The organism is Pseudomonas sp. 11/12A (genome assembly GCF_000800055.1).
Lineage (GTDB): Bacteria > Pseudomonadota > Gammaproteobacteria > Pseudomonadales > Pseudomonadaceae > Aquipseudomonas > Aquipseudomonas mohnii.
The window spans coordinates 5,655,172-5,768,564 of sequence record NZ_JUGV01000001.1 but is presented as its reverse complement, the minus strand read 5'-3'; the positions used below and the strand labels follow the sequence as shown (position 1 = coordinate 5,768,564).

At 60.3% G+C, this 113,393-nt stretch carries 102 protein-coding genes, 1 tRNA gene and 1 pseudogene (2 of these 104 only partly in view); 62 read left to right on the top strand and 42 right to left on the bottom strand.

Annotation, left to right across the window (positions count from 1 at the left end; translation table 11 throughout):
* Nucleotides 1–166, bottom strand: the start of a protein-coding gene (locus GQ39_RS26495; RefSeq protein WP_047536302.1) for a hypothetical protein. The gene continues 284 nt to the left of window position 1, outside the view; the window shows 166 of its 450 coding nt (coding positions 1–166); the start codon lies at nt 164–166; its stop codon lies off the left edge, out of view.
* A gap of 216 nt (nt 167–382) precedes the next feature.
* Here GQ39_RS26495 and GQ39_RS26490 point away from each other — a divergent pair, with 216 nt between their 5' ends.
* The 3 genes from GQ39_RS26490 to GQ39_RS26480 are packed head-to-tail and all read left to right on the top strand — an operon-like array spanning nt 383 to nt 2,258.
* Complete coding sequence (locus tag GQ39_RS26490) at nt 383–1,345, top strand: alpha/beta hydrolase family protein (protein WP_047536300.1); 963 nt, start codon at nt 383–385, stop codon at nt 1,343–1,345.
* A gap of 37 nt (nt 1,346–1,382) precedes the next feature.
* Nucleotides 1,383–1,799 carry a hypothetical protein gene (locus tag GQ39_RS26485; RefSeq protein WP_047536298.1) on the top strand — a complete coding sequence of 139 codons (417 nt, stop codon included), beginning with the start codon at nt 1,383–1,385 and terminating at the stop codon, nt 1,797–1,799.
* A gap of 6 nt (nt 1,800–1,805) precedes the next feature.
* Complete coding sequence (locus GQ39_RS26480; RefSeq protein WP_047536296.1) at nt 1,806–2,258, top strand: hypothetical protein; 453 nt, start codon at nt 1,806–1,808, stop codon at nt 2,256–2,258.
* 88 nt (nt 2,259–2,346) lie between these two features.
* Here GQ39_RS26480 and gabP read toward each other — a convergent pair whose 3' ends face one another.
* Complete coding sequence (gene gabP / locus GQ39_RS26475) at nt 2,347–3,738, bottom strand: GABA permease (RefSeq protein ID WP_047536294.1); 1,392 nt, start codon at nt 3,736–3,738, stop codon at nt 2,347–2,349.
* A 564-nt stretch (nt 3,739–4,302) separates the two neighbouring features.
* On the opposite strand from gabP, the gene GQ39_RS26470 reads away from it, so the two are divergent.
* The 10 genes from GQ39_RS26470 to GQ39_RS26425 all read left to right on the top strand — a co-directional run bounded on the left by GQ39_RS26470 (nt 4,303) and on the right by GQ39_RS26425 (nt 15,064).
* Nucleotides 4,303–5,076, top strand: a complete 774-nt coding sequence (locus tag GQ39_RS26470; protein ID WP_007972784.1) for an ABC transporter ATP-binding protein — start codon at nt 4,303–4,305, stop codon at nt 5,074–5,076.
* A 13-nt stretch (nt 5,077–5,089) separates the two neighbouring features.
* Nucleotides 5,090–5,836: an ABC transporter substrate-binding protein gene (locus GQ39_RS26465; protein ID WP_047536290.1), complete on the top strand. Its 747-nt coding sequence runs from the start codon at nt 5,090–5,092 to the stop codon at nt 5,834–5,836.
* Nucleotides 5,837–5,914: 78 nt separating this feature from the next.
* The gene (locus GQ39_RS26460; RefSeq protein WP_047536288.1) at nt 5,915–6,610 is read left to right on the top strand and encodes an ABC transporter permease; all 696 of its coding nucleotides are present in this window, start codon (nt 5,915–5,917) and stop codon (nt 6,608–6,610) included.
* Nucleotides 6,607–7,296, top strand: a complete 690-nt coding sequence (locus tag GQ39_RS26455) for an ABC transporter permease (RefSeq protein WP_047536287.1) — start codon at nt 6,607–6,609, stop codon at nt 7,294–7,296. Before GQ39_RS26460 ends, GQ39_RS26455 begins: the two co-directional genes overlap by 4 nt.
* The gene (locus GQ39_RS26450; RefSeq protein WP_047536286.1) at nt 7,277–8,506 is read left to right on the top strand and encodes a methyltransferase; all 1,230 of its coding nucleotides are present in this window, start codon (nt 7,277–7,279) and stop codon (nt 8,504–8,506) included. Before GQ39_RS26455 ends, GQ39_RS26450 begins: the two co-directional genes overlap by 20 nt.
* Before the next feature lie 299 nt (nt 8,507–8,805).
* On the top strand, nt 8,806–10,047 hold the full coding sequence (locus tag GQ39_RS26445) for a nucleoside deaminase (protein ID WP_047536285.1): 1,242 nt from the start codon (nt 8,806–8,808) through the stop codon (nt 10,045–10,047).
* A 130-nt stretch (nt 10,048–10,177) separates the two neighbouring features.
* Nucleotides 10,178–10,253, top strand: a tRNA-Thr gene (locus GQ39_RS26440).
* 616 nt (nt 10,254–10,869) lie between these two features.
* Nucleotides 10,870–12,411 (top strand): OmpA family protein, encoded by a 1,542-nt coding sequence (locus GQ39_RS26435; RefSeq protein ID WP_047536284.1) that lies wholly within the window; start codon nt 10,870–10,872, stop codon nt 12,409–12,411.
* Nucleotides 12,412–12,428: 17 nt separating this feature from the next.
* Nucleotides 12,429–14,231 carry a hypothetical protein gene (locus GQ39_RS26430; protein ID WP_047536282.1) on the top strand — a complete coding sequence of 601 codons (1,803 nt, stop codon included), beginning with the start codon at nt 12,429–12,431 and terminating at the stop codon, nt 14,229–14,231.
* On the top strand, nt 14,231–15,064 hold the full coding sequence (locus GQ39_RS26425; protein WP_047536280.1) for a hypothetical protein: 834 nt from the start codon (nt 14,231–14,233) through the stop codon (nt 15,062–15,064). Before GQ39_RS26430 ends, GQ39_RS26425 begins: the two co-directional genes overlap by 1 nt.
* A gap of 221 nt (nt 15,065–15,285) precedes the next feature.
* Here GQ39_RS26425 and GQ39_RS26420 read toward each other — a convergent pair whose 3' ends face one another.
* From GQ39_RS26420 to GQ39_RS26410, 3 genes are read right to left on the bottom strand one after another with little or no spacing between them, the layout of a single operon-like run.
* Nucleotides 15,286–15,996: an SDR family NAD(P)-dependent oxidoreductase gene (locus GQ39_RS26420; protein ID WP_047539192.1), complete on the bottom strand. Its 711-nt coding sequence runs from the start codon at nt 15,994–15,996 to the stop codon at nt 15,286–15,288.
* Nucleotides 15,997–16,039: 43 nt separating this feature from the next.
* A complete protein-coding gene (locus GQ39_RS26415) occupies nt 16,040–16,696 on the bottom strand; it encodes a DsbA family oxidoreductase (RefSeq protein ID WP_047536278.1) in 657 nt (218 codons plus the stop codon).
* Nucleotides 16,693–16,911 carry a tautomerase family protein gene (locus GQ39_RS26410; protein ID WP_008058469.1) on the bottom strand — a complete coding sequence of 73 codons (219 nt, stop codon included), beginning with the start codon at nt 16,909–16,911 and terminating at the stop codon, nt 16,693–16,695. Before GQ39_RS26410 ends, GQ39_RS26415 begins: the two co-directional genes overlap by 4 nt.
* Nucleotides 16,912–17,285: 374 nt before the next feature.
* Here GQ39_RS26410 and GQ39_RS32900 point away from each other — a divergent pair, with 374 nt between their 5' ends.
* The 3 genes from GQ39_RS32900 to GQ39_RS26400 are packed head-to-tail and all read left to right on the top strand — an operon-like array spanning nt 17,286 to nt 22,230.
* Nucleotides 17,286–17,441: a hypothetical protein gene (locus GQ39_RS32900; RefSeq protein WP_161793945.1), complete on the top strand. Its 156-nt coding sequence runs from the start codon at nt 17,286–17,288 to the stop codon at nt 17,439–17,441.
* Nucleotides 17,438–21,172 carry a toxin VasX gene (locus GQ39_RS26405; protein ID WP_047536275.1) on the top strand — a complete coding sequence of 1,245 codons (3,735 nt, stop codon included), beginning with the start codon at nt 17,438–17,440 and terminating at the stop codon, nt 21,170–21,172. Before GQ39_RS32900 ends, GQ39_RS26405 begins: the two co-directional genes overlap by 4 nt.
* On the top strand, nt 21,169–22,230 hold the full coding sequence (locus GQ39_RS26400) for a hypothetical protein (RefSeq protein WP_236693119.1): 1,062 nt from the start codon (nt 21,169–21,171) through the stop codon (nt 22,228–22,230). Before GQ39_RS26405 ends, GQ39_RS26400 begins: the two co-directional genes overlap by 4 nt.
* A 203-nt stretch (nt 22,231–22,433) precedes the next feature.
* Here GQ39_RS26400 and GQ39_RS26395 read toward each other — a convergent pair whose 3' ends face one another.
* The 5 genes from GQ39_RS26395 to GQ39_RS26375 form a co-directional block, all read right to left on the bottom strand.
* Nucleotides 22,434–23,720 carry an OprD family porin gene (locus GQ39_RS26395; RefSeq protein WP_047536273.1) on the bottom strand — a complete coding sequence of 429 codons (1,287 nt, stop codon included), beginning with the start codon at nt 23,718–23,720 and terminating at the stop codon, nt 22,434–22,436.
* A gap of 442 nt (nt 23,721–24,162) precedes the next feature.
* The gene (locus tag GQ39_RS26390) at nt 24,163–24,375 is read right to left on the bottom strand and encodes a hypothetical protein (protein ID WP_047536271.1); all 213 of its coding nucleotides are present in this window, start codon (nt 24,373–24,375) and stop codon (nt 24,163–24,165) included.
* Nucleotides 24,376–24,622: 247 nt separating this feature from the next.
* Nucleotides 24,623–25,729: an agmatine deiminase gene (gene aguA / locus GQ39_RS26385; RefSeq protein WP_047536269.1), complete on the bottom strand. Its 1,107-nt coding sequence runs from the start codon at nt 25,727–25,729 to the stop codon at nt 24,623–24,625.
* A 5-nt stretch (nt 25,730–25,734) separates the two neighbouring features.
* On the bottom strand, nt 25,735–26,613 hold the full coding sequence (gene aguB, locus GQ39_RS26380) for an N-carbamoylputrescine amidase (protein WP_047536268.1): 879 nt from the start codon (nt 26,611–26,613) through the stop codon (nt 25,735–25,737).
* Between the two features lie 264 nt (nt 26,614–26,877).
* Nucleotides 26,878–29,790 (bottom strand): aminotransferase, encoded by a 2,913-nt coding sequence (locus GQ39_RS26375; protein WP_047536266.1) that lies wholly within the window; start codon nt 29,788–29,790, stop codon nt 26,878–26,880.
* Nucleotides 29,791–29,976: 186 nt separating this feature from the next.
* Here GQ39_RS26375 and rfbC point away from each other — a divergent pair, with 186 nt between their 5' ends.
* From rfbC to GQ39_RS26355, 4 genes are all read left to right on the top strand, one after another.
* Nucleotides 29,977–30,522, top strand: a complete 546-nt coding sequence (gene rfbC / locus GQ39_RS26370; RefSeq protein WP_047536265.1) for a dTDP-4-dehydrorhamnose 3,5-epimerase — start codon at nt 29,977–29,979, stop codon at nt 30,520–30,522.
* A 106-nt stretch (nt 30,523–30,628) separates the two neighbouring features.
* Nucleotides 30,629–32,437 (top strand): sensor histidine kinase, encoded by a 1,809-nt coding sequence (locus GQ39_RS26365; protein ID WP_047536263.1) that lies wholly within the window; start codon nt 30,629–30,631, stop codon nt 32,435–32,437.
* Nucleotides 32,434–33,828, top strand: a complete 1,395-nt coding sequence (locus tag GQ39_RS26360; protein WP_047536261.1) for a sigma-54-dependent transcriptional regulator — start codon at nt 32,434–32,436, stop codon at nt 33,826–33,828. The genes GQ39_RS26365 and GQ39_RS26360 overlap by 4 nt, the downstream gene beginning before the upstream one ends.
* Before the next feature lie 39 nt (nt 33,829–33,867).
* Nucleotides 33,868–34,323: a YiiD C-terminal domain-containing protein gene (locus GQ39_RS26355; protein ID WP_047536259.1), complete on the top strand. Its 456-nt coding sequence runs from the start codon at nt 33,868–33,870 to the stop codon at nt 34,321–34,323.
* 66 nt (nt 34,324–34,389) lie between these two features.
* Here GQ39_RS26355 and cysQ read toward each other — a convergent pair whose 3' ends face one another.
* A complete protein-coding gene (gene cysQ, locus GQ39_RS26350; protein WP_047536258.1) occupies nt 34,390–35,217 on the bottom strand; it encodes a 3'(2'),5'-bisphosphate nucleotidase CysQ in 828 nt (275 codons plus the stop codon).
* Complete coding sequence (gene nudE / locus GQ39_RS26345; protein ID WP_047536256.1) at nt 35,214–35,777, bottom strand: ADP compounds hydrolase NudE; 564 nt, start codon at nt 35,775–35,777, stop codon at nt 35,214–35,216. The genes cysQ and nudE overlap by 4 nt, the downstream gene beginning before the upstream one ends.
* 90 nt (nt 35,778–35,867) lie before the next feature.
* Between nudE and yrfG the strand changes: the two genes are divergently transcribed.
* On the top strand, nt 35,868–36,530 hold the full coding sequence (gene yrfG / locus GQ39_RS26340) for a GMP/IMP nucleotidase (RefSeq protein WP_047536254.1): 663 nt from the start codon (nt 35,868–35,870) through the stop codon (nt 36,528–36,530).
* Nucleotides 36,531–36,632: 102 nt separating this feature from the next.
* Here the strand turns inward: yrfG and lysM are convergent, their stop codons facing one another.
* On the bottom strand, nt 36,633–37,082 hold the full coding sequence (gene lysM, locus GQ39_RS26335; RefSeq protein ID WP_047536253.1) for a peptidoglycan-binding protein LysM: 450 nt from the start codon (nt 37,080–37,082) through the stop codon (nt 36,633–36,635).
* Between the two features lie 148 nt (nt 37,083–37,230).
* On the opposite strand from lysM, the gene GQ39_RS26330 reads away from it, so the two are divergent.
* The 4 genes from GQ39_RS26330 to GQ39_RS26315 all read left to right on the top strand — a co-directional run bounded on the left by GQ39_RS26330 (nt 37,231) and on the right by GQ39_RS26315 (nt 42,232).
* Entirely contained in the window at nt 37,231–38,118 is an 888-nt protein-coding gene (locus GQ39_RS26330) for a LysR family transcriptional regulator (protein WP_047536251.1), read from the top strand.
* A gap of 92 nt (nt 38,119–38,210) precedes the next feature.
* Nucleotides 38,211–39,050 carry a formate dehydrogenase accessory sulfurtransferase FdhD gene (gene fdhD, locus GQ39_RS26325; RefSeq protein WP_047536250.1) on the top strand — a complete coding sequence of 280 codons (840 nt, stop codon included), beginning with the start codon at nt 38,211–38,213 and terminating at the stop codon, nt 39,048–39,050.
* On the top strand, nt 39,047–41,395 hold the full coding sequence (locus GQ39_RS26320; protein WP_047536249.1) for an FdhF/YdeP family oxidoreductase: 2,349 nt from the start codon (nt 39,047–39,049) through the stop codon (nt 41,393–41,395). Before fdhD ends, GQ39_RS26320 begins: the two co-directional genes overlap by 4 nt.
* A 354-nt stretch (nt 41,396–41,749) precedes the next feature.
* Nucleotides 41,750–42,232 (top strand): glycine zipper domain-containing protein, encoded by a 483-nt coding sequence (locus tag GQ39_RS26315; RefSeq protein WP_047536248.1) that lies wholly within the window; start codon nt 41,750–41,752, stop codon nt 42,230–42,232.
* A 70-nt stretch (nt 42,233–42,302) separates the two neighbouring features.
* On the opposite strand, the gene GQ39_RS26310 is transcribed toward GQ39_RS26315, so the two are convergent.
* The gene (locus tag GQ39_RS26310; protein WP_047536247.1) at nt 42,303–42,722 is read right to left on the bottom strand and encodes an acyl-CoA thioesterase; all 420 of its coding nucleotides are present in this window, start codon (nt 42,720–42,722) and stop codon (nt 42,303–42,305) included.
* A 48-nt stretch (nt 42,723–42,770) separates the two neighbouring features.
* A complete protein-coding gene (locus tag GQ39_RS26305; RefSeq protein WP_047536246.1) occupies nt 42,771–44,729 on the bottom strand; it encodes a RecQ family ATP-dependent DNA helicase in 1,959 nt (652 codons plus the stop codon).
* A 444-nt stretch (nt 44,730–45,173) separates the two neighbouring features.
* On the opposite strand from GQ39_RS26305, the gene GQ39_RS26300 reads away from it, so the two are divergent.
* Both GQ39_RS26300 and GQ39_RS33890 read left to right on the top strand, forming a co-directional pair.
* Nucleotides 45,174–45,470, top strand: a complete 297-nt coding sequence (locus GQ39_RS26300; protein ID WP_047536244.1) for a hypothetical protein — start codon at nt 45,174–45,176, stop codon at nt 45,468–45,470.
* Between the two features lie 162 nt (nt 45,471–45,632).
* Nucleotides 45,633–45,764: pseudogene (locus tag GQ39_RS33890) on the top strand (DUF1493 family protein); the annotation flags it as partial.
* Between the two features lie 129 nt (nt 45,765–45,893).
* On the opposite strand, the gene GQ39_RS26295 reads toward GQ39_RS33890, so the two are convergent.
* The 3 genes from GQ39_RS26295 to GQ39_RS26285 all read right to left on the bottom strand — a co-directional run bounded on the left by GQ39_RS26295 (nt 45,894) and on the right by GQ39_RS26285 (nt 49,132).
* On the bottom strand, nt 45,894–47,435 hold the full coding sequence (locus GQ39_RS26295) for a phosphoenolpyruvate carboxykinase (protein WP_047536242.1): 1,542 nt from the start codon (nt 47,433–47,435) through the stop codon (nt 45,894–45,896).
* Nucleotides 47,436–47,614: 179 nt separating this feature from the next.
* The gene (gene hslO, locus GQ39_RS26290; protein ID WP_047536240.1) at nt 47,615–48,517 is read right to left on the bottom strand and encodes an Hsp33 family molecular chaperone HslO; all 903 of its coding nucleotides are present in this window, start codon (nt 48,515–48,517) and stop codon (nt 47,615–47,617) included.
* Nucleotides 48,518–48,727: 210 nt separating this feature from the next.
* Complete coding sequence (locus GQ39_RS26285) at nt 48,728–49,132, bottom strand: RNA-binding S4 domain-containing protein (protein WP_047536239.1); 405 nt, start codon at nt 49,130–49,132, stop codon at nt 48,728–48,730.
* 215 nt (nt 49,133–49,347) lie between these two features.
* Between GQ39_RS26285 and rimB the strand changes: the two genes are divergently transcribed.
* Nucleotides 49,348–49,827 carry a retropepsin-like aspartic endopeptidase RimB gene (gene rimB / locus GQ39_RS26280; protein WP_047536237.1) on the top strand — a complete coding sequence of 160 codons (480 nt, stop codon included), beginning with the start codon at nt 49,348–49,350 and terminating at the stop codon, nt 49,825–49,827.
* The gene (gene rimK / locus GQ39_RS26275; RefSeq protein WP_034148478.1) at nt 49,824–50,729 is read left to right on the top strand and encodes a 30S ribosomal protein S6--L-glutamate ligase; all 906 of its coding nucleotides are present in this window, start codon (nt 49,824–49,826) and stop codon (nt 50,727–50,729) included. The genes rimB and rimK overlap by 4 nt, the downstream gene beginning before the upstream one ends.
* A gap of 125 nt (nt 50,730–50,854) precedes the next feature.
* Here the strand turns inward: rimK and GQ39_RS26270 are convergent, their stop codons facing one another.
* Together GQ39_RS26270 and ompR are read right to left on the bottom strand one after the other, a co-directional pair.
* Complete coding sequence (locus GQ39_RS26270) at nt 50,855–52,168, bottom strand: ATP-binding protein (protein WP_047536235.1); 1,314 nt, start codon at nt 52,166–52,168, stop codon at nt 50,855–50,857.
* A 115-nt stretch (nt 52,169–52,283) separates the two neighbouring features.
* A complete protein-coding gene (gene ompR / locus GQ39_RS26265; RefSeq protein WP_047536233.1) occupies nt 52,284–53,024 on the bottom strand; it encodes an osmolarity response regulator transcription factor OmpR in 741 nt (246 codons plus the stop codon).
* Nucleotides 53,025–53,385: 361 nt separating this feature from the next.
* On the opposite strand from ompR, the gene GQ39_RS26260 reads away from it, so the two are divergent.
* From GQ39_RS26260 to tauD, 7 genes are all read left to right on the top strand, one after another.
* Nucleotides 53,386–55,710: a Tex family protein gene (locus GQ39_RS26260; RefSeq protein WP_047536231.1), complete on the top strand. Its 2,325-nt coding sequence runs from the start codon at nt 53,386–53,388 to the stop codon at nt 55,708–55,710.
* Entirely contained in the window at nt 55,710–56,093 is a 384-nt protein-coding gene (locus tag GQ39_RS26255) for a PaaI family thioesterase (RefSeq protein ID WP_052193636.1), read from the top strand. Before GQ39_RS26260 ends, GQ39_RS26255 begins: the two co-directional genes overlap by 1 nt.
* Before the next feature lie 211 nt (nt 56,094–56,304).
* A complete protein-coding gene (gene gshA, locus GQ39_RS26250; RefSeq protein WP_047536230.1) occupies nt 56,305–57,888 on the top strand; it encodes a glutamate--cysteine ligase in 1,584 nt (527 codons plus the stop codon).
* A 248-nt stretch (nt 57,889–58,136) separates the two neighbouring features.
* Complete coding sequence (tauA, locus tag GQ39_RS26245; RefSeq protein WP_047536227.1) at nt 58,137–59,114, top strand: taurine ABC transporter substrate-binding protein; 978 nt, start codon at nt 58,137–58,139, stop codon at nt 59,112–59,114.
* A gap of 16 nt (nt 59,115–59,130) precedes the next feature.
* Nucleotides 59,131–59,925 (top strand): taurine ABC transporter ATP-binding subunit, encoded by a 795-nt coding sequence (gene tauB / locus GQ39_RS26240; protein ID WP_047536225.1) that lies wholly within the window; start codon nt 59,131–59,133, stop codon nt 59,923–59,925.
* Nucleotides 59,922–60,755, top strand: a complete 834-nt coding sequence (tauC, locus tag GQ39_RS26235; RefSeq protein WP_047536222.1) for a taurine ABC transporter permease TauC — start codon at nt 59,922–59,924, stop codon at nt 60,753–60,755. The genes tauB and tauC overlap by 4 nt, the downstream gene beginning before the upstream one ends.
* 79 nt (nt 60,756–60,834) lie before the next feature.
* Complete coding sequence (gene tauD / locus GQ39_RS26230) at nt 60,835–61,677, top strand: taurine dioxygenase (RefSeq protein WP_047536219.1); 843 nt, start codon at nt 60,835–60,837, stop codon at nt 61,675–61,677.
* A 59-nt stretch (nt 61,678–61,736) separates the two neighbouring features.
* Here the strand turns inward: tauD and mgrA are convergent, their stop codons facing one another.
* A complete protein-coding gene (gene mgrA, locus GQ39_RS26225) occupies nt 61,737–62,774 on the bottom strand; it encodes an L-glyceraldehyde 3-phosphate reductase (RefSeq protein WP_047536211.1) in 1,038 nt (345 codons plus the stop codon).
* A gap of 168 nt (nt 62,775–62,942) precedes the next feature.
* A complete protein-coding gene (locus tag GQ39_RS26220) occupies nt 62,943–63,833 on the bottom strand; it encodes a LysR family transcriptional regulator (RefSeq protein ID WP_047536208.1) in 891 nt (296 codons plus the stop codon).
* 122 nt (nt 63,834–63,955) lie between these two features.
* On the opposite strand from GQ39_RS26220, the gene GQ39_RS26215 reads away from it, so the two are divergent.
* Nucleotides 63,956–64,696 (top strand): SDR family oxidoreductase, encoded by a 741-nt coding sequence (locus GQ39_RS26215; RefSeq protein ID WP_047536199.1) that lies wholly within the window; start codon nt 63,956–63,958, stop codon nt 64,694–64,696.
* A gap of 56 nt (nt 64,697–64,752) precedes the next feature.
* Nucleotides 64,753–65,013 carry a hypothetical protein gene (locus GQ39_RS26210; protein WP_047536197.1) on the top strand — a complete coding sequence of 87 codons (261 nt, stop codon included), beginning with the start codon at nt 64,753–64,755 and terminating at the stop codon, nt 65,011–65,013.
* Nucleotides 65,014–65,021: 8 nt separating this feature from the next.
* Here the strand turns inward: GQ39_RS26210 and betT are convergent, their stop codons facing one another.
* Nucleotides 65,022–66,977 carry a choline transporter BetT gene (gene betT, locus GQ39_RS26205; protein ID WP_167361840.1) on the bottom strand — a complete coding sequence of 652 codons (1,956 nt, stop codon included), beginning with the start codon at nt 66,975–66,977 and terminating at the stop codon, nt 65,022–65,024.
* Between the two features lie 403 nt (nt 66,978–67,380).
* Nucleotides 67,381–68,307: a serine O-acetyltransferase EpsC gene (gene epsC, locus GQ39_RS26200; protein WP_047536188.1), complete on the bottom strand. Its 927-nt coding sequence runs from the start codon at nt 68,305–68,307 to the stop codon at nt 67,381–67,383.
* 197 nt (nt 68,308–68,504) lie between these two features.
* On the opposite strand from epsC, the gene GQ39_RS26195 reads away from it, so the two are divergent.
* From GQ39_RS26195 to GQ39_RS33070, 15 genes are all read left to right on the top strand, one after another.
* Nucleotides 68,505–69,533, top strand: coding sequence for a D-cysteine desulfhydrase (locus GQ39_RS26195; RefSeq protein ID WP_047536186.1), 1,029 nt, complete (start codon nt 68,505–68,507; stop codon nt 69,531–69,533).
* Between the two features lie 288 nt (nt 69,534–69,821).
* Nucleotides 69,822–70,616: a cystine ABC transporter substrate-binding protein gene (gene tcyJ, locus GQ39_RS26190; RefSeq protein WP_047536184.1), complete on the top strand. Its 795-nt coding sequence runs from the start codon at nt 69,822–69,824 to the stop codon at nt 70,614–70,616.
* A complete protein-coding gene (gene tcyL / locus GQ39_RS26185) occupies nt 70,616–71,281 on the top strand; it encodes a cystine ABC transporter permease (RefSeq protein WP_047536181.1) in 666 nt (221 codons plus the stop codon). Before tcyJ ends, tcyL begins: the two co-directional genes overlap by 1 nt.
* A 4-nt stretch (nt 71,282–71,285) precedes the next feature.
* Nucleotides 71,286–72,041: an L-cystine ABC transporter ATP-binding protein TcyN gene (gene tcyN / locus GQ39_RS26180; protein WP_047536178.1), complete on the top strand. Its 756-nt coding sequence runs from the start codon at nt 71,286–71,288 to the stop codon at nt 72,039–72,041.
* Between the two features lie 481 nt (nt 72,042–72,522).
* Entirely contained in the window at nt 72,523–73,287 is a 765-nt protein-coding gene (locus tag GQ39_RS26175) for a hypothetical protein (RefSeq protein ID WP_047536176.1), read from the top strand.
* Between the two features lie 367 nt (nt 73,288–73,654).
* A complete protein-coding gene (locus GQ39_RS26170) occupies nt 73,655–74,896 on the top strand; it encodes an SfnB family sulfur acquisition oxidoreductase (RefSeq protein ID WP_047536174.1) in 1,242 nt (413 codons plus the stop codon).
* Nucleotides 74,897–74,919: 23 nt separating this feature from the next.
* Nucleotides 74,920–76,125: an SfnB family sulfur acquisition oxidoreductase gene (locus GQ39_RS26165; protein WP_047536172.1), complete on the top strand. Its 1,206-nt coding sequence runs from the start codon at nt 74,920–74,922 to the stop codon at nt 76,123–76,125.
* Complete coding sequence (locus GQ39_RS26160; protein ID WP_047536169.1) at nt 76,125–77,477, top strand: LLM class flavin-dependent oxidoreductase; 1,353 nt, start codon at nt 76,125–76,127, stop codon at nt 77,475–77,477. Before GQ39_RS26165 ends, GQ39_RS26160 begins: the two co-directional genes overlap by 1 nt.
* A gap of 118 nt (nt 77,478–77,595) precedes the next feature.
* Nucleotides 77,596–78,405 (top strand): MetQ/NlpA family ABC transporter substrate-binding protein, encoded by an 810-nt coding sequence (locus tag GQ39_RS26155; RefSeq protein WP_047536168.1) that lies wholly within the window; start codon nt 77,596–77,598, stop codon nt 78,403–78,405.
* Between the two features lie 2 nt (nt 78,406–78,407).
* On the top strand, nt 78,408–79,541 hold the full coding sequence (locus GQ39_RS26150) for a methionine ABC transporter ATP-binding protein (RefSeq protein WP_047536166.1): 1,134 nt from the start codon (nt 78,408–78,410) through the stop codon (nt 79,539–79,541).
* Nucleotides 79,531–80,175 carry a methionine ABC transporter permease gene (locus tag GQ39_RS26145; protein ID WP_047536163.1) on the top strand — a complete coding sequence of 215 codons (645 nt, stop codon included), beginning with the start codon at nt 79,531–79,533 and terminating at the stop codon, nt 80,173–80,175. The genes GQ39_RS26150 and GQ39_RS26145 overlap by 11 nt, the downstream gene beginning before the upstream one ends.
* Before the next feature lie 501 nt (nt 80,176–80,676).
* A complete protein-coding gene (locus tag GQ39_RS26140; RefSeq protein ID WP_047536160.1) occupies nt 80,677–81,033 on the top strand; it encodes a DUF6124 family protein in 357 nt (118 codons plus the stop codon).
* 149 nt (nt 81,034–81,182) lie between these two features.
* Complete coding sequence (locus GQ39_RS26135) at nt 81,183–81,812, top strand: class I SAM-dependent methyltransferase (RefSeq protein ID WP_047536157.1); 630 nt, start codon at nt 81,183–81,185, stop codon at nt 81,810–81,812.
* A gap of 153 nt (nt 81,813–81,965) precedes the next feature.
* Complete coding sequence (locus tag GQ39_RS26130; RefSeq protein ID WP_047536154.1) at nt 81,966–83,162, top strand: AAA family ATPase; 1,197 nt, start codon at nt 81,966–81,968, stop codon at nt 83,160–83,162.
* Nucleotides 83,134–83,430 (top strand): hypothetical protein, encoded by a 297-nt coding sequence (locus GQ39_RS33070; RefSeq protein WP_081997983.1) that lies wholly within the window; start codon nt 83,134–83,136, stop codon nt 83,428–83,430. Before GQ39_RS26130 ends, GQ39_RS33070 begins: the two co-directional genes overlap by 29 nt.
* 104 nt (nt 83,431–83,534) lie before the next feature.
* Here the strand turns inward: GQ39_RS33070 and GQ39_RS26125 are convergent, their stop codons facing one another.
* The 7 genes from GQ39_RS26125 to GQ39_RS26095 all read right to left on the bottom strand — a co-directional run bounded on the left by GQ39_RS26125 (nt 83,535) and on the right by GQ39_RS26095 (nt 90,981).
* Nucleotides 83,535–84,317, bottom strand: coding sequence for a MetQ/NlpA family ABC transporter substrate-binding protein (locus GQ39_RS26125; RefSeq protein WP_047536151.1), 783 nt, complete (start codon nt 84,315–84,317; stop codon nt 83,535–83,537).
* Nucleotides 84,318–84,590: 273 nt separating this feature from the next.
* The gene (locus GQ39_RS26120) at nt 84,591–85,520 is read right to left on the bottom strand and encodes a sigma 54-interacting transcriptional regulator (RefSeq protein WP_047536148.1); all 930 of its coding nucleotides are present in this window, start codon (nt 85,518–85,520) and stop codon (nt 84,591–84,593) included.
* A 65-nt stretch (nt 85,521–85,585) separates the two neighbouring features.
* Nucleotides 85,586–86,167, bottom strand: a complete 582-nt coding sequence (locus GQ39_RS26115; RefSeq protein ID WP_047536146.1) for an alpha/beta hydrolase — start codon at nt 86,165–86,167, stop codon at nt 85,586–85,588.
* Between the two features lie 196 nt (nt 86,168–86,363).
* Nucleotides 86,364–86,765: an ExbD/TolR family protein gene (locus GQ39_RS26110; RefSeq protein ID WP_047536143.1), complete on the bottom strand. Its 402-nt coding sequence runs from the start codon at nt 86,763–86,765 to the stop codon at nt 86,364–86,366.
* 1 nt (nt 86,766) lies between these two features.
* Nucleotides 86,767–87,492, bottom strand: a complete 726-nt coding sequence (locus tag GQ39_RS26105; RefSeq protein ID WP_047536140.1) for a MotA/TolQ/ExbB proton channel family protein — start codon at nt 87,490–87,492, stop codon at nt 86,767–86,769.
* A 44-nt stretch (nt 87,493–87,536) separates the two neighbouring features.
* A complete protein-coding gene (locus tag GQ39_RS26100; protein ID WP_047536137.1) occupies nt 87,537–88,349 on the bottom strand; it encodes an energy transducer TonB in 813 nt (270 codons plus the stop codon).
* A 259-nt stretch (nt 88,350–88,608) separates the two neighbouring features.
* The gene (locus GQ39_RS26095; RefSeq protein WP_047536134.1) at nt 88,609–90,981 is read right to left on the bottom strand and encodes a TonB-dependent receptor; all 2,373 of its coding nucleotides are present in this window, start codon (nt 90,979–90,981) and stop codon (nt 88,609–88,611) included.
* Between the two features lie 166 nt (nt 90,982–91,147).
* On the opposite strand from GQ39_RS26095, the gene GQ39_RS26090 reads away from it, so the two are divergent.
* Both GQ39_RS26090 and GQ39_RS26085 read left to right on the top strand, forming a co-directional pair.
* The gene (locus GQ39_RS26090; protein ID WP_047536131.1) at nt 91,148–92,092 is read left to right on the top strand and encodes a LysR family transcriptional regulator; all 945 of its coding nucleotides are present in this window, start codon (nt 91,148–91,150) and stop codon (nt 92,090–92,092) included.
* 204 nt (nt 92,093–92,296) lie between these two features.
* Nucleotides 92,297–93,913: a sulfatase-like hydrolase/transferase gene (locus tag GQ39_RS26085; protein ID WP_047536125.1), complete on the top strand. Its 1,617-nt coding sequence runs from the start codon at nt 92,297–92,299 to the stop codon at nt 93,911–93,913.
* A gap of 106 nt (nt 93,914–94,019) precedes the next feature.
* On the opposite strand, the gene GQ39_RS26080 is transcribed toward GQ39_RS26085, so the two are convergent.
* The gene (locus tag GQ39_RS26080) at nt 94,020–94,940 is read right to left on the bottom strand and encodes a TauD/TfdA dioxygenase family protein (protein WP_047536117.1); all 921 of its coding nucleotides are present in this window, start codon (nt 94,938–94,940) and stop codon (nt 94,020–94,022) included.
* Between the two features lie 183 nt (nt 94,941–95,123).
* On the opposite strand from GQ39_RS26080, the gene GQ39_RS26075 reads away from it, so the two are divergent.
* Nucleotides 95,124–96,044 (top strand): LysR family transcriptional regulator, encoded by a 921-nt coding sequence (locus GQ39_RS26075; RefSeq protein ID WP_047536114.1) that lies wholly within the window; start codon nt 95,124–95,126, stop codon nt 96,042–96,044.
* A gap of 120 nt (nt 96,045–96,164) precedes the next feature.
* On the opposite strand, the gene GQ39_RS26070 is transcribed toward GQ39_RS26075, so the two are convergent.
* Entirely contained in the window at nt 96,165–97,178 is a 1,014-nt protein-coding gene (locus GQ39_RS26070) for an ABC transporter substrate-binding protein (RefSeq protein ID WP_047536111.1), read from the bottom strand.
* Between the two features lie 337 nt (nt 97,179–97,515).
* Between GQ39_RS26070 and GQ39_RS26065 the strand changes: the two genes are divergently transcribed.
* Genes GQ39_RS26065 through GQ39_RS26055 form a run of 3 tightly spaced genes read left to right on the top strand, consistent with a single transcriptional unit; the run spans nt 97,516 to nt 101,551 of the window.
* Nucleotides 97,516–99,114, top strand: coding sequence for an ABC transporter permease (locus GQ39_RS26065; RefSeq protein ID WP_047536107.1), 1,599 nt, complete (start codon nt 97,516–97,518; stop codon nt 99,112–99,114).
* Complete coding sequence (locus GQ39_RS26060) at nt 99,111–99,926, top strand: ABC transporter ATP-binding protein (protein WP_047536105.1); 816 nt, start codon at nt 99,111–99,113, stop codon at nt 99,924–99,926. The genes GQ39_RS26065 and GQ39_RS26060 overlap by 4 nt, the downstream gene beginning before the upstream one ends.
* A gap of 14 nt (nt 99,927–99,940) precedes the next feature.
* The gene (locus GQ39_RS26055; protein WP_047536102.1) at nt 99,941–101,551 is read left to right on the top strand and encodes an arylsulfatase; all 1,611 of its coding nucleotides are present in this window, start codon (nt 99,941–99,943) and stop codon (nt 101,549–101,551) included.
* Nucleotides 101,552–101,668: 117 nt separating this feature from the next.
* Here the strand turns inward: GQ39_RS26055 and GQ39_RS26050 are convergent, their stop codons facing one another.
* The gene (locus tag GQ39_RS26050) at nt 101,669–102,742 is read right to left on the bottom strand and encodes a fatty acid desaturase (RefSeq protein WP_047536099.1); all 1,074 of its coding nucleotides are present in this window, start codon (nt 102,740–102,742) and stop codon (nt 101,669–101,671) included.
* A gap of 100 nt (nt 102,743–102,842) precedes the next feature.
* Between GQ39_RS26050 and GQ39_RS26045 the strand changes: the two genes are divergently transcribed.
* Nucleotides 102,843–103,847: an AraC family transcriptional regulator gene (locus GQ39_RS26045; RefSeq protein WP_047536096.1), complete on the top strand. Its 1,005-nt coding sequence runs from the start codon at nt 102,843–102,845 to the stop codon at nt 103,845–103,847.
* 143 nt (nt 103,848–103,990) lie between these two features.
* Here GQ39_RS26045 and GQ39_RS26040 read toward each other — a convergent pair whose 3' ends face one another.
* Together GQ39_RS26040 and GQ39_RS26035 are read right to left on the bottom strand one after the other, a co-directional pair.
* Complete coding sequence (locus GQ39_RS26040) at nt 103,991–104,356, bottom strand: response regulator (RefSeq protein ID WP_047536094.1); 366 nt, start codon at nt 104,354–104,356, stop codon at nt 103,991–103,993.
* 57 nt (nt 104,357–104,413) lie between these two features.
* Nucleotides 104,414–105,100 (bottom strand): Crp/Fnr family transcriptional regulator, encoded by a 687-nt coding sequence (locus GQ39_RS26035; protein ID WP_047536091.1) that lies wholly within the window; start codon nt 105,098–105,100, stop codon nt 104,414–104,416.
* An 84-nt stretch (nt 105,101–105,184) separates the two neighbouring features.
* Here GQ39_RS26035 and GQ39_RS26030 point away from each other — a divergent pair, with 84 nt between their 5' ends.
* Nucleotides 105,185–105,703 carry an Mpo1 family 2-hydroxy fatty acid dioxygenase gene (locus GQ39_RS26030; protein WP_047536088.1) on the top strand — a complete coding sequence of 173 codons (519 nt, stop codon included), beginning with the start codon at nt 105,185–105,187 and terminating at the stop codon, nt 105,701–105,703.
* 90 nt (nt 105,704–105,793) lie between these two features.
* On the opposite strand, the gene GQ39_RS26025 is transcribed toward GQ39_RS26030, so the two are convergent.
* The 6 genes from GQ39_RS26025 to dibA form a co-directional block, all read right to left on the bottom strand.
* Entirely contained in the window at nt 105,794–106,783 is a 990-nt protein-coding gene (locus GQ39_RS26025; protein ID WP_047536087.1) for a sulfate/molybdate ABC transporter ATP-binding protein, read from the bottom strand.
* A 3-nt stretch (nt 106,784–106,786) separates the two neighbouring features.
* On the bottom strand, nt 106,787–107,656 hold the full coding sequence (gene cysW, locus GQ39_RS26020) for a sulfate ABC transporter permease subunit CysW (protein WP_047536084.1): 870 nt from the start codon (nt 107,654–107,656) through the stop codon (nt 106,787–106,789).
* 12 nt (nt 107,657–107,668) lie between these two features.
* Nucleotides 107,669–108,487 (bottom strand): sulfate ABC transporter permease subunit CysT, encoded by an 819-nt coding sequence (gene cysT / locus GQ39_RS26015; protein WP_047536080.1) that lies wholly within the window; start codon nt 108,485–108,487, stop codon nt 107,669–107,671.
* Between the two features lie 155 nt (nt 108,488–108,642).
* On the bottom strand, nt 108,643–109,656 hold the full coding sequence (locus tag GQ39_RS26010; RefSeq protein ID WP_047536077.1) for a sulfate ABC transporter substrate-binding protein: 1,014 nt from the start codon (nt 109,654–109,656) through the stop codon (nt 108,643–108,645).
* Between the two features lie 142 nt (nt 109,657–109,798).
* Nucleotides 109,799–109,981 carry a sulfur starvation response protein OscA gene (oscA, locus tag GQ39_RS26005; RefSeq protein WP_028943833.1) on the bottom strand — a complete coding sequence of 61 codons (183 nt, stop codon included), beginning with the start codon at nt 109,979–109,981 and terminating at the stop codon, nt 109,799–109,801.
* A 285-nt stretch (nt 109,982–110,266) separates the two neighbouring features.
* Nucleotides 110,267–112,186: a phosphodiesterase DibA gene (gene dibA, locus GQ39_RS26000; RefSeq protein ID WP_047536071.1), complete on the bottom strand. Its 1,920-nt coding sequence runs from the start codon at nt 112,184–112,186 to the stop codon at nt 110,267–110,269.
* Nucleotides 112,187–112,331: 145 nt separating this feature from the next.
* Between dibA and desA the strand changes: the two genes are divergently transcribed.
* A protein-coding gene (desA, locus tag GQ39_RS25995) for a delta-9 fatty acid desaturase DesA (protein WP_047536069.1) crosses the window boundary here: on the top strand, nt 112,332–113,393 show its 5' portion. It continues 123 nt past the right edge of the window; the window shows 1,062 of its 1,185 coding nt (coding positions 1–1,062); it begins with the start codon at nt 112,332–112,334; its stop codon lies beyond the right edge, outside the window.

The window sequence follows — 113,393 nt, the reverse complement described above, 5'->3', positions numbered from 1 at the left end:
CTTCGCCGATGCCGCCAGACAGATAGGCAATTCCGTTTTCCTCTTGCCGCTGAATCTGCACGCCCGAACCGTCAACGGGCTCCAGGCTGGCGGCAGGCAATATGGCTGAAAACATGAATACGCCGACCGTGGCGATGGGCAACAGCAGTGAATGGAAGGTTTTCATGATGGTGACTCCCGGGCTCTTCAGAACCCATTCGTTACCCTTCTTTTGATTTGCGCGCGAAGGCAGGAGTTTTAGATTGATTCAGTCTTGGGGCGAGCACGAAACGACCCCGGACTGCTAAGCGCCGCTGAGTCAGAACCAACGATAACCCCGATGGATTGTTCATCTGCCGCGTGAAGACTATCGTTGGCAACTATCCGCAAAGGACGGGCACCGATGAACTTGCAGGAAACCCCACCCCTCGCCGCCACTCAAATCGAGCTGCCGCTGGCGAGTGACGCACTCGGTGAGCCCTTCAAGGAGCCCGCCGCAGATGGCTTTTTACTCGGAGGTTTCACCTGGCGGCACGCTGCCAGGGACACTCAGCGCCCGGTCGTCATCATCAACGCCGCCACCTCGGTGCGCTGCCGTCACTACTCGCGATTCGCCGACTACCTGTTTGCCAATGACTTCGACGTGATCACCTATGACTACCGCGGCATCGGTGAATCGCGCCCCGCGTCGCTGAAAGGATTGAAGGCGTCATGGTCCGACTGGGGCGCCCTGGATTTCGAAGCGATGCTCAAGCGCGCACAGCGTGAGTTTCCCAATCAGCCGATCGATGTGGTCGGACACAGCTTTGGAGGCTGTGCAGCGGGCTTGGGAGCGTCGGGACGGCTTATCCGCCGCTTGGTGACCGTTGGCGCGCAATTCGCGTACTGGCGCGACTATGCGCCCGCTCATCGCTGGCGGATGCTGGGCAAGTGGCATGTGGTGATGCCGTTGATCACGATGATCTACGGTTACTTTCCCGGCAAGCGCCTCGGCTGGCTGGAAGACACGCCCGCCGGCGTGGTCCGTGACTGGTGTACGCCCACCGCTCGTTACGAAAGGCGCCCCAGCGGCCAGGATCTCCATGTCAGAAATTTTGCCGCTGTCACCGCGAAAGCCCTGGCCATCAGCGTCAGCGACGACCCCTATGGCACGATCCCGGCCATCGAACGCCTGCTCGGCTACTTCACCCACGCCAGCAACACCCACCTGCGCATTGCGCCCCAAGACATCGGCGAAAAAGAAGTTGGGCATTTCGCCTTTTTTCGCAGCGCATACCAAGCCACACTATGGCCCATTGCATTGTCCTGGCTGCAAAACGGTGAGCTGGCCCCCGACACACCCGGGCGGACGGTGCCCCGCAGCTGAATAAGCCGCCCTTTCAACGAATTACGGAACGACGCCCATGGCCTCCGCCAACAAGCAGCAAAAACGCGCCTCCCGCGCCAAGGCCAAGGCCAAGCAGAACCGCACGCAACGGGCCGCCGCGCCGGTTGAGCTGGACCCGAACGACGACCGCATCGACTTTGAGTCGGTGGACCTGACCGAACTGTTCAAGAAAATGATCGACGCGCAAAAGATCAGCCAGCAAGCCATGTGCACGGCCTTCCTCGAAGACCCGCTGCTGGAACTGGTCTACGAGCAGGAAGGCGAAGAAGGCGCGATGGATTTCATCCTCGCCGCGCTGATCGAGTATCGCCAATGGTCCGCCGACACCGATGAAGCCGGTGCACTGGCGTGGATCGAGTCCCCGGCCTTCCAGGCTGATTACGTGGCGGCGTCCGACGCCATCGCGACCCAAACCCAACAGAAACCGAACTGAGTTCCCATGGCCTCCCTGAACAAGCAACAGAAACGCGCCAAACGTGCAAAAGCCAAAGCCAGGCAAATCAACATCCACGGCAGAAAACCCGCCGCGCTGGATGATGACCTGGGTGAAATCGGCGAGCCGATCCCGGAATACACCCTGGCGATGTTCAGCAAGATGCGTGACGCGGAAGCCATCGGTCGCAATGACATGCTGCTGACCCTGCTGACCGATCTCGCCGGGATCATCAACGACCATCCCGAACTGCTGGACATGGAAAACGCCGACAACGAAGCCATGGCCGCCACCCACCTGGCTGCCGACATGCTGATCGACTATCGCATGTGGGCCGACGGCATGGACCGCGATACCGCCCAGGCCTGGCTGACCGACCCGCAGTTCATCACCGACTTCGGCGATGCACTCGACAGCTATCGCCAGACGCTGGATGCCCAGGAAGCGAAAGGCGAGTAAAGATTTCGAGACAAATAAAAACGGCCGCTTGTCATCGCTGACAGCGGCCGTTTTTTTATTTCAACAACGCTTGGCCTGAGTCAGAGACTCAGCGCGCAACCGCTCCAATCATCTTCTCGCTACGACGACGGCGAGCCACCAGCAGGCCGGCCGCAACCACCATGACGGCGAGCAGGCCGGTCGCGAGGATTTCCACACGATGGGCCTCCTGGAACAGCATGATGGTCAAGGCGCCGACGATGAACACGATCACCGCGTAGGTCAGGCCCGGGAACAGCCACATGCTGAAGACGATTTTCTCGCCGCGAGCCATACGCTGTTTGCGCATGCGCAGTTGTGAGATCGCAATCACCAGGTACACCAGCAGTGCAATGGCACCGGAGCTGGCCAGCAGGAATTCGAACACTGCCGCCGGGGCCACGTAGTTGGCGAATGTCGCCAGGAACGCAGCACCTGTGGACAACATCACCGCCCAGTATGGCGTGCCGCTGTTGTTGGTGCGGGTGGACATGGCCGGCGCATCACCGCGCTTGCCCAGGGAGAACAACATGCGCGACGAGGTGTAGAGCGCCGAGTTCAGGCAGCTGGTCACGGCGACCAATACCACGATATCAACAACCATTTTGGCATTCGGAATGCCCATGCGCTCAAGCACGGTCTGGTAGGAACCCAGGCTGGCCAGTAGCGGATCGTTCCACGGCACCAGGGCCACGACGATGAAGATCGATACGAGGTAGAACAAGCCGATCCGCCAGATCACCGAGTTGGTGGCCTTGGAAATTTGCTTGCCAGGGTTCTTCGATTCCGCGGCCGCGATGGTCACGATCTCGGTCCCCATGAAGGAGAACATGGTGGTCAGGATCGCGCCCAACACCGCGCCCATGCCGTTTGGCAGGAAGCCCTGAGTATCGAACAGGTGCGAAACGCCGCTGACCTGGCTGCCTGGCAGGAAGCCGAAGATCGCCAGCACGCCGAGCACAATGAAACCGATGATCGCCAGGACCTTGACCAGGGCAAACCAGAATTCGAACTCGCCATAGTTCTTCACGCTGAACAGGTTGGTCACTGTCAGCAACATCGTGATCACCAAGGCAAAGGCCCAGATAGCCACGTTAGGGAACCAGGCATGCAGGATGGTCGCGGCGGCGTTGGCCTCCAGCGGGATGACGAGCACCCAGAACCACCAGTACAACCAGCCGATGGTGAAACCGGCCCAGTGACCGATCGCGCGATCGGCGTACGTCGAGAAGGAGCCTGTGTCCGGCGAGGCGACTGCCATTTCGCCGAGCATGCGCATAACCAACACCACCAGCATACCGGCGGCGGCGTAGGCCAACAGGACGGCCGGGCCTGCGGCGGCGATTGCGTGACCCGAGCCGACGAACAGGCCGGCACCGATTACCCCGGCAATCGACAGCATGGTCACATGACGCGGTTTGAGCCCCTGTTCGAGGCCATTAGAGCTATGGGTACTGCTCATTGAAACTACCTTTGTAAGGAGAAGCGAATGCGTTCACCCCCTCGGCGCCTTCTGTGTAAAAAGAAACAAACGGAGGTGTTCCGGAATCTGCACGCAATAATTGCGCCAAAATGTTTCAAAGCCGCCTAATCCGGCGCTTTCCACCTGACCGGACAGTCATCGCAAGCCATTGATATTAATGGCACTTTGCCAGAACGTTACCCTGCGACTCACTTGAAGTGACAATCCCGCGCACCGGAAACACACACAAAAATAGCTCGACGCACGATAAAAGGGCAGATCGGCAACCTTTGGCCTGTTAGCGCTTCCAACCCCCCGCCAAAGCTGGCAACATCGCGCCCTTTTTTAGAACAGCCGCCTGGCTTTCTCTCCAGAAGCAGGGTTCAAACGACTGTTCGGTTGTTGATGGGGCGACAGTCTGCTGTGCCGATGCGACAACCTGCCCCATGCCACCCGTTTACTGCCCGTAGCGCTGTTGGCTGCCTTTGAAACGCTATGCTAGCTTGGCCGCCTCGCCAGGAAGGCCACCAACAGCAGGAGCGCAAAACACAATGAGGAACGCACATGGCTGAGGCCACGCCCGCGCTTGAAATCCGCAACTTGCACAAACGCTACGGCTCGCTGGAGGTGCTCAAAGGCATCTCGCTGACAGCCCGCGATGGCGATGTGATCTCGATCCTGGGTTCTTCCGGTTCCGGCAAGTCCACGTTCCTGCGCTGCATCAACCTGCTGGAAAACCCGCACCAGGGCCAGATCCTGGTCGCCGGCGAAGAACTCAAGCTCAAAGCCGCCAAGAATGGCGAACTGGTCGCTGCCGACGGCAAGCAGATCAACCGTCTGCGCAGTGAAATTGGTTTTGTATTTCAAAACTTTAATCTGTGGCCGCACATGAGCGTGCTCGACAACATCATCGAGGCCCCGCGCCGCGTGCTCGGCCAGAGCAAGGCCGAAGCCATCGAGGTCGCCGAAGCCTTGCTGGCCAAGGTCGGCATCGCCGACAAGCGCCATGCTTACCCGGCGCAACTGTCCGGCGGCCAGCAACAGCGTGCGGCCATCGCCCGCACCCTGGCCATGCAGCCCAAGGTCATCCTGTTCGACGAGCCCACCTCCGCCCTTGACCCGGAAATGGTCCAGGAAGTACTTAATGTCATCCGCGCACTGGCCGAAGAAGGCCGCACCATGCTGCTGGTCACCCATGAAATGGGCTTCGCCCGTCAGGTCTCCAGCGAAGTGGTGTTTCTCCACCAGGGCCTGGTAGAAGAGCAAGGATCGCCACAGCAGGTGTTTGAAAACCCGCTTTCGGCACGCTGCAAACAATTCATGTCCAGCAACCGCTAACGGAGCTACCCGCATGCAGAACTACAAAAAGATCTTCCTGGCTGCCGCCGTCACCCTGGCCTTCAGCGCCGGTGCCATGGCCGAAACCCTGAAGATGGGCATCGAAGCGGCCTACCCGCCGTTCAACAATAAAGATGCCAGTGGCAACGTTGTCGGCTTCGACAAGGAAATCGGCGACGCCCTGTGCGCCAAGATGAAAGTCGAATGCACCGTTGTGACGTCCGACTGGGACGGCATCATCCCGGCCCTGAACGCCAAGAAGTTCGACTTCCTGATCTCGTCGATGTCGATCACCGACGAGCGCAAGCAAGCGGTGGACTTCACCAACCCGTACTACTCCAACAAGCTGCAATTCATCGCGCCGAAAGATAAAGAGTTCAAGACCGACAAGGCTTCCCTGCAAGGCAAAGTGATCGGCGCACAACGTGCGACCCTCGCCGGCACCTGGATGGAAGACAACATGGAAGGCGTTGAAGTCAAACTCTACGACACTCAGGAAAACGCCTACCTCGACCTGACTTCCGGTCGCCTGGACGGCATCCTGGCGGACAAGTACGTCAACTACGAGTGGCTGAAAAGCGACGCCGGACGCGCCTACGAATTCAAGGGCGACCCGGTGGAAGAAAGCGACAAGATCGGCATCGCCGTTCGCAAGAACGACCCGATCCGCGAAAAGCTGAACGCCGCGTTGAAAGAAATCGTTGCTGACGGTACCTACAAGAAAATCAACGACAAGTACTTCCCGTTCAGCATCTATTGATACTGACCTGCCGGACCGGTGTCGCCTGCTGACGGCGCCGGTCCCCGGCCTTGCCTGCCGCGATTTGAAAAGAAATCCATGATTATCGACCTCTACGGATTCGGCCCGGCGCTCGCCGCCGGCGCGCTGATGACTGTGAAACTGGCGCTCTCGGCCTTGTGCCTGGGGCTGGTACTCGGTCTGCTCGGCGCCTTGGCCAAGACTTCACCGTACAAGCCGCTGCAATGGCTTGGCGGCACGTATTCGACCCTGGTTCGCGGTATCCCGGAATTGCTCTGGGTCCTGCTGATCTACTTCGGCACCGTCAACCTGATGCGCGCCCTGGGCGAGTTCTTCGGCAACCCCGACCTGGAACTCAACGCCTTCGCCGCCGGCGTCATCGCCCTGGGCCTGTGCTTCGGCGCCTACGCCACGGAAGTGTTTCGCGGTGCGATCCTCGCCATTCCCAAAGGCCATCGTGAAGCCGGTGTAGCCCTGGGCCTGTCGAAATGGCGCATCTTCACCAAACTGATCATGCCGCAGATGTGGCGCATCGCCCTGCCCGGCCTGGGCAACCTGTTCATGATCCTGATGAAGGACACCGCACTGGTGTCAGTGATCGGCCTGGAAGAAATCATGCGTCACGCGCAAATCGGCGTGACCGTGTCCAAGCAACCGTTCACCTTCTATATGGTCGCCGCGTTCATGTACCTGAGCCTGACGATCCTGGCCATGACCGGCATGCACTTCCTGGAAAAACGCGCCGCCCGCGGCTTCGCGAGGAGCGCCCAATGAACTGGGAAATCATCATCAAGTGGCTGCCAAAACTGGCCCAGGGCGCAACCCTGACCCTGGAGCTGGTGGCCATCGCCGTGATCGCCGGCCTGCTGCTGGCGATTCCGCTGGGCATCGCTCGTTCATCGCGCCTGTGGTGGGTGCGGGCATTTCCCTACGGCTACATCTTCTTTTTCCGTGGCACGCCGTTGCTGGTTCAACTGTTCCTCGTCTATTACGGCCTGGCGCAGTTCGATGTGATTCGCAACAGCTCGATGTGGCCCTACCTGCGCGATCCGTTCTGGTGCGCCACGGCTACCATGACCCTGCACACCGCGGCCTACATCGCCGAGATCCTGCGCGGCGCGATCCAGGCGATTCCGCCGGGCGAAATCGAAGCGGCGCGAGCCCTGGGCATGTCCAAGGCCAAGGCGCTGATCTACATCATCCTGCCCCGTGCCGCGCGCATCGGCCTGCCGGCCTACAGCAACGAAGTGATCCTGATGCTCAAGGCCAGCGCCCTGGCCAGCACCGTGACCCTGCTGGAACTGACCGGCATGGCCCGCACCATCATTGCCCGGACCTACCTGCCGGTGGAGATCTTCTTCGCCGCCGGCATGTTCTACCTGGCGATGGCTTACGTGCTGGTGCGCGGCTTCAAGCTGCTGGAGCGCTGGTTGCGCGTCGATGCCTGCCAAGGGCGTTGATTCCCACGTGTTGACGGGCGAGGCCCTGCTCGCCCGCTTCACCGCGCTGGATGCGTTTCTGACACAGCATCAGGCGCTGTGGAAGCCTCGACCGTTTACTCATCTGCAGCTTCCCTGGGAAACGGCCTACCCCGAATTGACCACCTGGCTACGCGGCCGATCACTGGAAGACGCAGAAAACGCCCACAACCAACCTGCCCTGCTGGACGCGCCGGAGCCTTTTGCTTCATTGGCGGCGATGTCCCTTGAATTGGCTGCAGTGGGTGAGTTGCCGGCGCATGCACTGGAGGCTGCGGGTCATCGACTGAACGTGGATGTACCGGGACGCAAGTGGCAGCAGATCGAAGCCTTCGCCAGTCGATTGCAGTTTGCGGAGGCACCAAGGCACTGGCTGGACTGGTGCTCGGGCAAAGGGCACCTGGGCCGACGGTTGCTGCAAACCGGTCAACAACTGACCTGCCTCGAATACGACCCGGCGCTGGTTGCCAGCGGCCAGGCACTCAGCCAACGTCATCAACTGCATGCGCTGCATGTCGAGCAGGATGTGCTCGCGGCGGATACCGCTACGTTACTGAGCGTTGGCCACACACCGGTAGCCCTGCATGCCTGTGGTGATCTGCACGTGCAACTGATCCATCTGGCCAGCGCAGCGGGCTGCAAACAAATCGCCATCGCGCCTTGCTGCTATAACCGAATCAATCTTCCCCAGTACTCACCGATATCTTCGGCCGCCAGGCACTCCGAGCTACAGCTCTCTATCGACGATCTCGCACTGCCGATGAGCGAAACCGTTACCGCGGGTGCGCGCGTCCGTCGTCAGCGCGACACCTCCATGGCCCGGCGACTGGCCTTCGACCTGCTGCAACGCCAGGTGCGTGGCGTGGATGAGTACCTGCCAACGCCTTCCTTGCCCAGCGCCTGGCTGGACAGCCCCTTCGCCGAGTACTGCCAGCATCTGGCCCGACTCAAAGACTTATCCACAGTCGGCCAGCAAAATTGGGGGGTACTGGAAGCCAGCGGTTGGCAGCGCCTGGCGCAAGTGCGCAATATTGAGCTGCTGCGTGGCCTTTTCCGACGCCCACTGGAGCTTTGGCTGGTACTCGATCGAGCGCTTTTCCTGCTCGATCAGGGCTACACCGTACGCCTCGGCACCTTCTGCGAAACCCCGCTGACGCCGCGCAATTTCCTGTTATTGGCAGAACGCCCTTAAGGCTGTGCAGCCTGTGGATAACTCTGTTGATGAAAATTTCGTGGATCCAACATTAAAAGCTGTTTCAGGGGTGAAACGATACTGTTCAGATTTCGTACACCTGAATAAAAAACCTGAAAAACAGTGATTTGCGAACCAGATGAGAACGAGTCCACAAATTCACGCACGATTGCGTGCGCCGACAACGACGTTGTGCATAAGCGTTAAACCAAAAGAACATAAACGACGCTCAAAACCTCAACTATCTTTGCCCAGCGTCAGGATTGTCTGGCGATCAGGAAGCAAGGAGCTGAGTCATCATGAGCACACTGAACAATGCGCAGGAAGCCGTCGACGCCGTTGCCAACCAAGCCATTGAAGCTGCATTGCAGCAAACCTTCGCGGTGGGCGGCGCCATCATCAACAACGCAACAGGGCAAGTGATTGCCGCGCTGCACAACAACGTATTAATGCCGTTTCCCGGCGGTGGCACGACTGAGTTCCTGCCCCACGACCCTACCGCCCACGGCGAACGACAACTGGTGGACTGGTATTACGAAAACGCCTCGCCACTGAAGCTGCCCCCTCCCGAGCAACTGACCATCGTCACTACGCTGGACCCCTGCGCCATGTGCGCCGGCTCGCTACTGACCGCAGGTTTCAATGTTGCCGTCAGTGCAATCGATGACTACGCGGGCATCAACTACAACAGCCAATTCACTTTTCCGTCGCTACCACCGCACATTCGCCAGCAAGCGCAGAACACCTGGGGCTACTACGCGATTGCAGCGCCGGTCAGCCGGGCCTATCAGGGGTCAACCAGCCCCGTGTTCGGTGGCCAGTCCATCGACTCGGCCGCGTATTTCCTCACCAGTTCGATCTTCTCCGCCAGCGTCAACACGGTGCGCGAGGCCAGCAACAACAGCGGTTTGCCGCCAGACCAGCTGAAAAATCCGTCCACGCTCCCGGCCAACAGCAAAGTGCGCCAGGCACTCACTGCACTCAGTCCATTTGCGCTGACCGTGCAATCGGCGAACCCGCGCGACCCCGGCGCAGAACTTGCCCCCGCACTTGTCAAAACCGCGCAGCAAAGTCCGGTGTTCAATTCGGTGGCGCTCATCGACCCGTTCGGCAATTTGCTGGTGTGCCTGGGAGGCCTCGAAAACCAGTCGCCGATTCGTACAGCGTTCATGGAAACGACCCGCAACTACGCGGTCATGCGCTGGACCCTGATGAATGACCCCGATCCGGCCGTTCGCGCTCAGGCCGAGCAATACCTGACCCATCCGAAGTACGGCACCTTCGTCTTTCTGTATGCCCCCGACCCCACCACCCCGCAGGCAGTGATGACCTTCGGCGCATACGGCTCGACCATGGAAGGCCCCGTGCCCCAGAGCTATCCGTCCAACCTGCAATACGTGCTATTGCCGGGCAACACCACCGCTCAAGCGTTGTCGACACTGGCCCAGAACCTGCCGCCGTTCTACACCCAAAGCGTGCAAGTAGCGCCCGCGCAAGTGCTGAGCCAAGACCTGATCAACGCCGTCAAAAACAGCGTTTGACCCCTCCAGGCAATCCCGCCGCCCGGCTCTGCGGAAGAGTCCGCAGGGCCGGACTGACACAAAAGCAAAAATAGTCTGAATTCAGGGGTTTACATAACCAATCCAATCGCTATAATCGTCGCCCTGACACGCCGGTATAGCTCAGATGGTAGAGCAACTGACTTGTAATCAGTAGGTCCCGGGTTCGATTCCTGGTGCCGGCACCATACAAAACAAAGCCCCTGCAGAAATGCAGGGGCTTTGTTGTTTCTGCCCCCCTCTCCTCCCAGCTCCCCCCCTCCCTTCTGCCCACGACCTCATTGGCTTTTCTGCATATCAGAGTGCCACCACTTAGCAAAACAGCAGTATCATTGCCACGGTGGTTCCCCTGCACTCCTTCTCGCGAGTACAGCGGCATACGGACATGGATGTGTCGGCCCTCAGGGCTTGCACTTATACGGATATTTTTCCCATGAGCTTCTGCCTCAACCCAGGCATCACGCATTTTCTTGCGGCTGCGCCCCATGCGCGCGGCTTTAGTGCTGTTCGTCTGCAATACCACGCAAGACCCCAGACAAGCGTAAAGCCACACCGACCCTGGATCAGGACGGTGAAGGCATTCCTTCACATCAAAAAATCCAACGGGCATGCCGCCTGGCCTTGACGTTCTGTTTTCAAACATTGCTGCGCAGGTACGAGAGATCGGGCCTTTGGAAAGCGTTTTTTCAAACAATCAGAAGACACCCAGGGGGTCTTGATCCCCTCGGGCCTGGAGCATTCGGCCATTGGCCGAAGAAAAATCCGTCAGTTTGACGGACTATGGAATGGGGAGATGGCATTCGGATGTTTTTAAATCATGTTTTGAGACCGACAGCGCTCGCCGTCGCGATTGCCATTGGCCTTAGTGGTTGCGCCCACGTCGATCAGTACATGGGGCAGTCTTCCGGGACAAGCGCCTGCGTTGCCGGTGGCGCGGTGGGTGCGGTCCTGGGGGTTGCAGTCGTCGCGTTAACCAAAGGCGACGCCAATGCCTACAAGAAAGGCGCATTGATCGGCGCAGGCGCCGGGTGTGGCGTCGCGCTGCTGTACCGCGAGCGGGTGCAGAAGCTTCAGGCTGTCGCAAAAGAAGAAGGCCTGGTGATGCAGGTCAGCGAGTTGAATGCCAACGTCGCCCAGCCTGCGGCCACACCGAACGTGCAGTCCGTGGGTGTTGAAGCTCAACTGCAGTCATCCGAAATGTTTGCTGTTGGTTCCGCGGAGCTGACCACTGAAGGCAGGCGGAAACTGACGCGCCTGGCCGCAGCATTGGCCGACAAGCAACCAGCCCCCCAACAAACCCCTCAGACGCTCAAGAAGATTCTGGTCGTTGGCCACACCGATGCGACCGGTGCGGCTGAATTCAACCAGAAACTGTCCGAGCAACGCGCTCGTGCCGTGGGCCAGATCCTGGCGGATGCCGGTATCGCTCGCCAGGACATTTACTATCAGGGCGCCGGGGCGTCTCGACCTCTCGCCAGTAACGACACAGAGCAAGGTCGTACCGAGAACCGTCGCGTCGAATTCGTCGAGATCGACAACGAGAAATTGCTGGTTGAACGCGTCCGTAGCGAGCGCAGTAACGCCAAGTACCTGGCCCATGGCACCGCGCCTGCGGCCAAGGCCAAACCGACCGTGGCTAAATCGACCCCGGCCAAACCTGTCGTGACGGCGAGTCAACAGCCTGCGGTGCAAGTGCCACAACCGGTTGCCCAGGCGCCGGCCTCCACGACGGCTTCCCCTGCCAAATCAGCCATTGTTCCGCTGGGCGGTGAAGGAGGTGTCGACTTCGGCGGTAATGCTGTCACCGACACTCGCTCGATCCTGGCCATGGGCATCACACCCAAAAGCTCGCCCTTCTCCTTGATTGGCACCGCCAATGCGACTGCACCCTTGAGTTCATGTGTTGCCGACCTTCCCCGTATCGAAGGCCAAGTCAAGAACCTGGCCGATGACAAGCCGCTGAACGAGTTCGCGACCAACGAATTCTTTCCCGGCCTGACTGGCAAGCCCTGGGCAACTGCGGTCAACGGTCACTCCGTCACCGTTGGCCCGATTGCGGTTTTGCGTGACGACGCCAAGGTCGCTCAAGCGCCGAAAATGCAATTCATCACCGACTACGCAACCCCGCAAAAGCATCAGAGTCAGCCATACCTCTCCGTCGCTAATACCTATGAAGGGGAGACCAAGATTCTTTATCGGGTGTTTGCCGTCGACCAGTCCAAGTCCCCAGTGACTTGCATGGACATCGTTTTCGACAAGCGTGCTGGCAGCGCCATCGCTGGCGAAATCTATTACCCGAAACAGGGTGACGCTTACGTCGCTCAGTTCACACCGAAGCGCCGATAAGTCTAGAGGGACACGCAATGCTCGAAATTTTCCGTTCGTTTTTCACCGCGTACTGGTACGTGATCATTCCGGTGGTCTTTACCGTCCTGCTTTCAATCCCGGTGATTGTCTACTGGTCGTCATTCAAGTACTGGCTGATGAAAGTCCGTATTCGCTTGCCCGGACTTGGCCGCATCAGTCACTGGGTCAAACATCCCGGCGAAAAGGAAAAGCCAAGCGACACCAACGCCAAGCCCATCGGTTTTCTTTCATCCGAGCTGGAGCTGTGCTCGTTCTACGATAAGTACTACCGGGAACATCAGCCCTCGGAAGCCAATTTCCGTCGCAGCCAGGACTACCTCGGCAAGATCCAGGAGGACGGCAGGCGGGAGAAAGGCCTTGGCCTGTGGACGCTGATCATCGTCCTGATGCTGATCGAGGCCACGGCCTTCGGTTTCGCGCTGGCGCCTTTTGCCCTGACACTGGCCACACCAAACACCGCACTGGCCGGCGCTTTCGCCATCGGCCTGGTGATCTCGATCATCGGTTTGTTCCTTTCCGAATTTGCCGGCCGCGCGCTCTACAAGAACCGCGTCGTCGACAACATCATGTCTTATGAAAACCTGCGCCGCACAGGCGCGGGCGGCGACATGATCAGTACTCACATCATCACCATCGACAACACCAACGACGACGATAGCTGCGCGCCCTATCAACAAATGCTGAACCGCGTAAAAGTGGACAAAGATGGCGACATGCCAGCCAAGCGCTTCACCATGCTGATCGGCTATGGCGTATTCATCATTGGTCTGGCGGTGGCCGCGTTTTGGGTCCGTACCGAGACGCTCAACGCTCAAGAATCCGACTTGATCGCCAATCCGCCTGCAGTGATGCAGTCCGCAGATGACTTCCCGGCGGCAGACAACGTACCGATTCCGGATGACATGAAAGCCCTGTCCGACAGTGCCACCCACAAATCGGCTCAAGATCAGATCGATTCGTTGCACCGTGCATCGCTGGTCACCTTTGCCGTACTGAGCGGTCTGTTTATCTTTATTCAGGCGAGCTCGACGTACCTGGCCTTCATCTTCGGTTTTGCCGGCACACACTCACGCAAGGCCTGGGAACGGACGCACAAATTCTCCAGCGCCGATGATTTCATGCGTTACCACGCCAACAAAGCCCGTGGGGTTGCCAACGATGCCCAAGCCTCGCTGGGCACGTTGCAAGGTTTACAAATGAAGGTGTTCCGCGTCGGCGGTAAAGAACTGGAAGCGCTGCGTTCGGACCTGTTGAACCGCACGTTCGAGTCCTATATCGCCCAGGAAGACGAAAAGAACGCAGCCAAGGCGCGCAAGAATGTCACCGACAACCTGGGCAAAGAAAGCCGCAAGGTCATTGAAAACTACTTCAAGAAGGTCGTGGCAGATCTGTCCGCCGCGATTGAAGCCGGTGACAACGCAAGGATCAACGACCTGATCTCGGTGGCCGGCCCTCGTTTCGAGCAAATCGCCGACAATGATCCGACGCTGGCAGATTTCAAAAAGCAGTTTGCCGGACTGAGCATTTTTAACGCCAAACCCAACGCGGCACCAACGACCGCCGCCGTTGTTGCACCGGTCGAGCCCCCCGTGGCCGAAGTCGCCCAAGCCGTTGAAGCAGCCCCGACGCCGACGCCGACTGCCGCACCTGCGCAGACAACCTTTGATCACAACGCCTTCGGCGACCTGACCGGCTACGAGGAAGACGACATCGACTACGTGGCCAACAAAAAAGGCGTGGACGCCGCCGTCATCCGCCGCGCCCGCAAACTCCAGCTACTCGACAAGTCGGAGGCTTAATGAAGTTCAAGAGCCTGATCCTGGCTCTGGCATTTGCCCCCGCTGCCCTCGTGGCAGCGGAGCGCAATGATGTCCCGAGCTGCTACGCCCAAGCGAAAATCGAGAACTTTCGCAGTGCACCTTCCGGCCGCCTGCTGACCGTCGTTGTCGATCAGACAACGCCATTGACGCCTGACTTGCAAAAAACCGCCTGGGGCCACATCAAGCGCTTCATCCAGCCCGGTGACAAGCTGCGCCTTTACTCGTTCAGCGCCTACCTGGAAGGTCACTACACCCGTCTGCAATTCGCCGGCGAGCTTGAAAAGCCGATCGATCCGGCCGTACTCGGCGACGTACCGATGATGGCCAGCCGAAAGTTCGATGCCTGCCTGAAGGGTCAGTCTGCTGCGTTGTACCAACGGTTCGGAAAGGCTTTTTCCAACGCAATGGGCAAATCCAGCTCGGACATTCCGCGCAGCGAAATCCTGTTCAGCCTGAAGTCCATCGGCGATGACATCAAAAACGCCGAAGGCGTGAACGAGCGGGTCATCCTGCTGATGTCCGACATGCTCGAATACAGTGACTTCGGCAGCTTCTACACCAACAACGGCATCCGCGAGATAAACCCTGCCGTGGAATTGGCGAAGGTCGAAAAACAGCAATTGCTGGCAGATTTTTCCGGGGCCAGGGTCTACGTTCACGGCGCCGCATTCGTGCCTACACAAATCAAGAACGGCTATCGCAGCGGCAAGATGATCCAGAACCTCGAAGGTTTCTGGCGCCGTTATTTCGAGAAATCGAACGCAGAACTCAAAGGCTTCGGCAACCCGGAATTGACGATCGCAGTCGAGTGATTACGGGGCCACCAGCGGACGGCCCTTTCACGCAACCGCCTCTTGCCAGAGCTTGATCTGAGGCTTGGACAACTTCGGCAATCCGTCGCCTGACATGAACAACCCGGCGTCTTGATACAGATGGATGAACGCCAAGAATAGAATGACAGGATAGGTTCCACGACAAAGCCCTCGCAGCAATACGAGGGCTTTGTTGTTTCTACCGCTTTAAAACCCGGGTCTTAGTGACCCGCGCTCTGACCACCATCGACGTGCAGGATTTCGCCAGTGACAAATTTGGCGCCGTCCAGGTACACGACCGCGTTAGCAATGTCATCGATCTCGCCCATGTGCCCGACCGGGTGCAGAGCGCCCAGTGCGGCGTGGGTTTCTTCGCCGTGCATCGGGGTCTTGATGATGCCTGGCGACACTGCGTTCACCCGAATGCCGCGCTTGGCGTACTCGATGGCCAGGGATTTGGTCGCCGCGTTCAGGCCACCTTTGGTCAGCGAGGCCAGTACCGATGGCACGCCGTCGATGGCGTGGTCCACCAGGCTGGTGGTGATGTTGACGACGTGGCCGCTGCCGTTTTTCTCCATCTCGGCAATGGCCAGCTGGGTGATGTAGAAGAAGCCGTTGAGGTTCACCGACAGCACGTTGGCGTAGTCTTCAGCGGTGTACGCGGTGAACGGCTTGGCGATGAAGATCCCGGCATTGTTAACCAGCGTATCGATACGGCCAAAACGTGCGATCGCTTCACGGATGACGCGCTGTGCGGTGGCCGGTTCGCCGATGTCGCCGGCCACAGTGAGGATGTCCGGATCGGTCGACGGCTTGATCGAACGCGAAGTGGCGACGATCTGGTAACCGAGTTCACGGAAGGCCTTGACCATGCCGTCGCCGAGACCTTGGGATGCGCCAGTGATGACAACGACTTTTTTCGAATTGCTCATGATGAACCTCTGCTGATAAATGATGATTTGAAAAAACAAGTAATCAGGCTTCGGCGGAGGCCGACGCCATTTGTCTCAACATCTGCTCGTAGTACTCGACCGATTGCGAACCGGACACCAGATGACGGTCGTTCAACACCAGGGCCGGGACCGAATTGATACCGCGCTGCTGGTAAAAAGCCTCAAGTTCACGCACCTCGGCGGCGTACGCGCCAGACGCCAACACCTCGCTCGCCTGTTCCTGGTCCAACCCGGCTTCTGCCGCCAACCGCGCCAGCGTCTGCTGATCACTCGGGTTCTGGCCTTCGCTGAAGTAAGCGCGAAGCAGGATCTTCTTCAGCGCCACCTGACGCCCTTGCTCCAACGCCCAAAGCAGCAAGCGGTGAGCGTCGAAGGTGTTGTAGAAGTGGGTGCGCTTCTCCAGGTCGAACTTGAAGCCGATGGCATTGCCGCGTTCGATCTGCATCGCTTTGCCATTGGCGACGTCTTGGGCGGTACGACCGTATTTGCGCATCAGGTGCTCGACGGCTTTTTCGCCTTCGGCCGGCATGTTCGGGTTCAGCTCGAAAGGCTTGTAGGTCAGCTCGACCGAAACCTCACCCGCCACGTTCTCGATGGCCTGCTCGAGCGCCGTCGCCCCCAGAGCGCACCATGGGCACACCACGTCGGAGACGAAATCGATGGTCACCGACGGCGTCATGACTGCCCCTCTTGCGCCAGTTGCTGGCGGTACTGAGTGGTGGTGATCCCGGCGTAACCCCAGTTATCGGTGTCGACTTCCTCGATCACGATGTGGGTCAGGTCTGGGCGCTTGTTGAGGACACGTTCCAGTGTTTCAGTGATTTCCGCGATCACCTGAGCTTTCTGCTCAGTGGTCACGCCATCGCGGGTGATGCGCACGCTTACGAAAGGCATTGAGGAATCTCCAGTGACCTTCCCGTCGGGATGATGGGAGAGGCGTTGGAGCTCAATGTATGGCGTTCGCTGGAGGGGATAAAGGTGGGGATGGGAACATCATTAGTTACGCTGTGTAATTAGTAATTCGGTTCATAGACAGTGCTCTATGTGAAAAGGATTCCCGTCTGTTTTCCCCCGCTTCCAGGTTTCGCTCCGAAATCTCAAGGAAGGCCCCGCAGTAATGTGGGGCCTTCTTTTTCTGGAAGAGCCAAACGAAAAATCCCACACAACAAAAACACGTTTCCCACACAAGAAACCGAGCCGCCCTGCATTAATCCCGTATTCACTCATCCACAGTCCCGCCCTTACTAAACCAGCACAAGGGATGTGTGATGTTCAGCCCTGCCGACCCAGCCTCTTTTATCCAGGACAAACAGGGATTCAATCAGAACCTGCAAGTCCTTGAGTCCACCGGCAAGGAAGCCATCCGCCGACCTTTGCGCCTTGATCTGAAACGCAGCACCCACTGCACGCAGGTTAAGTCATGAAGCGCCTGGGAAGATTGTCCGCCGGTCCTTGCTGCGAGCCCGACAGGCTGATCGTCCAGGTGATCGGCACCGGCCATTCCAAAGACCAGCGCCTGGTGCTCTTCGACCGGTCAGGCATTGAACCGCTGCCGGCCCTGACCGATGAGGTGGATCGCGAAACGGAGCGTTTATTCAGCGTCCACTGCGAGCTGTTCGTGTGGAACTGGTACGCCCGGTACGAGCATCAGTTGTGGCTGGAAATTGCCACGACCCATGGGGCGCCCATTCGCCTGCCGTTGCTGGAGGACGTACGGATCACCCCGCGCCAACTGGATGCGCAGTGGAACCAGATCGTCCCCGTCGTGCCTTTCGTCGCGCTGCCCGGTGCGCGCAGCCGCCACGACCTCGGCACGCCGGTCCTGTGCCGCAGCGGCTTTGTCTATGTGTTTTACCGCGGGCGCCTGTGGCGTGAACTGGAAGTGCGGCAGGACGGCGAACGCACGACTTACCACGACATTGACGTGCCGATGTTTCGCGAAGGCCAGGATCTGTGCGACGACTACCGCCTGGCCAGGGGTGTCGCACTCAGCGACATCTGGCTGCCCGCCACCTGGAATCGGCAACCGGCCGAAGCGGTGCAACTGTGTTTCAGCGAGATCCAGCTCAGTGCTGCCCGCGTCAAACGCCTCGAGGAGGACCCGGAGTTACGCGCCCGGCGTTGTCAGAGCCCCACGTTGCCGTGCGACAGTCAGACGTTCGAACGGCTTTTCGACCCGCAGCCCGACGGGCAGGCGATGCTCGAGGCCTTCGGGCGCTTCAATGCGTGGGATGCCCAGGCGTCCGACAGCGCGACGAAAGCCAGCGTCACCTGGCACAACCTGGCCGAACGCGCTTTTCCGCTCAGCCTGATCGCCCCGCAACGGGCACGCCAGAGCGGGTTCGAATATGGGCTGGAGCATCCGGGGCGTTACGTATGCGACCTGTCGGGGCAATTTGCCGCACAACGCAAATTCGAAGCCAGGCGCTGCCTGGCTCAGTGGGAGCAGGGCGCCACGCCTGATGTGCCTGCCACGTTCGAAAGCAGCGCCTGGGCCGACTGCCTCGCCACGCTGTTGCAGCGCTTGCAAGGAAAGACCCCGCCAGACGATGAAGCGGATCTGTGGCAACCCCAGCCCAGCGTCGTCGACGTGCTGGAGACCGCCCGCCAACGGCGCGTGTGCGGCGTGCTGCTGGAGGACCCGCGCTACCGTTTGCGGCACCTGCTGTCGCAGATCCGGCAGCAACAGCAATTGCTGGCGCTGTATGCCGAGCGCGCCAGCCTTTATCCCCACCACGCCAGCGCGGTGATGGTCCAGCAACTGATCGTGCCGGCGACCCTCGGCGGCCAGAAGAACCCGCTGCACGCCTGTTTCGACAAAGTGAAGGAGGCCGGGCGCCGCGACATCAACCGTTTCACCGCCAGCGCCGAGCGCGCCCTGATCTGGCAACAACTGAACATGGCGCAGGCCCTGCTTGCCGAGTGCCTGCAGCAACCGGTCACGCAGCAAACCCTGGCCGATCATTTGAGCCAGGACGGCTTTGACTATCTCGCCGCGCTGTTTGCCGTGAGCCAGACGTTCGCGGCCCTGGCCACGGTGCCCGCGCAACTCGATCCCCTGGCCAGCAACGGCGACGTCGCCAACGCGCTGACCGGTGCGAGTCTCTACAGTCCACGGGCCAGCGTCGGCCAGACCCTGCTCAACGACATCGCCCACGACCCGGCGCACCCGCTGCACCCGATGCTCTGGCCCGCCGTCGATGAAGCGGCGCTGGCCGCGCCCTATGTGCCACCCACCCAGACAACCCTCAACGAGGGCGATGGTCATTTACGCGCCGATGACCTCGCCGCATTCGAAAGTCACCCGGGGCCCTATTACCCGCAGGTCGACCACCTCGACGGCCACTTGCTCAAAGACCTGCTGGCCAGCGGCAGCCTGAACAGCACCCTCACCGGGCAATCGAAAGCGGCCGCCGGTAGCCTGATCGGCATCTACGAAAACCTCGCGGGCGCCCTGGAAACCGCCAGCAGCGCGGTGAACAAACCGTCCGGGCCACACACCGGCCAGGCCATGCCCGCCAGCACCTATCTGCACGGCCTCGGCGTGGGGCTGTTGCGCAGCCTGATGCCCAAGACCTTTGGCGACGCGCACTTCATCCAGCGGCGTGACGCCGACCCGCAGCATTACTACGTTTTTGGCCTGACCGATGTGCCGTCCGGCGATCAGCGGCCACACCGGGTGATGGGTCAGTACCTGGATGCCCAGGGCCGACCGCTGAAGGTGCGCGACGACGTACTCGACACCCCGTACGCCCTTCGCGAAACCCATCACACGCTGCTGGCGATCCCGCTGAAGCATCCGACGGCGAACAATCTCAGCGTGCTGAATCAGCGGATCAACGCGGTTTACAAAGCCGATGTGGAGGCGCGGGCGACGGGTGATGCGTACGTGAAAAGTCCGTTGCAGCGGGGCGTGGATGAGCATGTCGAGTCGGCTAACAGCCGGGTTCATCGCGTGCTGGGCTCGTTGCCGTTTGCGGCGGGGGTTTTGATGTTGGAGGTTTGGAATGTGAGGGTGGAGAACAATTCGTTCAAACAAACCGAAAGAGAGAAAGGATTCGGAAGAGCATTTCTCGGGATGGGCGGAGCAGCAGTTGATCTTACTATTGCGCTAGAAATGTTGACGGTAAAATTTGCCAGTACACAGTCTGTTTTAGCGGTTGGGCGAAAAGTGCTATTCAATATCCCTGTTGAGGCCGCTCAGAAATTTTTCGGCCGTCTAGCAGAACATTTAGCGAAGGAACTCACCGGACGCCTATTTGCACAAATGGCCAGTGGTCTGATTTTTTCGGGTATATGCCTGACAGATGCCTGGTTTGCGTGGAAATGGGGCGACGATGCCAGCTGGGGCTATCTGATGATGGCTGCGGGCGGCGCCATCAGCGCTCTCAGTAATTTGGTTGTTAGCGGCATCACCTTTCTCGGTCTGGGCCCAGGTGGCTGGGCAGCGCTGATATTGATCGTGATCGGTGCCGGATTGGCCTGGTGGCTGAGCGACAAGCCCATCGAAGAGTGGCTGGTCAATGGCCCGTTCGGCACGCAAGTTCATTCAGATAACGTGCACCTGCTGGATCCGCAACGTGGTTTTTATTACCTGATCAGTTTGTTTGCCGACATTCGCATCAACATAGGCCCCAACCCTCAATTCGTCCCTAATGCCAAACTCGACTTTCGCGCCAGGACACCTTTTCAAGTGATCTCGTCCAATACCTGCATTCGCATTGAAAGTAACTTGCCGGGCTTAATTGCAAACCTCGGCACCCTGAACATCAATGCCCACTGTCGACTTAATACCTTCGAACTCAAAGGTGGTCGCCTCAAAAGTGAAACGGTGCCGTTCACAAAACTGATCGATAGCCGCCTCGTTCCACCCAATGCCCAACGGCTGCTACCGCAGGGGCTGGAACTGTTTTTCAAAACCCCAGCGAGCTACGCCTTCGACCCGGTAACCGGCTCATCCGGCATCGCCCATCAATGGCAAGTCCGGGCTCAGTGTGTACTGGAGCAACTTAATCAACGCTGGCATTTTCCTGCGCCACCACCGAAGGATGGTACGCCGTTTTTTGCCACCCATATAAAACCCGATTTCGGCAGCGTGGGTGCACTCTACTGGGCAGACGAAGTGACAAACAGATCGCGGAATACTGATTCATGAGCAATACATCGTATTACGCCAAGACTGCTTATGGAGCGACGGAAGTTCCCCAACAAGAACGCTCTGCTGAGCGTTCATGGATCATGCGGCTTGCCAAGGTCAGATTACCTTGGGGTAGTCCGGATGAAATAGCGCCTGCGAGTTTTCTCGAAAAACTTTCGCCAAAGAAACTTCGCCTTCATGAAAAATCTAAAAAAGAACGTGAAGAGCAAATAGCCGCAGGGACCTATACTTCAAGCTCATTCGAACATGTCGATTTCCACGTCAGAGACGATCATGAATGTTTCAGATATGCACTTTTTTCAGGCGCATCACACTTCTGGATTTATTTGTACTCTATAGGGAAATTTTTATTTTGGTTTTCTTTGTTTATATTGCTTTCCATCTCCACTTTAATACTAATTAATGCCGAAGAGAGCTGGCAGGAGACGGCGCTTAATATCACAAAATATTCATCCATAACCCTTGGAATTCCATTGGGCTCCTGGGCAATAGGTAAGTTGGTAATAGATAAGTTCCCCAACCTCTGGATAAAACCCTCCCGAGGCCCCATCTGGGAGCTCAACCGCCGCACCGGCCTGGTCACGGTCTTCGACTACAAAAACAACGGTGAATACAAAAAGAACGGCACCATCGGTGAACTCACCGCGCCGTTCTACGAGTTTGACGCCTACATCGCCACGTCCCCGGACAGTCAGGGCATGCCGTTGAACGTGCTTTACCTCGCCCATCGCTACCGCAACATCATGATCAACTTCGGCGCGCTGCTGTGCCCCGGTCCCGACTTCCAACCGCCTTGCGCCCTGTGGGATTTCATCCAGAACTACATGGACGTCAGCCGCCCGTTGCCGGACTTGCCGCAGTACGAAGAATACCGCCACCTCGACCCCACCACCGCCGAATACGACCGCCTCACCGGCCGCAACCCGCGTTACTGGATCGACATGGATGATGCGACGTTCAAGCAGATCGTCAGCGAAATGCATCAGCGCGTCGAGGAAATCGATACGTTCGAGCGGCCGAACTTGATGGCCGGATACGTGACCTATGTCGACTGAGCGAAAAAATGTGCGGTGTACTGGAGGGAGCGCACCTCACTCCGGCAACAACTGAACATGGCGCCCCCGCTGCACCTGCACTTTTTTGTGTCTGCGATATCGCGTAATGGTGGCTGTACGAGCCCCCACAAAAAAGCCCCGAACCAGTCGGGGCTTCTCTTTGCGCTCAGCCTTGCATCAGGCTTCGATACCGCAATCGATCATCAGAAAATGTTGATCGGGTAATCCACGAACACGCGCACTTCGTTACCGCTGACGTTGTACTCGCTCGACTTCTGCGAAACACGCAGGACAGAGCTGCGCAGTTTCACGCTCAGGTCTTTGGCCGGGCCGCTTTGCACGACGTATTTGAACTGGTTGAAGATTTCGCGCTCAGTGCCGTCTGTGCTGGTGGAGGTGGTGATGTTGTCACCACGCACGTAGGCGAAGTTGTAGCTCAGGCCAGGAACACCGAAGGCGCTGAAGTCCAGGCCGTAGCCCAGTTGCCAGCTGCGTTCGTCTTCGGCGTTGAAGTCGGACCAGTAGGAGTTGGACAGGTAGATGGTGTTGCCACCGTCACCGACGCGACCTTGATCCTTCTGGTAGCCACCGTATGGGTAACCCAGGTTGCTGTCACCCGTGCTGCGCTGGTAGCCAAGGATGAACGAGTGTGGGCCGGTGGCGTATGTCGCCGCCAGGCTCCAGATCTTGTTGTCGTCGCCGGTGAGGTTGTTGTCGCGTACGTAAGAATCGTCCAGCTTGGTACGGTAGCCGTTGAAGTCCAGGGTCAGGGACTGATCCTTGTCGATCGGGAACACGTAGTTGGCGTTCACGTATTGTTTCTTCAGTACGTCTTCGACGTCGGAAGCGTACAGCGCTGCCTTGAATTGCTCGGTGAACTGGTAGCTGCCGCCCAACACGTTGATCGACTTCAAGCCACCGCTGTCACGGCCTTCAGCGCTTTTTCGCGATTCGGCGGTGAAGCGACCGGCGTTCAGTTCCAGGCCTTTGATCTCCTTGGAGGTGATCAGGGTGCCGGTGTAGCTTTCCGGCAGCAGACGCACGTTGTCGTAGCTCAATACCGGCAGGGCCGGCATCTGGTCGCCGTAGGTCAGCGTGGTGCTGGAGAGGCGGAATTTGACGGCTGCGCCGCCCTTGGACAGGTCGTTAGCCGGTTGGCCGCTGTCACCTTTTTTGAAAAAGTCGATGCCTTGGGCGCCGCTACGGTCTTCACTGCGCTCCAGGTTAAGTGCATACAAACCGAAAGCGTCCACACCCACGCCCACGGTGCCCTGGGTAAAGCCGGACGAGAATGTACCGATGGCCGCTTGGCCCCACTCGGATTTATCCGGGTTGCCGTCTTTGTAGTCACGGTTCATGTAGGCGTTGCGCAGCAGTACTTTGAGGCTGCTGTCCTCAACAAACCCCTTGGATTCGGCCTGGTCGTTAGCCATGGCCTGTGAAGTGCTCAAAATCCCCAGAGCGATCAGGCTGATTCGCTTGTTCAACATTTTGTTTTCCTTATTACGGGTAGGTACGCGCTGTGTCGAACGGCTGAAATGGCACTTTCGCGCTCTTTTTTCATTTCGCAAACAAAAAAGCCCGCCCACGATGACTCGCGGCGGGCCTTTTTATTATTTTGGATTATGGCAGTCAGCCACAGGCGTTGGGCCGAATCGTAGCTGCGGCCTCAAGGGTGTGTCAATTTGATGAATCGTCTGTAATTAGGCAAAAATCGTCTAAGAAATGACTTTACTTGGCAGAAAACATCAAATGCTACAGCCATCGATTCGGCGGAAGGCACTTTTGCCGGCAGCGCCTGACGCAAGCGAGATGAAGGTCCTGCGGCTTGCTTTCCAGGCGACGGGCCGAGGTCGATGAGGGTGCTTCGGACATAAAAAAACGCTGCCATGCCGGCAGCGTTCTTCGTTGATCAATCCGTTGTTTTTCTACTTATCCTTCCATCACATCCCACAACGCATCTAGCTCAGCCTCGCTGAACAAGCCAGCGGGGTAACGCTCGATTATCATCCGGCGCGGATCACTGTCTGCGATCTGACGCGTCCCATTGGACTTGAACCAGTGCGCCAGGATCTGGAGCGATTCGCTGGTTACTGCCAGGGGATGCAACGCCCGCTCGCTCACCACATTCACTTCGGCGTTCATTTCTGCGCTCTCTCCTGGTTTGTGAGCGGCCTGACTTTATCCAAGGTTTATGACAGAACAACTAAGTTCTCCCCCTCCCTGCATTGCACCATCACAGATACAAGAGCTATGCCAATGTGTGTAGACAGCCGACAAGCGGATACAAAAAAGCCCGCAGTCCTGTAGGGCTGCGGGCTTGCCGTGAAGCTGGGCGCGAAAACGTTTGCCAGAACGAATTTGCAATCAACTCAAGCTGTTACAACTGCACTCACTCTTTGTGCGGCGCTGGCTGTTGTTGGGTAAGGCAGTGGATGTTACCGCCGCCCAGTAACAGTTCGCGGCCTGGCACCATCACCACTTCGTGTTGCGGGAACAGGCTCTGCAAGATCTCTTTTGCCGGCGCATCCAGCGGGTCGTCGAAGCTCGGAGCGATGATGCCGCCGTTGACGATCAGGAAGTTCACATAGGAACCGGCCAGACGAACAGTCGGGTTACGCTCCTGAGTGCCGTCCACCGGATCAACACCCGCGCATTCTTCCTCGGTCGCATACAGCGGTCCCGGAATCGGCATTTTGTGCACTGTAAAAGGGCGTCCCTTGGCGTCGGTGCTACTTTGCAGCACGTTCATCGCAGCCTGGCAACGCGGGTAGTTCGGGTCCTGCGGATCATCGGTCCAGGCCAACAATACTTCGCCCGGACGCACGTAACAGCAGAAGTTATCCACATGACCGTCGGTTTCGTCGTTGAACAGACCGTCCGGCAGCCAGATGATTTTATCCACAGCCAGATGTGCGCTGAGCACCGCTTCGATCTCTGCACGGTTCAGGTGCGGATTTCGATTGCGATTGAGCAGGCATTCTTCGGTGGTGATCAGCGTGCCCTCGCCATCGACGTGGATCGAACCGCCTTCAAGCACAAAGCCTTCAGTGCGATAGCGCGGGCTGCGCTCGATCTCGAGGATTTTTCCACCCACCTGCGAGTCGCGGTTCCACGGCGAATACAGGCCACCGTCAAAGCCGCCCCACGCATTGAAATCCCAGTTCACGCCACGAACTTCACCGTTGTCGTTGATGACGAACGTCGGGCCGGTATCCCGGACCCAGGCGTCGTCACTGGACATCTCCACTACGCGGATATTCGGCACGTCCAGACGGGCACGGGCGTTTTCGTACTGGCCGGCGGAAACGGCCACGGTGACCGGTTCAAAACGGGCGATGGCCTTGGCCACCGCCACGTGCGCGGCTTGCGCCGGTTTGCCGCCTAGGCGCCAGTTGTCCGGGCGCTCGGGCCAGATCATCCAGGTCTGGGTTTGTGGTGCCCACTCGGCCGGCATGTAGAAGCCGTCTGCGCGAGGGGTGCTGTTCATAGTCGTCATGGCAGTCAGGACTCCAGGGATCCGTCGAGGGTTTTGATAGCACCATACAGGTTAGGGCGGCGGTCGCGGAAGGAGCCCCACGCGCTGCGTGTGTGTTCGAGTTTTTCGAGGTCGAAGGTGTGAACCAGAATGCCTTCTTCGGTTTCGTTGAGTTCCTGCACCTTCTCGCCGAACTGGTTGGCGATGAACGACGAACCATAAAAGGTAATGTCGTAGCCATCTTGCTCTTCGTTGCCGATGCGGTTACTGGCGATCAGCGGCATCAGGTTTGCGCCGGCGTGCCCCTGTTGCACGCGTTGCCAGTGATCGCGGGACGAAATGGTCTTGTCGTGGGGCTCGCTGCCGATGGCGGTCGGGTAGAACAGAATTTCCGCGCCTTGCAACGCCATGCTGCGCGCAGCCTCGGGGAACCACTGGTCCCAGCAGATGCCCACGCCGATTTTCGCGTAACGGGTATTCCAGACCTTGAAGCCGGTATCGCCCGGGTTGAAGTAGTACTTCTCGTGGTAACCAGGACCGTCCGGGATGTGGCTTTTACGATAAATCCCGAGGTTGCTGCCGTCAGCGTCGATGATCGCGATGCTGTTGAAACGAGCGCGGCCGGCCAATTCGTAGAAGCTGATCGGCAGCACCACTTGCAGTTCCTTGGCGACTTTCTGGAAATGCTTGATGGCGACGTTGTCTTCGACCGTCGTGGCCAGCTGCAGGTAATCCGGGTTCGGCTTCTGGCAGAAGTACGGCGCCTCGAACAGTTCCTGGATCAGGATGATCTGCGCGCCTTTGGCGGCGGCTTCACGGACCAGCCGTTCAGCGACTTCAATATTGCCTTCAAGGTCCCAGGAACAGGCCATCTGAGTGGCGGCGACGGTAACGTTACGGCTCATGAATCATCTCCGGGCAAGTGCGTGACGGTCGGGCATGGTTTATCCACGCCCTGGCATTGGCGACTTTATAGCCGATAAAAATCGGCTTTAAAAGCGACAAATATGCCTTACGTCTAAAAATACACACTTTAACCCGATAACAATCGAACTTATGCCACCATTCCTGTGGGAACGAGCTTGCTCGCGATAGCGGTCTTTCAATCAAAACATCCGTGACTGACACGACCTCATCGCGAGCAGGCTCGCGCCTACAGGGGTATGGAATTACAGCCCCTCGGCGAGCACCTTCGAAAGCATGTCCACAAAGAAATCCACGCTGCGGCGCGAAGTGACCATTGGCGGTTTGATTTTGAGGACGTTCAGGAAATCGCCCGTCGGCTGCATGAAGATGCCCAATTCGCGCAAACGATCGCACAGCGCGGTGGTTTCCTCGGTCGCCGGTTCCAGGGTTTCGCGGTTGCGGATCAATTCCACGCCCAGGTAGAACCCGGAACCGTGCACCGCGCCCACCAGCGGATGAATGTCGATCAGCGCTTCCAGACGCTCCTTGAAATATCCGCCAACGACCTGAGCGTTTTCCCAGAGTTTTTCCTCTTCCATCACATCCAGCACCGCCATGCCGACCTGGCAGCTCACCGGACTGCCGCCGGCGGACGAGAAGAAATACCCCTCGGCTTCCAGTGCTTCGGCGATCTCCCGGCGAGTGATCACCGCCCCCAGAGGCTGGCCGTTGCCCATGCCTTTGGCCATGGTGATGATGTCCGGCACCACGCCCTGCTCTTCGAAGCCCCAGAAGAAATGACCCATGCGCCCGTAACCGACTTGCACTTCGTCGGCGATGCACACGCCGCCCCGGGCACGAACCATGGCATAGACCTGCTTCAGGTACCCCGGCGGCAACGAAATACCACCGGCATTGCCGTACACCGGCTCGCAGATGAAGCCGGCCAGTTGGCGTTTTTGTTCGGCGATTTTTGCCAGGTTGTGTTCGACGCTGCGCACATAGTCCGGCGCACTGTCCGGGCCACGGAACTCGCCGCGATACGTGTTCGGTGCCGTCACCGGGTGCACCCAGTCCGGACGACTGCTCAAGGCTTTCGGGTTGTCGGCAATCGAGGTCGAGACCGCATCGGCGCCCACCGTCCAGCCGTGATAGGCCTCCAGCACGCTAAGCATGTCGCGGCCGCCGCTGTAGGCCCACGCCAGGCGGATCGCCAGGTCATTGGCCTCGCTGCCGCTGTTGACCAGGAACACGCGGTCCATGGAGTCCGGCGCCAGCTTCAACAAACGCTCGGAAAACTCGGCGACTGCCGCGTAGTTGAACCGCGAGTTGGTATTGAGCAACGACCACTGGCGACTGGCGACCGCTGCCATGCGCGGATGGCCGTGCCCCAGCACCGCGACGTTGTTGAGCATGTCGAGGTAGGAGCGGCCCTGCATGTCGATCAGGTGGTTGCGCCAGCCGCGTTCAATGCGCGGCGGGTCGACGTAATAGTGTTTTTGCGTGCGGGCGAAACTGGCGTCGCGACGGGCCAGCAGGGTGTGTGCGTCGAGTTCGGCTTCAGCATCGCAGGCCAGCCCCAGCAGCGCCGCCGGTGACGGGCACAACGCTTGCCAGGCGGCGGCACGTGAAGGCGTGCAGAACAACGGTGCCGTCAACGATGCACCACGGGCCAGTTGCACGATCAGCGGCCCGCTGACCGTACCCAGCACCTGTCCTTTGACCAGCGCCGCCCCGGTATGCAGTGACGGCGTGACGCCCTGGAGCCGCACGCTCAGTTGCGGGCCGTCGAGTTGCAACACGCCAGGCGACGGTTGATGGATCATGCCGGCAAACGGCGATTCGACCGCCGTGCCGTGGGGTACGCGCAATTCGACGTGCAACGGACAGGTGTCCGGTTCGATGGCGCTGTCCGGTCGGGTGCGGGACAAGCGGTATTGCCCGTAACGACTGGCCGCCAGGCCGTGGGCGGCGGCCGCTTCGTCCAGCAACCGCTGATCCACGCCCTCCTGCTCCCAGTTACCGGCGTCGAAATGCGGGCTGAGCACACCCAGATCGATCAAGGCAAACTCGCGACCGACCAGGCTTGGCAGCAGCGGCGCGAAGCCTTCGCTGCCAATTTCCGGCAGGTTCTGGCCCACCGACGTCAGGATCGCCGCTTCCATCAAGGCCAATGGCACCGACGTGGCGACGCGGAAAATTTCCCACTCGTGAGTCAGGTTGTCGCGACTGTAATCATTGCCCGGATCGATGCTGACTTGCTGCTCACCACTGAGCACCAACACCGCCGCACGAGCGACGATCAGCGGCCACAACGCCAGCAGTTCTTCATGGGTCAGCGGATTGACCGCGTGATAAGCCTGCACCGCCGGCAAAATGCAGAACGGGTCGCCATCGGCGTGATGCAGCAACGCCGCGCAGGTCACCGACAGGTCGGTGATGCGCCAGGTGCGGATCAAATCACCGAAATCGATCACGCCCTGCAGCTGCCAGTGGCGTTGCGCATCGCGCTGCCACACCACGTTATCGTCGGTGATGTCCATATGGATGGCCTGCACCGGCAGCTTGTCCACCAGTGGCTGCAAATGGCGTTCGGCCTGCTCCGCCGCTTCGGCGATCAACTGGCGCTGAGTGTCGTCCTGGATCACCGGCAACAAATGAGCGATCAACGCCTGAGCATGGCGAGCGTCCCACTGCAGGGTGCGCTCCAGCCCCGGATGATCGAAAGCCGCCAGCGCCAGGTCCATCTCGCCGCACAAGCGACCGAAACCGGCCACCACCGTGCGATTGAAATGGTCCAGATGGGTCAGGGACTGGCCTTCGATGTAGTCCAGCAAGCGCACGTGTACCGCTTGGCCACCGACTTCCAGCGTCAGCAGGTCCGCACCATTCTTCGCGGGAATCACCCGCGGCACGTGCACGTCCGGGTGTTCGCCCAGATGTTTGAGCCCCGCGTGCTGGGCTTGCAGTTCCAGCGCCGAATAGTCGCCCCGGCAGATTTTCAGGACGAAACGGCCCTGGTCGCTGTCAACGCGGTAATTCAGATCCTGCTGGCTGCCAAGGGCCTGCAACCTTCCGCCGAGCCCGTAATGCTCCTGCAACAGCTCATGCGCTTGCTCCGCAGACACTTGCGGACTGGGCAAACTGGCACGATGAATCAACGTGGCGAGCGGCATACAACGACCCCTGAAATATTATTAGGCGCCTATATCGCCACTGCTTGGGGCGATACGCAACCCCCTTCATCCGTCTGACGACGGGCCGGCCGGGTAAACGGAAAAAGAAAAATGACGCGCCACTCGTCTTGAACAAGACTCTACGCAAGAATGTCGACCATCTACGCCTAGCACTGGAGAAACACCATGAATGTAGTCACCACCGACCTGCCCGGTGTTCTGATCATCGAACCCAAGGTGTTTGGTGACGAGCGGGGGTTCTTTTACGAAAGCTTCAACGCAAAGGCTTTCGAAGAAGCGACCGGCCTGAACACACCGTTCGTTCAGGACAATCACTCGCGCTCGCAAAAAGGCGTGCTTCGTGGCCTGCATTACCAACTGCAAAACACGCAGGGCAAGCTGGTTCGAGTCACGGCCGGTGAAGTGCTCGACGTCGCCGTGGACATCCGCCGCAGCTCGCCGCATTTCGGAAAATGGGTCGCGGTGCGTCTGTCCGCCGCCAATAATCGCCAGCTCTGGATTCCTGAAGGCTTTGCCCATGGCTTCGTGGTGTTGAGCGACTACGCCGAATTCCTCTACAAGACCACCGACTACTACAACCCGTCGGCCGAGCGCTGCATTCGTTGGGATGACCCGGACCTGGCCATCGACTGGCAACTGGACGCCGCACCGCAACTGTCGGCCAAGGATAAGGTCGGGGCATTGCTCAAGGACGCCGAAGTATTTGCCTGAAACCCGACCTGAAGCTTCACCGCGCAGGCGCACCTGCCCCCAGGTGCGCAGACTGCGCCCGCAAGCCTAGGCATAATGCGCCTGTACCCACAGGCGCTCGATGCTTATGACCCCGACCCTCCCCCGCAGACCTCGCTGGCGCAGCCTGGCGCTGCTCGCCTTGTGCCTGGCGCCGTTGTTGTGGCCGCTGGAGCATCTGGCCGAGCGCTATTACCGCAGCGAGCTGGCCAGCCAGAACCGGCAGACCCTCGATCTCTATGTCGCCAACCTGCTGGGCACCCTGCATCGCTATGAGGTACTGCCGCAGATCCTCGGCGATCTGCCGGCCCTGCGCGCCGTGCTCGGTGCGCCGGACGACGGCGTCACCCAAGGCAACGCCAACCGCCTGCTGAAGAACATCAGCGCCCAGACCGGGGCCGAAGTCATGTACCTGATGGACACCACAGGCAAGACCCTGGCCGCGTCCAACTGGGACAAGCACGACAGTTTCGTCGGCCGTAACTTTGCCTTCCGTCCGTACTTCAGCGAAGCCATGGCCGGCCGGCTCGGGCGCTTTTTCGGGCTGGGCACCACGTCCGCCAAACGCGGCTACTTCTTCGCCGCGGCGGTGCGTGAGGGCGAGAAAATCATCGGCGTACTGGTGGTGAAGGTTGATCTCGACCACACCGAAAGCCTGTGGGGCAAAACCCCGGAACAGTTGCTACTGACCGACCATAACGGCGTCGTCATCATCACCTCGCGACCGGAATGGCGCTTTCGCGCGACCCGTCCGCTGAACGATGAAGAGAGCCAGGCGATTACCGCGATCCAGCCTTATCCGACGCGCGAGCCCAAGCCCTTGAATCTCAACCCCGACGCCTGGCTGACCCAGACCCAGTCGATCGCGGAAACCGGCTGGGACGTCAGCATTCTCGCGCCGCGCACCCTGATTGACCGCCCGGTGCGCACGGTCGTCGCCATCGGTGGCGCGACACTGTTGGTGCTGATGCTACTGCTCGGCCTGATGATGCAGCGCCGCCGCCATTACCTCGACCGAATCGCATTCGAAGCCAAGGCCCGACGCGAACTGGAAGCCCGGGTCGCCGAGCGCACCAGCGATCTGGAAGGCCTCAACCGTCGACTCAAACAGGAAGTGCTGGAGCGCGAACAGGCCCAGCAGGAACTGGTGCGCGCGCAGGACGATCTGGTGCAGGCCGGCAAACTGTCGGCGCTGGGCACGATGTCGGCGAGCATCAGCCACGAACTCAACCAACCGCTGGCCGCGATTCGCAGCTACGCGGAAAACGCCGAAGTACTGCTTGATCACCAGCGCACCGACGATGCGCGGAGCAATCTCAAATTGATCAGCGAATTGACCGGGCGCATGGCCTCGATCATCGCCCATCTACGCGCTTTTGCCCGCCGTGATCGCCATGCCCCGGAAAGCGTCGCCCTGCAACCGGCGCTAGACGACGCCCTGGCGTTGCTGGCCAAGCGTCGGCGTAGCATGGAGGTCGAACTGATCCGCGATTTACCCGCCGCCACCCTGTGGGTCGAGGCTGGGGAAACCCGTCTGCGCCAGGTGCTCGGCAATCTGCTGGCCAACGCCCTGGACGCCCTGACGGAAAAAGGCCCGCCGCGCAAACTCTGGCTAAGTGCCCAATCCACCGCTGACGGCGTCCACCTGTACATTCGCGACAACGGCCCCGGCTTTTGCATGGAAGCCCTTGGCCGCGCCAGCGAGCCCTTCTACACCACCAAGACCCGCACCCAGGGCCTGGGGTTGGGGCTGGCGATCTGCGAAACCCTGATGCGCGCCTTTGGCGGTGAACTGTCGTTCGCCAACCACAAGGAAGGTGGCGCATTGATTACCCTGAAGCTGCGCGCAGGCGCACCGGGTGTGAGCCTGCAACCGTCCGAGGACCGAAGTGCATGACCATCGACAACCGCATCCAGGTCGTGTTGATCGACGACGATCCCCACCTGCGCCAGGCCTTGAGCCAGACGCTGGATCTGGCCGGCCTGAAAATCCTGCCGCTGGCCGAAGCCAAGGGCCTGGCCGCACAGCTGGAACGCGACTGGCCGGGCGTTGTGGTCAGCGATATCCGCATGCCGGGCATGGACGGCCTGGAACTGCTGACTGAACTCCACGCCCAGGACCCGGAGTTGCCGGTGCTGCTGATTACCGGTCACGGTGACGTGCCACTGGCGGTGCAAGCCATGCGCGCCGGCGCCTACGACTTCCTGGAAAAACCTTTCGCCAGCGACGCCCTGCTCGACAGTGTGCGCCGCGCCCTGGCCTTGCGCCGACTGGTGCTGGACAACCGCAGCCTGCGTCTGGCCCTGAGCGATCGCAATGAATTGACCACCCGTCTGGTCGGGCAGTCGCCCTCGATCCTGCGCCTGCGCGAACAAATCGGGGCCCTGGCGGCGACCAAAGCCGACGTACTGATCCTTGGCGAAACCGGGGCGGGTAAAGAAGTGGTCGCGCGGGCGTTGCATGACCTGTCCAATCGGCGTAGCGGTCCGTTCGTGGCAATCAACGCCGGCGCACTGGCCGAATCGGTGGTCGAAAGCGAGCTGTTCGGTCACGAGCCGGGCGCCTTCACGGGGGCGCAGAAGCGTCGCATCGGCAAGTTCGAATTCGCCAACGGCGGCACGCTGTTCCTCGATGAAATCGAAAGCATGAGCCTGGATGTGCAGGTGAAGTTGCTGCGTTTGCTGCAAGAACGGGTGGTTGAACGCCTGGGTGGCAATCAACTGATCCCGCTGGACATCCGTATCATCGCCGCCACCAAGGAAGACCTGCGCCAGTCTGCCGATCAAGGGCGTTTTCGCGCCGACTTGTATTACCGACTGAACGTCGCACCGCTGCGTATTCCCCCCCTGCGCGAGCGCGGCGAAGATGCCTTGATGCTGTTCCAGCATTTTGCCGATGAAGCCAGCGCCCGCCATGGCTTGCCGCCCCACGAGCTGCAACCCGGGCAACGCGCGCAGCTGTTGCGTCACACTTGGCCCGGCAATGTGCGCGAACTGCAAAACGCCGCCGAACGCTTCGCCCTCGGCCTGGAGCTGGCACTGGACAACTCAGGGCCGCAAGATACGGCCGGGGCGCCGCTGGCGGTGGTCAGCGGTGGCCTGAGCGAACAAGTGGAAAACTTCGAAAAAACCCTGATCGCCGCCGAACTGGCGCGCTCGCACAGTTCGCTGCGCAGCGTCGCCGAAGCCTTGGGCATTCCACGCAAGACCTTGCACGACAAGCTGCGCAAGCACGGCCTGAGCTTCGCCGACAGCGGCGTCTCCAGCCACACCGACGAACTCGATTGACCCACTGTCTAATCATCCACTTCAAACATGAGGCCCCGCATGAACCGCGACAGTCGTTACCTGGAAACCGTCCTCCATCACGACATCCCCCTCACGCGGGACATGGGCCTCAAAGTGCTCGACTGGCACGATCAGCAGCTGCGCTTGTATTTGCCGCTGGACGCCAACGTCAACCACAAGAGCACCATGTTCGGCGGCAGTCTGTATTGCGGCGCGGTACTGGCCGGCTGGGGCTGGCTGCATTTGCGCCTGAAAGAAGAAGGGATTGAAGACGGGCACATCGTGATTCAGGAAGGGCAGATCAGCTACCCGCTCCCTGTGACCGGCGATGCGAACGCCATTTGCCAGGCGCCGAGTGCAGCGGTGTGGAAGAAATTCCTGACCATGTACCAGCGTTACGGCCGGGCGCGTTTGACACTGCATACCCGGGTCGTGAATGCGGGAAGCGAGGAAGATGCCGTGACGTTCACCGGGCAGTACGTGCTGCACCGCTGAACGTGAGGACGATGCAAAACCCTGTGGCGAGGGCGCTTGCTCCCTCGCCACAGATCTAAGAAAACGTCAGGAGCGGGCCAGCTCGAGCAATTTCTCCCGCCACGCCGCCTTCGCCGGCAGTGCCAAAAAGAACTCATTCAACAACGATTCCCGGGCCGGATAGCTGAAAGGCGCACCGCTCAGCTCCAGCACCTCGCCACCCGCCCCTTCCAGCACGCCTTGCGCTGCGGCCGTGTCCCACTGCGAAGTGGGTGCCAGGCGCGGATAACAATCCGCCGCCCCTTCGGCCAACAGACAAAATTTCAATGAACTGCCGATATTGGCCAGTTCCAACTCACCCAGACTGGCGCTCAACCCGGCCAGCAAACGTTCTTGCTCAGGGCTGGAATGGCGACGGCTGGCGACCACTGTGAACGGGGCACCCGCCGGCGGCACTTCGCGAACCTGAATCGGCAGCGGCGCTTCGCCCCTGTCACCACGCCAAGCCCCCCATCCGGCACCGCCCACGTAAAAGCGCCCATTGGTCGGCATCGACACCACGCCAAACACCACACGGCCCTGCTCGATCAGGGCGATGTTGACCGTGAACTCTTCACTGCCGGAAATGAACTCTTTGGTCCCATCCAAAGGGTCTACCAACCACCAGCGCTGCCACCCGGCGCGCACGCTCCGGGGGATGTTGGCGTCCTCTTCGGACAGCACCGGGATGCTCGGATCGAGTGCCGTCAGGCCGGCCAGGATCAAGTGATGGGCAGCCAGGTCGGCGGCGGTCACCGGAGAGTCGTCGGCCTTGGTCGTCACCGCCGTGCCTGTGCGCCAGAACGGCAGGATCGCTTCGCCCGCCTGCAACGCGAGTTCGACCACCGGCGCCATCAATGGATGAGGGAAATTCATGGCAGGAACACTCCGCGTTGAGTCAGCAAGTCACGGGCCAGGTACAGCGCCGCCAAGGCTCGCCCCTCAGTGAACTGCGGGTTCTGCACCAGAGTGGACAGCTCGCGCAGGTTGACCTTGCTCTGGCCCATCGGCTCCGGCTCGTCACCCTCCAGACGTTCTTCATAGAGGTCCGTGGCCAGTACCACCTGGATTTTCTGGCTCATGTAGCCAGGCGACAATGACAACTCGGTCAGATGCTCCAATTGCCGGGCACCAAAACCAGCCTCCTCCTTGAGCTCCCGCTCGGCCGCCGCCAGCACGTCTTCACCCGGCTCGATCAAGCCTTTGGGCAGTGACAGTTCGTAGGCATCGGTGCCGCAATACTCTTCGACCAGCACCGCATGCTCGGCGTCGAGCATCGCCACGACCATCACCGCGCCATACCCGGCGCCCTTGCCGACCAATCGCTCATAAGTGCGCTCCACGCCGTTGGAAAAGCGCAGCTTCAGTTCTTCGACACAGAACAAACGGCTGGTGGCGACGATCTCGCGGGCGAGGACGGTGGGTTTCTGGCGCATGAGCGGCTCCTGGGCAATAGCGGGTTACTATACCCGGCCTATCCTGATTGTTGTCTTCGGATACCTTTTTTACCGCTGGAGAAGTTTTTTATGCCCCTGCTGCCCTGGCACGACATCGACACCGTTCTGCTGGACATGGACGGCACGCTGCTGGATTTGCACTTCGACAACCATTTCTGGCTGGAGCACCTGCCCCAGCGTTATGCCGACTTGCACGGGGTCAGCCGGGCCATGGCCGAGCTGGAACTGCAACCGCTGTTCGAACGCAATGCCGGTCTGTTGCAGTGGTACTGCCTGGATTTCTGGAGTGCCGAACTCAAGCTGCCAGTGCGCGAATTGAAACTGGAAACCGCGCACCTGATCGCCCTGCGCCCGGATGCGGACACCTTCCTGGCGGCGATCAAACGGGCGGGTAAACGGGTGGTACTGATCACCAATGCCCACCGCGACTCCCTGTCATTGAAACTCGAAAGAATCGAACTGGCGCCCTACTTCGAACGCTTGATCAGCTCCCACGACTACGGTTTCCCCAAGGAAAACCCGCAGTTCTGGGAGGCGTTACAGGCCGACATCGACTTCGACCCGGCACGCAGCCTGTTCATCGACGACACCCTGCCGATCCTGCGCAGTGCGCGGGAATTTGGTGTGGCGCATTTGCTGGCGGTGAAAGAGCCGGACAGTCGAAAGGGGCCGAAGGACACGGCAGAGTTTGCGGCGGTGGAGGATTATCGGGTGCTTATCGAAGGCCTCTGAGACCGAAGCACCGGCATCGCGGGCAAGCCACGCTCCCACAAGATTGCGTATAACCTGTGGGAGCGTGGCTTGCCCGCGATGGCCATCACACGGGCTAAAGCCTTACTCGGGAATCCGCAACGACTGCCCCGGATAGATCTTGTTCACATCCTTGAGCATCGGTTTGTTCGCTTCGAAGATTTTGTTGTACAGGTTGGCGTTGCCATACACGCGCAGGGAGATGGCGCTCAGCGTGTCACCCTTCTCGACCACGACAAACTTGGCCGCCACCACGACGGGCCCGGTCACGGTAATCTGGTCTTCAACGCCGCTGACACCCGCCACGTTGCCCAGCGCCAGGAGGATTTTTTCCTTCTCTTCCTGCGTATTCGCTTCGCCGCTGGCAATGACTTTATCGCCCTCGACCTTCACCTGAATCTTCGACGTGTCGATCCCCGTCAGCGCGCTTTGCACGTGCTTGGTCAACGCTTCACTGTTGGCCTCAGCCTTGTCCGGCGTCAGCGCATCGAGGATTTTTTCACCGGCTTCTTTTAGAAAACTGAACAGGCTCATCAGGTGCTCTCCATGGGAATTAGATGTTCAGACGCAAAAGCCTAGACCATCCCTGTGGCTTGTGGATCCAACCCGACCAATGACGCCGCTTCCCCCTGGCGATAGAATCCGTACTTGCTCACCCCCCTGGAGCCGCCCTGGAGCGAAGATGGACATCAAACAACTGAAATTCCTCATCGCTCTCGACGAAACACGCCACTTCGGCCAGGCCGCCGCGCGCTGCCACATCACTCAGCCGACCCTGTCCATGCGCCTGCGCAACCTCGAAGAAGAACTCGACTTGCCGCTGGTCAATCGCGGTCAGCGCTTCGAAGGCTTCACCGCGCCCGGCGAGCGGGTGCTGGCCTGGGCGCGCACGGTTCTGGCCGCCTACGATGGCCTGTACGCCGAGGCCGCCGCCTGTCGCGGCAACCTGGTCGGTACGTTGCGCCTGGGCGTGGTGCCGTTGTCGAGTTTCGATCCACTGCCGCTGCTGCAACGCCTGCACACGCAACACCCGAACCTGCGCTTCGAACTGTCGGCGTTGAGCTCCGAGCAGATCCTCGAACAACTGGCGAATAATCGACTGGATATCGGCGTCTCTTACCTGGAACGCCTGGACAGCGAACGCTTCGAGTCGCTGACGTTCAGCGAAGCGCGCATGGGCCTGCTTTACGATCAGCGTTTTTTCTCCTTTGGCGAGTCGCCACTGACTTGGGAATCGTTGATCGAACTGCCGCTGGGCATGCTCACCAGTGGCATGCACTTTCGCCAGTCCATCGACCACAACTTCCACATCCGTGGCCTGACGCCGCAACCGTTGCTGCAAACCGACGCGGTGCATCAATTGTTACAGGCAGTGCACGGGGGTCTGTGCTGTGCCGTGATGCCGCTCGATGGCGGTTTTGAACAACTCACCGACCATCTGCGCCTGCACCCCATCGACGATGCCCAGACCCTGGCCCGACTGGGGTTGATCATGCGGCGCAGCGCCCCACGCTCAGCGCTGGCGGAAGCGTGTTTTGCGATCCTGCAACAATCGCTAGCGAAGGCTTGATCGACGCCATCTATCGGTGGATCAGTAATAGCAATTAGACGTGACATGTTGTCGCGCCTAGTCTTAAAGCTGATCAAATCGTCGGTGATGCCATGAACGCCAAGCGCCCTGACTGCTCGGCGCCCGCCTCCAAAACGCCCGAGCCCGCTGCCAGCCAGACTTACAGCTACAGCAACCTTCAATACTCTGAATCGGCCAGCACAGCGTTGGCCGAAGAAGTCGCGCTGGCGATTGCCTACAACGGCATCAGCCAGGCGGTCATGCTGGTGACACCGACCGATCTTGAAGACTTCGTCGTCGGCTTCAGTCTTGGCAGCGGCATCATCCAGGACGCTGGCGAGATTTATGACCTGCAACTCAGCGGCTCGGGTTCGGCGCAATACGCGCAAGTGACCATTGCCAACCGCGCGTTCTGGAACCTCAAGCAACAGCGCCGGCAACTGGCCGGCACCAGCGGTTGCGGGCTCTGCGGCGTGGAAGCGGTCGAACAGGCGTTGCCGGACCTGCAGGTGCTGCCCGGCGCACCGTTGCCGCCCGCCGAATGGCTCGACGGCCTGCGCCAGCGCATCGGTGAGTTCCAGCCGCTGGGCCAGTATTGCGGTGCGGTGCACGCCGCGGTGTTCATGAACGATCAGGGCCAATTGTTGCTGGGTCGCGAAGACATCGGCCGGCACAACGCCCTCGACAAACTGATTGGCGGCCTGATCCGTCGCAATATCCCGATCAGCGGCGGACTGGCGATTGTCACCAGCCGTTGCAGCCTCGAATTAATCCAGAAAGTGCTGCGCGCCGGCATCCAGACCCTGGTCAGCCTGTCTTCACCCACAGGCCTTGCCGTGCAATGGGCCCGTCGCCACAACCTCAATCTCATCCATTTGCCACAAAAGAATGCGCCACGGGTTTACAGCCCGGCTTTGGAGAATCAAGCGTGAGTCAACACCGTCAAGCCGACCAGACACCCGTTCCTCGCTACAAACCCTACAAAGGTCCGGCCGGTGGTTGGGGCGCGCTGATTAGCGTCGCCCAAGCCTGGTTGACCAGCGACAACGCGCTGAAAAACCTGCGCATGATGCTCAAGACCAACAAGAACGGCGGCTTCGATTGCCCCGGTTGCGCCTGGGGCGATTCGCTGGAAGGCGGCATGGTGGCGTTCTGCGAGAACGGTGCCAAAGCGGTGAACTGGGAAGCGACCAAACGGCGTGTCGACGGCAAATTCTTCGCCAGACACAGCGTCACCTCGTTGCTGGAGCAGAGCGACTACTGGCTTGAATATCAGGGCCGCCTGACTGAGCCGTTGCGCTACAACGCCGAGACCGATCGCTACCAACCCATCAGCTGGGACGATGCCTTTGCCCTGATCGCCAAGCATCTGCGCGGGCTGTCGAGCCCGGATCAAGCCGAGTTCTACACCTCGGGACGGGCCAGCAACGAAGCGGCTTTTCTCTATCAATTGTTTGTGCGCGCCTACGGCACCAACAACTTCCCCGACTGCTCGAACATGTGCCACGAGGCCAGTGGTGTCGCGTTGGCGCAGAGCGTTGGTGTCGGCAAGGGCACTGTGACCTTCGATGACTTTGAGCACGCCGATGCCATTTTCGTCTGGGGCCAGAACCCCGGCACCAACCATCCACGGATGCTCGAACCGCTGCGCGATGCGGTGAAACGTGGCGCTCAAGTGGTGTGTATCAACCCGCTCAAAGAACGGGGCCTGGAACGCTTCCAGCACCCGCAACACCCGATCGAAATGCTCACCAACGGCGACAAGCCGACCAACACCGCGTACTTCCGCCCGGCACTGGGCGGCGACATGGCGATCATGCGGGGCATGGCCAAGTTCCTGTTGCAGTGGGAGCGCGACGCGCAGAAGGCGGGTGAGCCTGCCGTGTTCGATCACGATTTCCTCAACGAACACAGCGTCAACGTGCTGGATTACCTGGCCGTCATTGACGATACCCCGTGGGAGCAGATCGTCGAGCAATCCGGCCTGCCCCTGGTGGAAATCGAGCAAGCCGCGCGCATGTACGCCAAAGGCAAGAACGTCATCATGTGCTGGGCCATGGGCATCACCCAGCATCGCCATTCGGTGGCGACCATCCAGGAAATCGCCAACCTGATGCTGCTGCGCGGCAACATCGGGCGTCCGGGCGCGGGCCTGTGCCCGGTGCGTGGCCACAGTAACGTGCAGGGCGATCGGACCATGGGCATCAACGAGCGCCCGCCGGTGGCGTTCCTCGATGCGCTGGAGCGTCGTTTCCCATTCAAAGTGCCACGTGAAAACGGTCACAACGTGGTCGAGGCGATTCACGCCATGGCTGAAGGCCGCGCCAAAGTATTCATGGCGCTGGGCGGCAACTTCGCTCAAGCCACCCCCGACAGCCCAAGGACCTTCCAGGCCCTGAGCAATTGTGACCTGACCGTACAAATCAGCACCAAGCTCAATCGCAGCCATCTGGCCCACGGCAAGGACGCGCTGATCTTGCCGTGCCTGGGCCGGACCGATATCGACCGACAAACCGAAGGCCCCCAAGCGGTGACCGTCGAAGACTCGTTCAGCATGGTCCACGCCTCCAACGGCCAATTGGAGCCGCTGTCGAACCAGATGCGTTCGGAGCCGGCTATTTTGGCCGGCATCGCGGCAGCCACACTGGGCAACTACCCGGTGGGCTGGAACTGGCTGGTGGCCGACTACAGGCGCATCCGCGACCTGATTGCCGACACCATCCCCGGCTTCAAGGACTTCAACGAGAAAATCAAGAATCCAGGGGGGTTCTACCTCGGCAACAGCGCCGGTGCGCGCAAGTGGAACACCCCGTCAGGCCGGGCCAACTTCCGCCCGAACGTTTTGCCCAAGGACCTGGTGCACGAGCGCACCCGCGCCACCGGCGTACGGCCGGACCTGATCCTGCAATCGATGCGCTCCCACGATCAGTACAACACCACGATCTACGGGCTCAATGACCGCTATCGCGGGGTGAAAGGCCAGCGTGACGTGTTGTTCGTCAACGAAGCCGACATCATTCGCCTGGGCTTCAAGCCCGGGCAGAAGGCGGACATCGTATCGATCTGGGATGACGGCCTGGAGCGTCGGGTGAAAGGCTTCACGCTGCTGGCGTTTGATATCCCGGCCGGGCAGGCGGCGGCCTACTATCCGGAAGTAAACCCGTTGGTGCCGCTGGAAAGCACCGGGGATGGCAGCCATACGCCAACCTCGAAGTTCGTCGCCATCCGCCTGGAAGCGGCGAGCGAGACCGGGTTGATCATGGCCAGGTCGGCTTAAGCGACGGCAGGTCGAGCCCCATCGCGGGCAAGCCACGCTCCCACAGGGTTTGAGTTGCATGCATTTCCCATGTACGACTCAAATACTGTGGGAGCGAGGCTTGCCCGCGATGGCGTCCGACATGGCAACACATGATGAGATGATTCGACACTTTACAATCGCCCACAAAAAAGGCCGTTTTTGCGTAAAAACGGCCTTTGCCAAGTAGCAACAGACCGGCCAAAAACCGTTAAGTTCCGCCGAAAAAACAGCAACTTATAGAAATGTGCGCAAGTCGTGTTACTCGTCGGATTTCGATTGTCACACTTATGACACAGCCTCAGGATCGCGCCGTCATCCCCTTGAGGTTCCTCTATGAAGTTCTCCTCGATTCTCTTGTTGTCCCTTGGCCTGGTCAGTGGCTTCGCCTCCGCTGGCGGCACCACCGAAGCAGGTGTGGGCGGCGCATTGGGCGGGGTTCTGGGCTCAGTCGTCGGTCAGTCGTTAGGCGGCAATACGGGTTCCACCATTGGCGCGGCCCTGGGTGGCGCGGGTGGTAGCGCAGTCGGCGCAAACAAACACAGCCGTGGTGAAGCCGCCATTGGTGGTGCGCTGGGCGCAGCAGGCGGTAACGTGGTCGGCCGCAGCATGGGCGGCACCACCGGCAGCCTGATCGGCTCCGCAGCAGGCGGCGGCGCGGGTGGCGCGCTGGGTAACTACATGGGCAACAAGAGCAACGAGGAAGACGATCGTCGCTCCTATCGTGGCCATGATGATCGTCGTTACTACCGTGACGGCCACCCTGGTCGCGGCCATGCCTACGGTCATCGCAAGCACCACAGGTACTATCGCGACTGAGGCCTGGATCGCCTCGTCAGCCGGTACTTCAAAAAATCGCAGCCCACGGGCTGCGATTTTTTTTGCCCGTCTAAACCACCAGGCGCTCCAGCGCTGCGCGCAACTGCCCGGGAATCGCCACCGGCTGATTTGACGCACGATCCACAAACACGTGCACGAAGCGCCCCGCCGCACAGGCTTCATCCTCCCCGGCCTTGAACACTGCCAACTCATACTGCACCGAACTGTTGCCCAACTTGCCTACCCGCAAACCGATCTCGATGCGGTCCGGGAAAGCGACGGAAGCAAAGTAATCACAGGCCGAGCTCACCACGAAGCCCACCACCTCGCCATCGTGGATGTCCAGCCCCCCGACCTCAATCAGGTAGGTGTTCACCGCCGTATCGAAGAAGCTGTAGTAGGTCACGTTGTTCACGTGCCCGTAGGCATCGTTGTCGTGCCAGCGCGTGGTGATGGGTTGGAAATGCGGGTAATCGGAGCGTTGAGGCATCAGCGTGGGTTCCTGGAGTCGGGCTGCCAGTCTACGTCGAAAACCGTGTCACGAAGCATCGTCAGGGGACACCGCGCTTGCCAGGTGCTGTTCAGCCCACCCACGTACCTCGGCGTATGGATAATCCTCAAGCACCGCAAACCCCGAGATCGCCCGCGCCTTGAGTTTGGTGAACAGCGGCACGCTGATCCCGCACAGAAACCGCGTCACCCGCTCGGCCGATGGCACGCCGCCCGTGTGCTGTTGATGCCTGTGGATAAAGTCCCCACACAAGGCCTCGAAGTTTTTATCCACAAGCGCCGGCAATGGCGGTGGCTCCGGCAATCGCGCCACCTGCCCGTGACACACCGAGCAATGTCCGCATTGCGTGGGGGCGTTGGTGTCGCCGAAATACTCGGCCAGGCGATAGCCCAGGCAATGCTCGGTAGCGAACAGGTCCAGCATGGCGTGAATCCGCGCGATTTCGGTTTGTTCATGCCGGGTGAAATACCCGTGCAGCTCTTCACTCAACGCGACGCTATCGAAACCGGTTTGCAACAGGCTGTAGACCTCGGTCATCTGCTTGCTTTCCAGCTCGACCCAACCCTTCTCCTGGAAGTAATCGAGCGCCTTGACCACCCGGCTGCGCTCGGCCTGATGCTGCTGATACAGCGCCTCGAAATTCACCGTGGCCCAGGTCCGTGCGCGGCTGGAGGTCTGGATGATCGCTTCGACGAAATCCCTGCGCTCGCCCTCGAAACGCGTCAGCAACGCCTCGGGCTCCAGCAAATACTTGAATCGGTATTCAGCGTAGTAGGCGTAACGCGGGGCGATCAGGCCACGCAGTTCCAGTTGCACCAGCAAGGTCTTGAGTGGCAGTTGGCGAATGTTGCTCTGATCCGCCAAAGGCCCCAGCAAAAACTCCCATTGCCCCTCGGGCGCGGCAGCCTGCATTTCGTCAAGCACGCGGCGGATGCCGTCCAGCTCCGGGGTGTCGCCATAGACGAAGTTTTCCAGCACGTTAAGGCTGTCGCGGTTGGCCAGGACCAGACAGTCGGATGGCTGTCCGTCACGCCCGGCACGGCCGATTTCCTGGCTGTAGTTTTCGATGGATTTGGGCAGATCGAAATGCACCACGTTGCGGATGTCGCTCTTGTCGATGCCCATGCCGAACGCGATGGTGGCGACGATGCAATTGGACTGCCCGCCCATGAAGCGCTTCTGGATCGCTTCGCGTTGTTCATGGGGCAACCCGGCGTGATAGGCCTCGGCCTGAATGCCGTTGCGGCTCAGGTGCTCGGCGATCTGTTCGGCGGTTTTCTGCAGGGTGACGTAGACGATGCTCGGCTGGTCGGGACGCTGGCTCATCCACTCGACAAGGCGTCGGCGCTTGTCCTGCCCGCGCACCGGTTCCACCAGCAGATTGAGGTTCGGCCGATAGAAACCGGTGGTCACCACGTCGTCGGGGGCGATGGCGAATTTGGCCTGCATGTCGGCGATCACCTTGGGCGTCGCTGTCGCCGTCAGGAGCAATACCTGAGGAATGTTGAACTGGCGCTGATAGTCGGGAAGCTTGAGGTAGTCGGGGCGGAAGTTGTGGCCCCACTCCGAGATGCAATGCGCCTCGTCCACCACCAGCAGCGAGATCGGCACCTGCTGCAAGAAGTTGCGAAAGCGCTCGTTTTTCAGGCGCTCCACCGAGATCATCAAAATTTTCAACTCGCCGGACTTGGCGCGGGCCATGACATCGCTGGCGTCATCGCGGCTCTGGGCCGAATCGATACTGCCCGCGGCAATGCCGTGGCGCTGCAGGAACGCCAGTTGATCCTGCATCAACGCCAGTAACGGCGAGACCACCAGCGTCAGGTGCGGCAGCAAGACGGCCGAAAGCTGATAGCACAGGGACTTGCCAGAGCCCGTGGGGAAAATCGCGGCCGCCGAGCGCCCCGCCAGCACCGCGCTGACCGCCGCCTCCTGGCCGGGCCGAAACTGTGGATAACCGAAAACCTGTTCCAGGGTGTTGTGCATAAGCTGTCACTCCGTTGACCGCTGCGAAGTGCAAAGCCTAGTCGGCGATGGCAGCGAGTCGAGAAAAGGTCGGGGGGCAAAACGATTCGGGATGATACAGCGGATGGTGGAACGACAATGCAAGGCTTCAGGCATCAGTTGACTGTCGGGCCCCTTCACCACAAAACTCGAAACACCCTACAGAATCTGAAGCGCCCGTTGCCGAGTTTCTTGGCGCGGCGACTGACAACTCCGCAGGAATTTTTACCGCAGGCAGTTACGCGGTAAAAAACCGCTACCCACTCGTAGGTCTCTTCCTCAAAAGCCAGTAAAGACCCTACAAAACCTGTCCATCTCAGCCGTCTTGTGGCACCGCCTCACGCCCTTCTATAGTTTGCGGCGCGGCTGAAAACAGTGTCTCGGCCTGCCGGGCACACTTGCCGACTTCGTACAGGACTGACCTTGATGAACAACCCCGAATCACTCAACGACCGCTATCGCCCGCTCAAAACCCGCTACAGCGATACTCCGGTACTGGTGATCGACACCGAAGCCGATCCGGTCGAGATCCTCGACGCCGCCCACCAACGCATCCGCGCCGCCAGCAACCTGTTGGAAACCCTGTACTGCCTGTGCTTCAAAGAGGCCGACACCAGCGACATCCCCAATATCGTCAGCGCGCTGTACCTGCTGACCCAGGACGGCAACGACCTGCTCGACATCGCCCGGCAACGCCTGCTCAACTGGAAAGCGCCAGCCTAAAGTCGAGTGAACAGATCGTTCCCACTTTCTACGTGAGAACGATCAAACAACCGGCACAACTGAATAGATGAAAGTCCATTGAGTCTGATCGGCATTGCCCTAAAGTCAGCCACTGGCGCACATCAACAATGATTTTCATTGGGACTCCAATCTTCACTCGTCGAGCTCTTCCTCAAGCGCAGGGCGAAGGGACGTGGCGACAAAGTCCCACTGACTATCAGAATGCTTTACCAAGCGATCAAGGCCCAGCGGTGGGATACACCAGAATTGGAGGGCATAGGGCCAAACGCATAAGTGCCATTATTCTGGTCGTTGAGCGCCCATTTGGCTGGAATCATGGCAGTTACGTTTTCTGCCGGCCTGAATCACGCCCATAAAAAAACCGCCCCGAAAGGCGGTTTTCTCATTGCATCAAACCAACGCTTACAACTGAGGACCGGCAGCCTTGATCGCGTCGCTCACGTCGAACTTCTTGAAGTTCTCGATGAACAGGCCGGCCAGTGCTTTGGCGGCTTCGTCGTAGGCGGCTTTGTCAGCCCAGGTGTTGCGTGGGTTCAGCAGGCCAGTCTCAACGCCCGGTACGGCCAGTGGCACGTCGAGGTTGATGGTGTCCAGGTGCTCGGTCTCGGTACCGATCAGCGCGCCGCTCTGGATCGCTGCGATCACCGCACGGGTGGTCGGGATGTTGAAGCGCTTGCCGACGCCGTAGCCGCCGCCGGTCCAGCCGGTGTTGACCAGGTAAACCTTGGAGCCGAAGCCGCGGATGCGCTTGATCAGCAGTTCTGCGTATTCGCCAGCCGGACGCGGGAAGAACGGTGCGCCGAAGCAGGTGGAGAAGGTCGACTTGATGCCGCTGCCCGAACCCATTTCAGTCGAACCCACCAGCGCGGTGTAGCCGGACAGGAAGTGGTAGGCCGCTTGCTCTTCGTTGAGGATCGACACTGGCGGCAGCACGCCGGTCAGGTCGCAGGTCAGGAAGATGACAGCGTTCGGCTCGCCACCGAGGTTTTTCTCGGAGCGCTTGGCAACGTGCTCCAGCGGGTAAGCGGCGCGGCTGTTCTGGGTCAGGCTGACATCGGCGTAGTCAGCGTGCTTGGCGTCATCGATGACGACGTTTTCCAGCACTGCGCCGTGCTTGATGGCTTTCCAGATGACCGGCTCGTTCTTCTCGGACAGGTCGATGCACTTGGCATAGCAACCGCCTTCGATGTTGAACACCACGCCCTCGCCCCAACCGTGCTCGTCGTCACCGATCAGGTAACGGCTTTCGTCGGCGGACAGGGTGGTTTTCCCGGTGCCGGACAGACCGAAGAACAGGGTCACGTCGCCCTCTTCGCCGATGTTGGCGGCGCAGTGCATTGGCAGCACGTCGGCGGCCGGCAGCAGGAAGTTCTGCACCGAGAACATGGCTTTCTTCATTTCACCGGCGTAGCGCATGCCAGCGATCAGCACTTTCTTCTGTGCGAAGTTGAGGATCACGCAACCATCGGAGTTGGTGCCGTCACGCTCTGGAACGCATTCGAAGTTGGCAACGTTGAGCACTTGCCACTCATCACGGCCAGCCGGGTTGTACTGGGCCGGGTTGATGAACAGGCAGCGGCCGAACAGGTTCTGCCAGGCAGTCTGGGTGGTCATCTTCACGGCCAGGTAGTGGTCGGAAGCCGCACCTACATGCACGTGGGAAACGAAATGCTCTTGCGCGTTGTTGAACGCCTCTACGCGATCCCACAGGGCGTCGAACTTGTCGGCCGGGAACTTGCGGTTGATCGGGCCCCAGGCGATGGCGCCTGTGGTGGTCGGCTCATCAACGATGAAACGATCGACTGGCGAACGGCCGGTACGGTGACCGGTACGAACAACCAGTGCGCCGGTATCGGCAAGCTCGCCTTCACCGCGGTTGAGGGCTTCTTTAACCAGATCATCAACACTCAGATCGGTGTACACGGCGTTATTGGCTTGCGTCATGAGGTTCCCCGTCGGCCAGTGGCCGAGTGCTCCAAACGTTTTGTAGTAGAAAGTCGCGCACTACTACCGCGAAAAAAGTGGGCCGGATTATGCCAGAAAAGCCCAAAAATAGTAGGGCCCTCCCGTCGTAACGGCGTTATTCCGGCACAAACCAGTGAATTTACCTGCGCTGAACCGTTTTAGTGACGGGTATCTGACGGCGTCTCGACGCCCGCTCCAGCAAACAATTGAGTGACATCGGCGGCATCAAACAGGTACTGCTGGTTGCAGAACTGGCAGTCGATCTCGATTTTTCCACCGTGTTCAATCACCAGGTTCTGCGCGTCTTCCATACCCAGACTGACCAGGGCATTGGCCGAACGTTCGCGCGAACAGCTGCAACGGAAGCGCAGTCTCTGCACATCGAACAGACGCACCTGCTCTTCATGGTAGAGGCGATGCAGCACGGTTTCGTTGTCCAGACTCAGCAGTTCATCGGCGGTCAGGGTGGTGGCCAGCGCGGTGAGGTGCTGCCAGCTGGCGGCGCGTTCTTCTTCGTCCTTCAAACGGTCGGCGGGCAGTTGTTGCAGCAACAGGCCACGCGCGTGGCGGCCATCGGCGCACAGCTTGATGCGGGTGCCAATCTGCTGCGACATGACGAAGTAGTTGGTGAAGCAGTCGGACAACGTTTCGCCATCCAGATCGACGACGCCCTGATAGCGCTGGCCCTGGTTAGGGTCAATGGTCAGGGTCAGCGAGCCGTCCGGCATCAAGTCGGCCAAGGTAGCGTCGGGGGCAATCCGGTCCGCCTCGTAACGTGCCAGGCCACGAATGTCGCGCTCACTGGAGCACTCGATCATCAGCAGCGGGATCGGACCTTCGGAACGGGCTTGAAGGATCAGCAACCCATCGAACTTCAATGTGCCGACCAGCAGCGCCGCAGCCGCCATCAGCTCGCCGAGCAGTTGCGCGACCGGCTCCGGATAGGCGTGTTTGGCCAAGACTTCAGCGTAGCTGAGCTCTAGCGAAACCATCTCGCCACGGGTGTCGCTGTCATCGAAGATGAAGCGTTGGGTGAAGTCGTTATCCGGTAAGTCGGTCATAAGTCTGGTATCTGAAGTGGTGACAAAAAGGGTGACAGAGTTCGAGGTTACGCCTTGGCTATAGCGTATTGCAGCCTGGTATTGGGTTAGAGGGCGCTGTGCGCTTTACGACCAATGGCTCATGTACGGTAGGCCAATTACCTCATATGGCTACACGCAGGCGCAAATACAAGTCTTGGCCTGATTGATGTGATCGGTGGCTTCGGTCAATCAATCGTTGCTGCTGCCACGAAACTTGAACAGATCACGCCGTTGTTTCTTGCTCGGCTTGCCATCAGTACTCACCCCCAAAGCCCCCGCCTTGCGCTGCGCCGCCGCGTTTTCGCGCTTGGCGATACTGGCCTCGGTTTCGGCGTACAGCGTTTGTGCCTCCGGCGCGCCACGGCGCACGATCGACAGCGCCTGGACCACCACGGTGCGCTCCTCGAAACCGGTACGAATCACAAATTCATCGCCAATGCGCGGTTCCTTGCCCGGTTTGCAACGCTCACCCCGGCAATGCACCTTGCCGCTTTCAATCGCTGCCTTGGCCAAGGCACGCGTCTTGTAAAAACGCGCGGCCCATAACCATTTATCGAGGCGGACTTTGTCGTCCTCTTCGTTTTTTTGTGCCATGGGATTTCCTCATACTGAAATATTGGTGAACTGTACTACCGTTTCTGTCGTACCAAGAATTACCTCGTCTCGGATTACAATGCAGGCATTCCAGAACCTCCCTGAAGGGCTGGAAATCCGGGCCGTAGATATCTGTCGCCTTTTAATCATTATTCTGCGTGAATACCGCGAATCGGGCCGCGTGCGGCCCAGCGGTTACTACCGGTTGAGCACCTTTGAAGACATTTGACCATTTGACCGTCGTCGGTCTGCGCGAGTGGGTCGCGCTCCCGGATTTGGGAGTCGCGGGCCTTCGGGCAAAAATCGACACCGGCGCCAGCACCTCCAGCCTGCATGCCACCGACATCGAGACCTTCGAGCGCGACGGTGAGCAGTGGGTGCGCTTCACGGCGCACCTGGGCACGGTGGTGCAATTGCGTCACCGTCGTTGCGAAGCGCCGCTGGTGACGATGAAAACCATTAAAAGCTCTAACGGTCACGCGCAGGTGCGATACGTGATCAGCACCACCCTGGCGCTCGGTGATCGGGTCTGGCGAGTCCAGTTCACGCTCGCTTGTCGCAAATCCATGCGTTATCGCCTGTTACTCGGTTCCAAAGCCCTGATCGATGGCCAGTTGGTGGTCAATCCGGGCATTAAATATGTACAAGACAAGCCGGTGTTCCCGGTATCTACCTCCTCCACAGGTGTTGCATGAAGATCGCTGTGCTGTCGCGGAACCCGCGTCTGTATTCCACCCGCCGCCTGGTCGAAGCCGGTACCGAACGCGGCCATGAAATGGTGGTAGTCGACACCCTGCGCGCCTACATGAACATTGCCAGCCACAAACCGCAGATCCACTACCGCGGCAAACCGCTGGAAGGTTTCGATGCCGTGATCCCTCGCATTGGTGCGTCGGTCACGTTTTATGGTTGCGCAGTGTTGCGCCAGTTCGAAATGATGGGGGTTTTTCCGCTTAACGAATCGGTGGCCATTGCCCGCTCGCGGGACAAACTGCGTTCTCTGCAATTGCTGTCGCGCCGGGGCATCGGTTTGCCGGTGACCGGGTTTGCCCACTCGCCGGACGATATTCCCGACCTGATCGCGATGGTCAACGGCGCGCCGCTGGTGATCAAGGTACTGGAAGGTACCCAGGGCATCGGCGTGGTGCTGTGCGAAACCGCCACGGCGGCAGAGTCGGTGATCGAGGCGTTCATGGGCCTCAAGCAAAACATCATGGTTCAGGAATACATCAAGGAGGCCGGCGGCGCCGACATTCGCTGCTTCGTGGTGGGCGACAAGGTGATTGCCGCCATGAAGCGCCAGGCCAAGCCGGGTGAGTTTCGCTCCAACCTGCATCGCGGCGGCAGCGCCAGCCTGATCAAGATCACGCCGGAGGAGCGCATGACGGCGTTGCGGGCGGCTAAGGTCATGGGACTGGCGGTGGCGGGTGTGGATATCCTGCGCTCCAATCACGGACCGCTGGTGATGGAAGTGAACTCATCGCCAGGCCTGGAAGGGATCGAGACCACCACCGGCAAGAACGTGGCGGGGATCATCATTGAGCATCTGGAGAAGAATGGCGGGCCGAATATGACGCGGACCAAAGGGAAAGGCTGATCTTAGAGGCTTGTGGCGGCTGGCAGGCCGCCTTCGCGAGCAGGCTCGCTCCCACAGCGGATTGCATTCCAATGTGGGAGCGAGCCTCGCGATGGGGCCATCAGCCCCACCGAAGAAGTCAGCGCTTAAACCGCATCCCGCGGCAGCATCAACCCCAGCGGCAAGCGCACCCGCGCTTCCAGCCCTCCGCCGGAACGGTTGCGCAGTTCAACATTGCCACCATGCATCGAAGCAATCCGCTTCACGATCGCCAACCCCAAACCGGTGCCCTTCCCGCCCCTTGCACGGTCGCCACGGGTGAACGGGTTGAAGATCGCTTCCAGTTCCGCAGGATCGATACCGGCACCACGATCCATCACGCTCAGCACCACATAAGGCGCGGCGGTGTCCCCGGATACGTATGCCGCCACTTCCACGCCGCTGCCGGCGTGATGCAGCGCGTTGCCAATCAGGTTATTCAACAGTCGTTTCATCGACACCCGACGCAGCGGGAATGGCTGGATTGGCTCCAGACGCAAGCGCACTTTTTCCTCGGTCTGGTTGTACGGCGCGGCGACTTCGCGGACCAGGTCACTCAGGTCCACCTCTTCCACCGACTCATCGCGCCCATCGCGAATGAACGCCAGGAATTGATCGAGAATCGCGTCCATGTCTTCGATGTCGCGAACCATGTCGTCGGTCAGGTCGCTGCGGTCGCCCATCAGCTCCAGAGACAAGCGCAAACGGGTCAGTGGCGTGCGCAGGTCGTGGGACACCCCGGCCAGCATCAGTTCGCGCTCGCGACCGGCCTGCTCGACATCTTCGGCCATCTGGTTGAAGGCGCGATACACCTCGGTCATTTCACTGGGTGTATCGCTAATCGGCAGACGCACGCTGCGACCCTGACCGAGCTGGCGTGCGGCATAGACCAGGCGCTTCAGAGGCTGATTGAGCTGGCTGACAAAAATCCACGCCGCAGCAGTGGACAGCAAGCCAATGGCGAGAAACCAGCCCAGGACGTTCCAGATTTTCTGGCCGCGCAGCGGATGCGGGTACAGCGGTACTTTCAACCAGCCTTCGCCCAGGCTTGGCGCCCGGACCCACAATGCCGGCGGTGCATGCATGCGCAATCGCACCTCGGTGTCCGCCCCCAGTTCGGCCTGCATCTGCCGCTGGTAGATCTCGCTGTAGGGCCAATGTTGCTCACCTTCCGGCACGCCGGCACCTACCACCCGTATCAGGGGTACGGCATCGGCGATCTTGTCGCGGTTGTTTTCATCGGCGGCCCAATAGGCGCGCAGTGTCAGGGCGACACCGTGACTGTACTGACGGTCCACCAGCACGTCTTCGTTCATCAACAGATAAACCAGGGTCAGCGCCTTGGAAAACAGGACGACGATGAGCACCAGCCAAAGGGTGCGGGAGAAGAAGCTCTGGGGGAACCAAACCGGGGTTTTCATGGATAACCGCTACATACTTGCAGGAGCGAGCCATGCTCGCATATTGCGGATCGCGAGTCTGCGGGCGGGATCGTCTGATCCGTCGCCCGTACGACCCGCTCCTACAAATCACCGATCACTTGGTGGCGGTGCCATCCGGAACGAACACGTAGCCTACACCCCAGACCGTCTGGATATAACGCGGCTTGGATGGATCCGGCTCGATCATCCGGCGCAGACGGGAGATCTGCACGTCGATGGAACGCTCCAGGGCATCCCATTCGCGGCCACGGGCCAGGTTCATCAGTTTGTCGCGGGTCAGCGGCTGACGGGCATTCATCACCAGGGCCTTGAGTACCGCAAACTCACCGGTGGTGAGCATGTGCACTTCTTCACCACGCTTGAGCTCGCGGGTGGCCAGCGACAGTTCGTAGTCACCGAAGGTCACGCTTTCATCTTCGCTGCCCGGTGCGCCAGGTACCGGGGCCGATTGACGACGCAACACAGCCTTGACGCGCGCCATCAGCTCGTCCGGGTTGAATGGCTTGGCCAGGTAATCGTCGGCGCCCAGTTCCAGGCCCTTGATACGGCTCAGCTCATCGCCCTTGGCGGTCAGCATGATGATCGGAATCTGATTGTTCGCGCCGCGCAGGCGGCGGCAGGCGGTCAGGCCGTCTTCGCCGGGCAGCATCAGGTCGAGGACGACCAGGTTGAACACTTCGCGTGCCAGCAGGCGATCCATTTGCTCGGTGTTCGGGACGGCACGGGCGCGGTAGCCCTTGCTGACGAAAAAACGCTCCAGCAGGCTGCTGAGGCCCGGATCGTCGTCAACAATAAGAATTTTCTCACCTTCAGCAATGTTTGCAGTGCTGCTCATTGGATGCTCCTTTGATCTCGGCGCGCATTATGGCGTAGCTGCCGTTATACGCACCGTGTGCATTGTTAGCAGATTTTTCCTCTACCGCCAGAAAACCGGCCGTTACACCTGTACCCCGTGATGCCCCCTAACGGCAGAACGCTGGTTATAATGCGCGGCCATTTGTGTCAGGCAACATCGGACCAGTACTACAGACAGGCGCTATTTATTTTCGTAGCGTTGGCAGTATTTGTTCGATTTCACGGGTCAACGGAGTGCCTGTTGACTCAGGTAGCGGCGCAGGCCAGGCCGCTCAACCAGACTCGCCAAGCCCCTATTTCTGCGCCTGCGAGCCTGCTTTCACAATTTGTCAGGTGGTTTTATGGACAGCATCAACAGCCGCATCGCCGAGGAACTCGGCGTACGCCCACAACAGGTCGAAGCGGCCGTCGCGCTACTCGATGAAGGCTCTACGGTTCCCTTCATCGCCCGTTACCGGAAAGAAGTGACCGGCAGCCTCGATGACATCCAGCTGCGTCATCTGGAAGAGCGTCTGCGCTACCTGCGAGAACTCGACGAACGGCGCATCAGCATCCTTGCCAGCATCCAGGAGCAAGGCAAGCTGACCCCGCAACTCGAGCGTGACATCAAGCTCGCCGACACCAAGACCCGCCTCGAAGACTTGTACCTGCCGTACAAGCAAAAGCGCCGCACCAAGGGCCAGATCGCCCTCGAAGCCGGCCTCGGCGACCTGGCCGACGGCCTGTTCAACGACCCGACACTGACACCGGATGCCGAAGCCGCACGCTTCGTCGATGCCGAAAAAGGCGTGGCCGACGTGAAGGCGGCTCTCGAAGGCGCCAAATACATCCTGATGGAGCGCTTCGCCGAGGACGCCGGCCTGCTGGACAAGCTGCGCAATTACCTCAAGCAGGAAGCCACCCTCAGTGCCCGCGTGATCGCCGGCAAGGAAGAGGAAGGCGCCAAGTTCCGCGACTACTTCGAACACGACGAACCGCTCAAAAGCATGCCATCGCACCGCGCGCTGGCGATTTTCCGTGGTCGCAACGAAGGCATCCTCAGCTCCGCGCTGAAAGTCGGCGACGAGCTGCCGGGCACCATGCATCCGTGCGAAGGCATGATCGGCCAGCACGTCGGCATCCAGAACCAGAACCGCGCCGCCGATAAATGGCTGGGCGAAGTGGTGCGCTGGACCTGGAAGGTCAAGCTCTACACCCACCTGGAGACCGACCTGCTGGGCGAACTGCGCGATAGCGCTGAAACCGAAGCGATCAATGTGTTCGCCCACAACCTGCACGACCTGCTGCTGTCGGCCCCGGCCGGCCCGCGTGCCACCCTGGGCCTCGACCCGGGCCTGCGCACCGGTTGCAAGGTCGCCGTGGTCGATTCCACCGGCAAGCTGCTGGATCACGCCACGGTTTATCCGCACGTGCCGCACAACAAATGGGACCAGACCATCGCCGTGCTCGCCGCCCTGTGCGCCAAGCATTCTGTCGATCTGATCGCCATTGGCAACGGCACCGCCAGCCGTGAAACCGACAAGCTGGCCGCTGAGCTGATCAAAAAATACCCAGCCATGAAGATGACCAAAGTCATGGTTTCCGAGGCCGGCGCTTCGGTTTACTCGGCGTCGGAACTGGCGTCCAAGGAATTCCCGGACCTGGACGTCTCTATCCGTGGCGCCGTGTCGATTGCCCGCCGCCTGCAAGACCCGCTGGCCGAGCTGGTGAAGATCGATCCGAAATCCATCGGTGTCGGTCAGTACCAGCACGACGTGTCGCAGCTGAAACTGGCGCGCGGCCTGGATGCGGTGGTCGAGGACTGCGTGAACGCCGTGGGCGTGGACGTGAACACCGCTTCCGTGGCGCTGCTGGCGCGCATTTCCGGCCTCAACGCGACCCTGGCGCAGAACATCGTCAGCCACCGCGACGAGCACGGCGCGTTCAAAACCCGCGCCGCGCTGAAGAAAGTCGCGCGCCTGGGCGAAAAAACCTTCGAACAGGCCGCTGGTTTCCTGCGCGTCATGAACGGCGAGAACCCGCTGGATTCGTCCGCCGTGCACCCGGAAGCCTATCCACTGGTGCAGCGTATCGCGGCTGAAACCGACCGCGACATTCGCTCGCTGATTGGCGATGCCGCGTTCCTCAAACGCCTCGATCCAAAAAAATACACCGACGAAACCTTCGGCCTGCCGACCGTGACCGACATTCTCCAGGAGCTGGAAAAACCGGGGCGCGATCCACGTCCGGAGTTCAAGACCGCCGAGTTCCAGGAAGGCGTCGAAGACCTCAAGGACTTGCAACTGGGCATGATCCTCGAAGGCGTGGTGACCAACGTGACCAACTTCGGTGCATTCGTCGACATCGGCGTGCATCAGGACGGTTTGGTGCATATCTCCGCACTATCGGAGAAGTTCATCAAAGATCCGCGGGAAGCGGTGAAAGCCGGTGATGTGGTGAAAGTGAAGGTCATGGAAGTCGACATCCCGCGTAAACGCGTGGGCCTGTCGATGCGCATGAGCGACACCCCGGGCGAGAAAATCGACGGTGCCCGTGGTGCACGTCCGGGATCGGCCCCGCGCCAATCCCAGAACACCGCGCCACGCAAGGAAACCACGGCGGCGGCTCCGGCCAACAACGCCATGGCTTCGCTGTTCGCCAACGCCAAGCAGTTGAAGAAACGCTGATGGACATCCCGGCCGGGCTGACCGAAAGCGCGTTTTTCAAGCTGCTGGGCTGTCGCTTGCACAGCCTGGAAACCGGGGTGGCGCAAGTCGCCCTGGCGCTGGAACCACAGTTGCGCAATCGCGGTGGCAAGCTGCACGGTGGGGCCTTGTTCAGTCTGGTGGACATTGCCATGGGGCTGGCCTGTTCCAGCACCCACGGCTTTGACCAGCAGAGCGCGACCATCGAATGCAAGATCAACTACATCCGCGCCGTCGCTGACGGTGAGGTGATGTGCACGGCGCGGGTGATCCACCCGGGCCGGCGCACGCTGGTGGTCGAAGCCGATGTGATGCAAGGCGACAAACTCGTCGCAAAAGCACAAGGCACGTTCGCAGTCCTGTAGCTACGGATCATCGATTTGAGTTAATTTCGGCGCAATGAAACCTGTGGGAGCGAGCAACCTCGCTCCCACAGGAATTGTGCGGTTATTGACTGACCGGCATATGGCCTGAGCGGCTCCAAAAACCAGGCGAAAACGCCAGTTTTAACTTCACCCTTGTAGACCGTCTTGCCCACCCCCATATTGGGGCGACTGACGCGTGAAGGAATCCAACTTGAGCGAACTTCTCAACCGCCGCCTGGCCCTGCTCGGCGAGCGCGCTAACCTCTCTCTGCTCGAACAGTGTCTTCACGGCATCGAACGTGAATGCCTGCGCGTGACCGATGAAGGTCGCCTGGCGCAAACGCCGCACCCGGAAGCATTGGGTTCCGCGCTGACCAACGAACAGATCACCACCGATTATTCCGAATCGCTGCTGGAGTTCATCACACCGGCCCTGCCCGACCCGGCGGACACGCTGGCGAGCCTGGACAAGATTCATCGCTTTGCCTACAGCAAGCTCGGCAACGAGTACCTGTGGAGTCCATCGATGCCGTGCCCGCTGCCGGCCGAGGAAGATATCCCGATCGCCTATTACGGCACGTCCAACATCGGTCAGCTCAAGTACGTCTACCGCAAGGGCCTGGCCCTGCGTTACGGCAAGACCATGCAGTGCATTGCCGGGATTCACTACAACTTTTCCCTGCCGGAGAAACTCTGGCCCCTGCTCAAGCAGGCCGAAGGTTTCGTCGGCACCGACCGCGACTATCAGTCGTCGGCCTACATCGCCCTGATCCGCAACTTCCGCCGCTACAGCTGGCTGCTGATGTACCTGTTCGGCGCATCGCCAGCACTGGACGCCGGTTTTCTGCGCGGTCGTTCGCATCAGTTGGAACAGCTGGATCCGGACACCCTGTACCTGCCGTACGCCACCAGCCTGCGCATGAGTGACCTGGGTTACCAGAGCAACGCCCAGGCCGGCCTGACGCCGTGCTACAACGACCTGAGCAGCTACATCGACAGCCTGCGCAAAGCGGTGGCCACGCCCTATGCGCCGTACGTCGAAGTCGGCACCCACAAGGACGGTGAGTGGGTTCAACTCAACACCAACATCCTGCAGATCGAAAACGAGTACTACTCCAACATCCGCCCCAAACGCGTGACCTACACCGGCGAACGGCCGATCCAGGCGCTGATGGCCCGCGGCATCCAGTACGTTGAAGTTCGCTGCCTGGACATCAACCCGTTCCTGCCGACGGGCATCGATCTCACCGAATCGCGTTTCCTCGACGCCTTCCTGCTGTACTGCGCCCTGAACGACAGCCCGCTACTGACCAACACCAGTTGCGGCAATGCGACCTCGAACTTCCTCAGCGTGGTCAAGGAAGGTCGCCGTCCGGGCCTGCAACTGCAACGCGACGGTCACCCCGTTGACCTGAAAGAGTGGGCCGCACAATTGCTGGAAAACATCGCGCCACTGGCGGCGATGCTCGATCAGAGCCACGGCGGCGATGCCCACAGCAAGGCGCTGGATGCGCAGTTGGCCAAGGTTCGGGACCCGTCCCTGACGCCATCGGCCCAGGTCCTGGCGGCCATGGCCGAGCACAAGGAAAGCTTTGTCCAGTTCTCCCTGCGCCAGAGCCGCGCGCACGCGGAGTTTTTCCGCAGCGAACCATTGCCGGCTGAGGAACAGGCCCGGTTTGAAGAACTGGCGCGTACGTCGCTGGCTCAACAGGCGGAGCTGGAACAGAACGAAGTTGGCGATTTCGACGTGTTTGTCGGGTCGTATCAGGCGAGCATCCTGGCGATCAGCAACTAACATCAGAAGGTCCTTCGGACCTTATCGCGAGCAGGCTCGCTCCCACAGTGGACTTTCAGTGTTGCCACAACTGTGCACACACCTGTGAGCACTGTGGCAGCGAGCCTGCTCGCGATTGAGCACGCAGCGGCCACGCTTAGGTTTTTCCGCTAATAAGCTAATTCGAAAAAGTTATTTATTTTCGAGTTCTTATATCATTTAGTCTCCTTTTCACGCCGACTCTCGGTCGCCTGACAAGGAGCTTCCCGATGAAACTGCATTTCCCTCTTCGCCTGCTGGCGGCCGCCTCTCTGGCCGCAGCGAGTTTCTTTGCCCAGGCGGCTGACGTGACTGTCGCCTACCAGACCACCGTTGACCCGGCGAAAGTCGCCCAGGCCGACGGCGCCTATGAAAAAGCCACCAAAGCCGACATCAGCTGGCGCAAATTCGATAACGGTGCCGACATCATCGCCGCCATCGCCTCCGGCGACGTGCAGATCGGCTACCTCGGTTCCAGCCCCCTGACGGCGGCCATTACCCGCAAAGTCCCGGTGGAAACCTTCCTCATCGCCACCCAGATCGGCGCCGCCGAAGCGCTGGTGGCCCGTGACGGTTCCGGGATCAAGACCCCACAAGACCTGATCGGCAAAAAAATTGCCGTGCCATTCGTTTCCACCGGCCACTACAGCCTGCTGGCCGCGCTGAAGCACTGGAACATCGATCCGTCGAAAGTGACCGTCCTCAACCTTGCACCGCCCGCCATCATCGCCGCATGGAAACGCGGTGACATCGATGCCACCTACGTATGGGACCCGGCCCTGGGCGTCGCCAAGGAAAACGGCAAAGTGCTGATCACCTCCGGCGAACTGGCCAAGTTTGGCGCGCCGACCTTCGATGCCTGGATCGTGCGTAAAGACTTCGCCGAGAAGCACCCGGAAATCGTCACCGCGTTCGCCAAAGTGACCCTCGATGCCTATGCCGACTACCGCAAAGACCCGAAAGCCTGGCTGGCCAATCAAAGCAACGTCGACAAGCTTGTAAAACTGTCTGGCGCCAAGGCCAGCGATATTCCGCTGCTGCTGCAAGGCAACGTTTATCCGCTGGCGGCTGATCAGGTCATCACCCTCGGCGCACCGACCACCAAGGCCATCACCGACACCGCCGCGTTCCTCAAGGAACAAGGCAAGGTCGAGGCTGTACTGCCGGACTACGCGCCGTACGTCAGCGCCAAGTTCATTACCAACTGATCGGGAGTTCATCGCCATGGCCTTGCTACAGCTGGAGCGCATCAGCGCACAGTACCCAGGCAGCCCGGAACCGGTGCTGTCGGATATTTCCCTGACCCTGGGGCCCCAGCAATTGCTGGTCGCCCTCGGCCCGTCCGGCAGTGGCAAGACTTCGCTGTTGAACCTGATTGCCGGTTTCGTCGAACCCAGCGCCGGGCGCATCACCCTCGATGGCGTGCCGGTCAAAGGCCCGAGCGCCGAACGCGGCGTGGTGTTCCAGGATGACGCCCTGCTGCCTTGGCAGGACGTGCTGGCCAACGTCGGCTTCGGCCTGGAACTGGCCGGCATCCCTCGGGACAAACGCGAAATCCGCGCCCGGGAAATGCTGGCGCTGGTGGACCTTTCCGGCTTTGAAAACCGCCGCATCTGGCAACTGTCCGGTGGGCAGAAGCAGCGCGTCGGCCTGGCCCGCGCCCTCGCTGCCGACCCACGCGTTCTATTGATGGACGAACCCTTCGGCGCGCTCGATGCGTTCACCCGCGAACAGATGCAGGAACTGCTGCTGCAAGTCTGGCGGCGCACGGCCAAACCGGTGTTCCTGATTACCCACGACATCGAGGAAGCGGTGTTCCTCGCCACCGACTTGATTCTGCTGGCGCCCAATCCGGGGCAAATCGTCGAGCGCCTGAGCCTGGACTTCGGTCAGCGTTACGCGGCCGGCGAGTCGGCACGGGCGATCAAATCCGACCCGCGCTTCATCGAAACCCGCGAACACGTGCTCGCCAGAGTCTTCTCCCAACGCAGCGCCGCCCAGCGGCAGGAGCGCGCATGAGCAGCTATGAAATCCCGGCCGTAGCGGTGAAACCTGGCGCTTCGGTGATTCCGGTTCGCCGCAGTTTGAGCACCCGCTGGATCAGCGTGCTGACGTTGATCGCCCTGGTGGTCATCTGGTGGGGCGTGACGGCGACCGGTTTGATTGAACCGCTGTTCCTGCCGCCACCGTCCGCCGTGCTGCAAAAAGGCTGGTTGCTGGCCACCAGCGGCTACATGGATTCAACCTTGTGGCAGCACCTGGGCGCGAGCCTCAGCCGAATCGGCCTGGGCCTGGGCTTCGCGGTGCTGACCGCCGTACCCGTTGGCATCGCCATCGGCCACCACCGCATCGCTCGCGGCGTTCTCGATCCGCTGATCGAGTTCTACCGCCCGATTCCACCGCTGGCCTATCTGCCGCTGATCGTGATCTGGTGCGGCATCGGCGAGCTGTCGAAAGTGCTGCTGATCTACTTGGCCATTTTCGCCCCGATCGCCATCGCCACCGCCACTGGCGTGCGAACTGTCGACCCGGCGAAATTGCGCGCCGCGCAGTCGTTGGGCGCGACCCGCGCGCAGTTGATTCGCCATGTGATTCTGCCGAGCGCGTTGCCGGACATTTTGACCGGCGTGCGCATTGGCCTGGGTGTGGGCTGGTCGACACTGGTCGCCGCCGAATTGATCGCTGCCACCAGTGGCCTGGGCTTCATGGTGCAGTCGGCCGCGCAGTTTCTGGTCACCGATGTGGTGGTCCTGGGGATTCTGGTGATCGCGCTGATTGCCTTTGCCATGGAGATGGGCCTGCGCGCCCTGCAACGCAAACTCGTGCCATGGCACGGCCAGGCTCACTAAAAATTGTCCTGTGAAAAACCTGTGGGAGCGAGCTTGCTCGCTCCACAGGAGTCAACACTCAGAATTGAAGAGAACCCTCATGAGCCACCTGAGCATCGTCCCCTTAAGCTCCGCCCTCGGCGCGCAGATCAGCGGCGTCGACATCAGCCAGCCGCTGAACCTGGAACAGCGTGACGCCATCGAGCAAGCGCTGCTCAAGCATCAGGTGCTGTTCTTCCGCGACCAACCGATCACGCCACAGCAGCAAGCGCGTTTCGCGGCCAATTTCGGTGACCTGCACATTCATCCGATCTACCCGAACGTGCCGGAACAACCGGAAGTGCTGATCCTCGACACCGCCGTCACCGACGTTCGGGATAACGCGATCTGGCACACCGACGTGACCTTCCTGCCCACCCCGGCGATGGGCGCGGTGCTCAGCGCCAAACTGTTGCCGGAGTTCGGCGGCGACACCCTGTGGGCGAGCGGGATCGCGGCGTACGAGGCCTTGTCCGTGCCGATGAAAACCTTGCTCGAAGGGCTGACCGCCACCCACGACTTCACCCGTTCGTTCCCGATGGAACGCTATGGCAACACACCGCAGGCGCTGGTGCAGTGGGAAGAAGCACGACGCAAGAATCCGCCGCTGTCGCATCCGGTGATCCGCACCCACCCGGTGAGCGGACGCCGCTCGCTGTTCGTCAATGAAGGCTTCACGTCGAAGATCAACGAGCTGTCGGAAACCGAAAGCGAGGCGATTTTGAAGTTCCTGTTCGCCCACGCCACCCGGCCGGAATTCACCATTCGCTGGCGCTGGCAGAAAGACGACATCGCGTTCTGGGATAACCGCGTGACACAACATTACGCGGTGGACGATTACCGGCCGGCGCGGCGGGTGATGCAGCGCGCGACGGTGTTGGGGGATGTGCCGTTTTTTAGGTGAGCCCTGATTTTTTCACTGATGTTAATGGACAGGCGCCGAAAAACCTGGCGCCCGAACACTTACTCAGCCGTCGAAGGCTTCTCCCACAAATTGATCCCGCCCTCCTGGGCAAACCGGTCGATCTCTGCCAGTTCCTGTTCACTGAAACTCAAGTTCTTCAAGGCCCCGACGTTCTCGATAATCTGCTCCGGCCGGCTCGCACCGATCAGCGCCGAGGTCACGCGCGGGTCGCGCAGGGTCCAGGCCAGGGCCAGTTGCGCCAGACTTTGACCGCGACGCTTGGCGATCTCGTTGAGCGCACGCACATGGGCAATGTTCGCCTCGGACAGGTGCGAGGCCTGCAACGAACCACCGCCCGGACGGTTGACCCGCGCATCCGCCGGTACGCCGTTGAGGTACTTGTCGGTCAGCAAACCCTGAGCCAGAGGTGTGAAAGCAATCACGCCCGTGCCGAGTTCGTCGGTGGTATCAAGCAGGTCTTTTTCCACCCAGCGATTGAGCAGGTTGTACGCCGGTTGATGGATCAGCAGCGGCACTTTCCACTCTTTGAGCAGCGCCGCCATTTCGCGGGTCTTCACCCCGGAATAGGACGAGATACCGATGTACAGCGCCTTACCCTGTTGCACCGCGGTGGCCAGTGCGCTGGCGGTTTCTTCCAGCGGGGTGTCCGGGTCGAAACGGTGCGAGTAGAAAATGTCCACGTAGTCCACGCCCAGGCGCTGCAGGCTCTGGTCGAGGCTGGCCAGCACGTACTTGCGCGAACCGCCGCCCTGGCCGTAAGGCCCCGGCCACATGTCCCAACCGGCCTTGCTGGAGATGATCAGCTCATCGCGGTATTGCTTGAAGTCTTCACGCAGCAAACGCCCGAAGTTGATCTCGGCGCTGCCGTACGGCGGGCCGTAGTTGTTGGCCAGGTCGAAATGGTTAATGCCCAGGTCGAACGCGGTGCGCAACAACGCACGCTGGGTATCGATCGGCGTGCTGTCGCCGAAGTTGTGCCACAGGCCCAGGGACAGCGCCGGCAGCACCAGCCCGCTGCGGCCCACGCGGCGGTAAGGAATGGAGTCATAGCGGTTTTCGGCAGCGGTGTAAGTCATCGAATCCTCTCTTGTCTGTCTTGAATCTGGTATCGACTGCTTCGCCAGTTGCCCAGCATACGCCCAGACAAACGCCAATAAACCCCGGATTCGGTGAATAGCTGAAACGTTTCACATATTTCATCATCAGCATTGTGACGACGACCGCAGGCGACGATCTTTTGATCGTTACCTCGCCCCCGCAAACACCTCCCCCAACCAATCCACAAACACACGAACCCGTGGCGACAGGTGGCGGTTGTGGGGATAAAGCACTGACACCGGCATCGGCGGCGGTGGTGTCTCGGTGAGGACTTCCTTCACCAGGCCCTGGGCGATTTGCGTTTCCATCCGGTAGTGCGGGCACTGGATAAGCCCCAGCCCCGCAATCGCCGAGGCGGCGTAGATTTCTGCGCCAAACACCGAAATGCCGCCCTCGATGGCCACTTCCTTGAGCTCGCCATCGACCATGAATTCGAACGGGAACAACTTGGCGGTGGTGCGGGAAACGTAGTTCACCGCCCTGTGGTTTTTCAGGTCATCGAGACTTTGCGGTTCGCCGTATTGGCGCAGGTAGGCCGGGCTGGCGCAGGTGATCTGGCGCAGGCTGGCGACGCGTTTGCCGATCAGGGTCGAGTCGCTCAACGTGCCGGCGCGCAGCACGCAGTCGACGCCTTCGGCGATCAGGTCGACAAAACGGTCGGCCTCGCTGATCGACAGTTCGATGTCCGGGTATCGCGCCATGAATGGCGGCAGGGCCGGGATCACGAAGTGCCTGGCCAAAGTGCCGTGCAGGTCGACCCGCAAGCGGCCTTTGGGCGCCACGCCGCGAAACGCCAGCTCAGCCTCTTCCAGCTCCGCCAGCAATTGCACGCAACGCGGGTAGTAGGCCTCGCCATCCAGCGTCGGCCGTACCTTGCGCGTACTGCGCTCCAGCAACCGCGTTCCCAGCCAGGCTTCGAATTGGTTCAGCGTGTGGGTCAGGGTCGCGCGCGGCAGGTTCAGGTCATCCGCCGCCAGGGTGAAGCTGCTGCGCTCATAGATACGCACGAACACCTTCATCGCTTTGACTTGATCCACGCTGAACTCCTGACGCTCGATTGTTGGCGATTATTGAACAGTCAAGGCAACTCTCGTGCATTTATCGGCCTGAGTAAACATGTGAAATTGGCGCCACTCCCCCATCAACAGGAACCCTCGCCATGACTACCCAGACTTCGAAAGTTGCCATCGTGACCGGCGCCTCCCGCGGCATCGGCGCGGTCATCGCCAAACAGCTGGCCGGCGAAGGTTTTGCCGTCGCCATCAACTACGCCAACAGCGCCACCGAAGCGTCAAAACGGGTGGTGGAATTGCGTCAGGCCGGCCATCAGGCCATCGCGATCAAGGCGGATGTGGCCAACGCCGAGGACGTGCGCCGGATGTTCGATGAGACCGAAACACAGCTGGGCAAGGTTGATGTACTGGTCAACAACGCCGGCATTCTCAAGGTCATGCCGTTGGCGCAACACAGTGATGAACTGTTCGAGCAGACCTTCAACATCCACGCGCGCGGCACCTTCAACACCCTGCGTGAGGCGGCCACGCGCCTGAACGACGGCGGGCGGATCATCAACTTCTCCAGCAGCACCGTCGGCCTGAACCTGCCGGGTTACGCCGTGTACATCGCCAGCAAAGCGGCGGTGGAATCCCTGACCCAAGTGTTCGCCAAGGAAATGCGCGGTCGCAACATCACCGTCAATGCGGTGGCACCGGGCCCGGTGGCGACTGACCTGTTCCTGCACGGCAAGAGCGAAGAGCAGATCCAGACCTTCGCCAAAATGGCGCCACTGGAGCGCTTGGGCCAGCCGGAAGATATTGCCCGAGTGGTGTCGTTTCTGGCCGGGCCGGATTCGTCTTGGGTCAATGGGCAGATACTGCGGGTCAATGGTGGGTTGGTTTAAGCTGCTGTGGAGGCAGGCTCGACTCAAAAGCAGCACACCACTGGAGGAAATACCCGATGCACACCACCATCATCATCACCTTCGGCCTGATCCTCCTGGCGCTGATGCTGTTCATCGGCGAGAAAATCGGCTTCACCCGCCAGACCCTGGCCTACGGCTTTGTCGCGCTGTGGCTGGCGCTCACACTGATCAATTCCGCGGTCGGCATGGTTCACGCCGGCCAGCCATTGAGCACCGAAGTGGTGGTCGGCACCGTGGTGTTCAGCGTCCCGGTGGCGGCGCTGGTGTTGTTCATGGTGCTGAGCAGCGAACCCTGAGCCCCCGATCAACGCACCAGATGCAGGAACTGCATGTGCCGCTCGTACTGATCAAGGATGTCGTTGATGATCTGCTCCTTGGTGTAGCCCACCAGATCGTAGTTCTGACTGCCCTCGCTCAAATGCACTTCGGCCCGGTAATAACGACGGTTGTTGAGCTCCTTGGAGCCCATGCCGCCACGGGCAAATGACGGCGTGAAATAGCCACGCATCTGCACCTGATAGATAAACGGATGCTCGTCACCGTGACCGATTTCCAGGCTGACGTTGTCATTGGCCGGGTCCGGCTGCGTGACGACCTTCAGGCCCTTTTCGACGAACACCGCCGAGACTTCTTCAATGGCCGGGCGCACCGTCGAATCGAGGAAGCGATAGACCTCGTCCCGCGACGGGAAATGCACCGCCTGGCTCAAGCGCTGACGCCAACCGCCACGCCGCGAGCCGGACACCGGCGCCAGGGAATGCAACTGTGCGATCTGCTTTTGCGATTCGAGATAAAACGCTTTGTGCAGCCCCCACATCATCAACAGCAAAATCAGCGAGAACGGCAGCGAAGTCAGCACCACCGCCGACTTCAGCGCATCGATGCTGCCGGAGAACAGCAGCGCACTGGTCACCAGCGCGGTCATCGCGCCCCAGAACACCCGCAGCCATTTCGGCCCGTCTTCATCCGGATTACCGCCCTTGGCGGACAGCGTCGACAACACCACCGTGCCGGAGTCGGCCGAGGTGACGAAGAACACGAAGCTGATGAACACCGTGACCGCAATCACGGTCTTGCTCCACGGGTAGGTTTCCAGCAGCAGGTAAAGGGTCATCGACGGGTTATCGATGGCTGACATGCCCAGCGCACTCATGCCATGGTTGAGCACTTGATCGATGGCGCTGTTGCCGAAGATCGACATCCACGCCAGGGTGAAACCGAGCGGGATCAGCAGTACGCCGAAGACGAATTCGCGGATGGTGCGGCCACGGGAAATCCGCGCGATGAACAAGCCCACGAACGGCGACCACGCAATCCACCAGGCCCAATAGAACACCGTCCAGCCGCCGAGCCAGTCGCTGGGTTTGTCGTAGGCATACAGGTCGAAACTCTTCATCGGCAAGGCGCCGAGGTAGTCGCCGATATTCTGGATCAAGGTATTGAGCAGATGCTGCGTCGGGCCGGCGAACAACACGAACAGCAGCAACGCGCAGGCCAGCAGCATGTTGATGTCGGACATGACCCGCACGCCCTTGTCGACGCCGGAGACGGCAACGATGATCGCCGCCCCCATCATCAGCGTGATCAGGCCGACCTGAATCCACTGGGTGTGGGCGATGCCGAACAGGTAGTCCAGGCCCGAGTTGAGGTGCAGTACCCCAAAGCCCATGTCCGCACCGAGACCGAACACCGTGGCGATGATGCCGAAGCCATCCACCGCGTAGCCGATCGGCCCGTTGATGCGCTTGCCAATCAGCGGATACAGCGCCGAACGCAGGGCCAGCGGCAGGTTATGGCGGTAGGCGAAATAGGCCAGCGCCATGCCCACGAAAGCGAACACTCCCCAGCCGTGCAGGCCCCAGTGCAGGAACAGAATCTGCATCGCCTGACGCGCCGCGTCCGCCGTGCCGGCCTCGCCCTGGGGTGGCTGCAGCATGTGGGTCAGCGGTTCGGACACACAGAAGAAAAACAGGGTGATGCTGATGCCGGCGGCGAACAACATGCCCGCCCAGGACAGGTAGCTGAACTCGGGCTCGTCGTGGTCGGCACCGAGCTTGATCTTGCCGTAGCCGGACAAGGCGGTGACCACCACGAAGACCAGATACAGCGTCATCGCCAGCATGTAGTACCAGCCGACCGTGTTGGCCGCCCAGTTTTGCGCCGCCAGCAACCAGGCACCGGCCTGTTCGGGCAGGGCGATGACCACGACGCCGAACAACAGAATGAAACTCGCCGCGAAGTAAAACACCGGCGGATTCATGCGGACCAGGCCGCTTGGAGGAAGGGACGATGCACTCATGAACGGTGCACCTCGACGGGGTAAAACGTGGCTGTAGAAATCGGACTCAGCAAAGGCAAGCCTCCTGTTGTGAGCGGGCGGCGAACCACCGGTTTAACTTGAATGAACGTTCAATTTAAACATGGATAGGGTGCTAAGGACTAATCGCAGGGCTCGGCGGTCGTTTTCATGTGCCCGTTCAAGGAAGGGTATGAGGCAGGATTAAATCAAAGCCGTTAGCTCGATTTGGCATGAAATCCAATCGCGAGCAAGCTCGCCCCTACAGTGGATCTTCAGTGAACACCATGACAGTGAACACCCGAGAATCCTGTGGGAGCCAGCTTGCCCGCGATGAGGGCCTGTCAGTCAGCCAGGCTTTCTGGAATTACTTCTGCGCCCCATCGTCATGCTGCAGATTCGCCTGAGTCACGTTGCTGCCCGCCGGCACGCTGCGGGTCAGCCAGACGTTGCCGCCAATGGTCGACCCCTTGCCGATGGTGATCCGCCCCAGAATCGTCGCGCCGGCGTAGATCACCACGTCATCCTCGACAATCGGGTGACGCGGCTGGCCCTTCTGCAGCTGACCGTCTTCGTCCGCCGGGAAGCGCTTGGCGCCGAGGGTCACGGCCTGATAAATCCGTACGCGCTCGCCAATGATGGCCGTCTCGCCGATCACCACGCCTGTCCCGTGGTCGATGAAGAAACTGCGGCCGATCTGCGCGCCGGGGTGAATGTCGATGCCGGTGGCCGAGTGGGCGATTTCCGCACTGATCCGCGCCAGCAACGGCAACCCGGCGCGATACAAATGGTGGGCCAGGCGATGGTGAATCACCGCCAGAATCCCCGGGTAGCACAGCAATACTTCATCGACGCTGCGCGCCGCCGGGTCACCGTGATAGGCGGCCAGAACGTCGGTGTCCAGCAGGCTGCGCAACCCCGGCAACGCGAGGGCGAAGTCCTGGATGATCTGGAGGGTCCTGGCCTCGACCTCGGTGTCGACCTGGGCGCTGTGGCGCGCGGCATAGCGCAATTCGAGCCGTGCCTGAGCCAGCAAGGCGTTCAAGGCGACGTCGAGGGTATGGCCGACGTAGAAGTCTTCACTTTCCTCGCGCAGGTCCACCGGCCCCAGGCGCATCGGAAACAGCGCGCCGCACAGGGCTTCGAGAATCTCCGCCATGGCGGCGCGGGACGGCAACTCGCGCCCTCCCTGCTCGGTGCTGGCACGGCCGTTTTGCGCGCGCCACTGGTCACGTGCCGTGCGCAGCTGGCTGACGATGCTCTGCAATTGCCAATGGCTGGAACGCTCACTCACGGTAAAAACTCCTCACGAGCGGCCGGACAGTCTGGCCGCGTCACCGGCAATTACTTTACGGCAAGGTCTGCAAGCCAAATTAAGAACCAATTGTGCTGTGTTAAGCACCGTTGGCTATAAGCGATCGGCGGTTGGCGGTTGCCCCTTCAAATAGGCGTGCCTATAGTCCACACATCTCCCACCGCCAGTACGGAACCATGTTCAATCAAGAGCCGTTCAATCAAGAGCCGATCAAACAACAGCTTGCTCGCTTTAACCGTCTCGACCTGCTCGGTCAGCCCACCGCCCTGGAAAAACTCGAACGCCTGTCGACCTGGCTAGGGCGCGACGTCTATGTCAAACGCGATGACCTGACACCCTTGGCCATGGGCGGCAACAAGCTGCGCAAACTCGAGTACCTGGCCGCCGATGCCCTGGCGCAAGGTGCCGACACCTTGATCACCGCAGGCGCGATTCAGTCCAACCATGTGCGCCAGACCGCCGCCATTGCCGCCAAACTGGGCCTGGGCTGTGTAGCGCTGTTGGAAAATCCCCTCGGCACCGACGACGCCAACTACCTCGGCAATGGCAATCGGCTGTTGCTGGACCTGTTCGATGCCAAGGTCGAACAGGTGGAAAACCTCGACAATGCCGACGAGCAATTGCACGCCCTGGCCGCTCGCTTGCGCAGCAATGGCAAAAAACCGTATCTGGTGCCGATTGGCGGCTCCAATGCGCTGGGTGCCCTGGGTTATGTGCGTGCCGGGTTGGAACTGGCGGAACAGATCAAGGACACCGGCCTGAATTTCGCCGCCGTGGTGCTGGCCTCCGGCAGCGCCGGAACCCACAGCGGCCTGGCATTGGCCCTGAGTGAAGCACTGCCGGATTTGCCAGTTATTGGCGTCACGGTCTCCCGCAGCGATGAGGACCAGCGGCCGAAGGTGCAGGGCCTGGCCGAGCGCACCGCCGAGTTGCTGGGCGTGAGCCTGCCGAAGAGCTTCAAGGTCGAGTTGTGGGACGAGTATTTCGCGCCGCGTTACGGCGAACCAAATGCCGGGACACTGGCGGCGGTCAAGCTGATGGCGAGTCAGGAAGGCCTGCTGCTCGACCCGGTCTACACCGGCAAAGCCATGGCCGGGTTACTGGATGGCATCGGTCGTCAACGCTTCGACGAAGGCCCGATCATCTTCCTGCACACCGGTGGGGCGCCGGCGTTGTTTGCCTACACAGCATTTCTGACTGACTGACCCTGAGGCGAGGGACCTTGTCGGGACGGTGGGGGTGCGAAGCGCCCCCCATTACGGTTGAACGGCAATCCCAATCGAATAACAGTAGCCCACCTATTATTCCTTTATGGAATAACAAAAATATTATTGATTATTTTCTAATCTAATAACGCCATCATATAGTCATACCCCAGGCGAATTTGCAGCAAGACGCATACGCTGCTTTAGGGCAGGATAACGCAGTCGCTCAAATCCCGAATTCGCCAACTTTCCTGAAGCGTCTTCCATAAGAAACCATAGGGGCTTGTCATGAATTTTTCCGTACTACGTCGAAATCTGCTGGTGGGTTCGCTGGGCCTGGCGCTGGGCGTCGGCCTGCTGGGACAAGCGGTTGCCGGTGAGCAACTGCAAAAAATCAAGGACGCTGGCGTGATCAACGTCGGTCTGGAAGGCACCTACCCGCCGTTCAGTTTCGTCGACGCCGACGGCAAATTGACCGGCTTCGAAGTCGAGTTCTCCGAAGCCCTGGCCAAAGAGCTGGGCGTCAAGGTCAAACTGCAACCGACCAAATGGGACGGCATCCTCGCGGCGCTGGAGTCCAAGCGTCTGGACGCCGTGATCAACCAGGTGACCATCTCCGAAGAGCGCAAGAAGAAGTATGACTTCTCCGAGCCTTACACCGTTTCCGGGATTCAGGCGCTGACCCTGACCAAGAACAAGGACACCATCAAGACCGCCGCCGACCTGGCCGGCAAGAAAGTCGGCGTAGGCCTGGGCACCAACTACGAAGCGTGGGTGAAAGAGAATGTGCCCAAGGCTGACGTCCGTACCTACGAAGATGACCCGACCAAGTTCCAGGACCTGCGTGTCGGCCGTATCGACGCCATCCTGATCGACCGCCTCGCCGCGCTGGAATACGCCAAGAAAGCCAAGGACACTTCTGCCGCCGGCGAAGCGTTCTCGCGCCAGGAAGCCGGCATTGCCCTGCGCAAAGGCGAGCCTGAGCTGTTGGCCGCCGTGAACAAAGCCATCGACAAGCTGCGCGCCGACGGTACGCTGAAAAAGCTTTCGGAAAAATACTTCAGCGCTGACGTCACTCAATAATGGAAGAAGCTTTTCAACTCGCACTGGACTCCCTGCCCTTCCTGCTCAAGGGGGCCTACTACACGGTCATCTTGAGCCTGGGCGGGATGTTCTTCGGCCTGGTGATGGGCTTCGGCCTGGCACTGATGCGCCTGTCGCGCTTCAAACTGGTGAGCTGGCTCGCCCGCATCTACGTGTCGTTCTTTCGCGGCACGCCGTTGCTGGTGCAACTGTTCGTGATCTATTACGGCTTGCCGCAATTGGGCATGGAACTCGACCCGCTGCCGGCGGCCATGATCGGCTTCTCGCTGAACATGGCCGCCTACGCCTGTGAAATCCTGCGCGCCGCGATCAGTTCCATCGAGCGCGGCCAGTGGGAAGCGGCTGCCAGTATCGGCATGACCCGTGCGCAGACCCTGCGCCGGGCCATCCTGCCGCAGGCGATGCGCACCGCATTGCCGCCGCTGGGCAACAGCTTCATTTCACTGGTCAAGGACACCGCCCTGGCAGCCACCATCCAGGTGCCGGAGCTGTTCCGTCAGGCGCAGCTGATTACCGCCCGTACCTTCGAAGTGTTCACCATGTATCTGGCCGCCGCGCTGATCTACTGGATTCTGGCCACGGTGCTGTCGCACCTGCAGAACCAGCTGGAAGCACGGGTCAATCGGCACGACCAGGAGTCCTGACCCCATGATTGTCGTGGAAAAACTGACAAAGCAGTTCAAGGGTCAAGTCGTGCTCAACGGCATCGATCTGCAAGTGAAGGAAGGTGAGGTCGTGGCGATCATCGGGCCGAGCGGCTCGGGCAAGACCACGTTCCTGCGTTGCCTGAACTTCCTGGAAGAACCCACCAGCGGCCGGATCAAGGTCGGCGACATCGAGATCGATACCAGCCGCCCGTTGAACCAGCAGCAGAGCCTGGTGCGCCGCTTGCGCCAGCACGTGGGCTTCGTGTTCCAGAACTTCAACCTGTTCCCCCATCGCACCGCCCTGGAAAACGTCATCGAAGGCCCGATCATCGTCAAGAAGGTCCCGCACGCCGACGCCGTTGCCCTGGGTAAAAAGCTGTTGGCCAGGGTCGGCCTGGCGGGCAAGGAAGACGCTTATCCGCGCCGCCTTTCGGGCGGTCAGCAACAACGCGTGGCCATTGCCCGTGCGCTGGCGATGGAACCTGAAGTGATCCTGTTCGACGAACCAACCTCGGCGCTCGACCCGGAGCTGGTAGGCGAAGTGCTCTCGACCATTCGCAGCCTGGCCGAGGAAAAACGCACCATGGTCATCGTCACCCACGAAATGGGCTTCGCCCGCGACGTGGCCAATCGCGTGGTGTTTTTCGACAAGGGCGTGATCGTCGAACAAGGCGAAGCAAAGGCGCTGTTTGCCCACCCTAAAGAAGAACGCACGAAACAATTTCTCAGCAAGTTTCTGAACAACTCACACAACTAAAAACCCTCGCAACAATCGCCAACTTCCAAGGAAGGAAGTTGCACCCCTCAATCAGCACCCCATTCACACACAAATAAACCGCACAAACAATAGACTGCTTTTTGTCAGCGCGCGGGTACATATATATATCCCGAAACAGACTCAATACGTCTGTAGCCCAAGAACGACCAGGCCACCAACCACCTCATCCCCTTGGCCTTAAGCCGCGTGAACTCTGGCCTTCATAGTCAATTTCGACGCACCAATAGCGTTTATTAACTGCACTGCGTAGGAACTTTCTGAATAACAGATGATTTTGTATTTAACCAACTAACTCTATTGACACTTATTCAAGCGAACTCGTATCTAGTCTCCCACCGGCGTCACTCATCACGCTCACTCATTATTTCAACTCAAAAGTAATGAACAGTTTTGCTGTTCGAAATTCACTTTCCCGATTTTTAAGAAATGGACTTCGTTGCAAGACTTCAAGGAGACTTAAATGGCAACTACCTCGAACACAACCGAGCTGGCGGCACCGACCCTGGCGCAATCCCACAAGACCGGCATCAACATCACCTCGGCCGCGCATCTGCTGATCCAGGTGCCGTCCTACACCGCAATGGACGAAGGCGACCTGATCGAACTGTTCTGGAATCACTGCTACGTCACTTCCCGGGTGCTGACATCCGCCGATCTCGGCCACCCCGTTCAGCTGCGCGTGCCCGAGAGCTTCATCGCCAATGGCAGTTCGGGCATCCACTACCGGGTCATGCAGGTGGGCCGAAGTCCGGTCATGTCGGCCACCCGCCACGTGCAGATCAAACTCGACTGCCCCGGTGGCCAGCCCTGCGCCTTGTATGGCGACGAAATACAGAGCCTGGCACCGGTGAGCATTCCCGAGACGATTCGCCGTCAGGGGGTCAATCCGAGCCAGGTCAAACGGGGTGTGCCGCTCACCATCGAGCCGTACATGAACATGGCGGTCGACGACGAAATCACCCTGCGCTGGGGCGATGTACGCATGGACCTGCCCCGGCTGAAAGCCAGCGACGTGGGTCAACCGATCCAGGTCTGGGTGCCGCCGGCGATCATCCTCGAAGCCGGCGAAGACCTGCGCCTGGAAGTGACGTACTGCATCCTCGACCGCGTGGGCAACAACTCGCGCTGGGCGCCGGCGCGAACGCTGAAGATTGGTTGCGCCAACCCTTACCTCAAAGTCCCGAAGAAAGAACCCCTCAAAGCCGCCGAACCCCGCAGGCGATGAGAAATTTGCTCCTTGCGCGGCGCTTTTCTGTAGAAGCAAGGCTTGCCCGCGATAGCGATCTAGCGGGCGCTATCGCGGGCAAGCCTTGCGCCTGGAAAAAGCCAAATTCAGCCTTGAACTGTTGCCCCAGAAACAACTGTTGCCCCATGAACAGTGCGTGATGACACACTTCTATCTATATTCCTAAAAGTTAGTTCAAAACTTATTTATAAACGCTTAGGGTATATACACCGGACCACCGGACATTCTTGTTTTCGTTCGCCGCACACCGCGGCGTTTCCATGAGATGCGAGGTAGGTATGGTCCGGAACACAATCACCCCAGTGCAGATCGCCAGGGCATTGCGTGCAGCCAAGGAGTGGCGCTGATGTCCAGTCTGGCAGATGCAATTGTCCAGAGTGATCTGGACGTCGCCCCCCGTTTGTTGCCCGCGCAGGTGTTGCACAGCGACGCACAAGCCATCGAGGCCGCCCACGCGTTGGCGCAAGTCGCCCGCCTGCAGGCCGCCAAACGCGACCAGCAGCGCAAGCTGCCATGGTCGGAAATCGAACAGTTCACCCGCAGCGGCCTGGGCAGCATTGCCATCCCGCGCGAGTACGGTGGCCCGCAGGTTTCGTTCGTCACAATAGCCGAGGTGTTCGCGATCATTTCCGCGGCAGACCCGGCCCTCGGACAGATTCCGCAGAACCAGTTCGGCATCCTCAACCTGGTGCTCGGCAGCGCCACCGAAGCGCAGAAAAAACAGATCTTCAAAAGCGTGCTCGATGGCTCGCGCATCGGCAATGCCGGCCCTGAACGCGGCAGCAAAAACACCCTTGAACTCAAGGCGCGCATCACCGCCGACGGCGATGGTTATGTCCTCAACGGGCAGAAGTTTTACTCCACTGGCGCGCTGTTCGCACATTGGGTCGCGGTCAAGGCGCTCAATGACGACGGCAAGCAAGTACTGGCCTTCGTGCCTCGCGGCACACCGGGCTTGCGTATCGTCGACGACTGGTCCGGTTTCGGCCAGCGCACCACCGCCAGCGGCACCATTTTGCTCAACAACGTGCGGGTCGATGCCGAGCAGGTGGTAGACAACTGGAAGATCAATGAAAAGCCCAATACCCAGGGCGCCGTCTCGCAGCTGATTCAAGCCGCCATCGACGCCGGTATCGCCCGTGGCGCCATCGACGACGCCATCGAGTTCGTGAAAACCCGTGCCCGGCCATGGATCGACGCCCAGGTCGAACGGGCCAGCGATGACCTGTACGTGATCGCCGACATCGGCAAACTGAAAATCGAACTGCACGCCGCCGAAGCCCTGTTGCGCAAGGCCGGGCAGGTGCTCGATCAGGTCAGCGCCGCGCCGCTCACCGCCGAGTCCGCCGCCCGCGCCTCGATCGCCGTGGCCGAAGCCAAAGTGCTGACCACCGAAATTTCGCTGCAGGCCAGCGAAAAGCTGTTCGAGCTGGCCGGCAGCCGCGCCACCCTCGCCGAATTCAACCTCGACCGCCACTGGCGCAACGCCCGGGTGCACACGCTGCATGACCCGGTGCGCTGGAAATACCACGCCGTTGGCAGCTACCACCTGAACGGCACCTTGCCGGCTCGCCATTCCTGGATTTAACGACCAGACATCTGGAGAAACACATGACCCTTTCTCAACACGTCGCGGTCATCACCAGCGATGAGCAAGCCCTGATTGTCGCCAGTGACCTGGCCGAAGATTTCAAACGCGACAGCGCCCTGCGTGACCGTGAACGCCGTTTGCCACACCCGGAACTGGAAGTGTTTTCCCGCTCGGGCCTGTGGGGCATCAGCGTGCCGAAAGAGTACGGCGGCGCCGGGGTTTCCAACGTCACCCTGGCTAAAGTCATCGCCCTGATCGCCCAAGCGGACAGCTCGCTGGGGCAGATCCCGCAGAACCATTTCTACGCCCTCGAAGTGCTGCGCGTGAACGGCAGCCCCGAGCAGAAAAAACGCCTGTACGCCGAAGTGCTGGCCGGCCAGCGCTTCGGCAATGCCCTCGCCGAACTGGGCACCAAAACCGCCCACGACCGCGTCACCCGCCTGACCCCTGATTTACAGGGAGAGCGCGACGGCTATCGCATCAACGGCCGCAAGTTCTACGCCACCGGGGCCATCTACGCCCAACGCATTCCGACGTCCGTTGTGGATGAAAACGGCGTGCAACAACTGGCGTTCGTCCCGCGCAACAGCAAAGGCCTGACCGTAATCGACGACTGGAGCGGCTTCGGCCAGCGCACCACCGGCAGCGGCTCGGTGGTGTTCGAAGACGTGTTTGTCGCCGCCGAAGACGTGATCCCGTTCCAGAGCGCTTTCGAGCGCCCGACCCCGGTCGGCCCGCTGGCGCAGATTCTCCACGCCGCCATCGACACGGGCATCGCCCGCGCGGCCTATGAAGATGCGCTGCACTTCGTGCGCACCAAAACCCGGCCGTGGATCGACGCCACCCACGAAAAAGCCACCGACGACCCGCTGACGATCAAGAGCTTCGGCCACTTGAGCATTCGCCTGCACGCCGCCGAAGCCCTGCTGGAACGTGCCGGTGAATTTCTCGACCAGGCCCAGGCCGACACCCACGCCGAGACCGTGGCCGCCGCGTCGATTGCCGTCGCCGAAGCCCGTGCCCTCAGCACCGAAATTTCCCTGGCCGCCGGCAGCACCCTGTTCGAACTGGCCGGCAGCCAGGCAACCCTGGCCGAACACGGTCTGGATCGCCACTGGCGCAACGCGCGCGTGCACACCCTGCACGACCCGGTGCGCTGGAAGTACCACGCCGTCGGCAACTACTACCTCAACGATGAAAACCCGCCGCTACGGGGGACCATTTGATGGCCAAGAAAAAGATCCTGCTCAACGCGTTCAACATGAATTGCATCAGGCACATCAACCACGGTTTGTGGACCCATCCGCGGGACACCTCGACCCAATACAAAACCATCGAATACTGGACCGAACTGGCGCAGTTGCTGGAACGCGGGCTCTTCGACGGCTTGTTCATCGCCGACATCGTCGGCGTCTACGACGTCTACCAGCAGTCAGTGGACGTCACGCTGAAAGAGTCGATCCAGTTGCCGGTCAACGACCCGTTGCTGCTGGTCTCGGCCATGGCCGCCGTGACCAGAAACCTCGGCTTCGGCCTCACCGCCAACCTCACCTACGAACCGCCGTACCTGTTCGCCCGGCGCATGTCGACACTGGATCACCTGAGCCGTGGCCGGGTGGGCTGGAACATCGTCACCGGCTACCTCGACAGCGCCGCCAAGGCCATGGGCCTGAGCGAACAGGTCGAACATGACCGGCGCTACGACCAGGCCGACGAATACCTGGAAGTGCTCTACAAACTCTGGGAAGGCAGTTGGGAAAACGGCGCAGTGCTCAACGATCCGCAACAACGCATCTACGCGCAGCCCGAGAAAGTGCACAAGGTCGAGCACAAGGGCGAGTTCTATCAGGTCGAGGGTTACCACCTCTGCGAGCCGTCGCCGCAACGCACGCCGGTGCTGTTCCAGGCGGGCAGTTCCGATCGCGGCTTGCTGTTCGCCGGGCGCCATGCCGAGTGCGTGTTCATCAGCGGCCAGAACAAACCGTCGACCAAAGTGCAGGTGGACAAAGTCCGCGCCAGCGCCGTCGAAGCCGGGCGCAACCCTGAGGACATCAAGGTGTTCATGGGGCTGAACGTGATTGTCGGCGAAACCGAAGAACTGGCCTGGAAGAAGCACGCCGAGTACCTGAGCTACGCCAGCGCCGAAGCGGGCGTGGCGCATTTTTCCGCGTCCACCGGGATCGATTTTTCCGAGTACCCCATCGACGAACCGATCCAGTACGTGAAAAGCAACGCGATCCAGTCGGCCACCAAAAACCTGCAAAACAACGACTGGACCCGACGCAAATTACTCGAACAACACGCCCTCGGCGGCCGCTACATCACCGTGGTCGGTTCACCGCAGCAAGTGGCCGATGAGCTGGAATCGTGGATCGCCGAAACGGGGCTGGACGGCTTCAACCTGACGCGGATCGTCACGCCGGAAAGCTACGTGGACTTCATCGATCTGGTGATCCCCGAGCTGCAACGCCGAGGCTCGTACAAGACCGCCTACGACAACGGCAGCCTGCGCGAAAAGCTGTTTCACGCAGAGGCGCATTTGCCTGAGCAGCACACCGGGTCTTCGTACCGGCATTAAAAGCATCGCTAGCAGGCTAGCTCCCACAGTTGCCATGCATTCCCCTGTGGGAGCCAGCCTGCTGGCGATGAGGCCCGACCAAACACCAAAAATTCATGCACTGACTGGAAAAACCATCATGACCAAGAACCACCTCTCTAACCCAGTCAAAGCACTGGCCCTGGCCCTCGGCCTGTTCAGCTCGGCGGTATTCGCCGCCGACGCACCGCTGAAAATCGGCACCACCGCCGCCTTCGCCATTCCCCTGGAAGCCGCCGTGGAAGAAGCCGGCAAACAAGGCCTGAAAGTCGAGCTGGTGGAATTCACCGACTGGATCGCCCCCAACGTCAGCCTCGCCGCCGGCGACATCGACGTGAACTACTTCCAGCACATCCCGTTCCTGGAAAACGCCAAGGCCGCCTCCGGTTTTGACCTGGTGCCTTTCGCGCCGGGAATCATCAACAACGTCGGCCTCTACTCGAAAAAATACAAAAGCTTCGATGAGCTGCCCGAAGGCGCCAGCGTGGCCATCGCCAACGACCCGATCAACAGCGGTCGTGGCTTGCAGCTGCTGGCCAAGGCCGGTTTGATCACCCTCAAGCCGGGCGTCGGCTACAAGGCCACCGAAGAAGACATCATCGCCAACCCGAAGAAAATCAAGATTCTGCAAGTCGAAGCCGTGCAACTGGTGCGCGCCTATGACGACGCCGATCTGGTCCAGGGCTACCCGGCCTACATTCGCCTGGCGAAGACCTTTGATGCCGGCTCTGCCCTGCTGTTCGACGGCCTCGATCACAAGGAATACGTGATCCAGTTCGTGATCCAGCCGAAAAGCAAAACCGATCCGCGCCTGATCAAGTTCGTCGACATTTACCAGCACTCGCCGGCCGTGCGCGCCGCCCTGGATAAAGCCCACGGCAAGCTCTACCAAGCCGGTTGGGAGAGCTGAGCATGACGGCAGCGACCCAACGGCGACTGGAGATTCCAGAGCCCCGCCCTCTACACGAACAGGCACAACAGACCGAGCTGCACCCGGAGCTCAATCGTGCCCACGTGCGCTTTGTCGGCCTGGGCAAAACCTATGAAGGCAAGCAAGGCCCGGTGGCCGCCCTGCAAGGCATCGACCTGGCGATCCAGCGCGGTGAAGTGTTCGGCATCATCGGCCGCAGCGGCGCCGGCAAGTCGTCGCTGATCCGCACCATCAACCGCCTCGAACAACCGACGTCGGGGCGCGTGTTGATCGATCAAGTGGACATCGGCGAGTTCGATGAAGACCGCCTGGTGGCCCTGCGTCGGCGCATCGGCATGATCTTCCAGCACTTCAACCTGATGTCGGCCAAGACTGTTTGGCAGAACGTCGAGCTGCCGCTGAAAGTCGCCGGGGTGCCCAAGGAAAAACGCGATCAAAAGGTCCGCGAACTGCTGGAACTGGTCGGCCTGCAAGCCAAACACAAGGCCTACCCGGCGCAGCTGTCCGGCGGCCAGAAACAGCGTGTCGGCATCGCCCGCGCCCTGGTGCACGACCCGGCCATTTTGCTCTGCGACGAGGCCACCTCGGCGCTCGACCCGGAGACCACCCAATCGATCCTCGGCCTGCTGCGCGAGATCAATCAGCGCCTGGGCCTGACCATCATTTTGATCACCCACGAAATGGCGGTGATCCGCGAGATCTGTGATCGCGTGGTCGTGCTCGAACACGGGCGCATCGTTGAGCAGGGGCCGGTGTGGGAAGTGTTCGGCAACCCGCAGCACGAGGTCAGCAAGACCTTGCTCGCGCCGTTGCAACATGCGCTGCCCACAGAGCTGCAAAGCCGCTTGCACGCGCAGCCGCAGACCTCGGATGACGCGGTCGTTCTGCGTCTGCAATTCACCGGCACGGCCCAGGACGAACCGGACATCGCCGCCCTGTTCGCTGCCCTTGGTGGCCGCGTGCGCTTGCTGCAAGGTGGCGTGGAACGGATTCAGGGCCACGCCTTGGGGCAATTGCTGCTGGCCGTGACCGGCTCGGCCCTCGGCGCCGAAGCATTGCGCCAGCGTGCGAGCCAATGGGCGCAACAGGTTGAGGTATTGGGCTATGTGGTTTGATCGATTGCTGCAAGGCTTCATCGACACGTTCTTGATGGTCGGCGTGTCGTCCTTGATCGCACTACTGGCGGGCATTCCGCTGGCGGTGATCCTGGTCACCAGTTCCAAGGGCGGCATCTACGAGGCGCCGGGCATCAACCGTGCGCTGGGCGCGTTCGTGAACCTGTTCCGCTCGATTCCGTTCCTGATTTTGATGGTCGCGCTGATCCCGTTCACCCGCTTGATCGTCGGCACCACCTACGGCGTGTGGGCGGCCGTGGTGCCGTTGACCATTGCCGCGACGCCGTTCTTCGCGCGCATCGCCGAGGTCAGCCTGCGCGAGGTCGATCACGGCTTGATCGAAGCGGCGCAAGCCATGGGCTGCCGACGCGGGCACATCGTTTGGCATGTGCTGTTGCCCGAGGCGCTGCCGGGCATCGTCGGGGGCTTCACCATTACGCTGGTGACCATGATCAACTCCTCGGCCATGGCCGGCGCGATTGGCGCGGGCGGCTTGGGGGACATCGCCTATCGATACGGGTATCAGCGCTTTGACAGCCAGATCATGCTGACGGTGATTGTGTTGCTGGTGGCGTTGGTGGCGGTGATTCAGCTGGGCGGGGATCGCTTGGCGCGGGGGCTCAACAAACGCTGAAGGAGCCCGGCTGGCGCTCGGCCTCAACACACACTAAAGGAGCCCTTTGTAGGAGCGAGCCTGCTCGCGATGAGCGCAAGAGCGCCGCGTTCATCCAGGCAGCCCTCGTTATCGTTTACGTCCATCGCGAGCAGGCTCGCTCCTACAAAAAGGGGATTTTTCCTACAGGAATAACAGGCCTCCTACAGCCCTGTTCACTTTCCTTTGCAGGACATTTCCTAGATTATCCCGTTCGCTTGCGCCTGCCAGATCCGGTGGCTAGTCTCGGCCCGTCACTGCTCATCAGTGATCGGGTTTAGTAGCCCGGAACAATAGGCGCATAGCGATTCCATGCTCATGTTCGGCACTTGTTGCCGCATGCAGAATATGGTGGCTGTGCGCGGGGCATCTTCGGATGCACGGTTTTCCTATTGACCGGCCTACTAACCTGCGTACAGCCGCCACCCAATCGTTTAGTAGGCGAGAAGTGACGGTTCCCATGAAGCAATAGGAGCAACACTCATGGACAGATCTGTTCCCGATCCACCTCCCGAAACACCCTCCAACGAAGCCATCACCGATGACCTGCTCAGAGACCGCTCGGCGCTCTATCGCGCCATCGATTTCTACCTCACCGGCGATCAACCCTCACCGCCCGACGAACTGCGTTTCTACAACGTCAGCAAAGACGTGAGCTTCGAAGACACCCAGCTCTACGTCGCCGATCTGCTGCGCTGCGCCTCTGTGACCGCCTATCAGTGCGGCGACCACCTCAAGGGCGCCGACCGGGCCATGGTGTTCTCGGTCTGGCATTTGCTGGAGATCGCCAAGGCGATGGTTGATCGATCGATTGAGTGTTTGGGGATGAAACACGGTTGAGCCATTAAAACCGCCATCGCGAGCAGGCTCGCTCCCACAGGGAAACGCGATCCAAATGTGGGAGCGAGCCTGCTCGCGATGGGCTGCGCAGCAGCCCCCTACCTGATGGCGTATATTCGGCGAATTCCCATTTGCCTTTGCAGCCGACCATGAAACAGACCTCCGACGACCTCCAGCAAATCACCGCCACCACCCTGGGCCATTACAACTCAGTGGCCGAAGGTTTTCGCGAGGGCACCCGCGATCACGATGTCAGCCAGAACATCGATGCCCTGCTGCGGCACATTCAGGGTCAAGCGCCGTTGCAGATTCTCGACTTCGGCTGCGGCCCCGGTCGCGACCTGCAAACCTTCACCCGCCTGGGCCACATCGCCGTCGGTCTCGATGGCGCGCAGAAGTTTGCGCAGATGGCGCGCGAGGACAGCGGTTGCGAGGTCTGGCAACAGGACTTTTTAAAACTCGATCTGCCGGCCGAACGCTTCGACGGGATCTTCGCCAACGCCGTGCTGTTTCACATCCCGCGCCAGGAATTGCCACGGGTGTTGAAGCAATTGCGCGAAACGCTGAAACCCGGCGGCGTGCTGTTCAGCTCCAACCCCCGTGGCGAGAACCAGGAAGGCTGGAACGGCCCTCGCTATGGCGCCTATCACGACCTTCAGGCGTGGCAGCAATTGCTGACCGAAGCAGGGTTCGTGGAGCTGGAGCATTACTACCGGCCGGCAGGGCTGCCACGGGAGCAACAGCCTTGGTTGGCGAGTGTCTGGCGTAAGCCGGCGTAATCCATTTTGACGCCATCGCGAGCAAGCTCCCACAGGGAACCGGGATTGTCGGAAGAACCCAGCCAACGGTGGGAATTTCCATGTTGCAGGCAAACCCAGCAGCCTTGAATCAACGCTATGGTCTTTGCGCGGTCTCAATGATGTGAGAACTCCATGCTCAAAACCCTTGCGGTAGCCAATTACCGTTCAATCAATAAACTGGTCATCCCTCTGGGCCGGCTCAACCTGATCACCGGCCCCAACGGCAGCGGCAAATCCAACCTCTACCGTGCATTGCGCCTGCTGGCGGAAACCGCTCAGGGTGGCGTGGTCAATGCGCTGGCTCGCGAGGGTGGGCTCGATTCGACCTTCTGGGCTGGACCGGAAACCATCACCCGACGCATGCGCAACGGCGAAGTGCCCGTCGAGGCGACGGTGCGACACGGAGTGAAGCGTCTTCGGCTGGGGTTTACCGGAGAAGACTTCGGTTACACGATCAGCCTCGGATTACCTGACTCCAACGGCCATTTCATGCTCCCCGGGCATAGCTCACCCATCCCGTCACGTTTCAGCCTCGACCCGCAAATTAAACGCGAATGCCTCTGGGCCGGGCCGTTCTATCGCCCGGCCAGCCTGCTGGTGGATCGTGACGGCCCGATGATCCGCGCCCGAGCCAACCGCAGCTGGGAGGTGCTGGCGCAACACACGCCGAATTTCGACAGCCTGTTCGATCAGGTCGGCAGCCTGCGCACCTCGCCTGAGACGCTGGAGATGCGTGAGTTCATCCGCCGCTGGCGCTTCTACGATCACTTTCGCAGCGATGCCGATGCGCCGGTGCGCCAGCCACAACTGGGTACGCGCACCCCGGTGCTGCACCACGACGGAAGAGACCTTGCAGCCGCGCTGCAAACCATCATCGAGATCGGCGACCCCGAAGCGCTGCAAGCCGCCATCAGCGATGCATTTCCCGGTGCACGGCTGCACATCGAGCCACTGCCCGGCGGGCGCTTTGCAATCGAGTTTTATCAGGAAGGTTTGTTGCGACCACTGTCGGCCGCGGAGTTGTCAGACGGGACATTGCGTTACTTGCTGCTGGTGGCAGCCCTGCTGACACCCAGGCCACCGACCTTGATGGTGCTGAACGAACCGGAAACCAGCCTGCATCCGGATCTGCTGCCAGCATTGGCGCGCCTGATCATCCAAGCGTCGACGCATTGCCAGGTATGGGTGGTTTCCCATGCGCGGCGGTTGATTTCGGCGTTGCAGGAAGATTCTGAATGCAATTGCATCGTGCTGGAAAAAAACCTGGGACAGACCGGGATCGTCGGGCAGCGGATGCTGGATGAACCGACGTGGTATTGGCCGGATTAGGCGGCGCCTGAAAAATCGAATCGCGGGCAAGCTCGCTCCCTCATTTGCCGAGGTAACGGAAGACGTCTATTTTCCCTTGCACCGTAGGAAGGATCTTTTTTTCAAATTGCCCCTCCAAGGACGGACCACTATTGGCCAGACTCCCCGGCCCACTACTCACAAGGAAGAGAAAATGGCAGACGCAAAAGTGCTCAAGCCGATGAATCCCCAGGACATCGTGAAATTATTGGTGGCGCTGCGCAGGGCTTTGAAGGCCAGAGCAGCCTGAGGGATCCTGGGTTCGTTCCCACATGAAATGTTCGCAGGCAAAAAAACGCCGACGCAGTATCAGCCGTCGGCGTTTTCAAACCTTGAAGGGGTTTACTGCGTCGATCAGAACGCCGGCAGTACCGCGCCGTTGTATTTCTTCTCGATGAAGGCTTTCACTTCCGGACTGGTCAGGGCTTTGGCCAGTTTCTGGATGGCCACGCTGTCCTTGTTGTCCGGACGAGCCACCAGGAAGTTCACGTAAGGCGAATCGGCGCCTTCGATCACCAGGGCGTCTTTAGCCGGGTTCAGACCCGCTTCCAGCGCGTAGTTGGTGTTGATCATGTCCAGGTCGACCTGATCCAGCACGCGCGGCAGCATCGCCGACTCAAGTTCCTTGAACTTGAAGTTGTGCGGGTTCTTGGCGATGTCCTTCGGAGTAGCCACAGCGTTTTTCGGGTCTTTCAACTCGATCAGACCTGCCTTCTGCAGCAGGATCAGGGCGCGGCCGCTGTTGCTGCCTTCGTTCGGGATGGCAATGGTCGCGCCGTCCTTCAGTTCAGCCAAGGTTTTGACTTTCTTCGAGTAGCCACCGAACGGTTCGACGTGAACGCCGATCACGGTTTCCAGGTGCGTCCCTTTACCTTCGTTGAAGTTCTTCAGGTACGGCAGGGTCTGGAAGTAGTTGGCGTCCAGACGCTTCTGGTCGACCTGCACGTTCGGCTGAACGTAGTCGGTGAAGACTTTAATTTCCAGGTCCACGCCTTCTTTGGCGAGGGTGGGCTTGATCAGTTCCAGAATCTCGGCGTGTGGAACCGGGGTCGCCGCGACCACCAGTTTCTCGCCCGCCTGGGCCAGGCCAGCAGTCAGGGCAGCCGCCAGTGCGGTGAACAACAGAACCTTTTTCATGCAGTGTCCTTATCGAAAATCACAGTCGCTTGTGGCGACGGCTAGATAGTTAAGTGCCAGCGAAGTGCTATCGCTGGCGTGAAGCGGACAATACCGATATTTTTTATTCCAGAACAATATCTTTTATTCACTTTGATATTCCATTTTGTTCATACAGCTCTAGCCCGCGCCTTCCCTTGTAGGAGCGAGCCGGCTCGCGATGGTCGTCAACGATAATGTTGGGCACCTGACACCCCCGCGGCGCTCTCAGGTTCATCGCGAGCAGGCTCGCTCCTACAGGAGGCCGGCTTGCTTAAGTATTTGTTTCAGAGCGTCTTTTTCGGTGGCCGAACCCTCGGCGAGAATCTGCTTGAGTTGCAGCTCGATCTGCTGCAACGACGCCGGCACCTCCGGCAAATTCAGATGCTCGGGCAAAATTTCGTCGCCGGTACTCACCAGCAGCGCAAAGTGGATGACGTTTTCCAGCTCTCGGGTATTGCCGGGCCAGGAATGGCGTTCCAGCACCGCTTGCGCGGCCTCGCTGATCAGCGGCACGGGCAGCTCCAGGCGTTGGCTGTAGATGCCGAGGAAGTATTCGGCCAGCGACAGAATATCGCCCACCCGCTCGCGCAAGGCCGGCAGTTCGAGCTGGCCTTCGCTGAGGTAGTGATAGAGCCGTTCATGGAATTTGCCGGCGGCGACCGCCTGGGCCAAATCGATGCTGGTGGCGGCCACCAGGCGCACGTCCACCGGGCTCGGCTGGTGAGCACCGACACGGGTCACTTCGTGGTTTTCCAGGGCAGCGAGCAATTTGATCTGAATCGGCAGCGGCAGATCGCCAATTTCGTCCAGGTACAGGGTGCCGCCATTGGCCGAGCCGAACCAGCCGGCGCGACTGCTGGCCGAGCCGCTGTAACTGCCTGCGGCGTAGCCGAACAACTCGGCGTCAGCGTAGGTCGGGCTGATGGCGCCGCAGTTGACCGAAACAAACAATCCGCCGCGATCGCTGGCGCGATGGATGTGCCGCGCCAGCAATTCCTTGCCGCTGCCGGTTTCGCCTCGGATCAGCACCGAGATCGAACGCGGCGCCAGTTGTTCGAGATCCTGGCGCAATTGCCGGGAACGCGGATCGACGAACACCAACGCTTTGGCGCGGATGCTCAGGGGACTTTTTTCAGCATCGGGAAAGGTCAGCAGCGGCTGACCGAAGGTTTCAAAGCTCATGGCAGACTCCCGCCCAAAACCGCCGGGAGACGGGGGCGCTATTTAAAAAAGAAAAAGATAAAGGCTCAGGCGCGACGCAGGGCGTGATGTTCCATGCGGTTTTGCAGACGGTAGAGATAGGCAAACCCCTGCTCCCACCGCTGGTGACCCGACTTCACATTGATGTGTCCGGCACCCGCCAGAATCCCCGCTTCAGCGCCCCAGTTGCGTGCCAGCTCCAGCGCCCGTGGCGCACTGACGGCGGCGTCGTTGTCGGAGCTGACGACCTGGCTGGGAAACGGCAGAAGATCGCCAGGAATCGGCGCGAAGTTACGCAGGGCCGGCGCGCAAGCGGGGCGCTCGACATCCGCCGGCGCGACCAGCAAGGCGCCGCGAACCTGCCGCAGAAACTGCACGGGCGCGGTCGCTGCCCAATGCGCGACGGTGATGCAACCCAGGCTGTGGGCGATCAGGATCACCGGGGTGCTGTCGGCGGCAATTGCCTCGGCCAGCGCCGCGACCCAGTCTTCACGACGCGGCGTCAGCCAGTCGGCCTGCTCCACCCGTGCGCTATTCGGCAAGCTGTTCTGCCAGTGGCTTTGCCAATGATCTTCTGGCGATCCTTGCCAGCCCGGCACAATCAGATAGCGAATGGATTCGTTGCGCATGGGGGAGCTCTCCTGCTGCGTGTCTGTTCCTGATCGAGTATAGGGACGGGATTTATATTCGTTAAGGAATAAGAAGCTATTTATTAAGACCTATATCGAATATGCAAGCGATCCCACAGGGACGTGTGTATTTTTTGCGGAATAAAAAAGGGGCCGCACCCTGCCAAGGAGACGGCCCCGGAAAATCGTAAATCTGTCAGCGCGCGGTGATCACCGACAACTTGGTGATGCCTGCCCGCTCAATGGACGCCATGGCCCGCGCCACCTCGCCGTAATTGACCCCGTCATCGGCCTGCAACTGCACCCGCACTTCCGGGTCCTTGGCCTTGGCTGCCTGAAGCTGGAACTCCAGCAAATCCGGCTGGATTTCATCCTTGTTGATAAACAGCTTGCCGGCACCGTCGATGCTCACCACCAGCGGGTCCTTCTGCTCCACCGGCGCCACGGCTTCGGTCTTGGGCAGGTTGATCGGAATCGCGTTGGTCAGCAGCGGCGCGGTGACGATGAACACCACCAGCAGCACCAGCATCACGTCCACCAGCGGTGTCACGTTGATCTCGCTCAGCACCTCATCACTGTCTTGCGTGGAGAAGGCCATATCAGGAGGCCTCCTTCACTTTTTGCGAGTTACCCCGGGCAGCCACTTTGTGCACCGTCGGGTGAATCAGTACGCGGAACGCACTCTTCTGCGCCAGGCTGTAGAAGTCATGGGCAAAGTCGTCCAGGTCCGCCGCCGTCAACTTCAGACGCCGCAAAAAGTAGTTGTAAACCAGCACTGCCGGCACCGCGACAGCGATCCCCACACCAGTGGCGACCAGCGCCGCACCAATGGGTCCGGCCACCGTCTCCAGGCTTGCCGAGCCCGCCGCGCTGATACCTTTCAACGCTTCCATAATTCCCCACACGGTGCCGAACAACCCAATGAACGGCGACGTACTGCCAATACTCGCAACCACTGCCAGCCCGGTCTCCAGCGACCGGCGCTCACGCACGATCTGCTGACGCAAGGCCCGCTCGAGGCGATCCTGATGATTGATCGCCTGGCTCAAATCCGTCGCCTGTGGCGCCTCGCCCACCTGAATCGCCGCGTAACCGGCCTGCGCCACCCGCGCCGCAGCGCCCGGTTGCGTCTCGGCTAACTCTGCCGCCGAGTCCAGACTCGACGCCGCCCAAAACCGATTGTGAAACCTGCGGTCCTGGGCTTTAAGCCGACCGAACTGCACACCCTTGAGCAACGCCAGGCCCCAAGTGGCGACGGAAAAAACCACCAACAGCCAGATCACCGCGCTTTCGATGGATTCAAGTGGAGATGCCAATAACGTCATGATGGATTCCTCGTGTAAACGTTTCGCGCGAAATAGGTTTCGGTTTAATGAATCTTGAAATCGATGGGCACGCTGACCCAGCCATCCTGGGCAACATCACCCTGCTTGGCCGGCACGAAACTCCAACGTTTCACGGCGCTCAGGGCCGCCTCGTCGAGGGCCTCGCGGCCGCTGCTTTTCTGAATCTGGATCTCGCCGGGCTTGCCGTTGGCCAGTACATGCACCCGCAGCAACACCGTGCCTTCCCAACCGCGACGCTGGGCCAGCGACGGGTATTCCGGCGCCGGGTTTTTCAGGTACGCGGCATTGGCCGAGGCTGGCGTCACAGGTGCGGGCACCGGTGGTGCAGGTGGCGCCGGCGCCGCGACCGAAGCCGCTGGCTGTGGCGGTGCCGGCGGTTGTTCAACCGCTTTGGGCGCCGGTTTCGGGATCGGTTTTACCACTGGCTTGGGTTTTGGAATCGGTTTGGGTGGCGCCGGTTTGGCCGCCAGTTCATCCACCACTGGCGGTGGCGGCTCGACCACTGGTGGCGGTGGCGGGACGGGTGGCGGCGGTTCGACCACGGGCGGCGCCGAACGCGAAAACTCGATGGTCATTGGCGGGATCTCCGGCGGGACGATCGGCAACACTTTGGCTGGCTGCTGATTGACCCAGTAGATCAGCGCACCGTGTACCAGCAATGCCAGCACACCGAGCAGGATCGCCTCGCGCCGGCTCAGAATGCCCTTGGGCGCACGTTGCAAACGCAACTGGCCCAAGGGCACGCGATGCCCCCGTCCGAGGTCGACCAACTCGCCACCTGGCGCCTGGTGCCAAAGCACCTCGTGTGCGCTGGCGACGGTCTGGACATTGCCCATTGATTGACTCCCTGTGGTCTCTTTGCGAATAACCCGATACGCCGAGCCAAGCTCCCCCGAACGATGTAGCGGTGGGTGAATCATTGAGCCAGACGCTTATCTCTTAAAGTAATCTTTGAAATTAAAGTCAGATCAAAATCGCATATAAAAAGCACCTGAACCGCTGCAAGCCTTGGCCTGCAAGGGCTCTGGCTGCGGGGTCGAAAAGGCATGCTTTCGCGGCATGGAAAATATTCCTCAGAGGCATGGTTTTTCGCCGTCAGAAGTCATATCGACCGGTCACGCCCAACGTCCGCGGCGTGCCGAGCAGCCCTTCATAACCGCCGTTGGCAGCGGTCCACAGGGTCGTGTAGTAGGTTTTGTCGAAGGCGTTTTTCAGCCACAGCGAGACGTCCCACTGCCCTTGCTTGAAGTCGCCGCGCAGGCCGGTCGACAGGTTGACCACGGCGTAACTCGGGATCTGGCCGAAGTCGGAATCCTCCACCGTACCCACCGCTTTGGAACGGAAGGCGTAGCTGGCGGTGACGTACTCTTCGAAGCCGTTACTCAGGTTCCATTTGTATTCGCCATTGGCGTTGCCGATCCATTTCGACGCGCCAACCACCTGGTGGCCGGTGAGGTCGCAAGACGCTGGAGCACCCGGCGCCAGGCTGACTTCCGGCGGGCATGGCGCATCTTTGTACGAGAGGTAGCTGACGTCGTTGTAGGAACCGTTGAAGTTCAGTGTCAGGCCGCGCAACGGGATCAGCGTGCTGTCGAATTCCACGCCGCGCGAACGCACCGAGCCGGCGTTGGTCAGGTATTGCACGCGGTTGACGTCGTCGTAGGCGTTGGTCTGATAGCCGTTGACCTGGGTCCAGAAGACGTTGGCGTTGAGCTGCAGGCGGCGGTCCCACAGCGTGCTTTTGAAACCGAGTTCGGCGTTGTTGGCGCGCTCGGTGCCAATTAGCAGCGAGTCGGCGCCAGCGACCGGTGCCGTGCCGACGGCCAGGTTCACACCACCGGATTTCTCGCCGTGGGACACGGTCGCGTAGCCGAGCAGGTTATCAGTGAAGTGGTAGCTGAGGTTGAGCAGCCCCGAAGGACTGGAGCTGTACTGATTCAAATCACCGGAGTCGTAAACCCCGGCGCGACCGCGCCTGACCGTCGCCGCCGCACCGATGACCGCCGCACCACCCACGGGTGCATCGCGGTTGACCCAGGCGTTTTTCTCTTCATAGGTCCCCCGCACACCAGCGGTGAAATCCAGGCGTTCGGTGAGGTGCCAGGTGCCCTGGGCAAACAGTGCGAAGCTGTCGGTCTTGATGTGGCCTCTGCCAACGCTGTCGATGTTGGCCAGCGCCCCCGCTGGCGTGCCGTTCCAGATGTCGGCTTGCGGTCCGTAATAAGCGAAGGATTTGTTGTCCAGGTTGTTGCCGAAGTAATAGGCGCCGAGCACGTAATCGAAGAACCCGCCAGTGGGCGAGGCCAGGCGAAATTCCTGGGAGTACTGTTTGTCTTCCACCGAAACCCCGGCGTTGTAGGTCGCCGAGACGTTCAGGCCGTCGTCGTTACGCGGGGTGAAATTCCACCAGCGGTAGGAGCTGATGGAGGTCAGGGTGAAGTCGCTCGGCAGCGTCCAGTTCGCCTCGACCGAGGTGCCGCCCTGATGCACGGTGACGTGCTGATCGTTGTTCAAATTGACCTTGCGGTGCGTGCCATCGACCAGCGTGGCCCCCGCCGTATTGGCCCTGGCCTGGTAAAGGTTGACGCCGTTGATGGTCGGCCCGGTGTTGTACAACACGCGGGTGCCGGCGCTGGAATCCTCTTCGTTGTAGTCGCCGATCCAGCGCAGGTTGAACGACTCGTTGGGCTTGAACAGCAATTGCCCACGGAAGCCGTCGCGCGAGCCACCGTTCAGGTCGTGGCCGTCGTATTCGTTTTTGATGTCGCCATCGCTGCGGGTGCGATAAGCGGAAAAACGCCCGGCGAGTTGGTCATTCAACGGGCCGGAAATAGTGCCCTTGGTCTGGAAATAACCGTCCTCGCCCACCGAACTCTCGATGCTGCGCTCCGGGGTGAAGGTCGGCGCGCGCGTGCTGATGTTGATCACGCCAGCCGTGGTGTTCTTGCCGAACAAAGTACCTTGCGGGCCGCGCAGCACTTCGAGCTGCTCGATGTCCATCAGGTCGAACACCGCCATGCCCGGCCGCCCGAGGTAGACGTTATCGATGTACAGCCCGACGCTGCCTTCCAGGCCATCGCTGGCCGGGTTGTTGCCCAGGCCACGGATCGACACGCTGGACTGGCGCGCATGCATGTAGGCGACGTTGACGCTGGGCACCAGTTGCTGCAAATCCTGGATGCGATAGACCCGCTGGCTTTCCAGCACCTGGCCGCTGACCACGCTCATCGGTGTCGGTACATCCTGCGAGCTTTCCTCGCGACGGCGGGTGGTGACCGTCACGGTTTCCAGCTGCGCGCCATCGGCTTTGGCCTGGCCTGCAACGGTGGCTGCGGGAACCGTTTCGGGCGTGCTGGCATCGGCGGCTTGTGCCTGGGTCCAACTGGCGCTCCCCGCCAGCAGCAGGGCCAGGGGCAGGCGTTTGAGCCGTCGGGGCGTAAGGGGTGAAGCGAGGTTCAACGGACTCATTTAGCGGCTCCTGGTCAAAAAACACACAAAGACTTTTCAGCAGTGCATATTCTTTAAAGTTATTTATTTATGTTTTTACAAAGATTTACTGCATAAGAGATTGCCTTTATAAGGAGTCGACCTAATGCATATCCAATGCATTTCCCCGATATTTTTAATGTGAAAAATGCATATCGATTTGCGCCAGCTCCGTCACTTCATCGCCCTCGCCGACCAGCGCAGCTTCGTCGCGGGTGCGATGGCGGTGAACCTGTCGCAATCGGCCTTCAGCCGCAGCATTCAGGCGCTGGAACACAGCGTCGGTTGTCAGTTGGTGGACCGTGGGCGCAAGGACCTGGCGCCGACCAAACAGGGCCAGGTGTTGCTCGAACATGCGCGGCGACTGGTCAGCGGCGCGCAGCAGATGGCCAACGAGATCAGCCAGTTCAATGGTCTGGAGGCCGGCGAGTTGCGCTTCGGTTGTGGTCCGGCGCCCGCAGCAGGCCTGGTGCCTCGGGCAATCGGCAGCTTCATCGGCCGCTACCCCAAGGCACGGGTGCAATTTCAGGTGGATGACTGGCAGAGCCTGAGCAAGCGCCTGCTGAGTGAAGAGTTCGAATTCTTCGTCGCCGACACCCGGCAATTCGAAGCCGACCCGGACTATCTGACCCAGCGCCTGCGCCCGCGCAAATGGCACTTCTGCTGCCGCGCCGGGCATCCACTGGCCACTCGCGAAAGTGTCAGCGCCGCCGAGTTGATGAGCTACCCGATGGCGGTGACCATCCGCCCGCCCAACCTGCGCAAAGTCATCGTCGACTTGAGTGGCCGGCCGGACTTCACGCCCAACGTGGAATGCGAAAACAGCTACAGCCTGCTCGGCGTGGTGATGCGTTCGGATGCGATTGGGATCATCGGCGAGTATTCAGATGCACTGCACAACGCCAATGGCGAGTTGGTGCGTTTGAAGATCGAAGGGCTGGCCGATGACCTGGAAGAGCTCTACACCCGCTACGGAATTGTCAGTCGCGCGGGGTATCGGTTATCGCCGTTGGCCGAGGCGATGATTGCGCAGATCAAGGAGATTGATGCGCAGGATGAAGAGGTGTGTTCGCTGGAGCAACTGGCCGTCTGATCGGGCCCCTTCGCTGGCAAGCCAGCTCCCACAGGGATCAATGCTATGTCCACCATGGAGCCTGGTGGGAGCTGGCTTGCCAGCGATGGCGTCGGCTCGGCTGGTGATGCACCCCCTGCATAAAAACCATTCCCCAAATGCACTTGCCTCAACCCCTCTGCAACAGCGAAAAACCTCACCTGCCTTTTAGATCGGTGAACCTTCATGCCTGACACTCAAAACCCCGTGCGCAACGTGCTGTACATCATGTGCGATCAACTGCGGCGCGATTACCTGTCGTGCTACGGCCACCCGCATCTGCACACGCCCAACATCGATCGCCTGGCCGACGCCGGCGTGCGTTTCAGTCGTGCCTATACCCAAGGCACGATCTGCGGGCCGTCGCGAATGTCGGCCTACACCGGGCGCTATGTCAGCAGTCATCAGGTCGCCTGGAACGCCGTGCCGCTACCCCTTGAAGAGCTGACCCTCGGTGATTACCTACGGCCCCATGGCATACGCACCGCGCTGGTCGGCAAGACCCACGCCACACCTAATCTCGATGCCTTGCAGCGGCTGGACATCGACCCGCTGGGCGATCAGGCGGCAGCGCTGAACGAAGTCGGTTTCGAACCGTTTTTCCGCCATGACGGGATCTTCCCCGACAACCCGTTGTTCGATGACAAGCGCGAGTCCGCGCCCTACACCCACTACCTGCGTGACCTCGGTTTCGAAGGCCGCAACCCGTGGCACGACTGGGCCAATGCCGCCGAAGGCGAACAGGGCGAGATCCTCAGCGGCTGGAAAATGCGCAACGCCCATTTGCCGGCGCGCGTGCCGGAGCAGCATTCGGAAACCGTCTACACCACCGACCGCGCCCTGGACTTCATCGCCGAGCAAGGCGAGCAGCCGTGGTGCCTGCACCTGTCGTACATCAAGCCCCATTGGCCCTACATCGCCCCGGCGCCGTATCACGCGCTGTATGGCGCAGATCAGGTGATCGAGCCTGTGCGTGCATCGGCGAGCGAGGCCAGCGATCACCCGGTGTACAACGCGTTTCGCCAGCACGAAGAGAGCCTGAATTTTTCCAGGGACGAAGTGCGCTTGAACGTGGTCCCGACGTACATGGGCCTGATCAAGCAGGTCGATGACCAGCTCGGGCGGCTGTTTGATTTTCTGCAGAGCAGCGGGCGTTGGGATGACACCCTGATCGTGTTCACCAGCGATCACGGCGACTTCCTTGGCGACCATTACCTGGGGGAAAAAGAGTTTCTGCTGGAGCCGGCGGTGGGCATTCCGCTGATCGTTCGCGACCCACGCCCGGCCGCGGACATCACCCGTGGATCGGTGGACGACAGGCTGGTGGAAACCATCGACGCACTGCCGACATTTCTTCAGGCTTTGGGGTTGCCGAGCGCCGAGCATCGGCTTGAAGGACGCTCGCTGATTCCCTTGCTGCATGGCGCTCAAACCGACTGGCGCCACTTTGCGATCAGTGAATACGACTACGCGTTTCAGGCGCCGGCACGGGAGCGATTGTCTCAACCGATCGACCGCTGCCGCATGACCATGGTGCGCAGCGAGCGCTGGAAATACCTGGCGTATGACGGCTTCCGGCCGCAGCTGTTTGACCTGCTCAATGATCCACAGGAGTTGCGGGATCTGGGTGCGGACCCGGCGTATGCCTCGGTTCGCGAGGAACATGCGGGGTACTTGTTCGAGTGGGTACGTGGATTGAAGCGGCGGACGACCATCAGTCATCAGGAGATTGATTTGCGCGGGCAGCGGTTTCGTTATGGCGAGCCCGAAAGCGAGAAATGGGTTCAGATCGGCGTTTGGTGAAAAAGCATTGCTGGCAAGCCCGCTCCCACAGGGTTTGGTGTCGTTCACGTCTATTGTGTTCAACACCATTCATTGTGGGAGCTGGCTTGCCAGCGAAGACGTCAGATCAGACGCCGCCGATATCCGGCCCCTTCACCGTCTGACTGCGTTGCCCCGAAACCCCGATCGCCACTTCGCCCTTGAGCGTCACACGACGCACCACACGGTCCTGGGTGCCATAGTCGTCCACCGCGTAATGCTGGGTGGAGCGGTTGTCCCAAATCGCTACGTCACCGGCCTTCCAGCGCCAGCGCACGGTGTTTTCCTGGCGGATGACATGGCTTTGCAACAGGCCGAACAGGTGCGCCGAATCCGCCTGGGAATAGCCCTTGATGCGCTTGACGAAATGCCCCAGCAGCAAGCTTTTCTCGCCGCTGATCGGGTGCACGCGCACCACCGGGTGCTCGGTCTCGTAAATGGTCGAGGTGAAGATCTTGCGGTAGCGTTCCAGCTTCTCCTCCGACACGTCAGGCTTGGCGCCCGCGTAGTCGTATTCGTTGCTGTGCACGGCCACCAGCTTGTCCGCCAGCTCGCGCAGTTCCGGCGCCAGTTCGTTGTAGGCGGTGGCGGTGTTGGCCCATACGGTGTCGCCGCCGAAGGCCGGTGCCACCACCGAGCGCAGGATCGAGGCTTTCGGGTAAGCGTCGACGAAGGTCACATCAGTGTGCCAGGAATTGGCGCGCTGGCCCTGGGCACCGTCGAGTTCGAGCAGGAAACGAGTGCCGTCACGCACCGGCACCGTCGGGTGCGCCACCGGTTCGCCCAGCAGATGGGCGAAGGCCTCCTGACTCTGATCGTCGAGGTGGGTCTGCTCGCGGAAGAAGATCACTTTGTACTGCACCAGCGCCTGCTGGATCGCTTCGATGGTGGCGGCATCGAGCTCACCGGAGAGGTGCACGCCACGGATCTCGGCGCCGATGCGGCCGGCCACCGGATGGATTTCAAGCGCGTGAACAGCGGGTTTTACAGCTAAAGCGGCATTGCTCATGGGTAGACCCTCGATCGGACTGCTGACGGTTGAGTGACAGCGAAACAATGCTCTATCTATATTCAATTTAGATCTAATAGATATTCATATGCTTCGTTGACGGAATAAGAGCTTGCATTTAAAACCTCAACCAACCCTCGTCGCAAATGCCTTCGAGCTATTTTTAGGATGCCGGGAAAGCATATGGATCTTCGCCAGTTACGCTACTTCATCGCCCTTAACGAACACCGCAGTTTCGTCCGCGCGGCGGATGCCATGGGCATCACCCAACCGGCGTTCAGCCGCAGTATTCAAGGGCTGGAGCAGGAGTTCGGCTGCGTGCTGGTGGACCGTGGCAACAAGGATCTGCGCCCCACGCCCGAAGGCCAGGTGGTGCTGCAGCACGCCCGGACCCTGGTGCAGGGCGCGGCACTGCTGAGCGCCGAAGTGACGCAGATGACCAAGCTCGACGCCGGCGAACTGCACTTCGGTTGCGGCCCGGCGCCCGCCGTGAAACTGGTGCCGGATGCCGTGGCGCAATTCATCAATGCCCACCCGAAAGTGCGCACCTGCTTCCAGGTGGATAACTGGGAAAACCTCAGCCGTGCCCTGAGCCGCGAGGAGATCGAATTCTTCATCGCCGATATCCGCCATTTCGAATCCGACCCGAACTTCCAGACCCAGGCCCTGACGCCCAAGCGCGGGGTGTTTTTCTGCCGCCCCGGGCATCCGTTGCTGGCCAAGGAAAGCCTGTCGACCAACGACATGTTCGACTACCCGCTGGCCACCACGCGCATCCCGCCAGGCATTCGCAAACTGCTGGCGAACCTCAGTGGGCGGATGGATTTTGCTTCGACCATCGAGACCGAGCATTTCCCGGCGCTGGTGAAAATCGTCCTGCAATCGAACGCCATTGGCGTGGGCACCGAGGAAGCGTTCGTCGAGGACATTGCCCAGGGTTCGCTGGCGCTGCTGCACTGGCGCAATCTGCCGCAGAACATCGAGAGCATGAATGCCCGGTGCGGGATCGTCAGCCGCACCGGGTTCCGGTTGTCACCGGCGGCGCGGGAGATGATCGAAACCTTGGTGGCGGTGGACAGACAGGAAGTCGCCGTCGCGGTTTGACGGCCCCATCGCTGGCAAGCCAGCTCCCACAGGGTTTGGTGTTGATCGCATCCATTGTCTCCAGCACCGTCCCACTGTGGGAGCTGGCTTGCCAGCGATGACGTCAGATCAGACGACGATTCAGAGCTTCGCCGCAGCCAACTCAGGCGCCACCCAATCACTGACCTTGAACGACTTGCGAATCAACTTCTGCTGCGAAGCCAGGTCCACCGCATCCTGCAATTTACCCAGGAACACCGGGTCCAGCGTCGAAGGGAAAACCTCGCTCAGTTTCTGGTCCTTCAGATCCTGAGTCAGGATCACCGGTGGATAACTCGCCAGCCCCGACACCAACTGGATGTAGGCTTCCTTGTTGCTGTCCTGGGTCAGCCATTGCACCGCTTGCTGCTGTGCCTTGAGCAATTTCGCCACCACCTCCGGGTGTTCGTCGACAAACTTGCCGTTGCCCACCAGCACACTCTGGATACTTCCCGCGCCCCCCAGGTCCTTGGTACTCAGCGGCAACTCGGCCAGGCCTTTGGCTTGCAATGCAGTCAAGCCGGAGCTACCCCACGAGGCGTCGATCTGCTTGGCGGCCAGCGCCGCGACCGCACTGTTGAAGTCCAGATTGATGATCTTCAGATCCTTCTCGCTCAAGCCCTGGCTGGCCAGCGCCGCATCGAACGATAACTGGCTGGCGGTGCCGCGAAAGATCGCCACGCGCTTGCCCTTGAGGTCTTGCAGGGTCTTGATTCCCGAGCCCGGCACCACGCCGAGGTAATGTTTGACCCCGCGTGCCGAGGCGCTCAGCACCCGCGTGTCCAGGCCATTGGACTTGCCGATGATCGCCGCCAGGTCGCCGAGGTAGGCCAGATCAACCTGGCCGTTGGCGAACGCTTCGTTGATCACCGGACCTGCGCCCTTGAAGAAATTCCACTGGATCTTGATGCCCTGATCGGCGAAGGCTTTTTCGTAGATCTGTTGATCGCGCAGCACGTCCACCACGCCGCCACCACTGTGCTGGGTGCCAGCGCTGAGGTCGGGCACGGCGATGCGGATTTCCTTGAGTTCGGCAGCCTGAGCGGTAAACGCCAGCAGGCCCGCCAGCGCCGGTACGGCGAACAGGCTGATGACACGTTTGAAGGGAATGTTCATGGGTGCGGCTCCTGGTGACAACGGCGTTGAGGAGCAGAAAGTAGGCTGAATCTGAACCAGCACTTAAATACTATAAATTCACATTTTTATACCTTTTAGGTCTAAATCAAGCCCTGCGGGCCTCCTGGCTCGATATGCATAACCAGCATCGAAAATATTCTTCGAATGCATTGGATGCGCATTGGCTGGAGGCCTTAAATGGTCTCGCTTATCTCTCAATAGCATTGATTTGATTTTTTATAGATCAATTTTGCATACTCACTGAACGCTGCGGGAGCGGGCTTGCTCGCTCCCACAAAAGGCAGGCCGTATTGCAACCCGACAACGGAGGTCGCCCATGGCCCGTGTTTCCCTGCTCAGCCTGCCGCTGACGGCGCCACCCCTTGGTGGTCGGCGGCATTGGCCAACCTTGAGCCAGCGTCTTTTACCCTGGCTGCTGCCCGTGAGCCTGTTTGCGCTGTGGTGGCTGGCCAGCCGCAACCAATGGATGAGCGAACAGATCCTGCCGGCGCCGTCGCTGGTCTGGAACAGCGCGGTAGAGCTGTCCCAGGGCGAGTTGTGGAGCCATTTGTGGATCAGCCTGCAACGCCTGCTCTGGGGACTGCTCGCGGGCATCACGGCGGGTGGGATATTGGGCGCCGCGCTGGGCTTGAGCCGCACCCTCGAGCGACTGGTATTCCCGACGTTCACCGGGCTGGCGCAAGTCCCGACCCTGGCCTGGATTCCACTGTTCATGGTGTTTTTCGGCATCGGCGAAGTCTTGAAACTGGTGGTGCTGATCAAGGCCATCGTGGTGCCAGTGACCCTGCACACACTGGTTGGCGTGCGCGATGCACAACCGAAACTGCGTGAAGCGGCGGCAGTGTTGCGCCTGCCGTCACGGCTGCTGATCCGCCGACTGGTGCTTCCCGCTGCATTGCCAGCCTTCATGGCGGGCGTGCGCCTTGCACTGGCTGCTGGCTGGACTTCACTGCTGGCCGTCGAACTGCTGGCCTCCAGCGAAGGCATTGGCTACCTGATGGTCTGGGCGCGGCAGTTGTTCATGCTCGACATCGTGTTCGTGTGCATTGTGGTGATTGGTGTGATCGGCGTGGCCATGGATCGCGGCATCGGCTTGCTGGACAAAAAACTGGTGCACTGGCCGCACCCCGCCACGGCCGAGATCCGCCGGGGCCCCAGGTATCAGGGCTGGCAACGCCTGCAACCCTGGTTGCTACCGTTGACGCTGCTGTTGGTGTGGCAATGGGCGACCGTTGAGCAATGGGTCGACGCCAACATTCTGGTCAGCCCGCTGGCGGTGCTGACCACCACCTGGAACGGCTTGCTCGACGGTACCTTGATTAGCGGCATGGCCTTGAGCCTGGGGCGCACCGTCGGTGGTTTGTTGCTGGGCGGCGGCCTCGGTTTTGCGCTGGGCCTGTTGCTCGGTCTGTCGCGTACCAGTGAACGGGTTCTGGGCCCGACCCTCGCCGCCATCCGTCAAATCGCGATTTTCGCCTGGGTGCCGTTGCTCACGGCATGGTTTGGTCTGGGTGAACTGGCCAAGTGGGTATTCGTTGCCCTCGCCGCGTTCTTCCCGTTGTTCATCGCCACCCAGCGCAGCGTCGCCAACCTCTCGCCGCAACTGAACGAGGCCGCTCAAGTACTGCGCTTGAACCTGCGCCAGCGCCTGACTCGCCTGGTGCTGCCTGGCGCCGCGCCAGGGATTTTCGCCGGGCTCAGGCTGAGCCTGATCTACGCCTGGCTTGGCACCATCGGTGCCGAATATTTCATGCCGTCCAACGGCGGTATCGGCAGCCAGATGATCGGCGCCCAACAACTGCTGCGCATGGACCTGATCATGGCCGGCATGTTGCTGGTCGGCCTGACCGGCGCCCTGCTCAACCTCATTGGCCAACGCCTGGAAATCCGCGCTACCCGCTGGAGACACGCATGAACGCACCCATCGTCAGCTTCAACCATGTCGGCAAATCCTTCGACGTCGACGGCTTCGAACTGGAGGCCATTCGCGAATTCAACCTGGACATTGCCGAGGGTGAATTCGTCGCCATCGTCGGTTCCAGCGGCTGTGGCAAATCCACCTTGTTGCGCTTGCTGGTGGGCCTCGATACGCAGTTTCGCGGGCAGATCAGCGTCGATGGCAAAGCGGTCACCGGCATCGGCGGCGAACGCGGCATTGTCTTTCAGGAGCACCGTTTGTTCCCTTGGCTGACGGTGGCCGACAACATCGGGCTGGGCCTGGTCAACGAGCCTTTGAGCCTTGAACAAAAGCAAAAGCGCGTCCGTGATTTCATTGACCTGGTAGGCCTGAGCGACTTCACCCGCGCCTACCCTCATCAGTTGTCCGGCGGCATGGCGCAACGGGTGGCCATCGCGCGCGGCCTGGTGGCCAGCCCACGGATTCTGTTGCTCGACGAACCCTTCGGCGCCCTTGATGCCCTGACCCGCCAACAGATGCAGGACGAACTGCTGGCGATTCGCGCACGGGCCAGGATCACCACGATTCTGGTCACCCACGATGTCGAGGAAGCGATCTTCCTCGCCGACCGCGTGGTGGTGATGGAGCCGCGTCCCGGGCGGATCAAACGCGTGGTCGACATCGCCCTGCCCCATCCACGCCAACGCAGCCGTTTCGACTTCCACCAACTGCGCGAAGAGCTGCTGCACGAACTCACCAGCGACGGCCACTACCAACCACCCGTACCGGTGCAGGTGCGCGATCTGCCGCTGTCCTTCATTGCCTGCTGAACAGGAGATTCTTGATGCCGCAACGTCCCAACTTTCTGGTGATTCTGGCCGATGACCTGGGCTTTTCCGATATCGGTGCCTTCGGCGGCGAGATCGCCACGCCGAACCTCGATGCCCTGGCCAACAACGGCCTGCGCCTGACCGATTTTCACACCGCACCCACCTGCTCGCCGACCCGCTCGATGCTGTTGACCGGTACCGACCACCACATCGCCGGCATTGGCACCATGGCCGAAGCGCTGACCCCGGACCTGATCGGCAAACCCGGTTATGAAGGTCATTTGAACGACCGCGTCGTCGCCCTGCCCGAGCTGCTGCGCGAGGCGGGTTACCAGACGTTGATGAGCGGCAAATGGCACCTGGGCCTGACGGCGGAACTCGCCCCCCATGCCCGGGGATTCGAGCGCTCATTTTCGCTGTTGCCCGGGGCCGCCAACCATTACGGCTTTGAGCCGACCTACGATGAGCAGACGCCCGGACTGCTGAAATCCACGCCGGCGCTGTACATCGAAGACGATCAATTCATTGATCAATTGCCGAAGGATTTCTATTCCTCCGATGCCTTCGGCGACAAGTTGCTGCAGTACCTCAAGGAGCGCGACCAGACTCGGCCGTTCTTCGCTTACTTGCCCTTTTCCGCACCGCACTGGCCGTTGCAGGCACCGGCCGACGTGGTCGAGAAATACCGCGGACGCTATGACGCGGGCCCTGAAGTACTGCGCCTTGAACGGCTGGAAAAACTCAAGGCCCTGGGGCTGATCGAAGCCGATGTGGAGCCGCATCCGCTGATCGAGCTCAATACGCAATGGGATGCCCTGAGCGATGAGCAACGGCAGATTTCCGCGCGGGCGATGGAGGTCTACGCGGCGATGGTCGAGCGCATGGACTGGAACATCGGGCGCGTCGTCGACTACCTGCGCCAGCAAGGGCAGCTGGATAACACCTTCATCCTGTTCATGTCCGATAACGGCGCCGAGGGTGCACTGCTGGAAGCCTTCCCGAAATTCGGTCCGCAGTTGATGACGTACCTTAATCAGCACTACGACAACAGCCTCGACAACATCGGCCGCGCCAACTCCTACGTCTGGTACGGGCCGAGCTGGGCGCAAGTGGCCACCGCGCCTTCGCGGCTGTTCAAGGCGTTCACCACCGAGGGCGGGATTCGCGTGCCGGCGCTGGTGCACTACCCGCAACTGCCGCTCAAGGGGCAGATCAGCCATGGCTTTGGCACGGTGATGGACATCACGCCGACCATTCTCGACCTGGCCGGTGTGCGCCATCCGGGCAAGCAGTGGCGCGGCAAGCCCGTGGCAGCGCTGCGCGGAAAGTCGTGGCTGGGTTTTCTGTCCGGCGAAACGGCGCAGGTGCATGACGAGCACACCGTTACCGGTTGGGAGTTGTTTGGACGGCGGGCGATTCGTCAGGGGCAATGGAAAGCGGTGTTCATCCCGGGACCGGTCGGGCCGGCGACCTGGCAGCTGTATGACCTGGGGAGTGATCCGGGGGAAATTCATGATCTGGCGTTGAGCCAGCCTGACAAGCTCAACCTGCTGATTGAGCATTGGCAGAAGTATGTGGATGAGACTGGGGTGATTTTGAGTGAGTCGCCGTTTCAGCCGGATTGATGTTGGCTGGAAGACCGATATCGCTAGCGAGCCAGCTCCCACAGGTTTTTGCGGTGAATGCAAAATTTACATTCAGCACAAATCACTGTGGGAGCTGGCTTGCCAGCGATGAGGCCATCAGGCGCGCGCACCCTCTACGGTTTCACCCTGAACTTCGTCCTTGCGCACAAACCGGTTCGCCCGCGCAAACGTGCCGAAATCATTGAAGCGCACACCCATTTCCCGCATCACCTTATGCCCCACGGGCACGGTGAGTTGACGAATGTAGAAGGGTTCCTTCACCGCAAAGTGATGGATGCCGTGACTGCTGCCGAAGTTGAAGCAGAACGCCTGCAACGGCCACAGCCACCAGGCGTTCAGTACCTGGCATTGCTGCATCACGTTCCCGGGCTCGATGTCGCCGTAGTAGTGCATGTTCGAGCTGATGAAGTGCAGGCAGAACGTGCGCAGCACGTTCGGGCCGATGATGACGACGGCCGCGATGTCGATCACATTCATCACCGACAGCGTGGTCGCGGACCATTCAATCGGGGCGCCCAGCAGGTGCGCGATGCCGTTCGCGGCGTGGAAGCCGAGAAACACGTACCACGCCCCCCAATGCACCAGCGCCAGCGGCGCATAGACCTTCAGCGTGCGTTTGATGATGCTGAACTTGTGAGCCCAGGTCTTGGCTCGCAGCATGCGAATAAACGCCGACATGACGTTGTCGCCGACCATCAGCAACCGCGCCAAACCCCAAGGCTCGCCGTTGGTGATGGCGCGTTCTTCCATGTCGGTCTCGGAGCCGGAAACCTTGTGATGGTTGAGGTGCAGGTGACGGCGAATCCATGGATTGATCGTACTCGGCCGTGCCAGCCAGACCAGGCCCATCATCAGGTTGTGCGGCACCCGCTGCTTGCGGAAGTACATGCTATGGATCAGGTCATGCTCAAGTTCGTGGGTCAACGAGGCGAAGAACGCATTGAGCAGCAGGCACGCCCACCAGGCCATGTGCCCGCTGATGTAGAGCGCTGCGCAGCCGATCATCCCGGCCAGTGCGAAGGCCAGGATACCCGCGCCCAGTGCGTCCTGATGCTTGAGTATCGGGTAGCGCTGACGCAGCTCGACGCCCTTGGCCAGCACCACTTCACGAATATGCGCTGATCGCTGCGCTGCATTCAGTCGCTGGGGACTTGCAGAAGTACCGTGCATGCTTCCATCCTCTGGTTATTGATGTTCGCATGCTGCCTTGTGATCCTGCACAACGCGGTAGCCGTGAACGCCAACCTGTTGACCGGAAGCGCCAATCAGCATGACTGAACCGACCTCCCTCGCCAGCTGGACCCGCGCCCTGCGCAAGCAACTCGACGCCCTGGGCCTCGACAGCACCACCCTGTGCCACCAGGCCGGGCTCGATCCGCAGTTGATGGACGACCCGAACGCCCGATACCCGTTGTCCGGCACCACGCGACTGTGGGAGCTGGCGGTGCAGGCCAGCGGCGACTCGGCGATTGGCCTGCGCGTCTCACGCTTCGTCAGCCCCACCACCTTTCACGCGCTCGGTTATGCGCTGGTGGCCAGCGGCAGTTTGCGCGAAGTGTTCGAGCGCATCGTGCGTTATCACCAGGTGGTCAGTGACGCCCTGGAACTGGAACTGACACGCACCGAGGATCGCTACCGCTTCCGCCTGAAAATTCCTACAGGTAATCCGGCCCCGGCCTACGAGGCCATCGATGCGTTCATGGCGATTTACGTGCGTACCTGTCGCAATCGCCTGGGCCGCGACTATGCCCCGCTGGCGGTTTACCTGCGTCGGCCGGAACCTGAAGACTCGCATCAATGGCACAAAGTCTTCCGCTCGCCCGTGCACTTCGGCGCCGACGAAGACCGACTGGAATTCGCCCTCGTTGACTTCGACAGTCACCTGGACGACGCCAACCCGGAGCTGGCCGAACACAATGAAACCGTGCTCAAACGCACCCTGGCGCAACTCAAGCCGTTGACCTGGGAGCGCAAGGTCCGCGATGCCATAGAAGAGCAATTGCCGGAAGGTGAACCCAGCGCCGAGCACATCGCCAAGGCCCTGCACCTGAGCCTGCGCAGCTTGCAACGGCACTTGGCGGATGAGGGTTGTCGGTTTGACACGCTACTCAATGAAAGCCGCGAGAATCTGGCGTTGTTGCACCTGCGTGATCCCCAGGTTTCGCTGAGCGAGATCAGTTATTTGCTTGGGTTTGCCGATACCAGCAGTTTCAGCCGCGCATTCAAGCGCTGGACCGGGATGACGCCGGGGCAGTTTCGGGATGGGTTGCGGTAGGTTTTTCACCGGACATACCGGCCTCTTCGCTGGCAAGCCAGCTCCCACGGGGCTTTCGGTTGACCAGCCATTTAGGATTCACACAAGCCACTGTAGGAGCTGGCTTGCCAGCGAATTCGATTGTTCAGGCAACACAGAAACCACTACCGCCCCTGACCGCGCCGCAACAACTTGCGCACCCGCGCCACCAGCTCACTCACCGCGAACGGCTTCAGCAGGTAGTCATCTTCATGCAGCTCCAACCCGCGCAGGCGATCCTCGATGCCGTCCCTGGTGGTGAGGAGCAGCACCGGCGTTTCACCGAGCTTGCGGATCTGCTGCAGCAACTGCCAGCCATTGAGCCCCGGCAGCATGACGTCGAGGATGATCAGTTCGTATTCGCCGGACTCGATGAAGCGCCGGCCATCCATCCCGTTGACCGCCACATCCACCGCATAACTGGCCTCGCTCAAGCCATTGGCCAGGTGTTTGGCAGTCTCGGGTTCGTCTTCCACTAACAACACACGCATGGCACACCTCAATTGTCGTCCTCACAGGCTAAGCGTGTTCGGGGATAAAGCCCACCTTTAAAAGATCGCCAACGCCCGCAACCGTTCGATATCGAGGATTTCGATCTCGCCGTAGCCCAGACTCACAATCCCCTGCCCCTGCAGATCCTTGAGCATTTGATTGGTGGTCTGGCGCGACAACGACAACATGGAAGCCAGTTGCTCCTGGGGCAGTTGCAGGAGCCGGCGCGGCGGGTCGATCTCGCCATAGCCGTGGGCGATCATCAGCAAGCGATGGGCCAGCCGTGTCGGGGCCGGCATCAGGCTCAGCTGTTCGAGGTGGATGAAGGTCAGGCGCAGTTTCTGACTCATGAGCAAGGCCAGTTGCCGCCAGTACTCCGGTTGTTCGTCGAGCAATGTCAGCAGCGCCGTTTGCGGGATGTGCAACAGGGTGCAGTTGCCCAGGCCATACGCATCGTGGGTGCGCGCCTGGCCATCGAACAGACAGATCTCGCCGAACCAGTGCGGCGCCTCCACCAGACTGAGCAACGCTTCCTTGCCTTGCTCGCTGACCGCGCCAATGCGCACGGCACCCTCGAGCACCGCGTACAGACCACAGGGCGGATCACCACGCTTGAACAAGCGCTGGCCCGGCGACAGGCGCCGAACCCTGGCGGCGACCAGCAGACTATCCTGCAAGGTAACAGGCAGATGGCTGAACCACTGACCGTGCATCAAGCGTGGACGCCAGACCTGCATATCCATGAAAACTCCTAGAGATTGTCGCCTGGCTGACAGAGTGAGAAGTGGCCCCGGGGCAAGATCAATCACCCTACAGGAGGAATAACAATGAAAAGCCTCGTTGACCATCTCAGTCAATACGCCACCTACCACCGTGACCCGCGCAACATCGCCACCCACTTCATCGGCATTCCGCTGATTGTGGTGGCGGTGGCGGTGCTGCTGTCTCGTCCGCAATGGGCCGGGGGCTGGCTTTCTCCGGCGGTGCTGGTGTCACTGCTTTCGGCGTGGTTTTACCTGCGGCTGGAATTGCGCCTTGGTGTGCTGATGACGGTATTGCTGGGGCTGTGTGCCTGGGCCGGACATGCGCTGGCGCAGCAAAGCACAGGGGTCTGGCTCGCCACCGGCGTCGGAATGTTTGTAGTGGGTTGGGCGATTCAGTTTGTTGGCCATCACTACGAAGGGCGCAAACCGGCGTTCGTCGATGACGTCACGGGGTTGATTGTCGGGCCGTTGTTTGTGGTGGCGGAACTGGCGTTCCTGCTGGGGATGCGTCATGAGCTGAAAGAGCAGATTGAGGCGCGAGCTGGAGGTATGCGGCTGAATCCGAATCGCACGGCTGTCTAGGCCGCAATCGCCAGCAGGCTGGCTCCCACAAGGGATTTGTGTCGATCACAGATCCAGAGTGGGAGCCAGCCTGCTGGCGATGCTTTTGCTTCAGAGGTTGGCGACTTTCTGCCAGACCTTCGGCTTGAAGAACAACGTCTCGCCCTTCGCCAGCCCAATCAGGCTGTCGTGGTCCTTCACCACTTCGGCTTCGATCAGATCGCTCTGCCCCTCAACCTTCAACGTCACCCGCGTCGTCGCGCCCAATGGGCGGATATCGCGCACCTCGGCCGCATGGTGATCTTCCAGTTCATGCCGTGACAGCGACACTTCATGCGGACGGAACAGCACGTGATTGTCTTCGCCCAGATGCAGACGGTTCGAATCGCCGAGGAAGTGATAAACGAAATCGCTGGCCGGGTTTTCGTAAACGTCGCCCGGTGAGCCGATCTGCTCGATCACACCTTTGTTCATCACCACGATGCGGTCGGCGACTTCCATTGCTTCTTCCTGGTCGTGGGTCACGAACACCGAGGTCAGGTTGATGTCTTCGTGCAGGCGCGCCAGCCAGCGGCGCAGCTCTTTGCGGACCTTGGCGTCAAGGGCGCCGAACGGTTCGTCGAGCAGCAGTACTTTTGGCTCTACCGCCAGGGCACGGGCCAGGGCGATCCGCTGGCGCTGGCCACCGGACAGTTGTTCCGGGTAGCGATCCGCCAGCCAATCCAGCTGCACCATGTTCAACAGTTCGTGGACCTTGGTCGCGATCTGGCTTTCGCTCGGGCGCTGGTTCTTGGGCTTCATGCGCAGGCCGAACGCGACGTTGTCGAACACCGTCATGTGGCGGAACAAGGCGTAGTGCTGGAACACGAAACCGACGTTGCGATCACGCACGTCATGACCGGAAACGTCTTCGCCGTGGAACACAATGTTGCCCTGGTCCGGGGTTTCCAGCCCGGCGATGATCCGCAGCAACGTGGTCTTGCCACAGCCAGACGGGCCGAGCAGCGCCACCAGTTCACCGCTGTGGATGTCCAGGCTGATGTTGTCCAGCGCCTTGAACGCATTGAAATTCTTGCTGACGTTACGCACTTCGATCGACATGAATTATTCCTCCGCGGCGCTGGCGCGCAGGCGGTTAATACGGTTTTCGCTCCACTGCTTGAGCAGCAGGATGAAGAGCGCCAGGATCAGCAACAGGCTCGCCACGGCGAACGCGGCCACGTGGTTGTATTCGTTGTAGAGGATCTCGACGTGCAGCGGCAAAGTGTTGGTCACTCCGCGAATGTGCCCGGAAACCACCGACACCGCACCGAATTCACCCATGGCCCGCGCAGTACACAACACCACGCCGTAGATCAGGCCCCATTTGATGTTGGGCACCGTGACGTGCCAGAACATCTGCCAGCCATTGGCCCCGAGCAAACGTGCGGCCTCTTCTTCCTGGGTGCCCTGCTCCTGCATCAGCGGGATCAGCTCGCGCGCCACGAACGGCACGGTGACGAAAATCGTCGCCAGCACGATGCCCGGCAAGGCGAAGACAATCTGGATGTCATGATCCTGCAACCACGGGCCGAACAGCCCTTGGGCGCCGAACATCAGTACGTAGACCAGACCGGCGATCACCGGCGACACCGAGAACGGCAGGTCGATCAGCGTGACCAGCATGCTCTTGCCACGGAACGAGTACTTGCTCACGCACCAGGCCGCGCTCACACCGAACACCAGGTTCAGCGGCACCGAAATCAGCACGGCGATCACCGTGAGTTTCAGCGCGGACAGCGCGTCCGGTTCAAAAATCGCGGTGAAGAACGCACCCAGGCCATTCTTCAGGCCCTGGGACACCACGATGAACAGCGGCAGTAGCAGGAACAGCGTAAAAACCAGCCAGCCAAGGCCGATCAGGATTCGCCGCGAAGTCGCACTGCCACGACGGGCTGCGTTCGAGGAAGCGGCAGCAATGGACGATTGGGACATGTGTGCGCCTCCTTATGGGGTTTCGATGCGTCGCTGCAACAGGTTGATCAGCAGCAACAGGACGAAGGAAACCACCAGCATCAATACGCCAATGGAGGTAGCGCCGGTGTAATCGTACTGGTCGAGCTTGACCATGATCAGCAGCGGCAGGATCTCGGTTTTCATCGGCATGTTGCCGGCGATGAAAATCACCGAACCGTACTCGCCGACCCCACGGGCAAAGGCCAGGGCAAAACCGGTGAGCCAGGCTGGCAACAATGCCGGCACCAGGATATGGCGGAAAACCTGCAACGGTTTTGCTCCCAGGCATGCCGCCGCTTCTTCCACCTCACGAGGAATATCAGCCAGTACAGGTTGTACGGTACGTACTACGAATGGAAGTGTCACAAAAGTGAGGGCAAGGGTGATGCCGAGGGGGGTGTAGGCGATCTTGAACCCCAGATCCGCTGCGAACTGACCCACCAGACCTGTGGGGGTGTACAACGCGGTCAACGCAATACCGGCCACGGCCGTGGGCAATGCAAACGGCAAGTCGATCATTGCATCGATGACTTTGCGCCCGGGGAAGGTATAGCGCACCAGCACCCAGGCCAGCAGCGTGCCGATGATGCCGTTGATAATCGCGGCGTACAGCGCGGTGCCAAAGCTGAGCTTCAACGCCGACAGCACCCGTGGTGCCGAGATGATTGCCCAGAACTGATCCCAGGTGAGTTGAGCGGCATGCACGAACATCGCCGCCAGTGGTATGAGCACAATCAGGCTGAGGTACACCAAGGTGTAGCCCAGCGTCAGCCCGAAGCCGGGTATGACGGGGGAGATACGACGCGACATAAAAGTCCTTGGTTAAAAACGCATCAATGTGGGAGCGAGCCTGCTCGCGAAGAGGCCATATCAGTCAACATCCAAATCGCCTGATCCACCGCCTTCGCGAGCGAGCTCGCCCTCACATGTTTCGTGCCCAGACATCAGGCTCGTTGTCAGTCAGATTACTGCGCCTGGTAAATCTGGTCGAACACGCCACCGTCGTTGAAGAATTTCGGTTGCGCGGTTTTCCAGCCGCCGAAGTCTTTATCGATGGTGACCAGCTCCAGTTTCGGGAACTGATTGGCGTACTTGGCGGCGACATCCTTGTCCCGTGGACGATAGAAGTTTTTCGCCGCGATTTCCTGACCAGCCGGGCTGTACAGGTGCTTGAGGTAGGCTTCGGCGATCTGCTCGTTGCCCTTTTTCTCGGCGTTCTTGTCGACTACGGCGACCGGAGGCTCGGCGAGGATCGACAGCGAAGGCACGACGATGTCGAATTTGTCGGCGCCGCCATCTTCTTTCAGCGCCAGGAAGGCTTCGTTTTCCCAGGCCAGCAACACGTCACCCTGACCGTTGTTGACGAAGGTGATGGTCGAACCGCGAGCACCGGTGTCCAGCACAGGCACGTGCTTGAACAGGGTTTGCACGTATTCCTTGGCTTTGGCTTCGTCACCGCCGTTGGCTTTCAGGCCGTAGGCCCAGGCAGCGAGGAAGTTCCAGCGTGCACCGCCGGAGGTTTTCGGGTTCGGTGTGATCACCGATACGTCGTTCTTGACCAGGTCGCCCCAGTCCTTGATGCCTTTAGGGTTGCCCTTGCGCACCAGGAACACGATGGTCGAGGTGTAAGGCGTGCTCGCCTCCGGCAGGCGTTTTTGCCAGTCGACGGGCAGTGTCTTGCCAAGCTTGGCGATTTCATCGATATCACCGGCCAGGGCCAGGGTGACGACGTCGGCACGCAGACCGTCGATCACCGCCCGACCCTGCTTGCCCGAACCACCGTGGGACTGCTGGATCTTCACGCTGTCGCCAGCATGGTCCTTCTGCCAGAACTTGATGAACTCGGCGTTGTAGTCCTGATACAGCTCACGGGTCGGGTCGTACGACACGTTGAGCAACTCGTAATCCTTGGCAACCGCAGAACCCGCAAAAAGGGCACTGGCCAGGGCGGCCAAAGCGAACTGACGAATCGACGACATGGTGAAAGCTCCTGGAATTCTTGGGTATTGGCTTTTTTTATGATCTGGAATCGGATGCTTGCTCAAAGATCGCAGCCTGCGGCAGCTCCCACACAATCCCCCGCAAGAACTGCCGCAGGCTGTGATCTTTTGATTTTTCGCTTCAGCCCGGTTTGTTTCCCGGGTTCTGCAGGCGGAATTTTTCTTTGCGTTCGATCTGAACCACCTGGGCGTTGTGGACGGTGATTTCCACTGCGCCAAAACGCAGATCGCGCAGGGCGCTCTGGATTTCACGCAGGATGGTTGCTTCGTCCTGGCCGTCAACGCTACGTAGAGATGCGCTCATGGTGCTGCTCCTTCGACTGAGAGGTTGCCTGGCAGTGGCGGCACTGCTTGCGGCGTGAGACCAATAGTAGAGAGGCGCAGATATTCTTAAAAAGACTATTTAAGAATGTTTATATAACCAAAAGAAATTATTTGATGGGGCAAGGGTTTGCAGGGGGAGGGAATTCTGTAGGAGCACGCTTGCTCGCGATGGACGCGAATGAAAACCAGGACGGCCTGGATGAACGCGGCGTTCCTGCCACCCTCGCGAGCAAGCTCGCTCCTACAGGTTTTGCGCAGCAGACGCTTAACCGATTGCCGGTGCATGCGCCCAATTCAGTTGCCCTGGAGGCACCGGCCGCCCGAACCAATACCCCTGGCCCAGATGGCTGCCAAGCTCAAGCAGGAGCGCCGCCTGTTCGACCTGCTCGATCCCCTCGGCCTGCACCTGCATTCCCATGCTGTGCGCCAGGGCAATGATCACCCGCACAATGGCTCCGTCGTCTTCGTCCCCCGGCAGCCCGGCGACAAAACCCTGATCGATCTTGAGCTTCTGCACCGGCAGGCGCTTGAGTCGCAGCAGCGACGAATAACCGGTGCCGAAGTCATCGATGGCCAGGCGCACCCCCAATTCGCGCAATCGGTGCATTTGCTCAAGCGCGACCTCCGGGTCTTCCATCACCGCGCTCTCGGTGACCTCCAGTTCCAGATAGGCCGGGTCCAGTCCGGTGTCGCGCAACACCTGAGCCACTTGCTGATACAGCTCACGACGGGCGAACAGGCGCGATGAGACATTCACCGCGACGAACGACAAGGCCACGCCAGCCTGTTGCCACTGGCACATTTGCTCACACGCTTGGCGCATGACCCAGGCGTCGATTTCGGCAATCAGCCCAGTGCGCTCGGCGACGGGAATGAACTCTGCCGGCGACACTAATCCGCGCTCCGGATGCTCCCAACGCACCAGCGCCTCGACACCGATCATACGGCTGGTTGGCATGTCATGGATCGGCTGGTAGTAAACCCGCAATTGCTGCTGCTCCAGCGCGCGGCGCAGCTCGAATGCAAGCTCGACCCGTTGTTGCGCGTGGGCGGTCAGCTCTTCGGTGTAGAGGGCATAGCCATTGCGGCCGGCGCTCTTGGCCTTGAACAGCGCCGAGTCGGCGTTGCGCAACAATTGCTCAGCGCTCAAGGCATCGCCGGGAAACAGGCTGATACCGATGCTGGTGTTGATGAACAGCTGATGCTCGTCGATAAGGAACGGCTCTTTGAGGCCATCGATGATCCGCTGCGCCAGCGCCGCAGCCTGGACCAATTGCGGACAGCTCTCGGCCAGCACCGCAAACTCATCGCCCCCCAGCCGTGCCAGCGTAATGCCCGGCCCGAACATCGCCGCAAGACGCTCCGCCACCGCTTTGAGCATGTGATCGCCGATGGTGTGCCCGAGGCTGTCGTTGATCATCTTGAAGTGATCCAGATCGACCATCAGCAGCGCACAGCCGCGCTTTTGAGCCTGCGCCGAAGTCAACGCCTGCTGGGCGCGATCGGTGAACAGCAAGCGGTTGGGCAGATCGGTCAATGGATCGTGGTGCGCCAGGCGAATCAGTTCGTGTTCGGAGTTCTTGATCGCGCTGATGTCGGAAAACACTGCCACGAAATGGCTGAGCCGCCCATGATCATCATGAATGAGACGAATCGTCTGCCATTGCGGATAGATTTCGCCGCTTTTGCGACGGTTCCAGATTTCCCCGCTCCACTCGCCTTTGCTCTGGAGTGTCGCGAACATCGCCTGATAGAAAGCGGCCGGATGGCGCCCGGACTTGAACAGGCTGGGCCTTTGCCCCAGCACTTCCTCACTCTGATAACCGGTGATTTGGATGAAAGCCCGGTTCACATGGACAATCAATCCATCGTGATTGGTAACCAATACCCCTTCGCGGGTGCAATCGAATACAGCGGCGGCCTGACGCAATCGCTCCCGGTCTTCGCTGCGCTCACGCAATTTGGCGCCGATGCCGAGACAACGAAGCAATCGCGCCCGGGCAATGAAGATAAACCCGGCACTGATCACCACCCAAGCATAACCGTTGATCAGTTGCCATCGCGAAAGCTCGGCAGAATTATCGAAGAAGCTGTTCAATAAATGGCTACTGAACTGCAGCCAGATCATAGAAAGCAAGAGGTAAAGCAGCGCTGCACGCACGGCATAGCGATAGCTGGCAGACATTAGGCTTTCCATATCCCTGCAAAAAACCGGGATTATAGGCCAAAGTCACATCCAGCCACTCATATCCGAAAGGGCGACTGGTTTTCTCCGTGGGCTTAGTGATAATGCAACGGCTGTTTTTTCTTTATCGAGGGCCCTATAGCCTATGTGGTACGAAGGTTTTCTCGGCTTGTCGCCCTGGTCATTGGTGGCAGTCACCCTGCTGATGACCCACGTGACAATCGTCGGCGTCACGGTCTATCTGCACCGTTACTCAGCCCATCGCTCGCTTGAGCTGAATGCCGGCCTGAAACATTTTTTCCGTTTCTGGCTGTGGTTGACCACGGCGCAGAACACCCGCGAGTGGACCGCTATCCATCGCAAGCATCACGCTAAATGCGAAACCGTCGATGACCCGCACAGCCCGGTCATCAAGGGTCTGTCCACCGTTCTGCGCAAAGGCGCCGAGTTGTACCGCGCCGAAGCGGAAAACCCCGAGACCCTGCGCATCTACGGCAAGAACTGCCCCGAAGACTGGATCGAGCGCAATCTCTATACCCCCTTCCCGCTGCTGGGCGTGGCGATCATGGCCGTCATCGACCTGCTGCTGTTCGGCACCATCGGCATCACCATCTGGGCCGTTCAGATGATGTGGATCCCCGTATGGGCCGCCGGCGTGGTCAATGGCCTGGGCCATGCCATCGGCTACCGCAACTTCGAATGCCGTGACGCGGCGACCAATCTGGTGCCCTGGGGCATCCTGATCGGCGGTGAAGAACTGCATAACAACCATCACACCTACCCCAACTCGGCAAAACTGTCGGTGAAGAAGTGGGAGTTCGATCTGGGGTGGGCCTGGATTCAAGTGTTCAGCTTCCTGCGTCTGGCCAAGGTCCAGCGGGTCGCGCCGATTGCCCATCGTGTCGAAGGTAAAGGCCACCTGGACATGGACACCGCCATGGCGATCCTCAACAACCGCTTCCAGATCATGGCCCAGTACCGCAAATTGGTGATCGGGCCGCTGGTCAAGCAGGAGCTGGAAAAGGTCGATCACTCGGTCCGCCACCAGTTCCACCGCGCCAAGCGCTTGCTTTCGCGCGAAACCAGCCTGCTGGACGACAAACACCATGTCCGCATCCAGAACATGCTCGAGCACAGCCAGGCGCTGAAGGTCATTTACGAAAAACGCCTGGCCTTGCAGCAGATCTGGGTCAAGACCAGCTCCAAT

What these genes read in the sequence shown, in the direction of transcription:
- GQ39_RS26490 (WP_047536300.1), top strand. Translation starts at nt 383, where the DNA reads ATGAACTTGCAGGAAACCCCACCCCTCGCCGCCACTCAAATCGAGCTG.
- GQ39_RS26485 (WP_047536298.1), top strand. Translation starts at nt 1,383, where the DNA reads ATGGCCTCCGCCAACAAGCAGCAAAAACGCGCCTCCCGCGCCAAGGCC.
- GQ39_RS26480 (WP_047536296.1), top strand. Translation starts at nt 1,806, where the DNA reads ATGGCCTCCCTGAACAAGCAACAGAAACGCGCCAAACGTGCAAAAGCC.
- gabP (WP_047536294.1), bottom strand. Translation starts at nt 3,738, where the DNA reads ATGAGCAGTACCCATAGCTCTAATGGCCTCGAACAGGGGCTCAAACCG.
- GQ39_RS26470 (WP_007972784.1), top strand. Translation starts at nt 4,303, where the DNA reads ATGGCTGAGGCCACGCCCGCGCTTGAAATCCGCAACTTGCACAAACGC.
- GQ39_RS26465 (WP_047536290.1), top strand. Translation starts at nt 5,090, where the DNA reads ATGCAGAACTACAAAAAGATCTTCCTGGCTGCCGCCGTCACCCTGGCC.
- GQ39_RS26460 (WP_047536288.1), top strand. Translation starts at nt 5,915, where the DNA reads ATGATTATCGACCTCTACGGATTCGGCCCGGCGCTCGCCGCCGGCGCG.
- GQ39_RS26455 (WP_047536287.1), top strand. Translation starts at nt 6,607, where the DNA reads ATGAACTGGGAAATCATCATCAAGTGGCTGCCAAAACTGGCCCAGGGC.
- GQ39_RS26450 (WP_047536286.1), top strand. Translation starts at nt 7,277, where the DNA reads ATGCCTGCCAAGGGCGTTGATTCCCACGTGTTGACGGGCGAGGCCCTG.
- GQ39_RS26445 (WP_047536285.1), top strand. Translation starts at nt 8,806, where the DNA reads ATGAGCACACTGAACAATGCGCAGGAAGCCGTCGACGCCGTTGCCAAC.
- GQ39_RS26435 (WP_047536284.1), top strand. Translation starts at nt 10,870, where the DNA reads ATGTTTTTAAATCATGTTTTGAGACCGACAGCGCTCGCCGTCGCGATT.
- GQ39_RS26430 (WP_047536282.1), top strand. Translation starts at nt 12,429, where the DNA reads ATGCTCGAAATTTTCCGTTCGTTTTTCACCGCGTACTGGTACGTGATC.
- GQ39_RS26425 (WP_047536280.1), top strand. Translation starts at nt 14,231, where the DNA reads ATGAAGTTCAAGAGCCTGATCCTGGCTCTGGCATTTGCCCCCGCTGCC.
- GQ39_RS26420 (WP_047539192.1), bottom strand. Translation starts at nt 15,996, where the DNA reads ATGAGCAATTCGAAAAAAGTCGTTGTCATCACTGGCGCATCCCAAGGT.
- GQ39_RS26415 (WP_047536278.1), bottom strand. Translation starts at nt 16,696, where the DNA reads ATGACGCCGTCGGTGACCATCGATTTCGTCTCCGACGTGGTGTGCCCA.
- GQ39_RS26410 (WP_008058469.1), bottom strand. Translation starts at nt 16,911, where the DNA reads ATGCCTTTCGTAAGCGTGCGCATCACCCGCGATGGCGTGACCACTGAG.
- GQ39_RS32900 (WP_161793945.1), top strand. Translation starts at nt 17,286, where the DNA reads ATGTTCAGCCCTGCCGACCCAGCCTCTTTTATCCAGGACAAACAGGGA.
- GQ39_RS26405 (WP_047536275.1), top strand. Translation starts at nt 17,438, where the DNA reads ATGAAGCGCCTGGGAAGATTGTCCGCCGGTCCTTGCTGCGAGCCCGAC.
- GQ39_RS26400 (WP_236693119.1), top strand. Translation starts at nt 21,169, where the DNA reads ATGAGCAATACATCGTATTACGCCAAGACTGCTTATGGAGCGACGGAA.
- GQ39_RS26395 (WP_047536273.1), bottom strand. Translation starts at nt 23,720, where the DNA reads ATGTTGAACAAGCGAATCAGCCTGATCGCTCTGGGGATTTTGAGCACT.
- GQ39_RS26390 (WP_047536271.1), bottom strand. Translation starts at nt 24,375, where the DNA reads ATGAACGCCGAAGTGAATGTGGTGAGCGAGCGGGCGTTGCATCCCCTG.
- aguA (WP_047536269.1), bottom strand. Translation starts at nt 25,729, where the DNA reads ATGACGACTATGAACAGCACCCCTCGCGCAGACGGCTTCTACATGCCG.
- aguB (WP_047536268.1), bottom strand. Translation starts at nt 26,613, where the DNA reads ATGAGCCGTAACGTTACCGTCGCCGCCACTCAGATGGCCTGTTCCTGG.
- GQ39_RS26375 (WP_047536266.1), bottom strand. Translation starts at nt 29,790, where the DNA reads ATGCCGCTCGCCACGTTGATTCATCGTGCCAGTTTGCCCAGTCCGCAA.
- rfbC (WP_047536265.1), top strand. Translation starts at nt 29,977, where the DNA reads ATGAATGTAGTCACCACCGACCTGCCCGGTGTTCTGATCATCGAACCC.
- GQ39_RS26365 (WP_047536263.1), top strand. Translation starts at nt 30,629, where the DNA reads ATGACCCCGACCCTCCCCCGCAGACCTCGCTGGCGCAGCCTGGCGCTG.
- GQ39_RS26360 (WP_047536261.1), top strand. Translation starts at nt 32,434, where the DNA reads ATGACCATCGACAACCGCATCCAGGTCGTGTTGATCGACGACGATCCC.
- GQ39_RS26355 (WP_047536259.1), top strand. Translation starts at nt 33,868, where the DNA reads ATGAACCGCGACAGTCGTTACCTGGAAACCGTCCTCCATCACGACATC.
- cysQ (WP_047536258.1), bottom strand. Translation starts at nt 35,217, where the DNA reads ATGAATTTCCCTCATCCATTGATGGCGCCGGTGGTCGAACTCGCGTTG.
- nudE (WP_047536256.1), bottom strand. Translation starts at nt 35,777, where the DNA reads ATGCGCCAGAAACCCACCGTCCTCGCCCGCGAGATCGTCGCCACCAGC.
- yrfG (WP_047536254.1), top strand. Translation starts at nt 35,868, where the DNA reads ATGCCCCTGCTGCCCTGGCACGACATCGACACCGTTCTGCTGGACATG.
- lysM (WP_047536253.1), bottom strand. Translation starts at nt 37,082, where the DNA reads ATGAGCCTGTTCAGTTTTCTAAAAGAAGCCGGTGAAAAAATCCTCGAT.
- GQ39_RS26330 (WP_047536251.1), top strand. Translation starts at nt 37,231, where the DNA reads ATGGACATCAAACAACTGAAATTCCTCATCGCTCTCGACGAAACACGC.
- fdhD (WP_047536250.1), top strand. Translation starts at nt 38,211, where the DNA reads ATGAACGCCAAGCGCCCTGACTGCTCGGCGCCCGCCTCCAAAACGCCC.
- GQ39_RS26315 (WP_047536248.1), top strand. Translation starts at nt 41,750, where the DNA reads ATGAAGTTCTCCTCGATTCTCTTGTTGTCCCTTGGCCTGGTCAGTGGC.
- GQ39_RS26310 (WP_047536247.1), bottom strand. Translation starts at nt 42,722, where the DNA reads ATGCCTCAACGCTCCGATTACCCGCATTTCCAACCCATCACCACGCGC.
- GQ39_RS26305 (WP_047536246.1), bottom strand. Translation starts at nt 44,729, where the DNA reads ATGCACAACACCCTGGAACAGGTTTTCGGTTATCCACAGTTTCGGCCC.
- GQ39_RS26300 (WP_047536244.1), top strand. Translation starts at nt 45,174, where the DNA reads ATGAACAACCCCGAATCACTCAACGACCGCTATCGCCCGCTCAAAACC.
- GQ39_RS26295 (WP_047536242.1), bottom strand. Translation starts at nt 47,435, where the DNA reads ATGACGCAAGCCAATAACGCCGTGTACACCGATCTGAGTGTTGATGAT.
- hslO (WP_047536240.1), bottom strand. Translation starts at nt 48,517, where the DNA reads ATGACCGACTTACCGGATAACGACTTCACCCAACGCTTCATCTTCGAT.
- GQ39_RS26285 (WP_047536239.1), bottom strand. Translation starts at nt 49,132, where the DNA reads ATGGCACAAAAAAACGAAGAGGACGACAAAGTCCGCCTCGATAAATGG.
- rimK (WP_034148478.1), top strand. Translation starts at nt 49,824, where the DNA reads ATGAAGATCGCTGTGCTGTCGCGGAACCCGCGTCTGTATTCCACCCGC.
- GQ39_RS26270 (WP_047536235.1), bottom strand. Translation starts at nt 52,168, where the DNA reads ATGAAAACCCCGGTTTGGTTCCCCCAGAGCTTCTTCTCCCGCACCCTT.
- ompR (WP_047536233.1), bottom strand. Translation starts at nt 53,024, where the DNA reads ATGAGCAGCACTGCAAACATTGCTGAAGGTGAGAAAATTCTTATTGTT.
- GQ39_RS26260 (WP_047536231.1), top strand. Translation starts at nt 53,386, where the DNA reads ATGGACAGCATCAACAGCCGCATCGCCGAGGAACTCGGCGTACGCCCA.
- GQ39_RS26255 (WP_052193636.1), top strand. Translation starts at nt 55,710, where the DNA reads ATGGACATCCCGGCCGGGCTGACCGAAAGCGCGTTTTTCAAGCTGCTG.
- tauA (WP_047536227.1), top strand. Translation starts at nt 58,137, where the DNA reads ATGAAACTGCATTTCCCTCTTCGCCTGCTGGCGGCCGCCTCTCTGGCC.
- tauB (WP_047536225.1), top strand. Translation starts at nt 59,131, where the DNA reads ATGGCCTTGCTACAGCTGGAGCGCATCAGCGCACAGTACCCAGGCAGC.
- tauC (WP_047536222.1), top strand. Translation starts at nt 59,922, where the DNA reads ATGAGCAGCTATGAAATCCCGGCCGTAGCGGTGAAACCTGGCGCTTCG.
- tauD (WP_047536219.1), top strand. Translation starts at nt 60,835, where the DNA reads ATGAGCCACCTGAGCATCGTCCCCTTAAGCTCCGCCCTCGGCGCGCAG.
- mgrA (WP_047536211.1), bottom strand. Translation starts at nt 62,774, where the DNA reads ATGACTTACACCGCTGCCGAAAACCGCTATGACTCCATTCCTTACCGC.
- GQ39_RS26215 (WP_047536199.1), top strand. Translation starts at nt 63,956, where the DNA reads ATGACTACCCAGACTTCGAAAGTTGCCATCGTGACCGGCGCCTCCCGC.
- GQ39_RS26210 (WP_047536197.1), top strand. Translation starts at nt 64,753, where the DNA reads ATGCACACCACCATCATCATCACCTTCGGCCTGATCCTCCTGGCGCTG.
- betT (WP_167361840.1), bottom strand. Translation starts at nt 66,977, where the DNA reads ATGAATCCGCCGGTGTTTTACTTCGCGGCGAGTTTCATTCTGTTGTTC.
- GQ39_RS26195 (WP_047536186.1), top strand. Translation starts at nt 68,505, where the DNA reads ATGTTCAATCAAGAGCCGTTCAATCAAGAGCCGATCAAACAACAGCTT.
- tcyJ (WP_047536184.1), top strand. Translation starts at nt 69,822, where the DNA reads ATGAATTTTTCCGTACTACGTCGAAATCTGCTGGTGGGTTCGCTGGGC.
- tcyL (WP_047536181.1), top strand. Translation starts at nt 70,616, where the DNA reads ATGGAAGAAGCTTTTCAACTCGCACTGGACTCCCTGCCCTTCCTGCTC.
- tcyN (WP_047536178.1), top strand. Translation starts at nt 71,286, where the DNA reads ATGATTGTCGTGGAAAAACTGACAAAGCAGTTCAAGGGTCAAGTCGTG.
- GQ39_RS26175 (WP_047536176.1), top strand. Translation starts at nt 72,523, where the DNA reads ATGGCAACTACCTCGAACACAACCGAGCTGGCGGCACCGACCCTGGCG.
- GQ39_RS26170 (WP_047536174.1), top strand. Translation starts at nt 73,655, where the DNA reads ATGTCCAGTCTGGCAGATGCAATTGTCCAGAGTGATCTGGACGTCGCC.
- GQ39_RS26165 (WP_047536172.1), top strand. Translation starts at nt 74,920, where the DNA reads ATGACCCTTTCTCAACACGTCGCGGTCATCACCAGCGATGAGCAAGCC.
- GQ39_RS26160 (WP_047536169.1), top strand. Translation starts at nt 76,125, where the DNA reads ATGGCCAAGAAAAAGATCCTGCTCAACGCGTTCAACATGAATTGCATC.
- GQ39_RS26155 (WP_047536168.1), top strand. Translation starts at nt 77,596, where the DNA reads ATGACCAAGAACCACCTCTCTAACCCAGTCAAAGCACTGGCCCTGGCC.
- GQ39_RS26150 (WP_047536166.1), top strand. Translation starts at nt 78,408, where the DNA reads ATGACGGCAGCGACCCAACGGCGACTGGAGATTCCAGAGCCCCGCCCT.
- GQ39_RS26145 (WP_047536163.1), top strand. Translation starts at nt 79,531, where the DNA reads ATGTGGTTTGATCGATTGCTGCAAGGCTTCATCGACACGTTCTTGATG.
- GQ39_RS26140 (WP_047536160.1), top strand. Translation starts at nt 80,677, where the DNA reads ATGGACAGATCTGTTCCCGATCCACCTCCCGAAACACCCTCCAACGAA.
- GQ39_RS26135 (WP_047536157.1), top strand. Translation starts at nt 81,183, where the DNA reads ATGAAACAGACCTCCGACGACCTCCAGCAAATCACCGCCACCACCCTG.
- GQ39_RS26130 (WP_047536154.1), top strand. Translation starts at nt 81,966, where the DNA reads ATGCTCAAAACCCTTGCGGTAGCCAATTACCGTTCAATCAATAAACTG.
- GQ39_RS33070 (WP_081997983.1), top strand. Translation starts at nt 83,134, where the DNA reads ATGAACCGACGTGGTATTGGCCGGATTAGGCGGCGCCTGAAAAATCGA.
- GQ39_RS26125 (WP_047536151.1), bottom strand. Translation starts at nt 84,317, where the DNA reads ATGAAAAAGGTTCTGTTGTTCACCGCACTGGCGGCTGCCCTGACTGCT.
- GQ39_RS26120 (WP_047536148.1), bottom strand. Translation starts at nt 85,520, where the DNA reads ATGAGCTTTGAAACCTTCGGTCAGCCGCTGCTGACCTTTCCCGATGCT.
- GQ39_RS26115 (WP_047536146.1), bottom strand. Translation starts at nt 86,167, where the DNA reads ATGCGCAACGAATCCATTCGCTATCTGATTGTGCCGGGCTGGCAAGGA.
- GQ39_RS26110 (WP_047536143.1), bottom strand. Translation starts at nt 86,765, where the DNA reads ATGGCCTTCTCCACGCAAGACAGTGATGAGGTGCTGAGCGAGATCAAC.
- GQ39_RS26105 (WP_047536140.1), bottom strand. Translation starts at nt 87,492, where the DNA reads ATGACGTTATTGGCATCTCCACTTGAATCCATCGAAAGCGCGGTGATC.
- GQ39_RS26100 (WP_047536137.1), bottom strand. Translation starts at nt 88,349, where the DNA reads ATGGGCAATGTCCAGACCGTCGCCAGCGCACACGAGGTGCTTTGGCAC.
- GQ39_RS26095 (WP_047536134.1), bottom strand. Translation starts at nt 90,981, where the DNA reads ATGAGTCCGTTGAACCTCGCTTCACCCCTTACGCCCCGACGGCTCAAA.
- GQ39_RS26090 (WP_047536131.1), top strand. Translation starts at nt 91,148, where the DNA reads ATGCATATCGATTTGCGCCAGCTCCGTCACTTCATCGCCCTCGCCGAC.
- GQ39_RS26085 (WP_047536125.1), top strand. Translation starts at nt 92,297, where the DNA reads ATGCCTGACACTCAAAACCCCGTGCGCAACGTGCTGTACATCATGTGC.
- GQ39_RS26080 (WP_047536117.1), bottom strand. Translation starts at nt 94,940, where the DNA reads ATGAGCAATGCCGCTTTAGCTGTAAAACCCGCTGTTCACGCGCTTGAA.
- GQ39_RS26075 (WP_047536114.1), top strand. Translation starts at nt 95,124, where the DNA reads ATGGATCTTCGCCAGTTACGCTACTTCATCGCCCTTAACGAACACCGC.
- GQ39_RS26070 (WP_047536111.1), bottom strand. Translation starts at nt 97,178, where the DNA reads ATGAACATTCCCTTCAAACGTGTCATCAGCCTGTTCGCCGTACCGGCG.
- GQ39_RS26065 (WP_047536107.1), top strand. Translation starts at nt 97,516, where the DNA reads ATGGCCCGTGTTTCCCTGCTCAGCCTGCCGCTGACGGCGCCACCCCTT.
- GQ39_RS26060 (WP_047536105.1), top strand. Translation starts at nt 99,111, where the DNA reads ATGAACGCACCCATCGTCAGCTTCAACCATGTCGGCAAATCCTTCGAC.
- GQ39_RS26055 (WP_047536102.1), top strand. Translation starts at nt 99,941, where the DNA reads ATGCCGCAACGTCCCAACTTTCTGGTGATTCTGGCCGATGACCTGGGC.
- GQ39_RS26050 (WP_047536099.1), bottom strand. Translation starts at nt 102,742, where the DNA reads ATGCACGGTACTTCTGCAAGTCCCCAGCGACTGAATGCAGCGCAGCGA.
- GQ39_RS26045 (WP_047536096.1), top strand. Translation starts at nt 102,843, where the DNA reads ATGACTGAACCGACCTCCCTCGCCAGCTGGACCCGCGCCCTGCGCAAG.
- GQ39_RS26040 (WP_047536094.1), bottom strand. Translation starts at nt 104,356, where the DNA reads ATGCGTGTGTTGTTAGTGGAAGACGAACCCGAGACTGCCAAACACCTG.
- GQ39_RS26035 (WP_047536091.1), bottom strand. Translation starts at nt 105,100, where the DNA reads ATGGATATGCAGGTCTGGCGTCCACGCTTGATGCACGGTCAGTGGTTC.
- GQ39_RS26030 (WP_047536088.1), top strand. Translation starts at nt 105,185, where the DNA reads ATGAAAAGCCTCGTTGACCATCTCAGTCAATACGCCACCTACCACCGT.
- GQ39_RS26025 (WP_047536087.1), bottom strand. Translation starts at nt 106,783, where the DNA reads ATGTCGATCGAAGTGCGTAACGTCAGCAAGAATTTCAATGCGTTCAAG.
- cysW (WP_047536084.1), bottom strand. Translation starts at nt 107,656, where the DNA reads ATGTCCCAATCGTCCATTGCTGCCGCTTCCTCGAACGCAGCCCGTCGT.
- cysT (WP_047536080.1), bottom strand. Translation starts at nt 108,487, where the DNA reads ATGTCGCGTCGTATCTCCCCCGTCATACCCGGCTTCGGGCTGACGCTG.
- GQ39_RS26010 (WP_047536077.1), bottom strand. Translation starts at nt 109,656, where the DNA reads ATGTCGTCGATTCGTCAGTTCGCTTTGGCCGCCCTGGCCAGTGCCCTT.
- oscA (WP_028943833.1), bottom strand. Translation starts at nt 109,981, where the DNA reads ATGAGCGCATCTCTACGTAGCGTTGACGGCCAGGACGAAGCAACCATC.
- dibA (WP_047536071.1), bottom strand. Translation starts at nt 112,186, where the DNA reads ATGTCTGCCAGCTATCGCTATGCCGTGCGTGCAGCGCTGCTTTACCTC.